94 protein-coding genes, 1 tRNA gene and 1 pseudogene are annotated in these 115,343 nt (G+C 62.5%); 54 read left to right on the forward strand and 42 right to left on the reverse strand.

What is annotated here, in order from left to right; translation table 11 throughout:
- Window positions 1-166 precede the first annotated feature (166 nt).
- The 5 genes from NA645_RS11095 to NA645_RS11115 all read right to left on the reverse strand — a co-directional run bounded on the left by NA645_RS11095 (window position 167) and on the right by NA645_RS11115 (window position 4,263).
- Entirely contained in the window at window positions 167-730 is a 564-nt protein-coding gene (locus NA645_RS11095) for a histidine phosphatase family protein (protein ID WP_256048852.1), read from the reverse strand.
- 142 nt (window positions 731-872) lie between these two features.
- Window positions 873-1,298 (reverse strand): HPF/RaiA family ribosome-associated protein, encoded by a 426-nt coding sequence (locus tag NA645_RS11100; protein WP_256048853.1) that lies wholly within the window; start codon window positions 1,296-1,298, stop codon window positions 873-875.
- 87 nt (window positions 1,299-1,385) lie between these two features.
- Window positions 1,386-1,973, reverse strand: coding sequence for an Sbal_3080 family lipoprotein (locus NA645_RS11105; RefSeq protein ID WP_256048854.1), 588 nt, complete (start codon window positions 1,971-1,973; stop codon window positions 1,386-1,388).
- Window positions 1,974-2,034: 61 nt separating this feature from the next.
- Window positions 2,035-3,336 (reverse strand): NTP/NDP exchange transporter, encoded by a 1,302-nt coding sequence (locus NA645_RS11110; RefSeq protein ID WP_256048855.1) that lies wholly within the window; start codon window positions 3,334-3,336, stop codon window positions 2,035-2,037.
- Window positions 3,337-3,345: 9 nt separating this feature from the next.
- Window positions 3,346-4,263 carry an aldo/keto reductase gene (locus NA645_RS11115; protein ID WP_256048856.1) on the reverse strand — a complete coding sequence of 306 codons (918 nt, stop codon included), beginning with the start codon at window positions 4,261-4,263 and terminating at the stop codon, window positions 3,346-3,348.
- 283 nt (window positions 4,264-4,546) lie between these two features.
- On the opposite strand from NA645_RS11115, the gene NA645_RS11120 reads away from it, so the two are divergent.
- Window positions 4,547-4,786, forward strand: coding sequence for a hypothetical protein (locus NA645_RS11120; protein WP_256048857.1), 240 nt, complete (start codon window positions 4,547-4,549; stop codon window positions 4,784-4,786).
- Window positions 4,787-4,828: 42 nt separating this feature from the next.
- Here the strand turns inward: NA645_RS11120 and NA645_RS11125 are convergent, their stop codons facing one another.
- Window positions 4,829-6,757 (reverse strand): RecQ family ATP-dependent DNA helicase, encoded by a 1,929-nt coding sequence (locus tag NA645_RS11125; RefSeq protein ID WP_256048858.1) that lies wholly within the window; start codon window positions 6,755-6,757, stop codon window positions 4,829-4,831.
- 312 nt (window positions 6,758-7,069) lie between these two features.
- Between NA645_RS11125 and NA645_RS11130 the strand changes: the two genes are divergently transcribed.
- Window positions 7,070-7,321 (forward strand): DUF2790 domain-containing protein, encoded by a 252-nt coding sequence (locus tag NA645_RS11130; RefSeq protein WP_256048859.1) that lies wholly within the window; start codon window positions 7,070-7,072, stop codon window positions 7,319-7,321.
- A 308-nt stretch (window positions 7,322-7,629) separates the two neighbouring features.
- Here NA645_RS11130 and NA645_RS11135 read toward each other — a convergent pair whose 3' ends face one another.
- The 4 genes from NA645_RS11135 to NA645_RS11150 all read right to left on the reverse strand — a co-directional run bounded on the left by NA645_RS11135 (window position 7,630) and on the right by NA645_RS11150 (window position 11,791).
- On the reverse strand, window positions 7,630-8,232 hold the full coding sequence (locus NA645_RS11135; protein WP_256048860.1) for a nitroreductase family protein: 603 nt from the start codon (window positions 8,230-8,232) through the stop codon (window positions 7,630-7,632).
- Window positions 8,233-8,669: 437 nt separating this feature from the next.
- On the reverse strand, window positions 8,670-10,211 hold the full coding sequence (locus NA645_RS11140) for a phosphoenolpyruvate carboxykinase (RefSeq protein ID WP_256048861.1): 1,542 nt from the start codon (window positions 10,209-10,211) through the stop codon (window positions 8,670-8,672).
- 155 nt (window positions 10,212-10,366) lie between these two features.
- On the reverse strand, window positions 10,367-11,260 hold the full coding sequence (gene hslO / locus NA645_RS11145) for an Hsp33 family molecular chaperone HslO (protein WP_256048862.1): 894 nt from the start codon (window positions 11,258-11,260) through the stop codon (window positions 10,367-10,369).
- Between the two features lie 135 nt (window positions 11,261-11,395).
- Window positions 11,396-11,791, reverse strand: coding sequence for an RNA-binding S4 domain-containing protein (locus NA645_RS11150; protein WP_256048863.1), 396 nt, complete (start codon window positions 11,789-11,791; stop codon window positions 11,396-11,398).
- A 103-nt stretch (window positions 11,792-11,894) separates the two neighbouring features.
- Here NA645_RS11150 and NA645_RS11155 point away from each other — a divergent pair, with 103 nt between their 5' ends.
- Window positions 11,895-12,362 carry an ATP-dependent zinc protease gene (locus NA645_RS11155; protein ID WP_256048864.1) on the forward strand — a complete coding sequence of 156 codons (468 nt, stop codon included), beginning with the start codon at window positions 11,895-11,897 and terminating at the stop codon, window positions 12,360-12,362.
- Window positions 12,359-13,264, forward strand: coding sequence for a 30S ribosomal protein S6--L-glutamate ligase (rimK, locus tag NA645_RS11160; protein WP_256048865.1), 906 nt, complete (start codon window positions 12,359-12,361; stop codon window positions 13,262-13,264). The genes NA645_RS11155 and rimK overlap by 4 nt, the downstream gene beginning before the upstream one ends.
- Before the next feature lie 75 nt (window positions 13,265-13,339).
- Here rimK and NA645_RS11165 read toward each other — a convergent pair whose 3' ends face one another.
- Both NA645_RS11165 and ompR read right to left on the reverse strand, forming a co-directional pair.
- Complete coding sequence (locus tag NA645_RS11165; RefSeq protein ID WP_256048866.1) at window positions 13,340-14,659, reverse strand: ATP-binding protein; 1,320 nt, start codon at window positions 14,657-14,659, stop codon at window positions 13,340-13,342.
- Window positions 14,660-14,875: 216 nt separating this feature from the next.
- Entirely contained in the window at window positions 14,876-15,613 is a 738-nt protein-coding gene (gene ompR / locus NA645_RS11170; RefSeq protein ID WP_131649016.1) for a two-component system response regulator OmpR, read from the reverse strand.
- Window positions 15,614-15,881: 268 nt separating this feature from the next.
- Between ompR and NA645_RS11175 the strand changes: the two genes are divergently transcribed.
- From NA645_RS11175 to gshA, 3 genes are all read left to right on the forward strand, one after another.
- Entirely contained in the window at window positions 15,882-18,197 is a 2,316-nt protein-coding gene (locus NA645_RS11175; RefSeq protein ID WP_256048867.1) for a Tex family protein, read from the forward strand.
- A 2-nt stretch (window positions 18,198-18,199) separates the two neighbouring features.
- Window positions 18,200-18,589 carry a PaaI family thioesterase gene (locus NA645_RS11180; RefSeq protein ID WP_256048868.1) on the forward strand — a complete coding sequence of 130 codons (390 nt, stop codon included), beginning with the start codon at window positions 18,200-18,202 and terminating at the stop codon, window positions 18,587-18,589.
- 112 nt (window positions 18,590-18,701) lie between these two features.
- A complete protein-coding gene (gene gshA, locus NA645_RS11185; RefSeq protein ID WP_256048869.1) occupies window positions 18,702-20,279 on the forward strand; it encodes a glutamate--cysteine ligase in 1,578 nt (525 codons plus the stop codon).
- A gap of 100 nt (window positions 20,280-20,379) precedes the next feature.
- On the opposite strand, the gene argA is transcribed toward gshA, so the two are convergent.
- The 4 genes from argA to NA645_RS11205 all read right to left on the reverse strand — a co-directional run bounded on the left by argA (window position 20,380) and on the right by NA645_RS11205 (window position 25,040).
- Entirely contained in the window at window positions 20,380-21,678 is a 1,299-nt protein-coding gene (gene argA / locus NA645_RS11190; RefSeq protein WP_256048870.1) for an amino-acid N-acetyltransferase, read from the reverse strand.
- Between the two features lie 89 nt (window positions 21,679-21,767).
- Window positions 21,768-22,925, reverse strand: a complete 1,158-nt coding sequence (gene argE, locus NA645_RS11195; RefSeq protein ID WP_256048871.1) for an acetylornithine deacetylase — start codon at window positions 22,923-22,925, stop codon at window positions 21,768-21,770.
- Window positions 22,926-23,058: 133 nt separating this feature from the next.
- Window positions 23,059-24,324: an inorganic phosphate transporter gene (locus NA645_RS11200; RefSeq protein ID WP_256048872.1), complete on the reverse strand. Its 1,266-nt coding sequence runs from the start codon at window positions 24,322-24,324 to the stop codon at window positions 23,059-23,061.
- 38 nt (window positions 24,325-24,362) lie between these two features.
- Window positions 24,363-25,040 carry a TIGR00153 family protein gene (locus NA645_RS11205; protein ID WP_256048873.1) on the reverse strand — a complete coding sequence of 226 codons (678 nt, stop codon included), beginning with the start codon at window positions 25,038-25,040 and terminating at the stop codon, window positions 24,363-24,365.
- A gap of 104 nt (window positions 25,041-25,144) precedes the next feature.
- On the opposite strand from NA645_RS11205, the gene NA645_RS11210 reads away from it, so the two are divergent.
- Window positions 25,145-26,509: an inorganic triphosphatase gene (locus tag NA645_RS11210; protein WP_256048874.1), complete on the forward strand. Its 1,365-nt coding sequence runs from the start codon at window positions 25,145-25,147 to the stop codon at window positions 26,507-26,509.
- Window positions 26,510-26,653: 144 nt separating this feature from the next.
- Window positions 26,654-28,435, forward strand: a complete 1,782-nt coding sequence (locus tag NA645_RS11215) for a GspE/PulE family protein (RefSeq protein WP_256048875.1) — start codon at window positions 26,654-26,656, stop codon at window positions 28,433-28,435.
- A gap of 133 nt (window positions 28,436-28,568) precedes the next feature.
- Here the strand turns inward: NA645_RS11215 and NA645_RS11220 are convergent, their stop codons facing one another.
- Window positions 28,569-29,276 carry a murein L,D-transpeptidase catalytic domain family protein gene (locus NA645_RS11220; protein WP_256048876.1) on the reverse strand — a complete coding sequence of 236 codons (708 nt, stop codon included), beginning with the start codon at window positions 29,274-29,276 and terminating at the stop codon, window positions 28,569-28,571.
- 228 nt (window positions 29,277-29,504) lie between these two features.
- Here NA645_RS11220 and NA645_RS11225 point away from each other — a divergent pair, with 228 nt between their 5' ends.
- The 4 genes from NA645_RS11225 (at window position 29,505) to NA645_RS11240 (ending at window position 36,967) form a co-directional block, all read left to right on the forward strand.
- Entirely contained in the window at window positions 29,505-31,127 is a 1,623-nt protein-coding gene (locus NA645_RS11225) for a L,D-transpeptidase family protein (RefSeq protein WP_256048877.1), read from the forward strand.
- Window positions 31,128-31,346: 219 nt separating this feature from the next.
- A complete protein-coding gene (locus NA645_RS11230; RefSeq protein WP_256048878.1) occupies window positions 31,347-36,029 on the forward strand; it encodes a PAS domain S-box protein in 4,683 nt (1,560 codons plus the stop codon).
- Window positions 36,030-36,138: 109 nt separating this feature from the next.
- On the forward strand, window positions 36,139-36,447 hold the full coding sequence (locus NA645_RS11235; RefSeq protein ID WP_131649029.1) for a DUF2388 domain-containing protein: 309 nt from the start codon (window positions 36,139-36,141) through the stop codon (window positions 36,445-36,447).
- 94 nt (window positions 36,448-36,541) lie between these two features.
- Window positions 36,542-36,967 carry an OsmC family protein gene (locus NA645_RS11240; protein ID WP_181103216.1) on the forward strand — a complete coding sequence of 142 codons (426 nt, stop codon included), beginning with the start codon at window positions 36,542-36,544 and terminating at the stop codon, window positions 36,965-36,967.
- A gap of 66 nt (window positions 36,968-37,033) precedes the next feature.
- On the opposite strand, the gene NA645_RS11245 is transcribed toward NA645_RS11240, so the two are convergent.
- Window positions 37,034-38,149 carry a TRAP transporter substrate-binding protein gene (locus NA645_RS11245; protein WP_256048879.1) on the reverse strand — a complete coding sequence of 372 codons (1,116 nt, stop codon included), beginning with the start codon at window positions 38,147-38,149 and terminating at the stop codon, window positions 37,034-37,036.
- A gap of 195 nt (window positions 38,150-38,344) precedes the next feature.
- Here NA645_RS11245 and NA645_RS11250 point away from each other — a divergent pair, with 195 nt between their 5' ends.
- The 3 genes from NA645_RS11250 (at window position 38,345) to NA645_RS11260 (ending at window position 41,576) form a co-directional block, all read left to right on the forward strand.
- Complete coding sequence (locus NA645_RS11250) at window positions 38,345-38,890, forward strand: TRAP transporter small permease subunit (protein ID WP_131649032.1); 546 nt, start codon at window positions 38,345-38,347, stop codon at window positions 38,888-38,890.
- Window positions 38,883-40,259, forward strand: coding sequence for a TRAP transporter large permease (locus NA645_RS11255; protein ID WP_256048880.1), 1,377 nt, complete (start codon window positions 38,883-38,885; stop codon window positions 40,257-40,259). Before NA645_RS11250 ends, NA645_RS11255 begins: the two co-directional genes overlap by 8 nt.
- A 93-nt stretch (window positions 40,260-40,352) precedes the next feature.
- Entirely contained in the window at window positions 40,353-41,576 is a 1,224-nt protein-coding gene (locus NA645_RS11260) for a methyltransferase (RefSeq protein WP_256048881.1), read from the forward strand.
- Between the two features lie 143 nt (window positions 41,577-41,719).
- Here NA645_RS11260 and NA645_RS11265 read toward each other — a convergent pair whose 3' ends face one another.
- Complete coding sequence (locus NA645_RS11265) at window positions 41,720-42,448, reverse strand: hypothetical protein (protein ID WP_256048882.1); 729 nt, start codon at window positions 42,446-42,448, stop codon at window positions 41,720-41,722.
- 131 nt (window positions 42,449-42,579) lie between these two features.
- On the opposite strand from NA645_RS11265, the gene NA645_RS11270 reads away from it, so the two are divergent.
- Both NA645_RS11270 and NA645_RS11275 read left to right on the forward strand, forming a co-directional pair.
- Window positions 42,580-42,655 (forward strand) — tRNA-Thr (locus NA645_RS11270).
- A 194-nt stretch (window positions 42,656-42,849) separates the two neighbouring features.
- A pseudogene (locus tag NA645_RS11275) lies at window positions 42,850-45,067 on the forward strand (OsmC domain/YcaO domain-containing protein).
- A gap of 153 nt (window positions 45,068-45,220) precedes the next feature.
- Here NA645_RS11275 and NA645_RS11280 read toward each other — a convergent pair.
- Complete coding sequence (locus NA645_RS11280) at window positions 45,221-45,958, reverse strand: 2OG-Fe(II) oxygenase (RefSeq protein WP_256048883.1); 738 nt, start codon at window positions 45,956-45,958, stop codon at window positions 45,221-45,223.
- Between the two features lie 914 nt (window positions 45,959-46,872).
- On the opposite strand from NA645_RS11280, the gene NA645_RS11285 reads away from it, so the two are divergent.
- The 3 genes from NA645_RS11285 to NA645_RS11295 are packed head-to-tail and all read left to right on the forward strand — an operon-like array spanning window position 46,873 to window position 50,449.
- A complete protein-coding gene (locus NA645_RS11285) occupies window positions 46,873-48,201 on the forward strand; it encodes a flippase (RefSeq protein ID WP_256048884.1) in 1,329 nt (442 codons plus the stop codon).
- Window positions 48,198-49,256 carry a nitroreductase family protein gene (locus tag NA645_RS11290; protein ID WP_256048885.1) on the forward strand — a complete coding sequence of 353 codons (1,059 nt, stop codon included), beginning with the start codon at window positions 48,198-48,200 and terminating at the stop codon, window positions 49,254-49,256. The genes NA645_RS11285 and NA645_RS11290 overlap by 4 nt, the downstream gene beginning before the upstream one ends.
- Window positions 49,257-49,264: 8 nt before the next feature.
- The gene (locus NA645_RS11295; protein ID WP_256048886.1) at window positions 49,265-50,449 is read left to right on the forward strand and encodes a polysaccharide pyruvyl transferase family protein; all 1,185 of its coding nucleotides are present in this window, start codon (window positions 49,265-49,267) and stop codon (window positions 50,447-50,449) included.
- A 329-nt stretch (window positions 50,450-50,778) separates the two neighbouring features.
- On the opposite strand, the gene NA645_RS11300 is transcribed toward NA645_RS11295, so the two are convergent.
- From NA645_RS11300 to NA645_RS11330, 7 genes are read right to left on the reverse strand one after another with little or no spacing between them, the layout of a single operon-like run.
- On the reverse strand, window positions 50,779-51,384 hold the full coding sequence (locus NA645_RS11300) for a DedA family protein (RefSeq protein ID WP_256048887.1): 606 nt from the start codon (window positions 51,382-51,384) through the stop codon (window positions 50,779-50,781).
- 3 nt (window positions 51,385-51,387) lie between these two features.
- Entirely contained in the window at window positions 51,388-52,638 is a 1,251-nt protein-coding gene (locus tag NA645_RS11305) for a c-type cytochrome (RefSeq protein ID WP_256048888.1), read from the reverse strand.
- Window positions 52,619-53,242, reverse strand: coding sequence for a cytochrome c oxidase assembly protein (locus NA645_RS11310; protein WP_256048889.1), 624 nt, complete (start codon window positions 53,240-53,242; stop codon window positions 52,619-52,621). The genes NA645_RS11305 and NA645_RS11310 overlap by 20 nt, the downstream gene beginning before the upstream one ends.
- Window positions 53,239-53,652 (reverse strand): hypothetical protein, encoded by a 414-nt coding sequence (locus NA645_RS11315; RefSeq protein ID WP_256048890.1) that lies wholly within the window; start codon window positions 53,650-53,652, stop codon window positions 53,239-53,241. The genes NA645_RS11310 and NA645_RS11315 overlap by 4 nt, the downstream gene beginning before the upstream one ends.
- On the reverse strand, window positions 53,649-56,168 hold the full coding sequence (gene ctaD, locus NA645_RS11320; protein WP_256048891.1) for a cytochrome c oxidase subunit I: 2,520 nt from the start codon (window positions 56,166-56,168) through the stop codon (window positions 53,649-53,651). The genes NA645_RS11315 and ctaD overlap by 4 nt, the downstream gene beginning before the upstream one ends.
- Window positions 56,165-57,181: a cytochrome c oxidase subunit II gene (coxB, locus tag NA645_RS11325; RefSeq protein ID WP_256048892.1), complete on the reverse strand. Its 1,017-nt coding sequence runs from the start codon at window positions 57,179-57,181 to the stop codon at window positions 56,165-56,167. The genes ctaD and coxB overlap by 4 nt, the downstream gene beginning before the upstream one ends.
- Window positions 57,182-57,238: 57 nt before the next feature.
- Window positions 57,239-57,646, reverse strand: a complete 408-nt coding sequence (locus NA645_RS11330) for a VanZ family protein (RefSeq protein ID WP_256049005.1) — start codon at window positions 57,644-57,646, stop codon at window positions 57,239-57,241.
- A 347-nt stretch (window positions 57,647-57,993) separates the two neighbouring features.
- On the opposite strand from NA645_RS11330, the gene NA645_RS11335 reads away from it, so the two are divergent.
- The 14 genes from NA645_RS11335 (at window position 57,994) to dctM (ending at window position 74,117) form a co-directional block, all read left to right on the forward strand.
- Entirely contained in the window at window positions 57,994-59,136 is a 1,143-nt protein-coding gene (locus NA645_RS11335) for an ABC transporter permease (RefSeq protein WP_256048893.1), read from the forward strand.
- Window positions 59,133-59,921 (forward strand): ABC transporter ATP-binding protein, encoded by a 789-nt coding sequence (locus NA645_RS11340; protein WP_256048894.1) that lies wholly within the window; start codon window positions 59,133-59,135, stop codon window positions 59,919-59,921. The genes NA645_RS11335 and NA645_RS11340 overlap by 4 nt, the downstream gene beginning before the upstream one ends.
- Complete coding sequence (locus NA645_RS11345) at window positions 59,922-60,860, forward strand: MlaD family protein (RefSeq protein WP_256048895.1); 939 nt, start codon at window positions 59,922-59,924, stop codon at window positions 60,858-60,860.
- Complete coding sequence (locus NA645_RS11350) at window positions 60,857-61,483, forward strand: ABC-type transport auxiliary lipoprotein family protein (protein ID WP_256048896.1); 627 nt, start codon at window positions 60,857-60,859, stop codon at window positions 61,481-61,483. Before NA645_RS11345 ends, NA645_RS11350 begins: the two co-directional genes overlap by 4 nt.
- A 162-nt stretch (window positions 61,484-61,645) precedes the next feature.
- Window positions 61,646-63,526: a methyl-accepting chemotaxis protein gene (locus tag NA645_RS11355; protein WP_256048897.1), complete on the forward strand. Its 1,881-nt coding sequence runs from the start codon at window positions 61,646-61,648 to the stop codon at window positions 63,524-63,526.
- Window positions 63,527-63,893: 367 nt separating this feature from the next.
- A complete protein-coding gene (gene rfbB, locus NA645_RS11360) occupies window positions 63,894-64,964 on the forward strand; it encodes a dTDP-glucose 4,6-dehydratase (RefSeq protein ID WP_256048898.1) in 1,071 nt (356 codons plus the stop codon).
- On the forward strand, window positions 64,961-65,833 hold the full coding sequence (rfbA, locus tag NA645_RS11365; protein WP_131649050.1) for a glucose-1-phosphate thymidylyltransferase RfbA: 873 nt from the start codon (window positions 64,961-64,963) through the stop codon (window positions 65,831-65,833). The genes rfbB and rfbA overlap by 4 nt, the downstream gene beginning before the upstream one ends.
- Window positions 65,830-66,375: a dTDP-4-dehydrorhamnose 3,5-epimerase gene (gene rfbC / locus NA645_RS11370; protein ID WP_256048899.1), complete on the forward strand. Its 546-nt coding sequence runs from the start codon at window positions 65,830-65,832 to the stop codon at window positions 66,373-66,375. The genes rfbA and rfbC overlap by 4 nt, the downstream gene beginning before the upstream one ends.
- A complete protein-coding gene (rfbD, locus tag NA645_RS11375; protein ID WP_256048900.1) occupies window positions 66,372-67,283 on the forward strand; it encodes a dTDP-4-dehydrorhamnose reductase in 912 nt (303 codons plus the stop codon). The genes rfbC and rfbD overlap by 4 nt, the downstream gene beginning before the upstream one ends.
- A 131-nt stretch (window positions 67,284-67,414) precedes the next feature.
- Window positions 67,415-69,214 carry a sensor histidine kinase gene (locus NA645_RS11380; protein WP_256048901.1) on the forward strand — a complete coding sequence of 600 codons (1,800 nt, stop codon included), beginning with the start codon at window positions 67,415-67,417 and terminating at the stop codon, window positions 69,212-69,214.
- A 1-nt stretch (window position 69,215) separates the two neighbouring features.
- Window positions 69,216-70,607 (forward strand): sigma-54-dependent transcriptional regulator, encoded by a 1,392-nt coding sequence (locus NA645_RS11385; protein WP_256048902.1) that lies wholly within the window; start codon window positions 69,216-69,218, stop codon window positions 70,605-70,607.
- A 375-nt stretch (window positions 70,608-70,982) separates the two neighbouring features.
- Window positions 70,983-71,975, forward strand: coding sequence for a C4-dicarboxylate TRAP substrate-binding protein DctP (gene dctP, locus NA645_RS11390; RefSeq protein WP_131649055.1), 993 nt, complete (start codon window positions 70,983-70,985; stop codon window positions 71,973-71,975).
- 235 nt (window positions 71,976-72,210) lie between these two features.
- A complete protein-coding gene (locus tag NA645_RS11395; RefSeq protein WP_256048903.1) occupies window positions 72,211-72,837 on the forward strand; it encodes a TRAP transporter small permease in 627 nt (208 codons plus the stop codon).
- On the forward strand, window positions 72,837-74,117 hold the full coding sequence (dctM, locus tag NA645_RS11400; protein ID WP_256048904.1) for a C4-dicarboxylate TRAP transporter large permease protein DctM: 1,281 nt from the start codon (window positions 72,837-72,839) through the stop codon (window positions 74,115-74,117). The genes NA645_RS11395 and dctM overlap by 1 nt, the downstream gene beginning before the upstream one ends.
- Before the next feature lie 52 nt (window positions 74,118-74,169).
- Here the strand turns inward: dctM and NA645_RS11405 are convergent, their stop codons facing one another.
- Window positions 74,170-74,778, reverse strand: coding sequence for a 2OG-Fe(II) oxygenase (locus tag NA645_RS11405; protein WP_256048905.1), 609 nt, complete (start codon window positions 74,776-74,778; stop codon window positions 74,170-74,172).
- A 149-nt stretch (window positions 74,779-74,927) separates the two neighbouring features.
- On the opposite strand from NA645_RS11405, the gene NA645_RS11410 reads away from it, so the two are divergent.
- Window positions 74,928-75,713, forward strand: coding sequence for a DUF2059 domain-containing protein (locus NA645_RS11410; RefSeq protein WP_256048906.1), 786 nt, complete (start codon window positions 74,928-74,930; stop codon window positions 75,711-75,713).
- Here the strand turns inward: NA645_RS11410 and NA645_RS11415 are convergent.
- The gene (locus NA645_RS11415) at window positions 75,694-76,626 is read right to left on the reverse strand and encodes an alpha/beta hydrolase (protein ID WP_256048908.1); all 933 of its coding nucleotides are present in this window, start codon (window positions 76,624-76,626) and stop codon (window positions 75,694-75,696) included. The genes NA645_RS11410 and NA645_RS11415 overlap by 20 nt on opposite strands.
- Before the next feature lie 86 nt (window positions 76,627-76,712).
- Here NA645_RS11415 and NA645_RS11420 point away from each other — a divergent pair, with 86 nt between their 5' ends.
- Together NA645_RS11420 and NA645_RS11425 are read left to right on the forward strand one after the other, a co-directional pair.
- Window positions 76,713-77,285 (forward strand): DUF6436 domain-containing protein, encoded by a 573-nt coding sequence (locus NA645_RS11420; protein WP_256048909.1) that lies wholly within the window; start codon window positions 76,713-76,715, stop codon window positions 77,283-77,285.
- A 131-nt stretch (window positions 77,286-77,416) separates the two neighbouring features.
- Window positions 77,417-78,982, forward strand: coding sequence for a methyl-accepting chemotaxis protein (locus NA645_RS11425; protein WP_256048910.1), 1,566 nt, complete (start codon window positions 77,417-77,419; stop codon window positions 78,980-78,982).
- Between the two features lie 66 nt (window positions 78,983-79,048).
- Here the strand turns inward: NA645_RS11425 and NA645_RS11430 are convergent, their stop codons facing one another.
- The 8 genes from NA645_RS11430 to NA645_RS11465 form a co-directional block, all read right to left on the reverse strand.
- A complete protein-coding gene (locus NA645_RS11430) occupies window positions 79,049-79,945 on the reverse strand; it encodes an ABC transporter permease subunit (protein WP_131649063.1) in 897 nt (298 codons plus the stop codon).
- A complete protein-coding gene (locus tag NA645_RS11435) occupies window positions 79,942-80,823 on the reverse strand; it encodes an ABC transporter permease subunit (protein WP_256049006.1) in 882 nt (293 codons plus the stop codon). Before NA645_RS11435 ends, NA645_RS11430 begins: the two co-directional genes overlap by 4 nt.
- Window positions 80,824-80,834: 11 nt before the next feature.
- Entirely contained in the window at window positions 80,835-81,986 is a 1,152-nt protein-coding gene (potA, locus tag NA645_RS11440) for a polyamine ABC transporter ATP-binding protein (RefSeq protein ID WP_256048911.1), read from the reverse strand.
- A gap of 96 nt (window positions 81,987-82,082) precedes the next feature.
- Entirely contained in the window at window positions 82,083-83,168 is a 1,086-nt protein-coding gene (locus tag NA645_RS11445) for a polyamine ABC transporter substrate-binding protein (protein ID WP_256048912.1), read from the reverse strand.
- A 252-nt stretch (window positions 83,169-83,420) separates the two neighbouring features.
- Entirely contained in the window at window positions 83,421-84,518 is a 1,098-nt protein-coding gene (locus NA645_RS11450; RefSeq protein WP_256048913.1) for a polyamine ABC transporter substrate-binding protein, read from the reverse strand.
- Between the two features lie 221 nt (window positions 84,519-84,739).
- Window positions 84,740-86,098, reverse strand: coding sequence for an aspartate aminotransferase family protein (locus tag NA645_RS11455; protein WP_256048914.1), 1,359 nt, complete (start codon window positions 86,096-86,098; stop codon window positions 84,740-84,742).
- 73 nt (window positions 86,099-86,171) lie between these two features.
- Window positions 86,172-87,530, reverse strand: coding sequence for a glutamine synthetase family protein (locus tag NA645_RS11460; RefSeq protein WP_256048915.1), 1,359 nt, complete (start codon window positions 87,528-87,530; stop codon window positions 86,172-86,174).
- Between the two features lie 44 nt (window positions 87,531-87,574).
- The gene (locus NA645_RS11465; RefSeq protein WP_256049007.1) at window positions 87,575-88,321 is read right to left on the reverse strand and encodes a gamma-glutamyl-gamma-aminobutyrate hydrolase family protein; all 747 of its coding nucleotides are present in this window, start codon (window positions 88,319-88,321) and stop codon (window positions 87,575-87,577) included.
- Window positions 88,322-88,573: 252 nt separating this feature from the next.
- Between NA645_RS11465 and NA645_RS11470 the strand changes: the two genes are divergently transcribed.
- The 5 genes from NA645_RS11470 (at window position 88,574) to NA645_RS11490 (ending at window position 93,855) form a co-directional block, all read left to right on the forward strand.
- Entirely contained in the window at window positions 88,574-89,950 is a 1,377-nt protein-coding gene (locus NA645_RS11470; RefSeq protein ID WP_256048916.1) for a glutamine synthetase family protein, read from the forward strand.
- A gap of 356 nt (window positions 89,951-90,306) precedes the next feature.
- Window positions 90,307-91,185, forward strand: a complete 879-nt coding sequence (gene aguB, locus NA645_RS11475; protein ID WP_256048917.1) for an N-carbamoylputrescine amidase — start codon at window positions 90,307-90,309, stop codon at window positions 91,183-91,185.
- Between the two features lie 107 nt (window positions 91,186-91,292).
- Window positions 91,293-92,408 (forward strand): agmatine deiminase, encoded by a 1,116-nt coding sequence (aguA, locus tag NA645_RS11480; protein ID WP_256048918.1) that lies wholly within the window; start codon window positions 91,293-91,295, stop codon window positions 92,406-92,408.
- A 57-nt stretch (window positions 92,409-92,465) separates the two neighbouring features.
- On the forward strand, window positions 92,466-93,143 hold the full coding sequence (locus tag NA645_RS11485) for a hypothetical protein (RefSeq protein ID WP_256048919.1): 678 nt from the start codon (window positions 92,466-92,468) through the stop codon (window positions 93,141-93,143).
- 331 nt (window positions 93,144-93,474) lie between these two features.
- The gene (locus NA645_RS11490; protein ID WP_256048920.1) at window positions 93,475-93,855 is read left to right on the forward strand and encodes a hypothetical protein; all 381 of its coding nucleotides are present in this window, start codon (window positions 93,475-93,477) and stop codon (window positions 93,853-93,855) included.
- A 46-nt stretch (window positions 93,856-93,901) separates the two neighbouring features.
- Here NA645_RS11490 and NA645_RS11495 read toward each other — a convergent pair whose 3' ends face one another.
- Window positions 93,902-94,900, reverse strand: a complete 999-nt coding sequence (locus NA645_RS11495; RefSeq protein ID WP_256048921.1) for a GGDEF domain-containing protein — start codon at window positions 94,898-94,900, stop codon at window positions 93,902-93,904.
- Between the two features lie 140 nt (window positions 94,901-95,040).
- The gene (gene desA / locus NA645_RS11500) at window positions 95,041-96,231 is read right to left on the reverse strand and encodes a delta-9 fatty acid desaturase DesA (RefSeq protein ID WP_256048922.1); all 1,191 of its coding nucleotides are present in this window, start codon (window positions 96,229-96,231) and stop codon (window positions 95,041-95,043) included.
- 290 nt (window positions 96,232-96,521) lie between these two features.
- Here desA and NA645_RS11505 point away from each other — a divergent pair, with 290 nt between their 5' ends.
- The 10 genes from NA645_RS11505 to NA645_RS11550 all read left to right on the forward strand — a co-directional run bounded on the left by NA645_RS11505 (window position 96,522) and on the right by NA645_RS11550 (window position 111,502).
- On the forward strand, window positions 96,522-99,470 hold the full coding sequence (locus NA645_RS11505; protein WP_256048923.1) for a PAS domain S-box protein: 2,949 nt from the start codon (window positions 96,522-96,524) through the stop codon (window positions 99,468-99,470).
- Window positions 99,471-99,621: 151 nt separating this feature from the next.
- The gene (locus tag NA645_RS11510) at window positions 99,622-100,008 is read left to right on the forward strand and encodes a response regulator (protein WP_131649078.1); all 387 of its coding nucleotides are present in this window, start codon (window positions 99,622-99,624) and stop codon (window positions 100,006-100,008) included.
- A 44-nt stretch (window positions 100,009-100,052) separates the two neighbouring features.
- Complete coding sequence (locus tag NA645_RS11515) at window positions 100,053-102,455, forward strand: PAS domain S-box protein (protein WP_256048924.1); 2,403 nt, start codon at window positions 100,053-100,055, stop codon at window positions 102,453-102,455.
- Window positions 102,452-102,841 carry a response regulator gene (locus NA645_RS11520; protein ID WP_256048925.1) on the forward strand — a complete coding sequence of 130 codons (390 nt, stop codon included), beginning with the start codon at window positions 102,452-102,454 and terminating at the stop codon, window positions 102,839-102,841. Before NA645_RS11515 ends, NA645_RS11520 begins: the two co-directional genes overlap by 4 nt.
- Complete coding sequence (locus tag NA645_RS11525) at window positions 102,834-104,471, forward strand: diguanylate cyclase (RefSeq protein ID WP_256048926.1); 1,638 nt, start codon at window positions 102,834-102,836, stop codon at window positions 104,469-104,471. Before NA645_RS11520 ends, NA645_RS11525 begins: the two co-directional genes overlap by 8 nt.
- Window positions 104,472-104,607: 136 nt before the next feature.
- The gene (locus tag NA645_RS11530) at window positions 104,608-107,478 is read left to right on the forward strand and encodes a CHASE3 domain-containing protein (RefSeq protein ID WP_256048927.1); all 2,871 of its coding nucleotides are present in this window, start codon (window positions 104,608-104,610) and stop codon (window positions 107,476-107,478) included.
- The gene (locus NA645_RS11535) at window positions 107,475-107,864 is read left to right on the forward strand and encodes a response regulator transcription factor (protein ID WP_256048928.1); all 390 of its coding nucleotides are present in this window, start codon (window positions 107,475-107,477) and stop codon (window positions 107,862-107,864) included. Before NA645_RS11530 ends, NA645_RS11535 begins: the two co-directional genes overlap by 4 nt.
- Window positions 107,861-108,991, forward strand: coding sequence for a YaiO family outer membrane beta-barrel protein (locus tag NA645_RS11540; RefSeq protein ID WP_256048929.1), 1,131 nt, complete (start codon window positions 107,861-107,863; stop codon window positions 108,989-108,991). Before NA645_RS11535 ends, NA645_RS11540 begins: the two co-directional genes overlap by 4 nt.
- The gene (locus tag NA645_RS11545; protein WP_256048930.1) at window positions 108,981-110,105 is read left to right on the forward strand and encodes a HEAT repeat domain-containing protein; all 1,125 of its coding nucleotides are present in this window, start codon (window positions 108,981-108,983) and stop codon (window positions 110,103-110,105) included. The genes NA645_RS11540 and NA645_RS11545 overlap by 11 nt, the downstream gene beginning before the upstream one ends.
- The gene (locus NA645_RS11550) at window positions 110,102-111,502 is read left to right on the forward strand and encodes a glycosyltransferase family 2 protein (protein ID WP_256048931.1); all 1,401 of its coding nucleotides are present in this window, start codon (window positions 110,102-110,104) and stop codon (window positions 111,500-111,502) included. Before NA645_RS11545 ends, NA645_RS11550 begins: the two co-directional genes overlap by 4 nt.
- Before the next feature lie 121 nt (window positions 111,503-111,623).
- Here NA645_RS11550 and NA645_RS11555 read toward each other — a convergent pair whose 3' ends face one another.
- Entirely contained in the window at window positions 111,624-113,117 is a 1,494-nt protein-coding gene (locus NA645_RS11555) for an aldehyde dehydrogenase (protein ID WP_256048932.1), read from the reverse strand.
- Between the two features lie 200 nt (window positions 113,118-113,317).
- Between NA645_RS11555 and NA645_RS11560 the strand changes: the two genes are divergently transcribed.
- Window positions 113,318-114,646: an aspartate aminotransferase family protein gene (locus NA645_RS11560; RefSeq protein WP_256048933.1), complete on the forward strand. Its 1,329-nt coding sequence runs from the start codon at window positions 113,318-113,320 to the stop codon at window positions 114,644-114,646.
- A gap of 66 nt (window positions 114,647-114,712) precedes the next feature.
- On the opposite strand, the gene rpmG is transcribed toward NA645_RS11560, so the two are convergent.
- Both rpmG and rpmB read right to left on the reverse strand, forming a co-directional pair.
- Entirely contained in the window at window positions 114,713-114,868 is a 156-nt protein-coding gene (gene rpmG, locus NA645_RS11565; protein WP_014854577.1) for a 50S ribosomal protein L33, read from the reverse strand.
- A gap of 11 nt (window positions 114,869-114,879) precedes the next feature.
- Window positions 114,880-115,116: a 50S ribosomal protein L28 gene (gene rpmB / locus NA645_RS11570; RefSeq protein ID WP_019339373.1), complete on the reverse strand. Its 237-nt coding sequence runs from the start codon at window positions 115,114-115,116 to the stop codon at window positions 114,880-114,882.
- Window positions 115,117-115,343 lie beyond the last annotated feature (227 nt).

Raw genomic sequence — 115,343 nt, forward strand, 5'->3', positions numbered from 1 at the left:
AGAGTTGGCACAGATTAATCCTCGGCCGTTGGTAGGCATAGCGCTGAACGTCACTGCCGCTTGTAAGCCTTTCGCTATAGCCACGTTGCGATAGCTCATATTCGAGTCCAATACCTCATCGCAACAATCAGGGGTCACTCGCCTTCGTGACGAAGATGCAGGCGTCTCAATCTTCCTTGTAATAGCTGCACGGCTCCCAATACCGCTTGAGGACGAGGTTAGGTGGGCCTGCCCAGCCGCGCTTGCGCAACTGCCTCGCGATGAGGATGTTCATGATGCCGTGGCCCATTAGCAGCACACTGCCATGCGCCTCGGCAAGTTCTATAAGTCGTTCCGCCGTCGCGCTGGCGCGCCGGTTGGATTCGCTGATGGGCTCAGTATGGCGGGCGAAACCAAAGAACCAGGCGCCGCGGAACAGCAATCGCCAGAGTCGAGACGGCATAGGTGGAAAGGACCAATCCGGGTAGGGCAAGTGCGCCTCAGCAAACAGCGGATCCGGTTCTTGGCGACAATTGCAAGCCAGGTGCCCGCGCGATTGAACGCAGCGCGACAGTGAGCTGCAGACCACGACGCCGGTTTTTTCAGCGAGTAAGCCTAGACCGTCCGGCAGCTCGTGGGCGATGACATCCGCTTGGTTGTAGTTGGCGATCCAGCCCTTCATCTGCGCTGGAGTACACCAACTCGCGGCAGTGTGGTCGGGCCTGCCGTGGCGTACCAAGGTTATCTGCATAGCTCTGGCCTGCGGCGGTAACCGCGGAGTGGCGATGTCGGAGTATCAGCGGCTCCAGGCCGGGATGTCTCGCAAGCTAGCTCGCTCCTACGGTTGGATAGCGCACGCACCTCGGTGCGTACGTCCCGCTCTTCAGAACAAATTATTCCTTGCCACGTGCTTCCTGGTTCTGGAGAAAGTCTTCTTCAAGCATGGCGTCCTTGACGGCCTGTGGTTCTTCGTCGAGTAGCGGATCGTTGAGTTCACCACTGGACAGTACCTTGGCGTCGAGCTTGCCCACCAGGTGCTCGAGGGCATGACGCATTTTTTCCGCCGCACCATCGACCGCCAACTGCAGCGACTCTGCCTTGTGCGTGACGGATACGGCCTGATGGCCCTTAGGCCGCGCCTCGATCTGACAGCGCTTGTCATCAGCCCCGGCTTTTTGCGCGTTCTCGTCGCTGATGTGAACCTCGACGCGGGTAAGGAAATCGTCGAAGCGCTCCAGCCGCTCCTCTACGGTCGAACCCACCCATTCATGCAACTCGACACTGCTGGGAACGTGTTGGCTGTTGACTTGAACATGCATACGGCTACTCCTGATGGTTGGGTACCTAATAGGTTCGAGGCGCCGACGCCCACGAGGTTCAGCGGCTTCGCTCAATGGCCAAGCGACCTACTCGTCCATCAACTGCCGATAGCGATGCTGGTATTCCTCGTAGGACAGGCCCTCATCCATCAAGCGTTGCACTTGCTGTTGCCGATAAGCCTCCCGGCTCAACGGTGCCATATCGCCGGCTATCACCGGGGCGGGAGCGCGACCCAGGTCGGCCGCCCCATTGGGAAACAGCTGATCGGCCAGTTCAACAATCTTCTTCTCGGCACTGATGAACTTATCCAGTCGCCCGCCGCCCCAGCGCGCATCGTATTCCGCCTGGCCGACCTGACGGCCTTTTTCGTAGACGCGGATATCGGCGTATTTCATGTACAACGCCAGATCCCAACCCCAACGACCAATGAAGGTGGTAGCAAGCGCACAACGATCAGGGCTGCTGCCGGGCGCCATCAGGCGGGTCCTGAAGCCTTTTTCCATCAACGAGGCCTGGTAGGCACTGGTGAAGCCAGCACGCAGGTTCAGCGCTGGGATCATGCAGATTTCCGGTGTCAGTTCGGCGGAGAGGGCCGCAGGAGTAACGTTCTGTTTGATGCTGCAGCCGCTGATGGCAACGGTAGCGATGAGTGTAAAAAGCGAAGCGGCGCGCATGGCGACCTCCGTGCCGGACAGTAGACAGGCATTTTGCCACCACTCGCTTGCAGAGGTGCGCTTATTCCCCCTCCCGCCCGCTCGCCTTCCGATCCGCCCGGCCGCCCAGGTACCAGCCCAGCGCGCCCCAGACCGCTGCGCAGCCGGCGCCCACCAGCGCGATCAGCAGCGTGCCCTGGCCAAGCATGTCCAGCAGCGTTTTGGCCCAGCCGCTCAAGGCGTCACCGCCGCGGTAAACCACGGTATCGATGAAGTTCTTCGCCTTGTATTTGCTCTCCGCATCCAGCGGCGCAAAGAGCATCTCGCGGCCCGGACGGACGAAGGCGTACTCACCGATGCGCCGCACGATCATCACCGCTGCCAGCACAGCGAAGGTCGGTGCCAGCGCCAACCCGATGAAACCCAGGCAGACCAGCGCCGGCACCACCGCCAGCAGCACCCGCACTCCAAGGCGCTGGGCAACGCGCCCGGTGATGAACAGTTGCGACAGCAGGGCGCCGACCTGCACAACGAAATCGATGGCGCCGAAGACCCGCACCTGCTCGGCGCGATCGGGAAACAGCTCGGCAACCAGCCGTGCCTGCTCGAAATACAGGAAGGTGCTAGCCGTGGTCAGCAGCAGCACGAAGGCAGCAATCCCCAGCAGATAACTCGAACCCAGCACCCGCGTCAGCCCGCTGAACGGGTTGCCCGCCACCGGACGGCGCGGATTTTCCGCTTGTTCGGCACCGGGGCGTCCGGCGCCTGCCACTTCGCGCCACGCCATCAGGTAATGCTTGAGCACCACCGCCAACGCCAGCAGCAGCGCCGCCAGCAGCATCAGCCCGAACTGCCCGAGCACGCCCACCAGCAGCGCACTGGCGGCCGGGCCGACCAGGCCGCCGACGCTGGCACCGGCGGCGATGAAGGCGAACAGACGGCGAGCCTGCGGCGCATCGAACACATCGGCCATCAGACTCCAGGCCACCGACACCACGAATAGGTTGTAGACCGAGATCCACACGTAGAACACCCGCGCCAGCCAGATGCTCTCGTCCACGACGAAGAACAGCCCGGCGAACGCCAGCAGATTCACGCAGAAGAAGCCGTACACCCAGTCGATGTAATGGACGCGCGCCACCCGCGAGTTGAGCCAGGCGAACAGCGGCACCGCCACCAGCATGGCGACAAAGGTCGCGGTGAACAGCCATTGCAGGTTCTCCACGCCGCCCTGGATGCCCATGGACTCGCGGATCGGCCGCAGCATGAAGTAGCCACTGAACAAGCAGAAGAACAGCCCGAAGCCGGCCAGCGCGGCGCGCAGCTCGACGGGACGGGCGTTGATCAGCCCGGCCAGGCGCAACCGATTCGAGCCCAAGGACATTTGCCGGGCTCAACCAAAGGCATCGACGATCATCTGCCGCTGCCGGGCATCCGGCAGACGGCCCTGCCCGGCCAGCAGGTTGTCGGCCATGTAGCGCGGAGTGGAAGTCGCCGGGATCACCGTGGTCACTGCCGGCTCGGCGAGGATGAACTTGAGTGCCAGTTGCGCCCAGGACGTCGCATCAAGCTCGGCTGCCCAATCGGGCAGCGGCCGGTCCTTGACTCGCCCCAGCAGGTTGCCGCGAGTAAAGGGCCGGTTGATCAGGGTGGCGATGCCGTTGTCGGCGCAGTAGGGCAGCAGCCGTTTCTCGGCATTGCGCTCGCCGACCGAGTAGTTGAACTGGACGAAATCGACTTCTTCCTGCTTGAGCACGTCCAACAGCCGGTCGTGGGCCGACTCCAGATAGTGCGTCACGCCGATATAACGGATGCGGCCCTGCTCCTTCAGCTCGCGCAGCAGGCCGAGCTGGGTGCTGGTGTCCTGCAGGTTGTGCACTTGGAGCAGGTCGATGCTGTCGCTCTGCAGCGCCTCGAAACTGGCCTCGATCTGCGCCAGCCCGCGCTCGCGGCCAGTGGCGGAAACCTTGCTGGCTAGAAACACCCGTTCGCGCGCGTTCTGCCGCTGCACCAGCTCGCCAACCACACGATCGGCGTTGCCATAGCTCGGCGCGGTATCGATCAGGCGGGCGCCGCCGTCGACGAAAATCCGCAACACCTCCAGCAGCGCGTCCATCTGCGAATCATCAAGGCCCACATCATGGGTGCGCGAGGTGCCGAGCCCGATCACCGGTAGCTTCTCGCCGGTGGTTGGAATCGGGCGCATCCGTAGTGGTTCGGCCGCATGTGCCACGAACGGCAGCAACGGTCCCAGTGCGGCGATAGCCGTCAGCACGGCGGAGCGGTGGAGGAGCTGGCGGCGCGTCTGCATCGGTGGGTTCTCCGTGTCGGTAGCGGCTTCGACGCTTGAGTATGGTCGACACCAGCGGGCGCATCATCGGGCCGACGCACGGGAGCTTTTCAGTTTGTTTCAACGGGGCGCGACGCGACGCCGCGCCGGTGCCCGCTGACCGAGCACCGCTGAAATTGGTTTAAGGCATCGCCGTGCTGGCAATATGCCTTTATTTCGGTTTTACTTCGCCGCGCCTGATGACCATTGATCCTTGCGCCGCGCCCGCCGCTGCACGCACCGGCTCGCAGCAATCGAGACACCCATGCCCAGCCACCCGTCCATGCCGCCCGGCCAACCATCGGCCGCCTTGCCTGATAGGCCAGAGGAATCGACCCAGCAGGTCAAGGCGCAGCGGCCTCGACATCATCGGCTTATCAATCTTGCTTATGTGCTGGGCCTGCTACTGGTGTTTGCGCTCAGTCTCTTGCTGCTGCCCGACGATACGGGCCTGGGCAAGCTGCTGTGGAGCGAGCTGGATGCCGAGTCTCGCACCACGCGGTGACCGATCGCCTGGGCACATTCAAGTCCGGCTCTTTGTGCGCAATTACGAACGCGCCACCTGCGCGCGCACATCTGCGTAAGGGTAAGCCTCCAGCGAGGCGAATCCCGCAATGCCGCGCGCCTTCAGCTTGGTGAACAGCGGCACGCTGATGCCGCAGAGAAAGCGCGTCAGGCATTCGGCACTGGGCTCGCTGTTTTTCAACTGCCGATAGCGCTGGCTGAAATCGGCGCAGCGAGCGGAAAGATCGATTTCGGTCAGTGGCGCCAGTGGTGGCGGTTCGGGCAGCTGCGCGAACCGCCCCAGACAGACCGAACAATGGCCACAGCGCTGCGGCGCCTGGGCGTCACCGAAATAATCGGCCAGGCGCCAGCTGAGGCATTCATGCGATTCGAACAGCGCAAGCATATTGTCGATGCGGGTAATTTCGCTGGTTTCGTGCTGCTTGAAGTAACCGTGCAGCTCGACACTCAGCGCGGCGGCATCGAAGTCCGGATCGACTAGCGCATAGACCTCGGTCATCTGCTTGCTCTCCAGTTCGATCCAGCCATTTTCCTGAAAGTAATCCAGCGCCTTGACCACCCGCGCCCGGTCGGCGCCGTGCTGCTGGTAGAGCGCATCGAAGTCCAGCGTGCACCAGGTTCGCGCTCGGGCCGAGGTTTGCACGATGGCCTCGACGAACTGCCGCCGCTCGCCCTCGAAGCGCGCGATCAGCGCCTCGGGCTCCAGCAGATATTTGTAGCGATACTCAGCGAAATAGGCGAAACGCGGCGCGATGATGCCCTTGAGCTCAAGCTGCACCAGCAGGGTTTTCAGCGGCAGCTGACGAATATTGCTCTGCTCGGACAGCCGATTGAGCATCAGGTCCCATTGACCGCCCGGTCCGACGCTCGCCAGCTCATCGAGCACATGGCGGATGCCCTCGCGTTCCGGCGTGTCGCCGTAGACGAAATTCTGCAGCACGTTGAGGCTGTCGCGGTTGGCCAGTACCAGGCAGTCAGATGGCTGCCCGTCGCGCCCGGCCCGGCCGATTTCCTGGCTGTAGTTCTCCACCGATTTCGGCAGGTCGTAGTGCACCACGTTGCGGATGTCGGACTTGTCGATGCCCATGCCGAAGGCGATGGTGGCGACGATGCAGTTCAGCTCGCCGGCCATGAAACGCCGCTGGATGGTCTCGCGCAATTCGTGGCCCATCCCGGCGTGATAGGCGCTGGCCGGAAAGCCACGCTGCGCCAGATGTTCGGCGATCTGCTCGGCTGTTTTCTGCTGGGTCACGTAGACGATTGTCGGCTGCTCGCCTTTGCCGGCCAGCCATTCCACTAGCCGACGCTGCTTGTTGGCGCCCGCGACCGGCTCGACCAACAGGTTGAGGTTGGCGCGGTAGAAGCCGGTGGTCACGACATCCTCGGCGGCAATTGCGAATTTCGCCTGCATATCGGCGATCACTGGCGGCGTCGCCGTGGCGGTCAGCAGCAGCACCTGAGGGATATTGAACTGGCGCTGGTAGTCGGGGAGTTTGAGGTAATCCGGACGGAAGTTGTGACCCCACTCGGAGATGCAGTGCGCCTCGTCCACCACCAGCAGCGAGATCGGCACCTGGCTGATGAAATGGCGAAAGCGCTCGTTCTTCAGGCGCTCCACCGAAATCATCAGGATCTTCAGCTCCCCGGATTTGGCGCGACTCATGGTGTCGCTGATCTGCTCGCGATCTTGCGCCGAATCGATACTGGCTGCGGCAATGCCGTGCCGATGCAGAAAAGCCAGCTGATCCTGCATCAGCGCCAGCAGCGGCGAGACCACCAACGTCAGATGCGGCAAATGCAACGCCGATAGCTGGTAGCACAGCGACTTGCCGGAACCGGTGGGAAAGATCGACGCCGCCGAACGGCCCGCCACCACGGCGCGGATGGTTTGTTCCTGGCCGGGGCGAAAGCCGTCGTAGCCGAAGGTTTGAGCGAGGGTTTGTTCGATCATCGTTAGTCACTCCTTTGACTGGGAGCCAGAGGGTAGCAAAAGGAGGGAGACGGTAAAGCAAAGCGGTCCACGAGGCGCGGTCAGCGGTCGGCAAGAACTCGAAAGTAGTTCACTGATAATGCCTTGAGGCAGTAGCTAGCGAGGCGGCCACGCATTTCGCTCAATCACGCTCATTGGAATCCGCAATTATCGTTAGTGAGCTTACTAATTCATCATCGCCGGGCTCCTGAGAAAAATCACAAGCGAAGCCGGATCGGGTGATGCGGCTTGCCAACAGGAGGAATCTACGAACCAGAAACAGGATGCCCTGCCATGCGCACTACCTTTGCATTTGCTACCGCTCTTTTGCTTTCCGCTGCCTCGCTCGCCCATGCCAACGGCGCCGAGCCCGAGACCTACGCCTACGGCACCAAGCTCGATATCGCCTCGGTTTTGTCGATCAAAGTCGAGCCGACGCCCTACTGTGAAGTCACCGATGCGGTGATGACTTATCGGGATTCGGCTGGTGAGGTCCGCAAGCTCTCCTATCGGACCCTGGCCGAAAGCTGCAAGAACCAGAATTGAGCCTGTCGCCTCGTTAATAGCTGCATCGACACGCCTGCCGTTCGTAGAGTCAACGCTTCTGCGATCTATCGAGCGGCGCCAAGGTGGATGAGCAAGGCGCCGTCTGCATGCGTCAGGCGAGATGCCATCCGTAGCTAGGTCGGCGGCTTCCGCTTCAGTCCACAGCCAGCTTATTCCGCCATCGGTGGGCTGAAGCGCAGCGTCATCCGGCCAACCCTACGAGAGCTCTTCCATGGGGCGGGCCGACAGACCACTACTGATCGAAGCCACGCTCCATGTTCACCGGGAATGGGCACGCAAACGATCGGTCAGAACCGATCGCGAATGATCACTTCGTCGAACGGCAGCTTGCCGACACGCGGTTTGGGTTCCACGACACGCTTGCCCACCGCGACCATCATGGCGATCACATGGTTGTCAGGCAGGTTGATCAGCTTGCCTACCGCGTCGAAATCGAAGCCGTCCATGGGGCATGAATCCAGGCCCTTGCCGCGCGCGGCGAGCATCAGCGTCTGCGCCATCAGGCCACAGCTGCGCATGGCTTCGTCACGCTGCACCTGCGGCTTGTCGCGGTAGTAGTTGTCGATGGCGCCGGCCATATAGTCCTGCACCTCGGGCGGTGTGCCTTCCCAGACGCGGCGGACATTCTTTTCCCAGCTGTCCACCTGCGCGCAAACCACTACCAGCATCGAGGCGTCGGTCATCTGCGCCTGGTTCCAGCCCACCTCGCGAATTTGCGCACGCAGCGCCGGGTCGCTGACCTCGACGAAACGCACGTGCTGCAGGTTGAAGGCCGATGGCGCCAGCAGCGCCAGCTGCAGCAATTCGTCCTTTTCTTCGCGGCTCAATTGAAAGCTGCTGTCGTACGCTTTAACGGCGCGGCGGGTCTGGATGGCTTCTTCGATATGCATGGCGGCTCCACTGGTTGGAATGTGTGGCCACTATGCTATGCCCCGGAAACCATCGAATCCATCCGCCTTGGCTGATGGTAGTTATCAGTGGGACCGATAAGTCAGCTCTGCAAAGTCGTTGCAGGTGACTTGAGATGCATAGCGCTGAATACAGCATGCGATGACCGCTCGCGCCATTGGTGGGCTGAAGCCCACCCTACAAACTGATGATATTTATCGCAGTCGTCGATTCTTTTGGCAGTACAGGTGGGCTTGAGACGCATAGCCGTAGGGTGGGCCGGGCGGCGCTCCGCTTTAGCCCACCGATGGCGCATATGGAGGGCAAAAGCGGAGCGCGCCTTGGCCCACCCTACGAACGACCTAACACTCCCTATTCTGGTGAGCACCCACGAAAAAGCCGCCCGAAGGCGGCTGATTCTGACGCGGCGGCTTAGAGCTTAAAGCTGCGGACCGGCGGCCTTGATGGCGTCGGAGACTTCGAATTTCTTGAAGTTCTCGATGAACTTGTTCGCCAGTTCTTTGGCCGCTTCGTCGTAGGCATTCTGATCAGCCCAGGTATTACGCGGGTTGAGCAGTTGGGTTTCGACACCCGGAACGGCCTTCGGCACGTCCAGGTTGATGATCGGCAGGTGCTCGGTTTCCGTACCGATCAATGCGCCGCTCTGGATCGCTGCGATCACCGCACGAGTAGTCGGGATGTTGAAACGCTTGCCAACGCCGTAGCCACCGCCGGTCCAGCCGGTGTTGACCAGATAGACCTTGGAGCCGAACGCCTGGATGCGCTTGATCAGCAGCTCGGCGTAGACACCAGCCGGACGCGGGAAAAACGGCGCGCCGAAGCAGGTGGAGAAGGTCGACTTGATGCCGCTGCCCGACCCCATCTCGGTGGAACCGACCAGTGCGGTGTAGCCGGAGAGGAAGTGGTAGGCGGCCTGTTCGTTGTTCAGGATCGACACGGGCGGCAGCACGCCGGTCAGGTCGCAGGTCAGGAAGATCACCGCGTTCGGCTCGCCGCCGAGGTTCTTCTCGGAACGCTTCTCGACGTATTCCAGCGGATAGGCGGCGCGGCTGTTCTGGGTCAGGCTATCGTCGGTGTAATCGGCGACACGCTCGTCATCGAGCACCACGTTTTCCAGCACGGTACCGAACTGGATGGCTTTCCAGATCACCGGCTCGTTCTTCTCGGACAGGTCGATGCACTTGGCGTAGCAGCCGCCTTCGATGTTGAACACCACGCCGGTGCCCCAGCCGTGCTCGTCGTCACCGATCAGGTAGCGCGATTCGTCGGCGGACAGGGTGGTCTTGCCGGTGCCGGACAGGCCGAAGAACAGGGTTACGTCGCCCTCTTCGCCGATGTTCGCGGCGCAATGCATCGGCAGCACGTCGGCTTCAGGCAGCAGGTAGTTCTGCACCGAGAACATCGCTTTCTTCATTTCACCGGCGTAGCGCATGCCTGCAATCAGCACCTTTTTCGCAGCGAAATTGATGATCACGCAACCGTCGGAGTTGGTGCCGTCGCGCTCTGGCACGCATTCGAAGTTGGCGACATTGAGGACCTGCCACTCGTCCTTTCCGGCCGGGTTGTACTGCGCCGGATTGATGAACAGCTGGCGACCGAAGAGGTTCTGCCAGGCCGTCGCGGTGGTCATCTTGACCGGCAGGTAGTGTGCTTCGGAGGAGCCTACGTGGACGTGGGAAACGAAGTGCTCCTGAGCCTTGTTGAAGGTCTCGACGCGATCCCACAGGGCATCGAACTTGTCGGCAGGGAAGGGACGATTGATCGGGCCCCAGGCGATGGAATCCTTGGTGCTCGGCTCTTCGACGATATAGCGGTCGGCTGGCGAACGACCGGTGCGGTGACCAGTTTTGACAACGAGCGCGCCATTGGCGGCCAATTCACCTTCACCACGCTTGACGGCTTCTTCGATCAATCGAGCGGTGCTGATATCAACGTACACGGCGTTAATAGCTTGCGTCATGAGTTTCCCGTCGGCCCTGGGCCGAATCCTCCATGCTGTTGTAGCCCACCAGACAGCGAACTACATCGAAAAAAAGTGCGCGCGATTATGACAGAAATGACGCTGCGCTGGGTATGAGGGCGTAATGGCGAAAAGGTTCTACGCCCCACGGCCTTTTAATGCCGCGTGCCGGAAGGGCCCTCGGTTCCCGCACCTGCGAACAGCTGGGCGATGTCGGCTGCGTCGAAGCGATAGCTGTGATTGCAGAACTGGCAATCGATGGTGATCGCACCGCCCTGCTCGCTGAGCAGCTGCTCGGCATCGTGCTGGCTGAGGCTGATCACCGCGTTGGCCGAGCGCTCGCGCGAGCAGCTGCAGCGGAAGGTAATCGGCCGGGGCTCGAACAGGCGGACCTGCTCTTCATGGTAGAGCCGGTGCAGCACGGTCTGGGTGTCGAGACCGAGCAACTCTTCGGCGGACAGCGTATCGGCCAGGGTGCGCAGATGCTGCCAGCTGGCTTCGCGTTCTTCACCGTTACGGATCCGATCGACCGGCAGCTGTTGCAGCAACATGCCGCATGCACGGCGGCCATCGGCGGCAAGCCAGAAGCGCGTCGGCAACTGCTCGGACGACGCGAAATAGCTCGACAGGCTTTCCGCCAAGGTCACACCATCCAAGGCGACGATCCCCTGATAACGCTGCCCATTGGCCGGATCGATGGTCATCGCCAGCACGCCTTCGGGCATCAGCTCGGACAGCGTCGCGCCGGGCGTCAACTGCTCCTCGTGATAGCGGGCGATGCCGCGCACCTCGCGATCGCTGGAGCATTCGACCATCAGCAGCGGAACCGCGCCGGCCGAACGGGCCTGCAATACCATCAGCCCGTCAAATTTAAGCGTACCGACCAGCAATGCGGCTGCCGCGAGCAGCTCGCCGAGCAGCTGCGCGACCGGCTCCGGGTAGGCGTGTTTGGCCAGCACCTCGGCATAGCTGCGCTCGAGCCCGACCCACTCGCCCCGCACGTCGGTGTTATCGAAAAGGAAACGCTGGGTGTAATCGGAATCGAGCATGGGCATGACCAGAGCAGGTTAAAGGCCGGGGCCGTTGGCTGGGATACCGCGACTCATCGAATCTCGGAATCTGCATGGCCCCTGCGAGAAGGGACCGCATTCTAGGGCGAAAGTGGCGACCGTCCAACCGGCGAGTCATTCGGCATCCGAGCGGAAGCGCTGCAAGGCACGGCGCTGTTTCTTGCTCGGCTTGCCATCGGTTTCCACACCCAAGGCACCTGCCTTGCGCATGGCCGCGGCATTTTCGCGTTTGGCCAGACTGTCGGCCGTTTCCTCATAGAGCAGCTGTGCTTCCGGCGCGCCCCGACGCACCGCGGAAAGCGCACGGATCACCACGGTGCGTTCATCGAAACCGGCGCGGATCATCAGTTCCTCGCCCACTTTCGGCTCCTTGCTCGGCTTGCAGCGCTCGCCGCGGCAATGCACCTTGCCGCCTTCGATGGCGGCCTTCGCCAAGGCGCGCGTCTTGTAGAAACGCGCGGCCCATAACCATTTATCCAGGCGGACTTTACCGTCGTCTTTTTCGCTCATCGCTCAACTCGGTCAATCGTCGTGTTGTCATAGAGTCGTACAGGTGGATGCGGTTGTCATGCACCCCGACTAGAATGCGCGGAAAACCAGTGGATACGCTTTCTTGAACAATCCCGACCCTCAGATAGTCATCGGTTTGCGCGAATGGATCGCCCTGCCCGAGCTCGGCGTGGTCGGCCTGCGCGCGAAGATCGACACTGGCGCGAGCACCTCGGCACTGCACGCCACGGACATCAGCGAATTCGAACGTGACGGCACTCGCTGGGTGCGCTTCACTGCCCATCTGGGCACGTTGGTGCAACGCCGGCATCGTTGCGAAGCGCCGTTGGTGACCCGCAAGCTGATCAAGAGCTCCAACGGCCATACCCAAACCCGTTACGTGGTGCGCACGTTGCTGGCGCTGGGCGATCACCTGTGGCCGGTGGAATTCACCCTGACTTGTCGCAAGACCATGCGCTATCGCCTGCTGTTGGGGTCAAAAGCCCTGATGGACGGCAAATGGCTGGTCGATCCTGCGCGCACCTATGTGCAGGAAAAACCCCAGACTCTCACTACTTCCGGTGCCCAATGAAAATCGCCGTGCTGTCGCGCAATCCACGCTTGTATTCGACCCGCCGCCTGGTAGAGGCCGGCCAGCAACGTGGCCACGAAGTGGTGGTGATCGACACCCTGCGCGCGTACATGAACATCGCCAGCCACAAGCCGCAGATCCACTATCGCGGGCGTCCGCTGGAAGGCTTCGACGCAGTGATTCCGCGCATTGGCGCCTCCGTCACCTTCTATGGCTGCGCGGTGCTGCGCCAGTTCGAAATGCAGGGTGTGTTCCCGCTCAACGAGTCGGTGGCCATCGCTCGTTCGCGCGACAAGCTGCGCTCGCTGCAACTGCTGGCCAGACGCGGTATCGGCCTGCCCGTCACCGGTTTCGCCCACTCCCCCGATGACATCGCCGACCTGATCCAGATGGTCAATGGCGCGCCATTGGTCATCAAGGTGCTGGAAGGCACCCAGGGCATCGGCGTGGTGCTATGCGAGACCGAAAAAGCCGCCGAATCGGTGATCGAAGCTTTCATGAGCCTCAAGCAGGACATCATGGTGCAGGAATACATCAAGGAAGCCGGCGGTGCCGACATCCGCTGCTTCGTCGTCGGCGACAAGGTGATTGCGGCGATGAAGCGTCAGGCCAAACCCGGTGAATTCCGCTCCAACCTGCACCGTGGCGGCACCGCCAGCCTGATCAAGATCACCCCCGAAGAACGCATGACCGCCATCCGCGCCGCCAAGGTCATGGGCCTCTCCGTGGCCGGCGTGGATATCCTGCGCTCCAACCACGGCCCGCTGGTGATGGAGGTTAACTCCTCGCCGGGCCTGGCCGGCATCGAGGAAACCACCGGCAAGGATGTTGCCGGGCTGATCATCCAGTACCTGGAAAAAAACGCCGGCCCGCATCTGACCAGAACGAAGGGCAAGGGTTAAAAGCAGCGGCAAGCGGCAAGAAAGAGCAGGCGGGCGTCTTGCCGTTACGCTTTTACTTGTCGCTTGTAGCTGCCTTCAGGGTTTTATTGCATCGCGCGGCAGTAGCAACCCGAGCGGCAAACTCACCCGTGCTTCCAGACCGCCACCTTCACGGTTGCGCAACTCGACTACACCACCGTGCTGTGAGGCGATGCGCTTGACGATGGCCAGCCCCAGGCCGGTGCCCTGACCGCCACGAGCGCGGTCGCCGCGAATGAAGGGATTGAAGATCTCCTGGAGCTCGTCCGGATCGATACCGGCGCCGCGATCGAGCACGCTGAGCACGACATAGGGCGCATTATGGTCGCCGGACATGTGCGCCACCACCTCAACGCCATCGCCGCCATAGCGCTGGGCGTTTTCGATCAGGTTGACCAGCAAACGCTTGATCGATACCCGACGCAGCGCCAGAGGCGGCATCGATTCGACACGCAGGCGCACCTTGTCTTCGTACTGGTTGTAGGGGGCCACGACTTCACGCACCAGCTCACTCAGATCGACGCTTTCCACCCGCTCGTCACTGCCGTCGCGGACAAAGGCGAGGAACTGATCGAGGATCGCATTCATGTCCTCAACGTCGCGGACCATGTCCTCGGTCAGCTCGGCCTCGCTGGACATGAGTTCCAGCGACAGGCGTAGGCGAGTCAGCGGTGTACGCAGGTCGTGGGAAACCCCGGCAAGCATCAGTTCGCGCTCGCGCCCGGCCTGCTCGACGTCCTCGGCCATCTGGTTGAAGGCGCGATAAACCTCGGTCATTTCGCTCGGCGTGTCGCTGATCGGCAAACGCACGCTGCGCCCCTTGCCGATCTGCCGGGCGGCGTAGACCAGGCGCTTGAGCGGCAGGTTGAGCTGACCGACGAAGACCCACGCCGCAGCGGTGGAAAGCAGACCGATGCCGAGGAACCAGCCCAGCACGCTCCAGATCCGCTGCCCGCGCAATGGATAGGCATAGAGCGGCACCTGCAGCCAATCCGGCCCCAGACTCGGAGCGCGCACCCAGAGCGCCGTTTCCGGCTGAATGCGCACCCGCACCTCGGTTTCAGGGCCCAGCTCGGCGCGCATCTGCTGCTGGAAGATTTCGGTGTAAGGCCAGTGGTATTCACTCGGCGGCACGTCCGCCTCCGCCACCCGTTGCACCCCGGCGGCCTCGCCGATGCGCTCGCGATTGGCCTCGTCGGCGACCCAATAGGCGCGCAACGTCAAGGCTGCGCCGTGGCTGTACTGACGATCGACGAGCATGTCGTCGTTCATCATCAGGTACACCAGCATCAGCACCTTGGAGAACAGCACGACGATCAGCACCATCCACAGGGTGCGAGCGAAGAAGCTTTGCGGGAACCAGAGCGGAGTCTTCATAAATCAATAGCCGAATAAGAGCGCTGGAGACTGGAAAGCGGTACGAAAATGCACAGCGCTATGGGCTTCCACCTGTAGGGTGGGCCGGGCGGCGCTCCGCTTCAGCCCACGAAGTCGACCGGGCGTGGTGGGCTGAAGCCCACCCTACGGCACTGTAGGCCGGACGAAGAAAGCGATCCTTCTCCAGCCTCCAGCGCTAGGCGCTTCTAGCGGCTTTCAGCCCTTGTTGCCGTCAGGTACGAACACGTAACCCACGCCCCAGACCGTCTGGATATAGCGCGGTTTGGACGGATCGGGCTCGATGAGGCGGCGCAGGCGCGAGATCTGCACGTCGATGGAGCGCTCCAGGGCGTCCCATTCGCGGCCACGGGCGAGGTTCATTAGCTTGTCGCGGGTCAACGGCTCGCGGGCGTGCTGCACCAGCGCCTTGAGCACGGCGAACTCGCCGGTGGTGAGCATGTGGATCTGGTCGCCCTTCTTCAGCTCGCGGGTGCCGAGAAACAGCTCGTAGTCGCCGAAGGTCACCGTCTCGTCTTCGCTGCCCGGCGCACCCGGCACCTGGGGCGCCTGGCGCCGCAGCACAGCGCGAATCCGCGCCAGCAGTTCGCGTGGGTTGAAGGGCTTGGCCAGATAATCGTCGGCGCCCTGCTCCAGACCCTGGATGCGACTGGCTTCGTCGCCCTTGGCGGTGAGCATGATGATCGGAATCCCATTGCCGCTTTCACGCAGACGATGGCACGCCGACAGACCGTCCTCACCGGGCATCATCAGGTCCAGCACCACCAGATGGAACAGTTCGCGGCTGAGCAGACGGTCCATCTGCTCGGCGCTTTCGACGGTGCGGACGCGATAGCCCTGCTCGTCGAGAAACCGCTCGAGCAGACGCCGCAGACGGGCATCGTCATCGACGATCAGGATTTTTTCACCTTCGCTGGCTGACGCAGTGCTGCTCATGGAAAACTCCTGAATTTATCGACGGCGCATTATGCGCCTACGGATGACAAGGCAATTGACAGCCATTGTTAGCAGATTTTGCGAGAGAAGCAGGTGGAAGGTGGCCAAAATCGTAGAGCGGTGCAACCCGCTCCGTGCGCCACTACCAGGGACAACGCCCCCCGATGCTTTTTCTTCCAGCTTCCAGCCTCAAGCTCCCCGCTGCCTTTATAATCCCGCCCTTTCGCGCAGGCACGGCCTGCATGGTTTGACTGACCCAGGTAGGTTCATGGACAGCATCAATTCCCGTATCGCCGCTGAACTGGGCGTGCGCCCGCAACAAGTCGCCGCCGCCGTGGCGCTGCTCGACGAAGGCTCCACCGTGCCCTTCATCGCCCGTTACCGCAAGGAAGTCACCGGCAGCCTCGACGATACCCAGCTGCGCAATCTGGAAGAGCGCCTGCGCTACCTCCGCGAACTGGACGAACGCCGCGTCTCCATCCTCGCCAGCATCGAAGAGCAGGGCAAGCTGACCCCTGAGCTGAAACGCGAAATCGACCTCGCCGACACCAAGACCCGCCTCGAAGACCTCTACCTACCCTACAAGCAGAAGCGCCGCACCAAGGGCCAGATCGCTCTGGAGGCCGGTCTCGGCGAACTGGCCGATGCGCTGTTCGCCGACCCCGCCCTGGAGCCGGAAAGCGAAGCCGCGCGCTTCGTCGATGCCGAAAAGGGCTTCGCCGACGTGAAGGCGGTGCTCGAAGGCGCCAAGTACATTCTCATGGAACGCTTCGCCGAGGACGCCGATCTGCTGGCCAAGCTGCGCGACTTCCTCAAGCACAACGCCACCTTGAGCGCCCGCGTGGTGCCGGGCAAGGAAAACGAAGGCGCCAAGTTCAGCGACTACTTCGAGCACGACGAAGTGCTGAAGAACACCCCGTCGCATCGCGCCCTGGCGATCTTCCGCGGCCGCAACGAGGGCATTCTCAGCATCGCCCTCAAGGTCGGTGATGAAGCACCCGGCACCATGCATCCCGGCGAAGTGATGATCGGCGAGCGCTTCGGCATCGAGAACAGGGGCCGCGCCGCCGACAAGTGGCTCGGCGAAGTGGTGCGCTGGACTTGGAAGGTCAAGCTCTACACCCACCTGGAAACCGACCTGCTCGGCGAGCTGCGCGACAAGGCCGAGGACGACGCCATCGGCGTCTTCGCCCGCAACCTGCATGACCTGTTGCTGGCAGCCCCCGCCGGCCCGCGCGCGACCCTGGCGCTGGACCCGGGCCTGCGTACTGGCTGCAAGGTGGCGGTGGTCGATGCCACCGGCAAGTTGCTCGACACCGCCACGGTCTACCCGCACGCACCGCGCAACGATTGGGACGGCACACTGGCGATCCTCGCCAAGCTCTGCGCCAAGCATGGCGTCGACCTGATCGCCATCGGCAACGGCACCGCCAGCCGCGAAACCGACAAGCTGGCTGCCGACCTGATCAAGCAGGTGCCGGGGCTGAAGCTGACCAAGATCATGGTCAGCGAGGCCGGCGCTTCGGTGTATTCCGCCTCGGAACTGGCGGCCAAGGAATTCCCTGATCTGGACGTATCGATCCGCGGTGCCGTGTCCATCGCGCGCCGCCTGCAGGACCCGCTGGCCGAGCTGGTGAAGATCGAGCCCAAGGCCATCGGCGTCGGTCAGTACCAGCACGACGTGTCGCAGCTCAAGCTGGCGCGCTCGCTGGATGCGGTGGTCGAGGACTGCGTGAACGCCGTCGGCGTGGACGTGAACACCGCTTCCGCCGCCCTGCTGGCACGCATTTCCGGCCTCAACGGCACCCTGGCGCAGAACATCGTCGCCTACCGCGACGCTAACGGCGCTTTCAAGTCCCGCAGCGAGCTGAAGAAGGTGCCGCGCCTGGGCGACAAGACCTTCGAACAGGCCGCCGGCTTCCTCCGGGTGATGAACGGCGACAACCCGCTGGACGCCTCCGCGGTACACCCGGAAACCTATCCGCTGGTCAAGCGCATCGCCGCCGACACCGGTCGCGACATCCGCTCGCTGATCGGTGATTCGAGCTTCCTGAAAAAGCTCGACCCGGCCAAGTTCACCGACGAGAGCTTTGGCCTGGTCACCGTCAGCGACATCCTGCAGGAACTGGAAAAGCCCGGCCGCGACCCGCGCCCCGAGTTCAAGACCGCCGAATTCCAGGAAGGCGTCGAGAAGCTCAGCGACCTGACGCCCGGCATGGTGCTCGAAGGTGTGGTGACCAACGTGACCAACTTCGGCGCCTTCGTCGACATCGGCGTGCACCAGGACGGCCTGGTGCATATCAGCGCGCTGTCGGAGAAGTTCGTCAAAGATCCCTACGAAGTGGTCAAAGCCGGTGACATCGTCAAGGTCAAGGTCATGGAAGTGGACATCCCGCGCCAGCGCGTCGGCCTGTCCATGCGCATGAGCGATACCCCGGGCGAGAAGACCGAAGGTCCACGAGGGGGCGGCAAGCCGCGCGGCAACGCCCCGCGCAGCGAGCGCCATGCACCGCAGGACAAACCGGCTCCAGCCAACAATGCCATGGCGTCGCTGTTCGCCAATGCCAAGCAGTTGAGGAAGTAAGCATGAGTATTCAAGTCGAGGCAGTGGGCAACTCCAGTGCCTTCGGCCGCCTGCTGGGCCTGGAGATCCACAAGGTGGAAAACGGCGAAGCGCAGCTTGGGCTGACCGTGCACGACGGCCTGCGCAATCTGCACGGCAAGCTCCACGGTGGCGCGCTGTTTTCGCTGATCGACACCGCCATGGGCCAGGCCAGTCACAGCCTCAACGGCGGTCTGCCGAACAGCGTGACCCTGGAGTGCAAGGTCAACTACATCCGTCCAGTAACCGAAGGCGAACTGACCTGTCGCGCCTGGGTCGTGCATGCAGGCCGCCGCACCCAGGTCCTCGAGGCTGAGGTTCATCAAGGCGAGAAGCTGATCGCCAAGGCACAATCGACCTTTGCATGCCTCTAAGCAGTGAGCCACAAGCGGCGAGCAAAGGCGCCGCTTGTTTTATTCCGTGCAGCTTGAAGCCTGTAGTCCGCCCCCCCATATTGGGGCGACTGACGCGTGAAGGAAACAGAACTTGAGCGACCTCCTCTCCCACCGCCTGGCATTGCTGGCCGAGCCCTCCCACCTTCCGCTGCTCACGCAATGCCTGCATGGGATCGAGCGTGAATGCCTGCGCATCGACGATCGCGGCGAGCTGGCCCTGACGCCGCACCCCCGCGCACTGGGATCGGCGCTGACCCATCCGAAGATCACCACCGACTATTCCGAGGCGCTGCTGGAGTTCATCACCGGCACTGCGACTGATCCGCAGCAGACCCTGGCCGAGCTGGACGCCATCCACCGCTACACCTACGGAAAGCTGGCCGGCGAGTGGCTCTGGAGCCCTTCGATGCCGGGGCATTTGCCGGAAGAGGCGCTGATTCCCATCGCCGAATACGGCAGCTCCAATGTCGGCCGGCTCAAGCACGTCTACCGCCAGGGGCTGGCGCTGCGCTACGGCAAGACCATGCAGTGCATCGCCGGCATCCATTACAACTTTTCGCTGCCCGAGGGGCTTTGGTCGCTGCTGCAGGCCGAGGATGGCGACACCCGCAGCCGGCAGGATTACCAGTCGTCGCGCTATATCGCGCTGATCCGCAACTTCCGCCGCTACAGCTGGCTGCTGATGTACCTGTTCGGCGCCTCCCCAGCGCTGGATGCGAGCTTCATGCGCGGCCGCCCGCACCAGCTCGAACAGCTCGACGAAAACACCCTCTACTTGCCCTGGGCCACCAGCCTGCGGATGAGCGATCTGGGCTACCAGAGCAACGCCCAGGCCGGACTGACGCCCTGCTACGACGACCTGCCGAGCTACACCGACAGCCTGCATAGGGCGGTCTCGACCCCCTACCCGGCCTACGCCGAGATGGGCACCAAGGACGCCGACGGCAACTGGCTGCAGCTCAACACCAACGTGCTGCAGATCGAAAACGAGTACTACTCCAACATCCGCCCCAAGCGCGTCACCGAAAGCGGCGAGCGGCCGCTGCAGGCGCTGCGCGCGCGGGGCATCCAGTACATCGAAGTGCGTTGCCTGGACATCAACCCCTTCCTGCCCCTGGGCATCGATCTCGAGGAGGCGCGCTTCCTCGACGCCTTCCTGTTGTTCTGCGCGCTGGAGGACAGCCCCTGCCTGGTGCAAGGCGAATGCGGCGCCAGCCAGGCCAACTTCCTCAAGGTGGTCAACGAAGGCCGCAAGCCGGGCCTTGAACTGCAGCGTGGCGGTGCGCCAGTGGCCCTGCAGACCTGGGCCGAGGAACTACTTGCAGGCATCGGCCAAGTGGCGGCCTTGCTGGATCGGAGCCAGGGTAGCGACCAGCATGCGCGCGCGCTTGCGGCACAGCAGGCCAAGATTGACGACAGCAGCCTGACGCCCTCGGCGCGGCTGCTCGCGGAGCTCAAGCGCAGCGGTGAAAGTTTCAGTCAGTTCGCCCTGCGGCAAAGCCGGGTGCATGCCGAGCACTTCCGCCAACACGCACTGACGGCCGCCGAAACAGCCTGCTTCGATGCGGCCAGCGACAAGTCCCTGATCCAGCAAGCGGACATGGAGGCTGCCGACGAGCCGGACTTTGACAGCTTCGTCGAGGAGTACCAGCGGAGTTTGATGGCCTAAAGGCCGTAGGGTGGATGTCGTTTTTACATCCACCGAGACTCCGCTTTGGTGGATCGATAAAGCGTGATCCACCCTACACCAGGCGATTGCCTAGCAGCGGTCACAAGGCCTTTTCGAACACCTTCGACTGACGCTGGAAGTTGTACAACGAGGCCCGCGCCGCCGGCAGGCGCTCGACCCCGCTGGGCTGGAAGCCGCGCTCCTGGAACCAGTGGGCGGTGCGGGTGGTGAGCACGAAGAGGGTTTTCAGGCCCAGCTGGCGCGCCCGCGCCTCAATGCGCTCGAGCAGTTCATCGCCACGACCGCCGTGGCGGTATTCGGGGTTAACCGCCAGGCAAGCCAGCTCGCCCCAGTCCGAATCGGGAATGGGATAGAGCGCGGCACAGGCGATGATCAGCCCGTCGCGCTCGACGATGCTGAACTGCTCGACCTCCCGCTCCAGCACCTCCCGCGAACGGCGTACCAGAATGCCCTGCTCCTCCAGCGGGGTGATCAGGTCGATGAGACCGCCCACGTCCTCGATGGTCGCTTCACGCAATTGCTCGAACTGTTCCTTCGTCACCAGGGTGCCGGCGCCGTCGCGGGTGAACAGCTCGTTGAGCAGCGCACCGTCCTCGGCATAGCTGACCAGGTGGCTGCGCCGCACACCGCCACGGCAGGCTTGGGCGGCGGCATCCAGCAGTTCGGCCTGGTAGTCGCTACCCAGACGCGCTACATGGGCGGGAATTTGCGGCGGCCGCAGCTCGCGGACCAGCTGGCCCTGCTCGTCCAGCAGACCGCGCTCGGCGCCGTAAAGCACCAGCTTGTCAGCCTGCAGGTCGATGGCGGCACGGGTGGCGACATCTTCGCACGCGAGATTGAAGATCTCTCCGGTGGGCGAATAACCCAGCGGCGATAGCAGCACTATGGTGCGCTCGTCCAGCAGCCGGCCAATGCCCTTGCGATCGATGCGCCGCACTTCGCCGGTGTGCTGATAATCGACCCCCTCGACCACGCCGATCGGCCGCGCAGTAACGAAGTTGCCGCTGGCCACGCGCAGCCGCGCGCCCTGCATCGGCGAGGCCGCCATGTCCATCGACAGCCGCGCTTCGAGGGCAATGCGCATGTGCCCGACAGCATCGATCGCGCATTCCAGCGCAGCGGAATCGGTGACACGCAGGCCGCGGTGTACGCGCGGCTCGATGCCGTGTGCGGCCAGTCGCGCCTCGATCTGCGGACGCGAGCCGAACACCAGTACCAGCCGCACGCCGAGGCTGTGCAGCAGTACCAGGTCGTGGATGATATTGCCAAAGTTGGAGTGTTCCAGCCCATCGCCCGGCAACATGACCACGAAGGTGCGCTCACGGTGCGAGTTGATGTAGGGCGAGGAGTCGCGAAGCCAGGTGACGTAGTCGTGCATGTTGCAGAAGCCTTCAAATGACAGCTTAAAAGTCCGGTAGCCGGGTCGGGAGAGCGGGCGCGGGAGCAGATTCGATCCGAAATCTGCTCCTAACCTCGGCTGGCCGGCTGCAGGCAGTAGTGATCGATCATGGCGCGCAGCAGCCTCACGGTGGGTTCGATTCTGTCGAGATCCAGGTATTCGTCCGGCTGATGAGCGCAGGCGATGTCACCAGGGCCGAGCACCAGCGTCTCGCAGCCAAGCTGCTGAAGATAAGGCGCTTCGGTAGCGAACGCCACCGCCTCGGCGGCATGGCCGGTCAGCCGTTCGGCAAGCTTGACCAGCTCGCCACCCGCCGCCTGCTCGAAGGGCGGCACGCTGGGGAACAGCGGCGCCAGCTCGATCGTCACCTGGTGCTGTTCGGCCAGCGGCTGTAAACGCTGGCGAATGGCTGCGCGCAGCTGCTCGGGGTCCATACCGGGCAACGGCCGCAGATCGAACTCCAGTGCGCACTGGCCACAGATGCGGTTGGGATTGTCGCCGCCGTGGATGCAGCCGAGGTTGAGCGTCGGCTGCGGCACGTCGAACAGCGGATTGTCGTATTCGCCTTGCCACTCACGGCGCAGCGTCATCAGCTCGCCCATCACGCCGTGCATGGCATCCAGCGCGCTATGGCCGTAGGCCGGGTTGGAGGAATGCCCGCTCTGCCCGTGTATCTCGATGCCTTCCATCATGATGCCCTTGTGCAGGCGCACGGGCCGCAACCCGGTGGGCTCGCCGATCACCGCGGCACGCCCCAGCGGCCGGCCGGCATCGACCAGCGCCCGGGCACCGGACATGGAGCTTTCCTCGTCGCAAGTGGCAAGGATCAGCAGCGGCTGCCTGAACGGCTGGTCCAACAGCGGCAGCACCGCTTCGATGATCAGCGCGAAGAAGCCTTTCATATCGCAGCTGCCGAGGCCGTACCAACGGTTGTCGGCTTCGCGCAGGCGCAGCGGATCGGACGTCCACAGCTCGGCATCGAAAGGCACGGTGTCGCTGTGCCCGGCCAGCACCAGTCCGCCGGGACCGCTGCCATGGCTGGCCAGCAGATTGAACTTGCCGGGGGCTACTTCCTGCGTTTCACAGGAGAAACCAAGATCACCCAGCCAGCCGGCGAGCAGGTCGATCACCGGCCGGTTGGTCTGGTCCCAATGCGCCTGTGTGCAGCTCACCGAAGGCGCGGCGACCAGCGCGGCAAATTGATCCTTGAGTGAGGGAACGGGCACCGGCTACCTCCGTATCGAGATCGGAACAGAGCCACCAGTGAAACATGAAACGCCTCAAGACGGGACCCATGAACGAATACGCCCCGTCAGATCGACGGGGCGTATGAGGTGTCGCAGCCTGCCGCGCGGTAGATCAGGTGAAAATGGCGCGAAGAATCAGGAAGAACACGATCGCCAGGCCAGCACCGACCGGCAGGGTAACCAGCCAGGACATGAATATCTTGCCGACCACGCCCAGGTTCAGCGCGCCGATACCACGCGCGATGCCCACGCCGAGTACCGCGCCCACCAGCGTATGAGTAGTGGAAACCGGCAAGCCAATCGCCGACGCGCCAACCACTGTGGTGGCGGTCGCCAGTTCCGCAGCGAAACCGCGGCTCGGAGTGAGCTCGGTGATCTGCTTGCCAATGGTGGCGATCACCTTGTAACCGTAGGTGGCTAGACCGATAACGATACCTACCGCGCCCAGTAGCAGCACCCAGCCCGGTACGGCCGACTTGGCAGCGACCGCACCCGCGCCATCGGACTGCAGCACACCGACCACCGCAGCCAGCGGGCCGACGGCGTTAGCCACATCGTTAGAGCCATGGGCGAACGCCATGGAGCAAGCGGTGAAGATCATCAGAACGGCGAAGACCTTTTCCACGCTGGAAAAGTGGAAAGCCTTGTCCGCTTCGACGTCGACCTTGATGCGTGTCAGCAGCGCGATGCCGATCAGCATCACCAGCACGCCGACGCCAACCGCGAGAAGAAAACTCTGGCCACTGCTAAGGTCCAGGCCGATGTGTTTGAGCCCCTTGGACAGGGTCATCAGCGCCACCATGAAACCGGTGAGGAACATGTACATCGGCACGAAACGCTTGGCGTTCTGGAAGGGATTCTCGGTGTCGATGATCAGGCGCTGCACACTCATGAACACACCGAAGGCGATGGTGCCGGACAGCACAGGCGAGACGACCCAGCTGGCAACGATCGGACCGACGCCCTCCCAATGCACCGCGTCCATCGAGACACCCACCGCCGCGAAACCGATCACAGCGCCAACGATCGAGTGGGTAGTGGAGACCGGCCAGCCCTTCATCGACGCCACCAACAGCCAGGTGCCGGCGGCAAGCAGTGCCGACATCATTCCCAAGACCATCAGTTCCGGCGGAATCATTTCGGCGTCGACGATGCCGTTCTTGATGGTTTCGGTCACCTCGCCACCGGCCAGGTAGGCCCCGCAGAACTCGAAGACCATAGCGATCAGAATCGCCTGCTTGATGGTCAGTGCACGCGAGCCCACGGAGGTGCCCATGGCGTTGGCCACGTCATTGGCGCCAACACCCCAGGCCATGAAAAAGCCGAACGCGCAGGCGAGCACCAGGAGTACGAAGCCGTAATCCGAGATAAGAGACATAGAAAGTTACCTGTTGAACCCAGAAAGGAAACTGGCGCTCAACGCGCCAGCAATTGTTCCAGACGGTTACCGACGCGCTCGGCACGGTCGGCCACGTCACCGATCCATTCGATGATCTTGTAGAGGAACATGACGTCTACTGGTGGTAAGTCCTTTTCCAGCTTGAACAGCTCACGGCGAACCGTGATCTGCATGCGGTCGGTTTCACGCTCGATCTCCTCGAGCTCCTCGACCATCTTCTCGACCAGCGTGGCTTCCCGACCGCTGAAGCCCGCTTCGAGCAGCGAATCCAGCTCCTTGAGCGCTTTGAGCGCCTGGCAGCTGGCGTCGACGCTGCGCTGTACGAAGGCCAGCATTTGCGGCTGCAGCGGCACGGGAACCGTCATGCAGCGACCCAGCATCAGGCCGGCGATGTCCTTGGCGCGGTTGGCGATCTTGTCCTGTACACTCAGCAGCTCCAGCAGATCGGAGCGCGGTACCGGCAGAAACAGGCTCTTGGGCAGGTGCTGACGAACACTCTTCTTGAGCTTGTCGGCCTCGTTTTCCAGGCGAGCCATTTCCTTCTGGACCTGCTCGACCCGCTCCCAGTCTTCTGCCGTAATCGCTTGGAACAGCGGAACCAGGTTGGCGGCACATTCGTGGGACTTGGCCATATGCTGCTGCATAGGGCCGATGGGCGAACGCCCGAACAAGCTGACGAATGGATTGATTGGCATAGGGAATACCCCGGCTTCAGAAGGCGGCAAGTATACGGATGACCTTAAACGGCCGCCACCGCGTGATATCAGTCACACTCAAACATAGGCATCACCTGGGCATCATGCAGAAAGAAACCGAAATCAAACTGCGCGCCAGTCGCGAAACCCTCGCGGCGCTACTCGACCATCCGCTGCTGAAAAAGCGCAACAAGAGCGGCTGGCAACGCCACGAACTGTTCAATCAGTATTACGACACACCCGAACGCGAATTGGCTCAGGCGAAAGTTGCATTGCGCCTGCGCCGCGACGGCGACCAGCACATCCAGACCCTCAAGAGCCGCGGCCAGAGCGTGGCCGGGCTGTCCGAGCGCAACGAGTGGGACTGGTATCTGGACAAGGCCAAGCTGGACACCAAGAAACTCACCGACGACTGCTGGCCGGCGGCACTCGCCGAACTGGACAAGAAAACCCTCAAGCCGATCTTCACCACCGACTTCGTCCGCGAGAAGGCCGAAATTGCCTGGGGCCGGGGTAAAGCCAAGGTGGTGATCGAGGCGGCACTGGATCTGGGCAAGGTGGTGGTCGGCAAGCAGAGCGAGGAAATCTGCGAGCTGGAACTGGAACTGCGCCAGGGCGAGCCCGAAGCGCTGCTGGAGCTGGCGGCCGAACTGGCCGCCGACCTGCCGCTGATGCCCTGCGACATCAGCAAGGCCGAACGCGGTTATCGCCTGCACGATGCCGACAGCTATGCGCTGAATCTGCCGACGCCGACACTCGATGCAGTCATGCCGCTGGATGATGCCTTCGCCGCGCTGGCCTGGCACCTGCTGGGCAACAGCCAGCGCCTGGCCGAGCAGTACCGCTTCAACGGTCATTGGAAGCTGCTCAGCCAATGGTTGCAGCAACTGGTCGACCTGCGTGCCCTGCTCGGCAGTCTCGGCCAGGCCGCGCCGCGCGCCAGCAGCCGCGAGCTGCGCGAACTGCTCGATACGCTGATCGGCGACTGGCGCCCAGGCATCGAAGCTGGCCAGAACGACGAAGCAATCCGCCAGAGCGCACCCGGCGAATTTGCCGCAGAACTGAAACAGCCACGCTGGGGCCTGTTCTCGCTGAAGGCCTCGCTATGGCTGCTGCAACGTGGCTGGACCGCGGGGCGCAACAACCGTGGCAATCGCCAAGGTGCTGCCGAGCTGGGCCATTGGTTGCCACGCCTGCTGGGTGAAGAAGCCGAGGCACTGCAACTGTTGCGCTATCAGCAGCAACCCGAAGACCTCGCCGAGCAACGCCCGCGCATGGAGCGGCTGCTGGTCTGGCTGCGCCTGGCGCGCACGACGTTGGAAGTGCCGGAAACAGACCGCCTCTATGGCGAACTGGCCAAGCTCTACGAACTGGCGCAACAGCCGCTGAGCGACGAAACGCTCGACGCCCGTGTCGAGCAGGCTCGTACTGTGTGGACGCTCAAGGCCTGGAAGGCTCTGACGAAGTAAGCTGACGCGACCTGTAGGAGCGAGCTTGCTAGCGATTTGCTACGAACATTTCGCGAGCAAGCTCGCTCCTACGGAAGGCCTCGACCGCGCATGACAGCGCTTTTCGTCCAGTCTTCAGCCTAAGCAGTTCTCCGAGGAGTTTTGATGTCCGCCTTCGCCCCCTCCACCGCCGATCGTCTGCTCGACCTCAACGACCTGTTGCGCGATCTGGTGGCGCAGGGCCGGCTGCAGCAGGACACAGCCGAACAGTGCCTGACCCTTCGACGTAGCACGGCAGCACAGCAACATCCGCTGGAGTTTCTCGCCGAGCAGCAATTCGACGATCTGGCGCGACCCGGCAAGAAGCTGGACCTGGAAACCCTGACCCTCTGGCTCGCCGAACAGGCCGGCCAGCCCTATTTGCGCATCGACCCGCTGAAGATCAACGTCGCCGCCATCACGCCGCTGATGTCCTATGCCTTCGCCCAGCGCCACAAGATTCTTGCGGTGGCGGTGGATAGCCAGAGCGTGACCATAGCCAGCGCCCAGCCCTTCGTGAAAAGCTGGGAAGCCAACCTGACTCACGTGCTCAAGCGGCCGATCAAGCGGGTGGTGGCCAACCCGGTAGAGCTGCAGCGCTTCACCGTGGAGTTCTACCGGCTGGCCAAGTCGGTCAGCGGCGCCACCGCCACGGATCAGAAGATCAGCGGCACCGGCAACTTCGAGCAGTTGCTCAACCTCGGCGCCAGCGACCAGGAACCGGACGCCAACGACTCGCACATCGTCAACATCGTCGACTGGCTGTTCCAGTACGCCTTCGATCAGCGCGCCAGCGACATCCACATCGAGCCGCGGCGCGAGCAGGGCACGGTGCGCTTTCGCATCGACGGTGTGCTGCACAACGTCTACCAATTCCCGCCGCAGGTGACCATGGCGGTGGTCAGTCGTTTGAAGTCGCTGGGGCGGATGAACGTCGCCGAGAAGCGCAAGCCGCAGGATGGCCGGGTCAAGACCAAGACGCCGGACGGCGGTGAAGTCGAGCTGCGCCTCTCGACCCTGCCGACGGCCTTCGGCGAGAAGATGGTGATGCGCATCTTCGACCCGGAGGTGTTGCTCAAGGGCTTCGACCAGCTGGGTTTTTCCGCCGAGGACCTGCGCCGCTGGCAGAGCATGACCGGCCAGCCCAACGGCATCATTCTGGTGACCGGTCCCACCGGCTCGGGCAAGACCACCACGCTTTACACCACGCTCAAGCAACTGGCGACGCCCGAGGTGAACGTCTGCACCATCGAGGATCCGATCGAGATGATCGAGGGTGCCTTCAACCAGATGCAGGTGCAGCACAACATCGAATTGACCTTCGCCAGCGGCGTACGCGCACTGATGCGCCAGGACCCGGACATCATCATGGTCGGCGAGATTCGCGATCTGGAAACGGCGGAGATGGCGATCCAGGCAGCGCTGACCGGTCACTTGGTGCTCTCGACCCTGCACACCAACGATGCGCCCAGCGCCATCACCCGTCTGCTGGAGCTGGGCGTACCGCACTACCTGTTGCGCGCCACGCTGCTGGGTGTGATGGCCCAACGCCTGGTGCGCACGTTGTGCCCGCACTGCAAGACGCCGATACAGTTGGACGCCGACGACTGGCAGGCGCTGACCAAGCCCTGGAATGCGCCGCTGCCAAGCCATGCGCAGCAAGCGGTAGGCTGCATCGAATGCCGGGATACGGGTTATCGCGGGCGCGCCGGGGTCTACGAGATCATGCTGCTCAACGATACGATCAAGCCACTGATCACCGCCGACACCGACCTCATCGCCCTACGCCGCCAGGCCTTCAAGGACGGCATGCACAGCCTGCGCCTGTCCGGCGCGCAGAAGATCGCGGCGGGGCTGACCACGCTGGAAGAAGTGCTGCGGGTGACGCCGCAGAGTGAGCAGAAATAGAGCCGCAGGCGGACTGCTGACGCTTCGTTCGCGTCGCGCTGTCGCCGTAGGGCCGAATTCATTCGGCCGAGTTTTGCGAAAGTCGAACAAGTTCGACCCTACCAGCCTAGCCGCAACACAGCTTGCCGCTGAATCAGCCCTGCTTCGCCGCCAATATCCCCGCCACCCGTGAAGGTTCGCAGTTCAGATACGCCGATGATTGCAGCCACTCCTGGTCCGGATACCAGGAGAACATGAACTGCCCACCTTTCAGGCTATCGACCACCATGCGCGCCACTTCCGGGCGCACCGCCGGGCAGCCCTGGCTGCGGCCGATGCGGCCTTGGGTGGCGATCCAGGCCGGGTTCACGTAATCAGCCGGGTGGATGACGATGGCCCGTTCGCGGGCCAGATCGTTCACGCCGGGTTCGAGCCCATCCATACGCAGTGAATAGCCATGCTTGCCGCTGTAACTCTCGGCAGTACGGAACAGGCCGATGCTCGACTGATGGCTGCCAAGCACGTTGGAGAAGCGCGTGGCGAGGTTCTCGCCGGACTTCATTCCGTGGGCGACGAAATCTTCAAGCAACAACCGCCGCTGCTGCAGGTCGAATATCCAGAGCCGGCGTTCCGACGACGGCAACGAAAAATCGATCACCGCCAGGCGCTTCGCGGCGCGAGCACCGTTGTTCACAGCGCACTGCATGGCCGCCACGGCATGTGTGAGCACCTTGGGATTCAACATGGGCGCCACGCGTGAGAGGTCATTCACGATCGGCTGGTAGGAAGGGCTCGCCGCGAAAAGCGGAGCTGACAGGAGCAGACCCGCCACGAGGGAAAGGCGTCGGAACGAAACCATCATGTAAGAACTACCTCACCGACGCCAAAGCCACAGTTCCCTCACGGCTGGCGTCCATACCCACTGCAGCCCCGAGCAGGCGGCAGCGAAACAGGTCAGACGGGAGCGAAAGGCTCCCACTTCGTCTGACAGAGTCTTTTGTGGTGGCCCGGATGGGTCTGGTTTTCCCAAAAGCCGCAGCCGGATTAGCGGCGGAGTCTAGCAGTCGATGGGTTTGCCGGGAGTAAAGCGTTGTACAAAAAACATGCATTTCGTCTGGTTGGCATCTTGTTGTTCGCACCTGCATTGGCGTTCGCGCAACCTGCCGGCAATCCAGTAAGCCCGATCCAAGGTGCCTTGGAAAACCTCGCCAGCGCCTGCGACAGCCCCCTCGCCGATATCGGCCAGACAGCCACTCAACAGCTGACCGAGTTCTATCGCCGGCAGCAGTTCGAAGCCTTGTGGACATCCTATGACCAGATCGACGCGTTGCTGGCGCAACTCGAGGCGCTGGTCGACGACGGTCTGAATCCTGTTGTCTACCATCCGGCAGCCATTCGCCGAAGCCTGTATACGGCGACGGCCGAACCGCTGCATCGCGAGTGTGGCGACATTCTCGCGACGCACGCCTACCTGCTGGCGCTGCGGCATCTGTCACACGGGCGGCTGCCGCAGGATCGTCTGGAGCCGGTCTGGCGCAGCACCGATGCCGTGGCCCCGCAGCGGGCGGATGCACGGCTATTGGACATCGCCGGTGCCGGCCTGATGAACATCGAACGGGCCTTCGATCAGGCGCGACCGACGTTCGAGCAGTACCACAACCTGCGCAAGGCCCATGCCCGCCTGCGAGCCGAGCCCGCGCAACGCCAACTGCCGATCCCTCCCGGAGAGACTTTGCGTCCCGGTATGTCGGATGCCCGGGTTCCCTTGTTGCGCCAGCGTCTGGTCGACGGCGGCTACCTTCCCGACACCGTCGCCGTGGAAGACCTCCAGACCCGCTACGACCGAACCATCGAACAGGCGCTGAAAGCCTTCCAGGCCCGTCACGGTCTGCAGGACGACGGTATATTGGGCGCCGACACCCTGGCCGCGCTGAACGTCACCCCGAGTGAGCGACTGGACCAGCTGAAGATCAATCTGGAGCGGTTCCGCTGGCTATCCCGCGACATCGAGGCGCGCTCGCTGTTGGTCGACATCGCCGGCGGGCGCGTCGTCTATTTCCGTGACGGGCACGCGCAATGGGAGACACGCAGCCAGGTCGGCCGCGCGACGCGGCAGACGCCGGAGATCAAATCGAACGTCACCCGGCTGACCCTCAATCCGACCTGGACCGTGCCACCCACCATCCTGAGCGAAGACATGCTGCCCAAGATCCGTGAGGATCTCGGCTATCTGGCCGAGCAGAATCTGCAAGCCCTCGACTATGACGGCAACCCGCTGGACCCCGAGCAGATCGACTGGAACGACCCCGGCCGCATTCTGCTGCGCCAGGCCGCAGGACCGGACAACCCGCTCGGGCGTCTGGTCGTCCGGTTCGACAATCCGTTTGCGATTTACCTGCACGACACGCCGAGCCAGGGTCTGTTCGACCGTTCGCAGCGAGCGTTCAGCTCCGGCTGTGTCAGGGTCGAGTCGGTCATGCAGCTGGTCGACCTGCTGTTGGTCGATGGCGAACGCGAACGCTTCGCCCGGCTGCTGGAGACGGGCGAGACGCACGAGTTTCGCCTGACCGAGTCCACGCCGGTGCTGCTGGCTTACTGGACAGCCGAAGCGGACGACACCGGCGAGCCACACTATCGCCCGGACATCTATCAACGCGACCCAGACCTGATCGCCTCGCTGCGGATGGCTGACCAGAAGCTGCTGAAAGATTGATGAAGCCGCGCGTTTCAAACGCCGCCAGCCGGGTATCCGCCAGACCGGACCGGCGGCTCTGGCAGAGTGCCTGCAGACCGAGGTCTACTTGCGACAAACGCCTCGTTTGCAGCGACAATATCTGCAAACAATCAGTAACGCCCCGCCGCATGCAGGTGCTCAAACGCCTTATGCTGGGCACGTCTCAATTTTGCCGCCATGGATAGCCGAGCAGAAACTTTGAACGTTGAAAATAAAGTCGACAGCCGGCTCGAAGCTGACCGAACGACAGCGCTGGCCCGATACCGCATTCTCGATACGCCACCGGAAACGGCCTTCGATGATCTGGTGACGCTCGCGGCCGAGCTGTGCACCTGCGACAGCGCCGCCATCGTGTTTCTCGACCAGGGACGTCTCTGGATCAAGGCCTCGCTCCACCTTGACGATGACAGCCGCACGCTTGCCCAGGCGCTCGATGCCTGCAGCATGAGCGGCGTGGAAACGCAGGTGATCGAAAGCCCGGCCGAGGCATCCGCCTTCTATGCAGCCGCGCCGCTAAAGACCTCGGAAGGCCTGTTGCTCGGCGCACTGTGCGTGATCGGCGACCAGGCACAGACCTTGTCGCAGCGCCAGCTCGGCCATCTGCAGGCATTGGCCCGGCAAGTCATGGCATTGCTCGAGTTGCGCCGCAGCTGCGAACACGAGCAGCACAACCGGCAGATCATCGACAGCGCGCTGGATTACGCGATTCTCAGCACCGACTCCCAAGGCACCATCATCAGCTGGAACCGAGGCGCCGAGCAGATTCTCGGCTGGCATCGGCAGGAGATCATCGGTAGCCCTATCGCCCGGATATTCACCGATGAGGATGTCGCCGAAGGTGTGCCGGAGGGCGAGATGCAACGGGCCGCGCAGGACGGCTCGGCAAACGACGAGCGCTGGCACCGGCGCAAGGACGGCAGCCAGTTCTGGGCGGCCGGCGTGTTGATGCAGCTCCGGAACGAGCAGGGACAGCCGCAGGGGTTCATAAAAATTCTGCGCGACCTGACCGAGCGGCTGCATGAAAAAGCTTCGATTCGCGAGGTCGAGGAACGCTACCGCGCGCTGGTCGATCTCAGCCCCCAGGTGATCTGGCAATGCGATGCCAGCGGTTCGTTGATCTTCTGCAATCGCTACTGGTGCGAACTCACCGGGCTGACGGAAAGCGAGTCAGCTGGCATGGGCTGGCTGGCTGCCGTCGCACCGGACCACCGGGACGCGGTGCTGCAGCAATGGCATGGCGCGTTGAAGAGCGGCAAATCCGGCAGTTTCGAAGTACCGCTACTCAACGCCGCCGGCGAGCCACGCTGGTTCCAGGGCTGCGGCGCACCGGTTTACGGCCACGACGGTCGGCTGCTGCATTGGGTGCTGGTCGCCCAGGACATCCATGAGCGCCGCCGCGCCGAGCACGAACGGCTGGAAAGCGAGGCGTTCACCCGCAGCTTGCTGGATTCGGCCAGCGAAGGCTTCTATTCCATCGATTCCCATGGCCTCGTCACCCTCTGCAACGAGGCGTTCGTCAAGCTGCTCGGCTTCGATAGCAAAGAGCAGGTGCTGGGCCGCCAGCTGCATCAGGTCATTCACCACAGCCATCCGGACGGCTCGCCGTATGCGGTGGAGGATTGCCCGATCCAGCGCACCGCCAAGACCGGCGAACCGGCGCACATCGAATACGAGCTGTTCTTCCGCCAGGACGGCGGAAGCCTGCCGGTCGAGTATCGGGTCGCGCCGCTGTATCGCGACGAAATATTGCAGGGTGCGATATGCACCTTTACCGACATCAGCGAGCGGGCCCGCGGCGATGCGCAGCAGACCTACCTGCTGGAGCTCAGCGACCGCCTGCACGACGCTGGTGACCGCATCGACCTGAGCGAGGTGATGCCCGAACGCCTGGTTCAGCTGATCGGTATCGAATGCCTGGCCTATGGTCATCTTGATGAGCACGATCATCTGGTGATCGTGCAGCAATGGCCATCGGTCAACGATGCGGGTCGATCGATCCGGTATCCGCTGGGCGGCTGCGCCCAGACCCTGCGCCTGCGACTGGCGCAAGGGATGATCGTACCCTTCGAAGACCTGCTGGACGAGGCCGACTGCCGCGACGACTGCGGCGCCCTGCACGAGCGTCTCGGCTATAGCAGCCTGCTATTGGTACCGCTGCTGGCGCAGGCGCCGGATTGCGCATTCATGTTGCTGGCCGATAAACAAGCGCGGCAGTGGAGCCAGGCCGACATCTCATTCGTGCGCGAGATGGCCGAGCGCATTCGTGCCGCGACCGAGCGTGCACGGGCACGTCGCGCCCTGCTCGAGGCTGAACAGCGGGTCAGCCTGGCCAACGAAATCGCCTCGATCGGCGTCTGGGAATATGATTACCAGCGCAACACCCTGCATTGGGACGCACAGCTCAAAGCACTCGCCGGCGTCGCCCCTGACGCACCGGAACTGAGCGTGGGCGAATTTCTCGCACGTGTTCATGCCGACGACCGGACCGCCCTGCTCGACGCATTTCGCAGCGCCCTTGAAGGCATCGGCGATGGTGAGCTGAATCTCGATTACCGGGTCTACGACGAGGCGAACGACCAGTTCCGCTGGCTGACCAATCGCGGCCGCCGCCTACTCGACGCCGACGGCAGGATTCGCCTGCTCGGTACCGCCCGGGAGATCACCGCCGAGCGCAACGCGGCGTTGAAACTGTTGCGCATGAATGCCCTGCTCGAAGAGCAGATACAGGAGCGCAAGAGCACAGAGCAGCGCCAGACGGTGCTCATGGAGCTTGGCGATCTGCTGCGCGGACAACCCGACAGCATCACCATTGTCACGGCGGCCGTACGCGCGCTGGGCATGACATTGAACGTGACCCGCGCGGCATTTCTTTCCGTAGACCCCGGCGGCCACTACGCCACCGTCGAGCGTTACTGGAGCGACGGTGCGCTGAGCGACTACAGCGAGCGCATGTGCTTCACCGACTATGGCGACTTCATCTACGACCTGCAGAACGACGAGCTGGTGGTCGTCAATGACACCCTGCACGACACCCGTACCGCCGCGCAGGCGTCGAGCCTGCGGCTACGGCGTATCCAGAGTCTGGTGTGCGTGCCGCTGCAGGAACAGGGGCGTCTGAGTGCCGCCTTGATCCTGCTGCAGGAGCACCCCCGGCAATGGACCGAGGAAGACATCTCCTTCGTCCGCGAAGTGGCCGACCGTGCCTGGACCACCGACGAACGGATGCGCGCCGAACGCGCGTTGCGCGCCAGCGAAGAACAGTTCCGCACGCTAGCCGACAACATGAGCCAGTTCGCCTGGATGGCCGACCCGACCGGGCGCATCTACTGGTACAACAAGCGCTGGTACGACTACACCGGCACCACCATGGAAGCCATGCGCGCCCTTGGATGGCGCTCGGTACATCACCCCGATCACCATGTTCGCGTCAGCGCCTCGATGAAACGCGCCGTGGCGATCGGCTCGACCTGGGAAGAAACCTTCCCGCTGCGTGGCAAGGATGGTCAGTACCGCTGGTTCCTCGCGCGCGCCGTGCCCATTCGCGATGATTTCGGCCAGGTCACTCACTGGTTCGGCACCAATACCGACGTCAACGCGCAGGTAGCGGCCGAAGAGGCGCTGCGCGAGCTGAACGATAATCTCGAACGGCGCGTTGCGGAGCGCACCCGCGAACTGGCGGAGATCAACCATCTGCTGCACCTGGAGATGGGCGAACGCGAGCGCGCCGAGGAAACCCTGCGCCATGCGCAGAAGATGGAGGCCATCGGCCAGCTCACCGGCGGCCTCGCGCACGACTTCAACAACATGCTGACCGGCGTACTGGGCGGGCTCGACCTGATCCAGCGGCGGATTGCCAGCGGTCGGGTGAACGATCTGGGTCGCTATGTCGACGCCGCGACCAGCTCGGCCAACCGCGCCGCCGCGCTGACACACCGTCTGCTGGCCTTTGCCCGTCGCCAGTCGCTGGATCCGCAACCGGTGGACGTCAACCAGCTGGTGCTGTCGATGGAGGACATGCTGCGCCGCACCATGGCCGAACACATCCAGTTCGAAACGCACCTGCAGCCGGAGCCCTGGCTGGCCTATACCGATGCGCACCAGCTGGAAAACGCCCTGCTCAACCTAGTGATCAACGCGCGCGATGCCATGAGTGACGGCGGCCGGCTGATCATCCAGACCGGCTGCGTACAGATCAAGGACACCCAGCCCGACAGCCCCGAGCCAGGCGATTACGTCACCCTCAGCGTGGCCGACAACGGCTCTGGCATGCCCGCTGAAGTGGTCGCCAAGGCATTCGATCCATTTTTCACCACCAAGCCCATCGGCCAGGGCACTGGCCTCGGGCTGTCGATGGTGTATGGCTTCGTCAAGCAGACCGGCGGCCATGTGCGTATCGACAGTACGCCCGGCCACGGCACTCTGATCACGCTGTTCCTTCCGCGCAATCGAACGCAGGCCGAGCCGCAGCCAGAACACACCGGCGCGCCATCGGCGGTACAGGGCGCGCAGACCAACGAAACCGTGCTGGTGGTGGAAGACGAAGCCGCGGTACGCATGCTGGTAGTCGAGGTGCTGCAGGAGCTGGGCTATCGGGTGCTCGAAGCGGTCGATGGCAACACCGCGCTGCCCCATTTGCACAGCGATCAGCGCATCGACCTGTTGGTCAGCGATTTCGGTTTGCCGGGCATCAATGGTCGGCAGCTGGCCGAGATCGCACGCCAATACAGACCGGATCTTCGTGTCCTGTTCATCACCGGTTATGCCCCGAACGCCGAGGTGCGCGGAGAGTTTCTCGCCCCCGGCATGGACATGCTGGCCAAGCCTTTCAGTATCGAGATGCTTGGGGCCAAGGTCCGCCAGCTGATCGAGCGCAGCGGATGAACCGCAAGGAACTCACAGCAAGGAACTCTGCCAAGCGCCCTGTACTCTCTAAGGAACTCTGCCAAGCGCCCTGTACTCTCTAAAGGAGGATCAAGCGGAGGCACCCATCATGCGCAAATCAATACTGGCGGCAATCACCTTGAGCTGTGTCCCCTTTGGCGCTGCAATGGCCGACGGCGATTTCGTCCGACAGATTCTCTCTTCGGGCGCGACCACTGCCTCTACCTACATGACCTTCCGCGACGACAAGCTGGTCGCCGCCGCACGTGAAGATGCGGGCAGTTTCGTGGCCAGCGATGGCGCCATTCGCGGCCCCTATCTGGAAGCGATGCTGCTGAAGATGCGCAGCGAGCAACCCGAGCTGCAGGCCAGTGATATGCAGCTAGCGAGCGCCATTCTCGCAGCCGAACAGCAGTAGCAAGCAGGCTAGCCGAAAGCCCGGGCGCATTGCCTGACACGGCACCGCGACCGGCATCGCCATTCGTTCAAACTCTAGGCATCCGGAGGAACCCATGAAAAAAACCGCATCCGCCGTCTGGCAAGGTGACCTGAAAAGCGGCAAAGGCACCATCAGCACCCAGAGCGGCGCACTGAAGGACAATCCCTACGGCTTCAACACCCGTTTCGAAGACGCACCCGGCACCAATCCCGAGGAACTCATCGGCGCGGCTCATGCCGGCTGTTTCTCGATGGCGTTGTCGATGATGCTTGGGCAGGCCGGCCTCACCGCCGAGCGCATCGATACCACCGCCGAAGTCACCCTGGACAAGGATGGCGAAGGCTTTTCCATCACGGCCATCGCCCTGACGCTGAAAGCCAAAGTCCCCGGCGCCGATGAAAGCCAGTTTCAGCAGATCGCCAATCAGGCGAAGGAAGGCTGCCCGGTATCCAAGGTCCTCAACGCGCAGATCAGCCTGAGCGCGACGCTGGAAAGCTGATTCGGCAGGTTGAAACGAAAACGCCGCCCATCGGGCGGCGTTTTCGTTTCAGACGGCTTGCGACCATCAGCCACGAATGTTGTAGATGTCCTTCTCGTTCAGCTCGGCATATTCGTACAGACGCTTGAGATAGGCGCTCTGCTGTTCCCAGACCTTGGCGGCAACCGGGTCTGCAGCGGCGGATGCATCGACCACTTCGGCGGCCACTTCCTTCAGGCGCGCCAGCACGTCATCCGGCAGACGGCGAACTTCGACGCCCTGCTCGCGAAGTTGTTCGAGCGCTTCCATGTTCTTCGCGTTGTAGTCGTCGAGCATGTCGCCGTTGACCGCACGGGCCGCAGCTCGAACGATGGCCTTGAGGTCGTCCGGCAGGGTTTCCCAGGCCTTGAGATTGACGTCCAGCTCGAAGGTCACGTTCGGCTCCTGCCAGCCGGGCGTGTAGTAGTACTTCGATGCCTTGTGCAGGCCCAGGGCCAGGTCGTTGTACGGGCCGATCCACTCGGTGGCGTCGATGGCGCCAGTCTGCAGCGCGGTGAAAATCTCCCCGGCAGGCATGTTGACCACGGTGCCGCCCATCTTGGTCAGCACTTCGCCGCCCAGGCCCGGGGTACGCATCTTCAGGCCCTCGAAATCCTGGACCGAATTGATTTCCTTGTTGAACCAGCCAGCGGTCTGCACGCCGGTCGCGCCGCACGCCATGGGCAGAACACCGTACGGCTTGTAAACCTCTTCCCACAGTTTCATGCCGCCGCCGTAATGCAGCCAGGCGTTCATTTCCTGGGCATTCGGACCGAACGGAAGTGCGCAGAAGAACTGCGCCGCCGGAACCTTGCCTTTCCAGTAGTAGGGGGCGCCATGTCCCATTTCGGCGGTACCGCGAGAGACGGCATCGAATACTTCCAACGCCGGCACCAGCTCACCAGCGGCATAAACCTTAACCGTCAGGCGGCCACTGCTCATCTCATTGACCAGCTTGGCGAAGTTCTCAGCACCGACGCCCACGCCCGGGAAGTTCTTCGGCCAGGAGGTGACCATCTTCCAGTTGAATTTCTCGGTACTTGCGCTGCCTTCGCTTGCACTGCCTTCGGATGGGGCAGCGGTCTCGGCTTCCTTATTGCAGCCGGCCAGTGCTGTAGCAGCCAGGCCAACGCCCGCGGCGGCCAGAATTTGACGACGTTTCATGGGTAACTCCTTGTTGTTGTAATGCTGAATATCGGAATGCCGTACTCAGGTGGTTCTAGCTATCATATGGCTATCTTTCGCTCAAGCGCCGCGACTACGTATAGCGACTACGTACGTAGTACTGCTGGTTGCGGCCTTGTCGCGGCGACGCCTAGAATCGCCGGCCGTCTGGGCCATAACAATAAAGGATCTGCCATGTCGAAACATGCCCCTCCCTTGCTCGGTGTCGCACACTTTATCGACGCTGCGAACGCCCGCTTCGGTCAGGCCTGCGCCTGGCTGACCCTGTTTCTGGTCCTCGGCACAGCCTTGGTAGTGGTGCTGCGCTATGGCTTCGGTATTGGCGCAACCGCCCTGCAAGAAGCCGTTCTCTATGCCCACGCACTGGTCTTCATGGGCGCCGCCGCCTGGGTCCTGCAACGCAACGGCCATGTTCGCGTCGACATCTTCTACCAGCGGTTCAGCCCCCGCTACCAGGCCTTGGTCGAAGTGCTCGGAACCCTTCTGTTTCTCTTGCCCGTCTGCCTGTTTCTCGGCTGGGCCAGCTGGGATTACGTCGGCAATTCCTGGGCGACGCTGGAAGCTTCCAGCGAAACGGGCGGCCTGAAACTCGTTTTTCTACAGAAGAGCATCATCCTGGTTCTGGTTGTCAGCCTGGCCCTGCAAGGCATATCGGAAATCATCAAGGCTGCTTACATCGTTGCCGGACGCCTGCCGGAGCCGGAGGTGAAGCATGGCTGAGTTGATGGCGATACTGCTGTTCGTCAGCATTTGCGTGGCATTGATGACCGGCTACCCGGTGGCCTTCACCCTGGGTGGCGTCTCGCTGCTGTTCGCCGGCATTGGCGTCCTCACCGGCACTTTCGATGCCGGCTACCTGAGCGCTTTGCCAAACCGCCTGTTCGGCATCATGAACAACCAGACGATGCTGGCCGTGCCGCTCTTCGTGTTCATGGGGGTAATGCTGGAAAAAAGCCGAGTGGCCGAAGACCTGCTCGAGTCCATGTCGCGGCTGTTCGGCACCCTGCGTGGCGGCTTGGCGATTTCCGTGTGCGTGGTGGGCGCACTGCTCGCCGCCAGCACCGGTATCGTCGGCGCTACGGTTGTGACCATGGGTCTGCTGGCGCTGCCAACCATGCTGCGCCGCGGCTACGATCCGGCCATCTCCACCGGCACACTCGCCGCCACCGGCACCCTGGGCCAGATCATTCCGCCTTCGATCGTACTGGTACTGCTGGGTGACGTGATGTCCAGCGCCTATCAGCAGGCGCAGCTGAAGATGGGCATCTTCTCGCCGAAGACCGTCTCGGTCGGCGATCTGTTCATTGGCGCGTTGCTCCCCGGCCTGCTGCTGGTCGGCCTGTATATCCTCTACATCATCGCCGTTGCCGTGCTGCAGCCGAAGAAGCTTCCGGCCTTGCCGCAGGAAGAACTCGGCCCGATCGAGTGGGGCAAGCTGATCAACGCGTTGGTGCCTCCGCTGCTGCTGATCAGCGCGGTGCTCGGCTCGATCCTCGCGGGCTACGCAACGCCCACCGAGGCCGCGGCTCTCGGCGCGCTGGGCGCGATGATTCTGGCCTTCTACAAGGGCAAACTGAATTTCGGCCAGCTGCGCGATGTCGCCTACGGCACCACCGAAATCACCGCAATGGTGTTTCTGATCCTGATCGGCGCTTCGCTGTTCTCGCTGGTGTTCCGCGGCTTCGGCGGCGAAGCACTGATCGAAGATGTGTTCGCACAGCTGCCAGGCGGCGTGCTCGGCGCGTTCTTCTTGGTCATGGTGGTGATATTCCTGCTGGGCTTCATCTTAGACTTCATCGAGATCACCTTCGTGGTGGTGCCGATCGTTGGCCCGGTGCTGCTGGCAATGGGTCTGGATCCGGTGTGGCTCGGCGTGATGATCGCACTGAACCTGCAGACCTCGTTCCTCACTCCGCCCTTCGGTTTCGCCCTGTTCTACTTGCGCGGCGTGACACCGAAATCAGTGCCCACCAGCACGATTTACAAAGGTGTGGTGCCGTTCATCCTGATCCAGCTGCTGCTGCTGGTGATCGCTTACCAGTTCCCCGGATTGGTCACCTGGCTGCCCGAGCAGATTTACGGCAAATAGCAGCACGCAGACGCCCGTTTCGACGGGCGTCTCGCTTTTCGGCTGAGGGTTTAGGCGCGATCATAGGCGCGAAGCCGTCATCGCCGAGCGCCCATGCCTATTCGATTTTCCAGCTACTCGCACCTTTCCGAACGCTTCGAGCAACTCGACGCGTTCTTGCTGCGACATCAGCCGCTGTGGCAACCGCGACCGTTCACTCAGCACCACCTCGCGTGGGAAACAGATCATCCCGAGCTGGCGCGCTGGCTACGTGGCCGTTCGCTGGAAGCAGCCGAAGCGGCGCACAACCACCCAGCCGATCTGTCAGCGCCCGCGCCGTTTCCGCAACTGGCCGCACAAGCCGTTGCGTTGAGCCACGTGGACGAACTGCCTCATGCACCACATCACCCAATCGACTCACGACAATCGGTCGACGTACCCGGGCGCAAATGGCTGCAAATCCAGGCATTCGGCTCAGCATTGGCGTTCACCGAAGCGCCTCGACACTGGCTCGACTGGTGCGCAGGCAAAGGCCACCTTGGCCGGTGGCTCGCCAGTGCCGACGATAGCTTGACCTGTCTGGAATGGGACCCGGCCCTGGTCGCAGCGGGCAATGTGCTCAGCCAGCGGCTGGGCGTGGGTGCGCAGCATTGCCAGCAGGACGTGATGAGCGATGGCGCAGCCGCATGGCTCGACCCGACCGTAACCCCCGTGGCGCTGCATGCCTGCGGCGACCTGCACGTACGCTTGATCGACCTGAGCATCACCCAGCATTGCCGTCAGCTGGCGATCGCACCCTGCTGCTACAACCGCGTCCAGACCGACCACTATCAGCCGCTGTCGCAACTGGCCGCACGGTCGGCGCTCACCTTATCGCGCGACGACCTTGGCCTCCCTCTGAGCGAAACGGTGACAGCCGGCGCCCGCGAACGCCGTCAGCGCGACCATTCCATGGCCTGGCGCCTGGGCTTCGACCTGCTTCAGCGTGAGCTGCGCGGTGAGGACGCTTACCTGCCAACACCGTCACTGCCGACCAGCTGGTTGAAGAAAAGCTTCGAGCAGTACTGCCGCGATCTGGCAGAGATGAAAGCCCTACCCGAACCGCCCACAATGGACTGGAACGCGCTTGAACGACGCGGCTGGCAGCGCCTTGCGGAAGTACGCAACCTGGAACTGCTGCGTGGCCTGTTCCGTCGACCACTGGAACTCTGGCTGCTGCTCGACCGCGCCCTGCTGCTCGCCGAAAACGGCTATGCAGTATGGCTCGGCACCTTCTGCCCTTCCGAGCTGACCCCGCGCAACCTGATGCTGATTGCAGAGCGGGCCGGTCGCTTGTAGCCCGAGCGGCATCATGCGAACGTCCCGCAACATGGGGCTTCCCGATGAACGCAAATAGCTGAGCCTTCGAGTGATCTTGCATCACCCACGCACCTGTCAGCCGGCCCATCAAGCAGACCGGCGTCGGGAAACCGCTCCGTCGATCAGTAGAAGCCGACGAAGTTGAGGAACCAGCCCTGGTAGCGGTAATCCAGGCGGGTCAGATCGTCGCTGAAGTCGGTGAAGTTGTAGCCGGCACCGACACGGAAGTTCTCGCCAACGTCGCGGTCGACGCCAACCAGCCAACCCTGGCGAGTACCGCCGTCCTTCACATCCAGCCAGCGGTACTCGCCCAGCGCGCTCCAGGCACCTTGCAGGCGGTAGCGGCCCTGCACAGCGCTGAAGCGCGCCCGGCTGTCGAACCACTCGCCCTGATCGCGCCCAGCCCGTGCCTCGCCGAGGCGCTGGGCCATCTTGCCAGCGAATTCCCAGCGCTGGTCGAAGCGGTAGGTGCCTTCGAGCGCGAACACGTGGGAACGCTGGTCGTACTGCGAGGACGAGTCGATCTGGTCGAGCGTCGAGCGGTCGTACAGATAGGTGTACTTGCCGAGCGCGGCCCAGCGCACGTTGTCCACCGGACGCCAGGCGAAGCCGACATTGGATTCGATAAAACGCGCGCCCTGCTGGGCATCCAGCTGATCCTGGGTGTCCGAGTAGTTGAGGCGGCCGGCGATGCGCCAGGACTCGTCCAGCTTGTGCAGCAGGCGGTTGGTCGTCAGCCACTGGCGGCGGCGCTCGGCCCCGGTGTCGCGGCGGAATTCCAGCGCACTGCTCCAGCCAGTGCGGGGCGAGGTATGCCCGCCGCGTACGCACCTTTGCCCTTCCGAACTCACGCCGCGCAATCTGATGCTGCGTGCAGCGCTCGAAAGAGCCGCACGCAATCACCGGATAAAGTCATGCAAAACAACTGCTAACAAACAGTTTACTCGCGGCGAGCAATCGCTATAATGGCGCCCATCTTTTAGCCGGTATAGCTCAGCTGGTAGAGCAACTGACTTGTAATCAGTAGGTCCCGAGTTCGACTCTTGGTGCCGGCACCATACAAAACAAAGGCTTGCAGCAATGCAGGCCTTTGTTTTTTCTGTCGTACGCAAAACGGCGTCGATAAACGGCTAAGCGGAATCATCCCCCGCGCCTCTTCGCTACCGCAGCCGAAACCACAGGTCCGCTCCAGACTTCAGACGAGGCTCCGCATCGTCGAGATTTGTTGGCAGAGCCCTTGAGGGAATCCCGCATGGAAATCAAGGTTAATTTTCTCGACAACCTTCGGCTTGAAGCCAAGTTCGATGACTTCACGGTGGTGGCCGATCAACCCATCCGTTACAAAGGCGATGGCTCTGCACCGGGCCCGTTCGATTACTTTCTGGCCTCGTCAGCTTTGTGCGCAGCTTACTTTGTGAAGTTGTACTGCCAGACGCGCGATATCCCTACGGACAACATCCGCCTTTCCCAGAACAATATTGTTGACCCAGAAAACCGCTACAACCAGATTTTCAAGATTCAGGTCGAGTTGCCGGCGGATATTTCCGACAAGGACCGCCAGGGCATTCTGCGTTCCATTGACCGCTGCACCGTAAAAAAGGTGGTGCAAACCGGACCTGAGTTCGTCATCGAAGAAGTCGACAACCTCGATGCCGACGCCCAGGCGCTGTTGATGCTATACGGACCCTGACGTCAGCACTTATATCGCTGGCAAGGATCTCCCGCTGGAACAGACCATCGCCAACATGTCGGCCATTCTGGCGGACCTCGGCATGAAGATCGAGATTGCCTCCTGGCGCAATATCGTCCCCAACGTGTGGTCGCTGCACATCCGAGATGCGCAGTCGCCGATGTGCTTCACCAATGGCAAGGGCGCTACGAAAGAAGCCGCCCTGGCCTCGGCGCTGGGCGAATTCATCGAGCGGCTCAATTGCAATTTCTTTTACAACGATCAGTTCTGGGGCCAAGAGATCGCCGACGCGCCGTTCGTACATTACCCGAACGAACGCTGGTTCAAGCCTGGCCGCAACGATGCGCTGCCCGCAGAGATTCTCGACGAGTACTGCCTCAACGTCTACAACCCCGATGGCGAACTGCGTGGGTCGCACCTGATCGACACCAACTCCGGCAACGAAGCGCGCGGCATCTGCTCGCTGCCCTTCGTACGTCAGTCGGATGGCGAAACCGTGTACTTCCCGTCCAACCTCATTGAGAACCTGTACCTCAGCAACGGCATGAGTGCTGGAAATACGTTGGCCGAAGCAAAGGTGCAATGCCTGTCGGAAATCTTCGAGCGTGCGGTAAAGCGCCAAATCCTTGAAGGCGAACTTGCCCTGCCCGATGTGCCGCAAGAGGTGCTGGCGAAATATCCGGGCATCTTGGCGGGTATCCAGGGCCTGGAAGAACAGGGCTTTCCAGTGCTGGTGAAGGATGCGTCGCTGGGCGGGGAATTTCCGGTGATGTGCGTCACCTTGATGAACCCGCGTACCGGCGGTGTGTTTGCCTCGTTCGGCGCGCACCCCAGTTTGGAAGTAGCACTCGAGCGCAGCCTGACGGAGCTGCTGCAAGGCCGCAGTTTTGAAGGGCTGAACGATCTGCCACAGCCGACTTTCGAAGGCTACGCGTTAACGGAACCGAACAACTTCGTTGAGCACTTCATCGATTCCAGCGGAGTCGTGTCGTGGCGCTTCTTCAGTGCCAAGGCAGATTTCGAGTTCGTTGAGTGGGATTTTTCGAGCCAGGGCGGCTCCAGTGAAAAAGAAAGCGCCAACGCCGAGGAAGCCGCCACGTTGTTTGGCATTCTCGAAGCCATGGGCAAGGAAGTGTACATGGCGGTATATGACCAGCTAGGCGCAACCGCTTGCCGTATTCTGGTGCCGGATTATTCGGAGATTTACCCGGTCGACGATTTGATCTGGGATAACACCAACAAGGCGCTGTTCTTTCGCGAAGACATCCTGAATCTGCATCGCCTGGGCAATGACGAATTGCGTGCACTGGTCGAGCGATTGGTCGAAAGCGAACTGGATGATTACACCGACATCACTACCTTGATCGGTATCGAGTTTGACGACAACACCGCTTGGGGCCAGCTAACCATCCTTGAGCTGAAGCTGCTGATCTATCTTGCCCTGCAGCAATACGATGAAGCGAAAGAGCTGGTGGAAACCTTCCTGCAGTTCAACGACAACACCGTCGAACGCGGCTTGTTCTATCAGGCCGTGAATGTAGTACTTGAAATACAACTGGACGACGAACTTGAGCTGGCCGACTACGAAGTCAACTTCCGCAGAATGTTTGGCAATGAGCGGATGGACGCTGCAATCGGTTCGGTGAACGGCAACGTTCGCTTCTTCGGCTTGACGCCGACCAGCATGAAACTGGAAGGCCTCGACAGGCACCTGCGCTTGATCGAAAGCTACAAGAAGCTGCATAGCGCCCGGGCAAGTGCTGCGGCGCTGGCTCGCTAACCGCTTGTGGCGCAGTTCATGCACCCTGTTCGTGTATGAGAAAGCCAGGCAGCGCCTGGCTTTTTTGTAGGCCTTCGCCAAGCAGGGCGTGCTTGTGCATCGTAATTGCCCGGCCTGTCAGGCCCGGCATCCGGCGCCGCAGAGTAGCGATTGTCACGGCGCATCGTGAAAGATGATCCCTGTCGCGTAGCGGTTTCCAGAGCGGACCCGGCTGACCCCGTGACGCATCTTGACTCGATAAAAGCCCCGTTTTCCAAGAACCGGTCGATGTTGAACGGCAAACACCACAGCGTCTCCTTGTTCGAGGGGGACGACTTCTACGCGCGACTGCATCCTGGGACGTTGCTCGGTCAATACGAACTCGCCACCGGTGAAATCAATGCCCGGCCGAGACAGCAAAACCGTGGCCTGCAGAGAAAAGAAGTGCTCTGCATAGACGTCCTGATGCAGGCAGTTGTAACCGCCCTGGCCGTACCGCAGTAGCAGAGGCGTAGGCCGCGGCTGTCCAGCAGCGTGGCACCCTGCAACGAAATCGGCCAATTCCAGTGGATAACGTACGCAAAGGCGTAATGCCTGATTCCAGCGGTTGGCTATCGGCACTAAACGGGGATAGAGCGCCGCCCTCAGCTGGGATATGTACGGCACGAGCGGGTAACCAAAATACTTGTATTCGCCACGGCCAAAACCGTGACGCTGCATGACGACTCGGCTCCGAAAACAGTCGTCACGCTCATACAATCCGGCGAGCCACTCGCATTCACTCAGCGACAGTAGGCTACTTAAGACGGTGTGACCGCGCGAATCCAAGTCGTCTATGGCCTGCGGCCAATCGTAACCACAAAGCCGCTGTGCGATCCTCTCAGCGCTCGAGTCGCCTACTGGGTCAGCCATTGTTCTGAGTTCTCCCTGCAGAGTGCTCGTCATGTGCAGCCAAGGCCTGGTCAATTCAACGCTCAGCAACGACGGGGAAACGGCGGTCTTTTCGGCGTAAGGCTTAGATCGCGCTAGTCCACGTTATGCCGGGTTGGCCCTAGTGTGACCAGGTGCGCCTGCCCCTGTATGCCAGTTCTGGCTTTCGAAGCCGGGCTCGATGATGGCATTGAAAGAGGAAGCAGGTACGAAGCCCGCCGGAACGCATAGCCGGCAACGTCGTCAGGATTGCTGTCTGACGCTCCCGGGGGCAACACATACAAAAAAGCCCCGCATCAAACGATGCGGGGCTTTTCTGTTTGGCGCTGAGTCCTGTTCCTTTTGAGCCGCTCCAAGCGGCGATTCCCTACGCCCATCCAGGCGCTTGCGAGATCCTTCGCGGCAGCTTTGCCGACGGCCCGAACGTGGCGGGCCGTGCGCCGTGCTAGGCGATCCATGACGCGTCGAAACGGGTTATGGAGCGGCTAACAAGCGGCGCAGGGTTAAGAGCAGGTGTGATGGCAAAAGTTCAACTTTTGAAATGAAAAGGCCACCAGGATTAAGCGGCACGATAGGCCAGGGCTCGTCTTTGTGACGGTACCGCTGATCGGGGCGCGCTCCGCAGGTCGGCGGAATCCTGTTTTTCCAAGCCCGCACGCCCCGCCAGGCGCTTTAGCCCGCACATGCCGCGAATGCTGGGTTCGGTCGGCATAGCCATTGGCCAGGCAGCAACGGCGCCGAACATTGGTAACGGTCTCGATACATTTCCGTTCCGCACATCACCGGAACATGAGGGGGTTACTGGGGTCAGCTGAGCGTCGCCGCACTCCAGCGCAACAAACCGGGCATATGACTGCCACCACGGAGCCAGCAGCCTTGAGGAGTTAGGCCATTCGATGACAGCGATCCATACTCTTTTCAACAAGCTCAAGCTCTACCTCTTCAACGCCTCCTGGATGATGGCGGAGCGGCTTTTACACATCGGCGTAGGTTTTCTCACGGCGATACTGCTGGCGCGGTATCTGGGACCGGAGCAGTTCGGCATCCTCTCCTACGCGATTTCGATGACGGCCATCTTCGCCTCCGCGGGGCATATGGGCCTCGCCGGGCTGGTGGTGCGAGAGGTGGTCCAGCAGCCGGATAAAATACCGGAAACACTCGGCACCACCTTCGTGCTGAAGCTGACCGGGATGACCATCGGCTTCACGCTGATCCTCATCTATTCGCTGCTGTTCGAAGAAATCGGCGGCACCGAATTCTGGATGCTGTTGATCGTCTCCACGGCGATCTTTTTTCAGACCTTCGATGTGGTCGAGTACTGGTTCCAATCGCAGGTGCAGGCCAAGTACCCGGCGATCGCTAAATCCACTGCGATTTTGCTGTCGGCCGGTCTCAAGCTGTTGCTGGCCCTTGGCGGTGCCGGCGTGGTGGCGTTTGCCTTTGCCCATACCGCGCAGTTCGTGCTTGCCGCAGTGATTCTGGCGATGCTCTACAAGGGCACGACGACCGTCTCGCTGATGAGCTGGAAAGCCAGTTTCGCCAAGGCGAAGGAGCTGCTCAGCCAGGGCTGGATCATTTACCTCGGCTCGATCTTCGCGGTGATCTACATGAAGATCGATCAGGTGATGCTCAAGTGGATGGTCGGCGCCGAAGAGGTCGGCGTTTATGCGGTCGCCGCGCAGCTCTCCGAGGCCTGGTATTTCCTGCCGACGGCCATCGTCGCCTCCTTCTTTCCCAAGTTGATCAAGCTGCATGCGGCCGATGCGGCGCGTTTCAACCTGCGTTTCCAGCAATTGTTGGATGTGCTGTTCATTCTTGCCATCGCCGTTGCGGTGCTGGTGTCGCTCATCGCCGGGCCGATGATCGCACTGCTGTTCGGCGCCGAATACCAAAACTCCGCATCGATTCTCACCATCCATATCTGGGGTGGCGTGTTCATTTTCATGCGCGCGGCGTTCAGCCGCTGGATCCTGATCGAGGGTGCGCTGATGTTTTCGCTGATCACCCAGAGCCTCGGCGCGCTGGCCAATATCGGTCTGAATCTGGTGCTGATTCCCCATTACGGTGGTGAAGGTGCCGCCATGGCGACCCTGATTTCCTATGCCGTCGCCTCCTACGCCGCGCTGCTGGTGCACAAGAAGACCCGGCCGGTGTTCTACATGATGACCAAATCCATGTTCAGTCCATTCCGTTATGCATTCAGCGCCGTAGGAGCCAGTCGATGAGCTTGAAATCACTTGCCAAGGCCCTGCCCGACCCGATCAAGACCACGCTCAAGGCCACCCGAGACAACGCCCGTCTGGCGCTGGTCCGGCTGTTCTCCGCCAATGGCTTCCTGTCTTCTGTTTATTACTGCCTGATCAGCCGCGAGTTCGACCGCGAGCACCGAGCGGTGCTGCTGGGACGCCTACGGTTCGCCCGGCTGATGCGCAGCAAAGGCGAGAACGATGCCTTTCTGCGGCGCAACGTGCATCGCCTGGAGAAGGGCCTGATCATGCGCCCACGCCGCTCCACCTTCGCCGAGGACTACATCGGCCCGACGGTACGCTGCTTCGCCGATGCGACTCAGGCCGGGGTGGCCAACGGTCAACAGCGCTGGGCCAACGATGTGCTGGGCGATTACTTCTCCGCAGTCGGCAGCACGCCGCGCATCGACTCGGCTAAACAGGCCTTTGCCGACGCGCAACGCCCCGATGAATCCAGCCGTTGCGTGCCCTACCCGCATAGCCAGCTGCCGGCGTGCCCGGTCAGTTATGACGAACTGATGGTGCTGTTCCGCCGCCGTCGCTCGGTGCGTTGGTATCAGGACAAGCCGGTCGCCAATGAGCTGATCGAGCAAGCGGTCAGAGCCGCGGCGCTCGCGCCTTCTGCCTGTAACCGCCAGCCATTTCGCTTCTACGTCAGCAACGACCGGACCAAGGCCGCGGAAGTCGCCCAGTGCGCCGGCGGCACCGCGGGCTTTCACGACAACCTGCCCTGCGTGATCGCGGTGGTGGGCGATCTCGGCTGCTATCCCGAAGCGCGGGACCGCCATGTCATTTATATCGACGGCTCGCTGGCAGCGATGCAGCTGATGCTCGCGCTGGAAAGCCTGGGCCTGTCCAGCTGTTCGATCAACTGGCCGGACGTTGAAGAAAAAGAGCGCCGACTGGCGAAAAAACTGGGCCTGGCCTACCACGAGCGCACGGTGATGTTGCTGGCGGTGGGCTATGCCGATCCAACTGGAGGGATCCCCTATTCGGACAAGAAGACCGAGCAAGACCTGATCGTATACAACTGAGGCAAGCGATGATTATCGAGATCCGAAAGGCAGGCTTCGTCAATAAAGGCGCAGAGCTGATGCTGCACGCGACGCTGCAGAAGCTGAAAGCCCGCTATCCCGACGCTACCTACGTCATGGCGCCAACGCCGAAGAAGGCCGAGCAGCCCTTCCGCAAGCTGGTCCAGCTGGGCTTCTATCCCAAGGCGTGGCTGTGGCGCTACGGCATCCAGTGGGGCACGCTGGCCAACTTCGCGCCGCGCCCGCTGCGCGAGATGTACGGCGTGGTGCTGGACAAGGAAGTCGATGTGGTCATCGATGCCGCCGGCTTTGCCTACAGCGATCAATGGGGCGAGAGTCCCTGTGCGGAACTGGCGCAATCGACCAAGCGCTGGAAGAAGAAAGGCACCCGCGTAATCCTACTGCCCCAAGCGCTGGGGCCGTTCGAATCGGAGAAGAACCAGGCGGCGATGAAATCCGTGGTGGACAACGTCGACCTGATCTTCCCGCGCGAGCGCGTCTCCTACGAGCACCTGACCCGGCTGGTCGGCGAGCAGGCCAAGATCAAGCAGTCGCCGGATTTCACCAACCTGGTCACCGGCGTGCTTCCACCGGGCTTCGATGTCGAACAGAACCGCTTCTGCATCGTTCCCAACTGCCGGATGCTCGACAAGACCGACCAGAAGACGCGCGAGGCGTACCTGCCTTTTCTGATCTCCTGCACCCGCTATCTGCTGAAGAAGAATGCCAAGCCCTTCGTGCTGGTCCACGAAGGCAAGGATGACCAGCGGCTGGCCGAACAACTGTCCACGGCAGTGGGCGGCATCCCGATCGTTCAGGAAAGTGGTGCGCTGGAAATCAAAGGCATCCTCGGAGCCTGTAGCGGCACCCTCGGCAGCCGCTTTCATGGCCTGGTCAGCGCCCTGTCCCAAGGCGTGCCGGCGCTGGCGACGGGCTGGAGCCACAAGTATCAGATGCTGTTCGAGGATTACGGCTTCCCCGAGGGCCTGGTCGAAGTAACGACCGACGAGGCGGAAATCGAACGCAAGATCGATCTGGTGACCGACGACGCCGAGCGGATAAGAGCGCTGATTCAGGCCCGCACCGATCAGCTCAAGCAACAGTCCGAGCGGATGTGGCAGGAGGTCTTCGCGGTCATCGACCAGTGCCAGCGCAGCCGCCGGGCCGACCGCGAAACCGCTGGCGCCGCCTGAGCGCGGCAGGCCTGACGAAGCGTCGAACTGCAGCTGAATATGTGGTGGGCTGAGGCGGAAGCCGCAACAAGCCTTGGCGGTGTTAGAACCTGTTTGCACGAGCGAACGGTGGGCTGAAGCCCACCCTACATGGGCGCGTAGGTTGGGGCGGCGCTCCGCTTCACCCTTGTAGGGTGGGCTTTAGCCCACCAGTAACGAAGCCAGCCGCAACAAGCCTTGGCGGCATTAGAACCTGTTTGCACGAGCAAACGGTGGGCTGAAGCCCACCCTACCGGCAGTCTGCAGGGCTTGTGGTGGGCCGGGCGGCGCTCCGCTTCAGCCCGCCCTGCTCAATCACGCCGGGCAGAGCGCTGGCGGATCAGCCGGTACAGGTAAAACAGGACGAACACCACCACCACGCCGGTGGAGATCGGGTCGATGTAATCGGCGACCTTCTCGTACTGCGATTCGAGCAGGAAGCCGGCCAGCGCCAGCAGCGCGGTCCAGACCAGCGAACCCAGCGTCGAATAGAGCAGAAACAGCGCCATCGGCATGCCGACGATACCCGCCGGCACCGAAATGAGGGTGCGCACCGCCGGCACCAGACGGCCGACGAACACCGCACTTTTGCCATGTCGGTCGAACCAGCGGCTCGCCGCATCGACGTCCTCAGGCGACAGCGTCAGCCAATGTCCCCAGCGCTTGGCGAGGCGCTTCATGCGTTCCTGGCCGAGCTTGGCGCCGGCGTAATACCAGGGCAGCGCGCCCGCGACCGAGCCGGCAGTTCCCGCAACGATCACACCGGCGAAATTCAGCTCACCGCGCGCCGCCACGAAACCAGCCAGCGGCATGATCAGTTCGGATGGAATCGGCGGAAAGATATTCTCCAGCAGCATGAGCGCGAACACGCCCAGGTAGCCGAACGCCGAAACGATTTCCACGACCTTATCGAACATCGATTACCTCTGCGGTTGTAGTGTGGCGGCCGGCTCGGCAGTCAATGTCGCCATCTCCGCCGGCGGCAGCGACGCATAGTAATCCGCCAGTGCCTGTATCTGCTCAGGCGTGAGGCGCTGCGCGGCGCTATGCATGATGTGCACGTATTCGCTGCCGCCGCGGCTACCGGCGGTGAACAGGTCCAGCTGCTGCTTCAGATAGCGGGCGTACTGCCCGGCGATGTCTGGATACATCGGATTGCGCGGCGCACGTTTCGGTCCATGGCAATGAACGCATGACGGTACGCCGCGCTCCGGTATGCCGAGTTCGGCCAGCCGTTTGCCATGCGCAAGCACTTCAGGCGCCACGGTGGAGTCGTCTGCGATGGCCGTTACTGACAGCTCGGCATAATGCTTGGCAGCCGCCTTCAATAGCTGAGGTTCGAGTCCGGCAGCGACCGGTTGCATGATGCCGCTGTGGCGCTTACCACTGGCGTAGGCTTGCAACGTGCCGAGCAGATAGGCCTCGCTTTGCCCGGCCAGTCGCGGGACGGCACCGTCGCCGCGCCCGCCGCCATCCGCGCCGTGGCAACGGCTGCAATCAGCCAGCACCGTTTCCAGCGCACCCTTCGGTGATCCGAGGCGTCCTGCGCTGGCGGATTCCCGATTCTCGGCGCGAACATTCAGCGCGAGCTCGCGATAACGCTGCTCGGACATCTCTGGCAATGCCTGGAGAAAAGCCACCATGGCCCAGACTTCATCATCCCGGTTGGCGGCCGGCCAGGCCGGCATGGCAGTGTATTTGATGCCGTGCTTGACGATCCAGAACAGCTCCTGCGGCTCCCATTGCCTGATCCGCGGCGCCAGCGTTGGCGGTTCGGGCGTCATCCCGCGCACGATCGGCGACCGCTCGCGCCCCGGTGCGCCATGGCAAATAGCGCAACCGGTTTCGTAATGCCCGGCGCCCTTGAGCACCAGCGCCGGATCGTCCAGCGGCGGCACCTCGATGCCCATCGACTGAGTGCTCACCGCGCGGCGCATGGCGTAGTGCAACAACCAGCCGCTGGCCTTCCAGTGCCCGGAACTGGCGCTGATCGACACCAGCCCCAGCGAGACGAACACGAAACCGCCCATGCCGGCGAGCGCCGCCATCAATGCCACCGCCGCCAACGTGCGCTTCCAGGACCCGCCCGTCAGCCAGCACAGCCAGCACAGCCAGCGCCGCAGGCGCGACGAACCTAGCCGCAGGATTCGCCTAACTGAGCGAAACGGCATCGCGCTTGTCCTGTAGCAGGCCGAAGAGCAGACACAACCCACCGATCAGGTAGGACGTGCCGCCGAATACCAGCATGATCACGCCGCCGATCTGCTGGTCTTCGAGCGGCGTCAGGCTCGACAGGCCGCTGTGTTCGAACAGCGGTCGGTTGGACATCGTCAGCAGCACGCCGAGCAGCGTCATGTGCATCGAGGTCAGCAGCAACCCGGCGATGCCGGCCAGCGCGCGGCGATGCCGGACGCCACCAAATGCCGCCAGCCACACCAGCAATCCGACGAACAGATAGCTGCCCTGCTCCAGCACCTGCGCGGCCTGCGAAGTGCGGGCCGCGTGGTGCAGCGCCGGCATGTGCCAGGCCCAGACCACGAACAGTTCGATTACCGAAGCCAGGATCGGCGAGAACAGCGCGGGCATGCGGCTGGAAATATCCAGCCGCCCCCCGGCGAGTCCGATCGCCAGCAACGGTGCCGCGACGGCCACCACCATCACGTGCATGAGCATGTGCCCGACGAACATCCGATCCGCCATCGCCGGCAACGGCCCGAGCCAGACCGCCGCCAGCGTGGCCAGGCCGAGCATCGAGGCCAAGGGGCGCCAGATCATTCGCAGCTCCTGACGAAAACCACGCACAGCGCGACGAAAATCGTGGCCACGAAACTCAGGCCACTGAGCAGCAGCGTCGAAAAGCCAAGAAAGCGATGGCGGTCGGCGGGCGTATCGAAATCATGGGGCGCCGTGGCGTGACCGAAGGTATGCATGCGCCAACCGCGCCAGCCGGTCAGGCCGATGCCGATGAGGGCCAAAAGTGTCAGCCCGCCGATGATCAGGCGCAGATCGCCCAGCGGCCCGGTGCGCCCCGCAACCTTGGCGCACCAGACCGCGGCGGCGACATAGCACAGCAGAAAATGCACGGCCCAGATGGTCGGCCCGAAGGTCAACAGCCAGAGCGTGTTGTGCTCGTCAGGCGGCACTTCGGACTGGAGTTCCGGGTGGGTTTCGGCGCGCTCGTTCATGCGACCTCCGGGAAGCCGGCGATGACCGCAACGGTCACGCCAACGGTGATGGCCATGAAATGCCAGTACAACGCGACATTATGGATATCGATGTCGTGCTCGGCAGTCATCCGCCCGGCGGCGCGCCGTGCCAGACCGTAGAGCTGCATGATCAGGCCGACGCCCAAGTGCAGCAGACACCAGAGCACCAGCACCCAGACGGTCGCCGGGTAGACGTTGCTGGTCGGATCGAGCCCGCTGAAATGCGGCCCGGCGAAGAGCGCGCCGGCGCCGGCAATGGTCAGCAGGGCCGCCAGCCCCAGCGCCAGATAAAATTCCGCTGCCTGATCGCGCCCGTTGCAATGGCGCGCCATCAGGGTCAGGCCCCAGGAGGCCAGCACCAGCGCCAGCGCGATCGCCGGCCAGAGCATGCCGGGGCCGGCCGCATCCGCCGGAGGGAAATCCTCGTGCACCGTCCAGAAGAAAAAGTAGCCGAATACCAGGCTGGCGAAGGCGCTCATGTCGCCGATCATGGTGATGAACATGGCCCACCAGCCCACCGACTTGGCGCCCGAGGCGTAGAGCGGCACCGACACGTCCAGGCCGATGTCCTTGCGCGGTTTTTCCGGAATCACCGCAGTGCCGGTCCACAACCAGACGAGGATGGTCACCAAAGCCAGGAAACCGCTGGTCAACGCCGCGACATACCAGCTGTAGGTCGCGAAGATGAACAGCCCGCCGGTGAACACCGCCGCCCAAAAGGCCAGGAAAGTCGGCCCCGGCACCCGCAGGCACTGGATCGGCTCGGCATCGATGATGCTGCTGATCAGCGTCTCGCGCTTGCCTTCCTCGGCGTCCGCCAGATAGAAGCGCCCGGCGTCGACGTCGCGCATCAGGTTGGGCTGGTCCCACAGCGGATAGCGGCCCTTGATGATCGGAATCGAGCGCACGCCCCAGGACTTGCCGGGCATTTCCGCGAGCCATTCGAGGGTGCCGGCATTCCACGGGTTGCGCGGGCTGTAAGGCTGCTTGCCCTTGGGTCGCAGCACGTCCCAGACCAGCACCGCAACACCGGCGGCCAGAATGAAGGCGCCAACCGTGGAGACCATGTTGAGCACGTCGAAACCCATGTCCGGCGCGTAGGTGTAGACGCGGCGCGGCATGCCTAGCAGGCCGGTGAAGTGCATCGGCAGGAAGCCAATGTTGAAGCCGATGAACATCAGCCAGAAGGCGATCCGCCCGAGTTTGTCCGACAGCGTCTTGCTCATCGCCAGCGGGAAGAAGTAGTACAGCCCGGCGATCACCGGAAACAGCATGCCGCCAATCAGCACATAGTGCAGGTGCGCGACGATGAAGTAGGTGTCGTGCGCCTGGAAGTCGAACGGCGCCAGCGCCACCATTACTCCAGTCAGGCCGCCGAGGACGAAGATCGCCAACGCACCGGCGACGAACAGCATCGGCACCGATTTGACGAACCGTCCCGCCAGCGCCGTGGCGAGAAAGCAGAAGATTTGCACACCGGTGGGGATCGCCACCGCCTCGGATGCCGCCGAGAAAAACGCCAGCGAAATGCCCGGCATGCCGGTGGTGAACATGTGGTGCACCCACAGCCCGAAGCTGATGAAGCCGGTACCCACCGCCGCCAGCACGATGAAGCTGTAGCCGACGATGGGCCGTTGCGAGGCGGTGGGCACGATGGTCGCCACCAGCGCCACGGCGGGCAGGAAGATGATGTACACCTCTGGATGGCCGAAGATCCAGAACAGGTGCTGCCACAGCAGTGGATCACCGCCGCGGGTGTGATCGAAGAACGGCCAGTCGAAGGCGCGCTCCAGTTCGAATAGCAGGTCGCCGGCGATCAGCGGCGGGAAGGCGAACAGGATCATTCCCGCCACCACCAGGATGTACCAGCAGTACAGCGGAATCAGGTTGATGCGCATGCCCGGCGGGCGCGTCTTCAGCACGCCGACGATCAGCTCCACCGCCGCCGCGATCGACGCTACTTCGATGAACGACAGCCCGAGCAGCCAGATATCCGCGCCGAGTCCTTCCTGATAGCTGGTGGTCAGCGGCGGATACATGAACCATCCACCCTGGGGCGCGACGCCGAAGAAGATCGAGCCGCAGACGAACACGCCGCCAATGATGAAGCACCAGAAGCCGTAGGCCGACAGTCGCGGAAACGGCAGGTCTCGCGCGCCGAGCATCTGCGGCAGGATGAGGATCGAAAACGCCTCGAAGATCGGCACGCCGAACAGGAACATCATCACCGAGCCGTGCAGCGTGAAGACCTGGTTGTAGGTTTCGGCGGACAGCAGATCGTTATCCGGCACCGCCAGCTGGGCGCGAATCAGCAGCGCCAGTACGCCGGCAAAGAGGAAGAACAGAAAGGACACGCCGGTGTACCAAAGTCCGACCTCGGTGTTGTTTACCGCTGACCAGTAGCGCCAGCCGGTGGGCGTCTTCCAGGCGGCGGCCAGGCGTTCGGCCTGCGCCTTGGCGCGCGTTTCGTCGTGCACGTCCATCGGCTCGCTCATTTCAGTCCGCTCAGGTAGTGCGCCATGGCGTTCAGCTGCTCTTCGGGCAACATGCCGAAGGCGGGCATTCTCACGTCCGGCTTGATCTCGCCGGTATGGCCGATCCAGCGCTGGAAGGCGTCGACATCCGCCGGCAAGGTTCCCGCGCCCAGGCTCAGGCGGCTGCCGACGTGGGTCAGATCGGGGCCGAGCGTGCCGTCGGCCTCCGTGCCACGTACGCTGTGACAGGCGCCGCAGCCGTTGGCGAGAAAAGCCTGCTGGCCTGCTTGCTGCAATTCCGAGTCTGGCGCTCGCGCCGGCTCAGCCTGCCCCGCGAGCCAATCGTCGAACGCCGCCGGCTCCATCACCACAACGGGAAAATTCATCAGCGCATGCGCGGTGCCGCAATACTCGGCGCAGGCGCCACGAAAGGTGCCGGTACGCGTCGGTTCCAGCACCAGTTGAGTGGTGCGGCCGGGAATCATGTCGACCTTGCCGCCCAGCGAAGGAATCCAGAACGAGTGAATCACGTCCGGGCTGGTCAGGCTGAAGGCCACCCGCTGGCCGACCGGCAGACGAATCTCGTTGGCCAGCTCCACCTTGTCGCCGGCCTCGGTTTCGTAGCGCACCCGCCACCACCACTGCTCGCCCGAGACATCGACCTGCAGGTCGATATCGGCCGTCGAGCGTAGCGGCTGAATCAGCATCAGCCCGTAGATCAGCAGCGCGGTGAGCACCACGACAGGAAAGACGATTCCGCCGCCCAGGATCAGCCAGCGCGCGCTGCGAATGCCATGCGCTTCGGGGTGCGCGCGGGTGACGTAGTAGGCGATGCCCATGACCAGCGCCCAGATCAGCAGGCCGCCGCCGCACATCCACCAGAAGAGTTCGGCGATGCGTTCGGCACCGGTGCCGGCGGGGTTCAGCGTCGACTGCTGACCGTCACAGGCGACCAACAGCGCCACGGGCAACAGAGCGAAGCCGCGTCGCCAGGGCCGCATAGGCGGGTTGTCGTTGGTCGGCAGAGGCCACATGGTCCGGCTCGTCGAAAGTCTATTGCGTGTGACCTACGACCATACGGAAAAGTTGATTCAGGGCCGCGTGGCAGTCTCGATACGCTCCGCCGCCTCGGACGCTTCGGGATCGGTGGTGACGCCGATACGCCGCAGATACCAGAGATACGCCAGATGCGAACAACCCCAGCCCAGCAGCACGCCCGCCGCATTGGCCAGCATGTCGCCCGACGATGCCTGGCGATTGGGCAGAAAGCTCTGACCGACCTCGATCAGCAAGGCCGCGCCAAGGCTGGCCAGAACGGTCCAGACCACCCGCCATTGCGGGAAGGCCAGGCGCAGCGTGAAGGTCAATGCCGCAAAGCCCAGCATGTGGTGCAGCTTGTCCTGTTGGTCGAACACCTGCGGCACGGGTTCAGGCCGCAGCCCGCTGAACAGGATGACCCCCAGGACCACGATGAAGGGCAACGCACGCAAGCAATTCATAGGCAAACGGAAACTCTCGCAGTGGTCGGGGTGAAGGGTGAGCAGGACCCGAACGGGAGGAAATGGAGGCCATGTTGGCCGGCGCGTAAGATAGCAGCCGCGTGACGCGGTACGTACCGAGCCTGCTGCCCGGCTCGCACGCTATGGAGGCTGAATAAGGTCGATAGTTCGCGTCCAGTTGCAACTAATTGCTCGGCGGTCGTGAGCATGCGCGGGTCAGCCGGCATTGCTTTTGGGCCATTGCCTTTCATTAAACCGAACCGCGATCGCAGGGTCCCACTGAATAGGATCGTCAAAAGCCGCGGCGCCCGGGCACTTGCCTCTGGCGCCATCGCCTATGGAAAACAATGTTGACTCAACCGACGTCTACGCCCGGCAGATTGCAGCGTCACCCGAACAGCGACACGCTGACGATCGGAGGCGATTGGACGTTGCGGCATTACGCGGCGCTGCGGCGTGAGATCGAACAGGCACGCCATCAGGTCACTGACGTTGATCGCGTCGAGCTCGATGCCATGGGCGATCTGGATACCGCTGGCGCCGGGCTGTTGGTTGAGCTGCTCGGCTCGGCGCGCATCGCCAGCCTGCCGGAATGGGCGCCGCAACTGCCACCGGAACGCCAGGCGTTGTTGCAGACCGTCGCCGCCGCGCTGGATCAACCGCAAGCCAAACAGGAACCAGAAACTAACGGGCTGGCCGACGTGCTGGCGCATATCGGGCGCAGCGTAGCCGGCGTCTGGAACCAGCAACGCACCTTGCTCGGTTTCATCGGCCTGACGCTGCAAACGCTGTTCACCGTCATCTTCAACCCGCGCCGCTGGCGCATCACCGCGCTGGTCGCGCACATCGAGCAGACCGGTCTGGACGCCATTCCCATCGTCGCCCTGCTGACCTTTCTGGTCGGCGCGGTGGTGGCCTTTCTCGGCGCCACAGTGCTGGCCGATTTCGGCGCGACGATCTACACGGTCAACCTGGTGGCCTTTTCCTTCCTGCGTGAATTCGGCGTGTTGCTGGCCGCGATCCTGCTGGCCGGGCGCACCGCCAGCGCCTTCGCCGCGCAGATCGGCGCGATGAAGGCCAACGAGGAAATCGACGCCATCCGCGCCATCGGCCTGAGCCCCATCGAGCTGCTGGTGCTGCCACGGGTGCTGGCGATGCTGATTACCCTGCCGATCCTGACCTTCATCGGCATGCTCAGCGGCATCGTCGGCGGGCTGGTGGTCTGTTCGCTGGCGCTGGATATTTCGCCGGCGATGTTCTTCACCATCCTGCAGCGCGACATCTCCATCAACCACTTTCTGGTCGGCCTGGGCAAGGCGCCGGTATTTGCCTTTCTGATCGCCGTGATCGGCTGTCTGGAAGGCTTCAAGGCCAGCGGTAGCGCGCAGTCGGTGGGCGAACACACCACCTCCAGCGTGGTGCAGTCGATCTTCATGGTGATCCTGCTCGATGCCATCGCCGCGCTGTTCTTCATGGAGATGGGCTGGTGAGAACGGAACAACCCGTCATCCAGGTCAGGGGCCTGGTCAATCGCTTTGGCAGCCAGGCGGTGCACGTCAATCTCGACCTGGATATCCGTCGCGGCGAAATTCTCGGCGTGGTCGGTGGCTCCGGCACCGGCAAATCGGTCCTGCTGCGCAGCATCGTCGGCCTGCGTCAGCCCAACGCCGGCAGCGTCAAGGTGTTTGGCGAGAACCTGCTTAAGCTGTCGACGGAGCGCCGTTCAGAGATCGAACGACGCTTCGGCGTGCTGTTTCAGCGCGGCGCCCTATTCACCTCGCTGAATCTGCAGGAGAACGTTGCCCTGCCATTAATCGAACACGCCGGGCTCAAGCGCGCCGATGCCGAGCATCTGGCCCGGCAGAAACTGGCGCTGGCCGGGCTGCCGCCCGACGCCGCCTGCAAGTACCCCGACGAGCTGTCCGGCGGCATGGTCAAGCGCGCCGCCCTGGCTCGCGCCCTGGCGCTGGATCCGGAAGTACTGTTCCTCGACGAGCCCACCGCAGGCCTCGATCCCATCGGCGCAGCGGCCTTCGATCAGCTGATCCTGACCCTGCGCGATGCCCTGGGTTTCAGCGTATTTCTGGTCACCCACGACCTAGACACGCTCTACACCATCTGCGACCGCGTTGCGGTGCTGGCGCAGAAACGGGTGCTGGCGGTCGATACCCTGGAGGCCGTCGCTGCCACGGACGACGCTTGGATTCGCGATTATTTTCACGGCCCGCGTGGCCGCGCCGCGCAGGATGCCGCGCAAAAACTGGAGATTACTTGAATGGAAACCCGTGCCCACCACGTCCTGATTGGACTGTTCACCGTGCTCGCGGTCGGCTGCGCGCTGCTCTTCGCGTTGTGGCTGGGCAAGTCCAGCATCGACCGCGAGTACAGCTATTACGACGTTGGCTTCAGCCAGGCGGTCAGCGGTCTGTCCAGCGGCAGCTCGGTGGAATACAGCGGCATCAAGGTCGGCGATGTCACCGACCTGTGGCTCGATCCGGAAGACCCGCGCAAGGTCCGCGCGCGCATTCGCGTCTATGGCGGCACGCCGATCAAGACCGACACTCAAGCCCGCCTGGCGCTGGCCAACATCACCGGCAGCATGGTCATCCAGCTGCACGGCGGCAAGCCGGAAAGCCCACGCCTGGAAGGCAACCGGGATGAACCGCCGCTGATCATCGCCGACCCATCCCCACTCAGCGCGCTGCTAGAAAACGGCGAAGACCTGATGAGCAACATCAACAACCTGCTGCTCAGCGCCAACAAGATCTTTTCCGAAGAAAATACCGACCGTCTCAGCCGCACGCTGGAGCATCTGGAGCAGGCCACCAGCGTGCTGTCCGACCAGCGCGGCGACCTGGCCCAGACGCTGCAGCAGTTCAATCAATTGAGCCAACAGGCCAATACCGTCATGGATGAACTGTCGAGCCTGGCGCGCAATGCCAACGGCCTGCTCGACGATCAGGGCCGCAGCGTGCTCGACAGTGCCGCGCAGTCGATGAGTGCGCTGGATCGCACCACCTCCCGCCTGGATACGCTGCTCGAAGAAAACCAGGGTGCGTTGAACAACGGCATGCAGGGTTTCAACGACCTCGGTCCGGCAATCAACGAATTGCGCAGCACCCTCGGTGCGTTGCGCCGGGTAACCCAGCGCCTGGAAGACAACCCGAGTGGCTTCCTGCTCGGCCGCGACAAACTGCAGGAGTTCACCCCATGAGCCTTCGCCAAACCTCGTTCCGCCTCGCCCTGTCCGGACTGATCATGGCGCTCGCGGCGTGTTCGATCCTGCCTGAGTCCGAAATCCTGCGAATCTTCCTGCTGCCGACCGCGACGACCTCCCAGCAGCCCCGCGAGCCGGAGCTGCAGCACGCGCTGCGCATCAATACGCCGCAGGCCAGCCGCATCCTCTCCAGCTCGAGGATCGCCGTGGTGCCGCAAGGCAATCAGATCAGCGCCTACCAGGGTGCTCGCTGGAGCGATGCGGCGCCGATGCTGCTGCGCGATCGCCTGATCGAAGCCTTCCAGCGCGACGGGCGCATGCCTTCGGTGAGCAATGAAGAAGTGAACCTCTACGCCGATCTCGGCCTGCACAGCGATCTGCGCGCTTTTCAAACCGAATACGTCGACGGTGAGCCGCAGATAGTGATCCGCCTCGATGCGCGCCTGTTGAACCTGCACGATCAGCACACCTTATCCAGCCGGCGTTTCGAAGTGCGCCAGCCCAGCGCCGACCCCAGCGTGGAAAGCGTGGTCGAGGCGTTCGGCCAGGCCAGCGACACGCTGAGCCGCGAGGTGCTCGAATGGACCCTTTCCCACGCACGGCAACTGCCGCAAGGCTGAGCGCCTCCGCTACCCCTGCTTATCAAGGCGGGTTGTGCTCCGAGTATGCCCCGCCCGTCCCTACCGTTCATCGCACCAGCTACAGCTCGCGCGCGGCCCGACGATAACAGCCGGTCAGTGCCCCTTTTCAATCGGGGCCGTATCAGCTTTTGAAGGTGTTCCATGTCGCTGTCACTGCGAAAGAAAATCGTGCTCTCCACCTGCGCCGCAGTGCTGCTCGCCGGCGCCAGCCAGTTGTCGCTGAACTTCATCGAGAGCCGCAAAAGTCTGGAGAGCCACATCGCCGAGCAGGTCGCCATCGCCAGCAAGACCTTCAGCGCCAGCGTGCGCTACTGGCTGCAGAGCAAGGAAGCGGCGCTGCTGTCCGTACCGGTCGACGAAACGTCGGCGCTGCACGGTGCGCTGGTGCAGGCGAAGGTCGCTGGCGGGTTCGAGAACGTGTTCTTCGCTCGCGCCGATGGCAGCCAGATCAACGCCGATCAGGTCAGCCTGCCGGCGGACAACAACGATCCGCGCCGCTGGAAGTGGTATCAGCAAGCGCTGCTGACACCGAGCGAGGTCTACATTTCCACACCCAGCGTGGCGGCGGCGACCGGCCAGTTCGTGCTTTCGCTGGGGCGTACCCTGCAGCACAACGGGCAGGCGCTCGGTGTCCTGGGTGCCGACGTCGGCATGGGCGAGATTCTCGATCAGTTGAAACAGATCGAACTTCCGGGCGATGGCCTGGCGTTCTTCATCGACAAGCAGGGCACCGTGCTCGGCCACCCGGATAGCGCTTACCTGGACAAAAAGGTGACGGCGCTTTATCCGGCGCTGGATCAGGCGACGCTCGCCGGCCTGGTTGCCCACAGTGGCACGCGGCACCTGCTCGATGGTGACGGCAAGCGCCTTTACGCCGCGCCGATCGGCCATGCCGATCAGGTGCTGGTCATGGTGTTGGACGACGCCGTACTGGCGGCGCCGCTGTATCGCCAGCTGTGGACGGGCCTCGCCGCCTTCGGCGTGATTCTGATCATCTCGCTGACCGCCATCGGCCTGCTGTGCACCTGGCTGCTGCGGCCGCTCGGCGTGGTCTCCGCGGGCCTGCGGGTAATCGCCGACGGCAACGGCGATCTGACCCAGCGCATCCCCGAAGCGAGCAACGATGAGTTGGGCAGCCTTGCTCGGCATTTCAACCAGTTCGTCGGCAGCCTGCATACGCTGGTCGGTCACATTCGCCGCCACGCCGAAGATATCGGTGGCGAGTCCGGTGACGTGCTGCAGCGCAGCAGCCTGTCGGTCGCCGAGCTCGGGCGCCTGCAGCAGGAGCTGGCGCTGGTCGCCACGGCGGTGACCGAGATGGCCTCGGCCACCCAGGAAATCGCCGGCAATGCCGAGCGCACCGCGCAGTCGGCGCAGCAATCGACGCACAACAGCCAACAGGGGCTGGAACTGGTGCGCAATACCCAGCGTTCAATCACCGGCCTGGCCGACGAGGTCGCGCAGGCTACCGGTGTGATTGCCGAGCTGAGCCAGCACTCGCAGTCGATCTCCGGCGTGCTGGCCAGCATTCAAGGCATCGCCGAGCAGACCAACCTGCTGGCACTGAACGCCGCGATCGAAGCCGCGCGCGCCGGCGAGCAGGGCCGTGGATTCGCCGTGGTGGCCGACGAGGTGCGGGTACTGTCGCAGCGCACGCATGCATCGACGCAGGAAATCCAGGCGACCATCGCCACGTTCCAGCGCATCACCCAGAACGCCGTGGACAAGATGGACAGCAGCCGCGCACTGGCCGAGCGCAGCGTGAACGACGCTCAGCAGGCGTCCGCCGCGCTGGAGGAAATCACCCAGGCGGCGCAGCAGATTTCCGATATGTCCATGCAGATCGCCGCCGCGGCCGAAGAGCAGTCCGCCGTCACCGAGGAGATCACCCGCAACGTGGTGACCATCAAGTCGCTGGGCGACACGCTGGCGACCAACTCGGTGGAAGGCGAGCGGCAGGCGCACCTGCTGCAAGGGCATGCCAGCGAGCTGAACGATAAGGTCGGTCGCTTCATTCTCTGAGACGTTCCTCTTATGAGCGGGCCCGAAACGGCGTCAGACTCCGTCTTCGGGCCGCCTCGGCGAACGGCTCGCCCGGAGCCGGGCGTGCCTTTTGCCATTCATGCCGCCGGCCTTCCTCTGCATCGCCACGCGCGTTGAACGAGCCAGGCGCGCACTTGCGCAGATAAAGGCATCCCCCGCCGCCAACTTGGTCGCTCCGCCGCGTAACGTGCCGACATCGTTGCCTGCCGAAGACGCCGGCCTCAGACTTACATCACCGCCTCACATCTCCAGACCACGGCTGGGAATTTTTGTATTTTCAGCAGGTCTATCCTGCCGACATGCCAAGAGCCTGTTGCTCTGTAGCGCGCCAAGGAAGCCAATCATCATGCGCATTCTCGTAACCGGCGGAGCCGGATTCATCGGCTCTGCACTGATCCGTCACCTCATCCAAGACACCCCGCACAGCGTCCTTAACCTGGACAAGCTGACCTATGCCGGCAATCTGGAGTCGCTGGCAGAAGTGCAGAGCAGCGACCGTTATCAGTTCCTGCAAGCCGACATCGCCGATCGCGAGCGCGTGGCCGAAGCGCTGCTGGAATTCCAGCCAGACGCCATCATGCATCTGGCCGCCGAATCCCACGTCGATCGCTCCATCGACGGCCCGGCCGAATTCATCCAGACCAACATCGTCGGTACCTATCAACTGCTGGAAGCCGCCCGTGCCTACTGGCAGACGCTGCCCGAAGGCCGTCGCCAGGCGTTCCGCTTCCATCACATTTCCACCGATGAGGTATACGGCGACCTGCACGGCGTCGACGATCTGTTCACCGAAACCACGCCCTACGCGCCCAGCTCGCCCTATTCGGCGAGCAAGGCCTCGTCGGATCACCTGGTCCGCGCCTGGCAGCGCACCTACGGCTTGCCGGTGCTGATCACCAATTGCTCGAACAACTACGGGCCGTATCACTTCCCAGAGAAGCTGATCCCGCTGGTAATTCTCAACGCGCTGGATGGCAAGCCGCTGCCGGTCTACGGCGATGGCGCCCAGGTGCGTGACTGGCTGTTCGTGGAAGATCACGCTCGCGCGCTGTTCAAGGTGGTCAGCGAAGGCCAGGTCGGCGAGACCTACAACATTGGCGGCCACAACGAGCAGAAAAACATCGACGTGGTGCGTGGCATCTGCGCCCTGCTCGAAGAACTGGCGCCGCAGAAGCCGGAAGGTTTGGCGCGTTATGAGGACCTGATCACCTTCGTCAAGGACCGTCCCGGCCACGATCTGCGCTACGCCATCGACGCCAGCAAGATCGAGCGCGAGCTGGGCTGGGTCCCGCGGGAAACCTTTGAGACCGGTCTGCGCAAGACGGTGGAGTGGTACCTGAACAATCTGGAATGGTGCCGTCGCGTTCAGGACGGCAGCTATCAACGTGAGCGCCTTGGCGCGCTGGAGAACGCATGAAAGGAATCATCCTCGCCGGAGGCTCCGGCACCCGTCTGCACCCCATCACCCTGGGCGTATCCAAGCAGCTGCTGCCGATCTACGACAAACCGATGGCCTACTACCCGATCTCGGTGCTGATGCTGGCTGGGATCCGCGACATCCTGCTGATCTCCACCCCCCAGGACCTGCCGCAGTACAAGAACCTGCTGGGCGACGGCAGCCAGTTCGGCGTCAATTTCAGCTACGCCGAACAGCCTTCGCCGGACGGCCTGGCCCAGGCCTTCCTGATCGGTGAAGAATTCATCGGCGACGACTCGGTGTGCCTGATCCTCGGCGACAACATCTTCCACGGCCAGCACTTCACCGAGAAGCTGCAGCGCGCCTCGGCACAGCAGAAAGGCGCTACGGTGTTCGGCTACTGGGTCAAGGACCCTGAGCGTTTCGGCGTGATCGATTTCGACGAGAACGGCAAGGCGCTGTCCATCGAAGAGAAGCCGGCGAAACCGAAGTCGAGCTACGCGGTGACCGGCCTGTATTTCTACGACAACGACGTGATCGAGATCGCCAAGTCGATCAAGCCCTCGCCGCGCGGCGAGCTGGAAATCACCGACGTCAACAATGCCTACCTCAAGCGCGGCGACCTAAATGTCGAGCGCTTCGGTCGCGGCTTCGCCTGGCTCGACACCGGCACCCACGACAGCCTGCTGGAAGCCTCGCAGTACGTGCAGACCATCGAGCACCGCCAAGGCCTGAAGGTCGCCTGCCTGGAAGAGATCGCCTACCAGCACAAGTGGATCGACCGCGAGCAGCTGCTGCAGCGCGCCGATGCACTGGGCAAGACCGGCTATGGCCAGTACCTGTTCAAGCTGGCGGGTGAAACCGCATGAAGATCATCGAAACCGAAATTCCCGACGTGCTGATCATCGAGCCCAAGGTCTTCGGTGACGAACGCGGGTTCTTCTACGAAAGCTTCAACGCCGCCGCATTCGAAGCCGCGACGGGACTCAAGCGCACCTTCGTCCAGGACAACCATTCCAAGTCCCAGCGCGGCGTGCTGCGGGGCCTGCACTATCAAATCCAGCAGCCCCAGGGGAAGCTGGTGCGGGTCGTGGCTGGCGAAGTGTTCGACGTGGCGGTGGACCTGCGGCGCAGCTCGCCCAGTTTCGGCCGCTGGGTCGGTACCCACCTGAGCGCACAGAATCAGCGTCAGCTGTGGATTCCGGAAGGTTTCGCGCACGGCTTCGTGGTACTCAGCGAGAGCGCCGAATTCCTCTACAAGACCACCGACTACTACGCGCCGGCCCATGAGCGCTCGTTGCTCTGGAACGATCCGCAGATCGGCATCGATTGGCCATTCAGCGAGCCGCCTCAGCTGTCGCAGAAGGATATTGACGGCAAGGTACTCAGCGAGGCGGAGCTGTTCGCATGAAAATTCTCATCACCGGTAGCAGGGGGCAACTGTCTCGGGAGCTGCAACTGGCGCTCGCCGGTGAGGGAAAGGTACTCGCCCTGGGACACAACGTACTGGACCTGGCCAAACCGGCGGAGATTCGCCGGCAGGTTCGCCTGCTGCGTCCCGACCTGATCATCAACGCGGCTGCCTATACCGCCGTCGACTCGGCGCAGGCTGATCACGAACAGGCCTTCGCGGTGAACGCCGTCGGCCCCGGCGTACTGGCCGAGGAAGCGACCGCTCTTGGCGTGCCGCTGATTCATTACTCCACCGATTACGTCTTCGACGGTCGCAAATCCGAGCCGTATCGGGAGGAGGATCAGCCAGCCCCTTTGAGCGTGTACGGCGAAAGCAAGCTGGCCGGTGAGCAGGCGGTTCAGGCGGTCGGCGGCAAGCATCTGATTCTGCGTACCAGCTGGGTCTACTCATCGCACGGTCACAACTTCTTGCTGACCATGCAGCGCCTGCTGCAGGAGCGCGATTCGCTGTCGGTCGTCGACGATGAAATCGGTGCGCCGACCTGGGCTGGTACCCTCGCCACGGTCACCGCCGAGCTGGTGCGCAAATGGCGCAACGGCAGCGGCGGCCCCAGCGGGCTCTATCATCTGACCGCCAACGGCGAGACTTCCTGGTACGGCTTCGCCTGCAGCATCGCCGAACACCTGAGCCAGCAGGGTCGCCTGCGCGCCAGCCTCGAACCCATCCTGTCCAGCGACTACCCCACCGCCGCTCAGCGCCCGCTCAATTCGCGCCTCAACTGCTCACGCTTGCAGCGCGACTGGAACATCGAATTGCCAGACTGGGAAGACGCCTTGCATCAGTGCCTGAACAGCCCGCGCAACGTGCAGACCGGGCAAGACGCCGTCGCTGCGCAGAACGCTTGATTCCGGATCGAAACCAAGCGACGGCCCTGCGGCGCTGTTCGAGTCCCGAACGCGCATGTCCCAAACGGGCACGGCCCTAACGCGCAAGTTCTGAACGTGCATAATGTCGCCCGGACAACAGGCACGCACGCATGACCGCATCCCTTTCTACTCGCCGCCCACGCTGGCGCAACCTGGCGTTGCTGGCGCTGCTGCTCGCGCCATTGCTCTGGCCATTGCAGCAGCTGACCGAGCGCTACTACCGCAACGAGCTGATCGAACAGAACCGCCAGACGCTGGATCTCTACGTCGCCAACCTGCTTGGCACTTTACGTCGCTACGAAGTCCTGCCGCGCATTCTGGGCGACCTGCCGGACCTGCGCAGCCTGCTGCGTGACAGCCAGAGCCCATCCCTGATCGACCGGGCCAATCGACTGCTGAACCGGCTGCGCCAGCAGACCGGCGCTGATGTCATCTACCTGATGGACACCAACGGCCAGACCCTGGCGACCTCGAATTGGAATGCCGAAGACAGCTTCATCGGCCGCAACTTCGCCTTCCGTCCGTATTTCCGACAGGCCATGGACGGCCAGCTCGGGCGCTTCTACGGCCTGGGCAACACCTCCGGCAAGCGCGGCTACTATTTCGGGGCGCCGGTGCGCGACAGCCAGGGGATTCTCGGTGTGCTGGTGGTCAAGGTCGATCTGGACCACACCGAAACGCTCTGGGGCAATACGCCCGAGCAATTGCTGGTCACCGACAATTTCGGCGTGGTCATCCTTACCTCTCGCCCTGACTGGCGGTTTCGCGCCAGCCGCGCCCTGGATGCCGAAGAGCGCGAGCAGATCGCCTTTGACCAGCCCTACCCCACGATCACGCCACAAAACCTGACGCTGGACATCGAGCGCTGGCTGATCCAGAGCCGCGAGCTGAAGGAAACCGGCTGGACAGTCCGCATCCTGGCACCCATCAACCTGGTCGAGCGCCCAGTGCGCACCGTGGTCGCCATCGGTGGCGCGACCCTCGCCGCACTGCTGCTGCTGCTCGGCCTGTGGATGCAGCGGCGGCGCCACTTGCTGGAACGCATCGCCCTGGATGCCAAGGCTCGGCAGCAGCTCGAACAGCGCGTGCAGGAGCGGACGCGGGATCTGGAAGCGCTCAACAGCCGGCTCAAGCAGGAAGTGCTCGAACGCGAGCAGGCCCAGCAGGAACTGGTCCGCGCTCAGGACGAGCTACTGCAGGCCGGCAAACTGTCGGCGCTGGGCACCATGTCGGCCAGCATCAGCCATGAGCTCAACCAGCCGCTGGGCGCCATCCGCAGCTATGCCGACAACGCCGGTGTGCTGCTCGATCATCAGCGCAACGAGGAGGCTCGCGACAATCTCAGGCTGATCAGCGAGCTCACCGCGCGGATGGCCTCGATCATCGCTCACCTGCGTGCCTTCGCCCGGCGCGACCGCCATGCGCCGGAACGGGTTGCACTGCAACCGGCACTGGACGATGCCCTGGCACTACTGGCCAAACGTCGCCAGGCGATGGGGGTCGAACTGATCCGCGACATGCCCGACGCAACCCTCTGGGTTCAGGCGGGCGAAACACGGCTGCGGCAGATTCTGTCCAATCTGCTGGCCAACGCGCTCGACGCGCTCAACGAGCGACCGCCGGTGCGGCGCATCTGGCTGCGCGCCGAACGCATGGACGATGGCGTGCTGCTGACCCTGCGCGACAACGGCCCGGGGTTTACCGCCGCGGCGCTGGAACGCGCCCGAGAACCCTTTTTCACCACCAAGACAAGCGCCCAGGGCCTGGGGCTGGGGCTGGCCATCTGCGATACCCTAACCCGCGCCCTGGATGGCGAGCTGAAGATGGCCAACCATCCCGAAGGCGGCGCCCAGCTCAGTCTCTATCTGCGATCCGCCGATCCCGGCATCGCCTTCCCCAGCGAGGACTAGCATGACCAGCCAGATCGACCCGCAGTTTCAGGTAGTCCTGGTCGATGACGATCCCCATCTGCGCAAGGCACTGAGCCAAACGCTCGACCTCGCCGGGCTCAAGGTCCTCAGCCTGGGCGATGCGCGCGGCCTGTCGACTCTGTTGCCGGTTAACTGGCCCGGCGTGGTGGTTACCGACATTCGCATGCCCGGTCTCGATGGCCTCGAACTGCAACAGCAGTTGCATGCGCTCGACAGCGAGCTACCGGTTCTGCTGATCACTGGCCATGGCGACGTTCAGCTAGCCGTGCAGGCGATGCGTGCCGGTGCCTACGACTTTCTCGAGAAACCCTTCCCCAGCGAGGCGCTGCTCGACAGCGTGCGTCGCGCCCTGGCGCTGCGTCAGCTGGTACTCGACAACCGCAGCCTGCGTCTGGCGCTGGCCGACCGGCAGCAGCTTTCGATGCGCCTGCTCGGTCAATCGCCGGCCATGCAGCGTCTGAGAGAACAGATCGGTGCGCTCGCCGGCACCCAGGCCGATGTACTGATCCTTGGCGAAACCGGTGCTGGCAAGGAGGTGGTGGCACGCGCGCTACACGACTTATCTAGTCGCCGCGGTGGTCCCTTCGTCGCAATCAACGCCGGCGCACTGGCCGAGTCGGTTGTCGAAAGCGAGCTGTTCGGTCACGAGGCGGGGGCTTTCACCGGCGCGCAGAAGCGCCGCATCGGCAAATTCGAGTTCGCCAATGGCGGCACCCTGTTCCTCGACGAGATCGAAAGCATGAGCCTGGACGTGCAGGTCAAACTGCTGCGCATGCTGCAGGAGCGGGTCGTCGAGCGACTGGGTGGCAACCAGATGATTCCGCTCGACATCCGTGTTATCGCCGCGACCAAGGAAGACCTGCGCCAGGCGTCCGATCAGGGCCGTTTTCGCGCCGACCTCTATTACCGGCTGAACGTCGCGCCGCTGCGCATCCCGCCGTTGCGCGAGCGTAGCGAGGACCTGCTGTTCCTGTTCCAGCATTTTGCCGAGACCGCCGCCAACCGCCACGGACTACCGATCCGCGAACTGCGCCCGGAGCAGCGCGCGCAGTTGCTCAGACATCCATGGCCGGGCAACGTCCGCGAGCTGCAGAACACTGCGGAGCGCTTCGCCCTGGGGTTGGAACTGGGCCTCGATGATCGAGCCCGGCATGCCGACGGCACGGCGGACGCGGCGGGAAATGCGCTCAACGAGCAGGTCGATGCCTTCGAACGAGCGCTGATCGCCGCCGAGCTGGCGCGACCGCACGGCTCATTGCGCAGCGTCGCCGAAGCCCTCGGTCTGCCGCGCAAGACGCTGCACGACAAGCTGCGCAAGCATGGGCTGGTCTTCAGTGATACTGGCGGAACCTCGCCGGACGACGGCGAATAGCTGGCGGATTTCCGCCAGCATGCTGTGCGCCAGTTCACAACGGACATATCCAAGACCGGGTTGCCACGCCGCTGCAACAGTTGCCTGGGCTAGATAACCCACGCCGTCGAATCCGTCCCGAATCGTCAAAAGCTACGAGATAGACATGTCGGCCTGATAAATATTCGTCAGCATTTCGCCTCTACACCAGTAAACTCTCGCACCGCGAGACAAGTGCGTGCTTCTGGCACAGCACTTGCTCTCGCTAATCCATGAGCCGGCAAGCGAGCCTAGCGCGCAGCGATTTTTTCAATGACGCCTAGACTGGTCTTGCTGACTTCACCGAGTTGCCTCGCCAACGCGGCGGCTCAATCCACAACAAGAGGAAACACAACAATGTTCAAGCTGACTGCCACGGCGCTTGCCTGCGCTCTGTCACTGGGTATCGCGGGTCTGGCCCAGGCCGCTGACCCGATCACGATCAAATTCTCCCACGTGGTTGCCGACAACACGCCGAAAGGCCAGGGCGCCAACCTGTTCAAGAAGCTGGTAGAAGAGCGTCTGCCCGGCAAGGTCGAGGTTCAGGTCTACCCGAACTCCTCGCTGTTCGGTGATGGCAAGGAAATGGAAGCCCTGCTGCTGGGCGACGTGCAGCTGATCGCCCCGTCGCTGGCCAAGTTCGAGCATTACTCCAAGGGCGTTCAGGTATTCGACCTGCCGTTCCTGTTCGACGACATCCAGGCGGTAGACCGCTTCCAGCAGAGCGAAGCCGGCCAAGGCCTGCTGCGCTCCATGGAAGACAAGAACATCACCGGTCTGGGCTACTGGCACAACGGCATGAAGCAGCTGTCGGCCAACAAAGAACTGCGCGAGCCGAAAGACGCCCGTGGTATGAAGTTCCGCGTTCAGGCTTCCGCCGTACTCGACGAGCAATTCAAAGCCCTGCGCGCCAACCCGCGCAAGATGAGCTTCGCCGAGGTTTATCAGGGTCTGCAGACCGGCGTGGTCAACGGTGCCGAGAACCCCTACTCGAACATCTACTCGCAGAAGATGCATGAAGTACAGAAGCACATCACCGAGTCCGACCACGGTCTGCTCGACTACATGCTGATCACCAACACCAAGTTCTGGAACGGCCTGCCCGACGATGTTCGCGGCGAGCTGGAAAGCATCCTGGCCGAGGTGACCGTCGAGGTGAACAAGCAAGCCGACGCGCTGAACCAGAAAGCCAAGCAAGACATTTTGGCTGCCGGTACTACCGAGATTCTGGTGCTGACTCCGGAAGAGCGGGCTAAGTGGCGCGAAGCCATGAAGCCGGTCTGGAAGAAGTTCGAGAACGAAATCGGTGCTGACCTGATCAAGGCCGCCGAAGCGTCCAACGCTCAGTAAGCCTGAAGAGAGGGCGGGCACAACTCGCCCTCTCCGTTGCGACAGCTACAACACCGATAGATCAGTGAAAAAAGAACCCGACCAGGCAGTCATCGAGGCAAGGCGATCCCGAGCCTGAGGTCTGGACGAAAACAAGCGTTTTTCATTGCTCTATAAACCGGTCACCACACCGGCTCATGGCGAACGTTCTGTACGCCCGTCAAAACAAAATGCATTCCATCGGGAGATGTCATCCATGAACGCCCTCCGGCGCGTCTGGGACCACTTCGAGGAGGCTTTCATCGCCTTCCTGTTGGCCGCCATGACGCTGGTGACCTTTGTTTATGTGGTCCTGAACAACCTCTACACCATTTTCTACAGCCTCGCGGACAGCTTTCCAGCGGCTGAAGACTTCTTCTTCGCAATCGGCGATTTCGTTATCGGCTTCGCCCAGGCGATGACGTGGAGCACCGCGTTGACCAAGGCGCTGTTCGCCTGGCTGATCTTTACCGGCCTCGCCTACGGCGTACGCACCGCCGGCCATATCGGTGTCGATGCGCTGGTCAAGCTCGCGTCGCGCCCGGTACAGCGTTACATCAGCATCCTCGCCTGTCTGTTCTGCCTGGGTTACGCCGGCCTGATGACGGTGGCCAGTTTCGAATGGATCCAGGCGTTGTTCGTCGCCAACATCGGCGCCGAAGACCTCGGCCATATCGGCGTCAAGCAGTGGCATATCGGCATGATCGTGCCCATTGGTTTTGCCATGGTGTTCATCCGTTTCGTTGAAATCTTCGTGCGCATCCTGCGTAACGAACAAACCGGGCTGGGACTCGCCGATGAGGCCGCCGAGGCACTTAAGCTCGGTGAAGAGGAGCCGAAATAATGACTATCCTGTTCCTCTTCGTGGCGCTGTTCGCGCTGATGTTCATCGGTGTGCCGGTGGCCATTTCTCTCGGCCTGGCCGGCTCGCTGACCATCCTGCTGTTCAGCCCGGACTCGGTCACCTCACTGGCGATCAAGCTGTTCGAGACCTCCGAGCACTACACGCTGCTGGCCATTCCGTTCTTCCTGCTGGCCGGCGCCTTCATGACCACCGGTGGCGTGGCGCGTCGCCTGATCGATTTCGCCAACGCCACTGTCGGTCACATCCGCGGTGGTCTGGCCATCGGTGCGGTAATGGCATGCATGCTGTTCGCCGCGCTCTCGGGTTCGTCGCCTGCGACCGTAGCGGCCGTGGGTTCCATCGCCATCGCCGGCATGGTCCGCTCCGGCTATCCGCAGGCCTTCGGCGCCGGTATCGTCTGTAACGCCGGTACCCTGGGCATCCTGATCCCGCCGTCGATCGTCATGGTGGTCTACGCCGCCGCGACCGAAACCTCGGTAGGCAAGCTGTTCATGGCTGGTGTGGTCCCGGGCATTCTGCTTGGCGTCGCACTGATGGCGGCGATCTACATCATCGCGGTGAAGAAGAACCTTCCGGCAATGCCGCGCGCGACCTTCCGCGAGTGGCTGTCTTCGGCACGCAAGGCACTCTGGGGCCTGCTGCTGATGGTGATCATCCTCGGCGGCATCTACAGCGGCATGTTCACGCCGACCGAAGCGGCGGCGGTGGCGGCGGTGTATTCGGCCTTCATCGCGATATTCGTCTACAAGGACATCACCATTCGCGATTGCCCGAAAGTGCTGCTGGAGTCGGGCAAGCTCACCATCATGCTGATGTTCATCATCGCCAACGCGATGCTGTTCGCCCACGTGCTGACCACTGAGCAGATTCCGCAACAGATCACCGCCATGGTGCTCGAGGCAGGTCTGCAGCCCTGGATGTTCCTGCTGGTGGTAAACATCGTGCTGCTGGTTGCCGGTGCCTTCATGGAGCCGTCGGCGATCATCCTGATCCTGGCGCCGATCCTGTTCCCGATCGCCGTGCAGCTGGGCATCGACCCGATCCATCTGGGCATCATCATGGTGGTGAACATGGAAATCGGACTGATAACACCGCCAGTGGGGCTGAACCTGTTCGTCGCCTCGGCCGTGACCGGTATGCCGGTGACTCAGGTAATCCGTGCAGTCATGCCATGGCTCGCGATGATGCTGGCTTTCCTAGTTCTGATCACCTACGTGCCGTCCATCTCGCTCGGCCTGCCCAATCTGCTGGGGATGTAACCGCTCCAGACGCATCCAGCCCGGCCTTGTGCCGGGCTTTTTTGTGCGCGCTTCAGAGCGCCAACACGTCCGCCGGGCGACGACGGAACCAGCCGGTCAGCGACAGTCGGTCGGTCTGCGTGACCAGCACTTCATGCGGGAAACTCCCCGATAGAAAAACCACCAGATTGCCGGCCAGTGGTGGGATATCCAGGCTCGAACCATCGGCCAGGTACATGCGCAGCTCACCGCCATCGGCCGCTCGCCAATCCGGATTCAGATAGAGCACGGCGCTGACGCAACGGCTGTCGTCATCGCGGAAGCGGTCCAGATGCGTCTGATAGAAGGCGCCGGGCGGATAGAGCGCGAAGTGGCACTCGAACTCTTCCAGGCCGAGAAACAGCTCGCGGTTGAGCGCCTGTCGCAACTCGTCCATCAGCGTCAGGTAGGCATCGCAGACCGCCGCCTGCCCTTCTTCCAGCCAGTGAATGTGGTCGCCGCGAATGCCTTCGCGCACCGCCTGCTCCTCACCGCGGCCAACCCCGGCCGGCGCCAGCGCACCTTCGGCATAGCGTCTGCGGCACTCATCGGCCAGCTGGCGGGTCACATCACTGGAAAGGAAAGCACTCTGCAACGACCAGCCGCGCGTGGCGAGGTCGTCGATGATGGTAGAGAACGGCAAGGACGTGACTCCAATGGGCTGATGGCGTTTCTCTACGGCCTTCGGCAGGCCGGAATAAAACAGCGGATGAGTCTAGCAGCAGCGCTTTCGCTGCTCGACAAGCCCGGGTTGCGACACCGAAAATAAACCGCCGCCACAAAGGAGCTTCCATGCGCGCCCTTATTGCTTGTGTATTGCTTGCCTTCAGTCTGAACGTTTGGGCCGATAGCTACGATGAACTTTACGAGGCGGCGGGCTGGACCGACCAGCGCGCCAACTTTTCCGATGCGCTGACAGCCGCTCAACAACGCTACAAGAACAGCCTGCCGCCAGCGGTTTATCAAGCGCTGGTGACCAACAGCAACCAGCGCTTCGCCGTCGACGCCATCGATCAGCGCGCCAAGCAGGCGCTACGGCAGAATCTGTCCGACCCGCAGCCAGCGCTTGATTTCTTCCAGTCGCCCTTGGGCCGCAAGGTGGTTTCGGCGGAAACTCTGGCGGGCCGTCGCGAGCAGCTGACCCGCTATGAGAATGGCCTGCCGCGCATGGAAGCCGGCAGCAATCGGCAGCTGCTGATCCGCCATCTGGCCCAGGCGTTGCCGGCGGCCGAAGCGGGCGCCGAAGTCAGCCTGGCGTTGGCGGGGGTCGCAGCCGACAGCCTCAGCCAGATGATTCCCGGCCTGCTCGGCGGCGGACAGGCGCAGGGACTGCTGGACAGCCAGCGCGAGCGCTTGCAGCAGCAGGTCGAGAGCGATTTGGACAATACCTTGCTGTACATCTATCGCGACCTCGAGGACGCCGAGCTCGAGCAATTCGTCGAATTCGCTCAGTCGCAAGCGGGCCAGGCCTATTACAAGGCCGCGCTCCAGGCGCTACGTGCCGGTCTGGCGGCCGATACCGGTGGTGCCAAGGTCCAGGCGCAAGCAGCCCGGGACGCTACTTCAGCCGTTCACTGAGGAAATCGAAATACTCGCGGCGCAGCAATTCGCGTTCATTGACCAGATGATGCCGTGCGTCAGGCAGACGCAAAATCTCCGGCGCGGCAAATTTGCTTTCGAGAATCGGCAGGTTGTGCCGCCAGTCGACGGTCATGTCCGCCTCGCCCTGGACGATGATCGGGCTATGGGGGCTCGGCGGCGCACCCTCGATGCGCGGAATCCAGCGTGACAGCGCGCCGACCCAGGCGGTCGGCAGAATGTTCGGCTGCAGCGGATCGCTCGACTGGATGAACTTGAGGAAGGCCGGATCGCCCGAGTTTTCGCTGTAACGTCGGGGGATCTGATTGACGAAGCGGCGCACCACCTCGTAACTGAAGCGGGACCAACCCCAGGCGCGCGGTCGCACCAGCGGCGCCAACAGAATGCCGCGGCCCCGATGCTCCGGCTCGCCGAGCAGATAATCCAGCACGATCGCAGCGCCGGTGCTCTGCCCCAGCAAATGCCAGGGCTGTGGCAACTCTAGCTCGGCGGCTTCGTGCAGCAGGCCCTGCAGCACCGCCTGGTATTCGTCGAACTCGTTGATGCTGGCGCGCGGCCCGCTGGACAATCCATGTCCCGGCAGGTCGCAGGCCAGTACGGCGAAGCCCATTCGCAGCCCCCAATCCACCACGTGCCGATAAAGTCCCATGTGGTCGTAATAGCCGTGCAGGATCAGCAGCGTCGCCACCGGCTGCTCAGGGCTCCAGGCCTGCACGGCTACTTCGTAACCATGTACCGCAAAGCAGCCAAGGCGCCGCCGGACGTTGCGGTGATGAGGCAGATCTAGGCCGTAGTAAGCCTGGTACGCATGTGCATCGGCGGTCAGCTCGGCACCGTGGCTGATAGGGCGCAGCTGAGCGCGCAGTGCATCGGGATCGATTAGCGAAGGCATGACGGGTTTTCTGGCTCGAATTGACGGCGATATTCAGCTCTGCTGCGTGACGTGGCAAGCTGACGCCCCCACCGAAGAGCGCCGCCATGTCCGTACGCCACAAATATCTGATCGCAGCACTCATCGCCCTGCTCTGGGGTGGCGCCATGCTGGCAGCCTTCTGGTGGTTCGAAGCGCGCTATCTGCGCACCTTCGAAGGCGAGCGCGCCGAGCTGTTCTCCGGAGACGCGCTGCAGCTGCCAGCCGAGTTGCAGGGGCCCGGCCCGGTGCGCTTCGTGCATTTCTGGGATCCGGGCTGCCCCTGCAACGTCGGTAACCAGCAGCATCTGCAGGAGCTGCTGAAGCGCTTCGATGGCGCGGGAGCCGAGTTCTATGCGGTGCAAAAACCTGGCAGCACCGGAAGCCTGCCGCAGCAACTGGCGGCGCTGAAACCGCTCGACAATCTCGCGGGTGCCGACCAGCTGCCTGCCAGCCCGGCGGTGGCCATCTGGGACACCCAAGGCCGGCTCGCCTATATCGGCCCCTACAGTGAAGGCGCCGTATGCAGCTCGGACAACAGCTTCGTCGAGCCCATTCTCGAGGCCGTGCTGGCTGGCCGAGAAGTGCGCGCGACGCACTCCCTGGCGGTGGCGTGCTTCTGTGACTGGAAAAAGACATAACCGCCGAATGAGTGAGGATATATCGTCTATTCGTAGACATTTGCAGTGAACTGGATAAAACTGATGGCCATTGGACATAACAACACGGACGCTACCATGGCCAACAATTCCATCTGCAAGCCGACCGCATCATGCTCGGCGTACTCTGGACGATGGCGGTCTATGCCATCGGCCTGTCTTTCTGGAAGGATACGCTCGCCCTTTCCCTGATCGTCGCCGGTGGCACGGCCATCACCATGAGCGTGCTCCGAACGCTGATCGGCGGCACTCGCGCTTATCGTTGCCTGATCGGCGCCGGATTCATGGTGCTTTCCGCGCTGCACATCCAGCAGAGTCACGGCATGGTCGAAATGCACTTCGGCATCTTCGTACTGTTGGCGATTCTGGTGTATTACCGCGACTGGCTGCCGATTGTGGTGGCTGCCTCGGTGATCGCCCTGCATCACGTCGGCTTTTTCCTGTTACAGCAGAGCGGTGAAACCATACGCCTGGTTCACGCGGATGCCGGCTGGCCGGCGATTCTGGTGCACGCAGGTTATGTGGTGGTCGAAAGCATGATTCTGGTGGTGCTGGCCCGTCATGGCGCTCGTGACGCGGCAATCGGCGAGCACCTGCAGCAGACCTCGGCACACCTGCTGCGCGAAGGTCGCCCGATCGACCTCGGTTACCGCAGCCAGGCGACCGATGATTCGGCGCAGCGTTTCAATCAGCTTCTCGGCGAACTTGACGGGCTGGTCAGCCGCGTCGTCGATGCCGGCGCCGAGCTGCACGACACCAGCGGCCATCTGGCGCAAACCACCCGCCGCCTGAACCTGGTCGCCGAAGCCTTGCGGAACAGTACCGATCAGATAGGCCATGCCGTCGGGCAGCTCAGCACTGCGGTGACGCAGGTGTCCGAGGAGACCGAACGGGCGGCGCAAAGCGCGCGGAAGGCCGACAGCGACGTCGCGGCCGGCATTACCGCAGTCGGCGCCGCACAGGCCGGAATCGGTGAGCTGGCCAATGAAATCGGCCTCTGCAGCGACGTCGTACACGCTCTGGCGGCTGATACACAGCAAATCAGCCGGGTGCTCGATGTCATCCATGCCGTCGCGGCGCAGACCAATTTGCTGGCCCTCAACGCTGCCATCGAAGCCGCCCGGGCCGGCGCCCATGGCCGTGGTTTCGCCGTCGTCGCCAATGAGGTACGCCAGCTTGCCCATCGCACCCAGCATGCCACGGAAGAAATCCAGAGCATGACCGGCCAGTTGCAGGAACGTTCGGTCAACGCGGTTCGGGCCATGACCCAAAGCAAGGAAGGCGTCGAGCGCTGTGTCGGCCACACCGAGCAGATTGCCCAGCTGTTGCGAGAGATTGATCGATCCATGGAAGCCGTGCAGTACATCGGCGTCTCAACCCGCGAGCAGCTAGCCAGCGCAAACGAACTGAGTCGGCTCGTCGAGCAGATTCGTGGCATTGCCGCGCAATCCACTGGCGATGCGGCCGAGGTGTCGGCGGACAGTCAACGCCTAGGGCGGCTGGCCGGGCATCTGCTCGACCTTTGCCGACAATTCGAGGTAAGCGGCACGAATCAGCCCGAGCACTCGGCGGTGCCCATCGCCGTCGAGCAACCCGCCTCGATGCCGAGAAACACCGTGCTACGAGTCGATTCGGCGATTCGCGCCAGTCGGTCGATTCAAGCATTGGCGTTGCCCTGAGCGCACCCCACCTGAACCAGGCCGGCGCGCCAGGCTATTGCCCGAGCGCGCCGGATATCCTGTGCATCAGCTATGCGCCGATGGCGGCGCCGCCACCGTGTTGGTGGCCGCCGGACGCCAGTTTTGCGTACTGGTTTCATCCATGGCCTGACGCATGGAGCGTACGCGGCGCTTCTCGGTACGACGGCTGACGTACCAGGCGATGAAGGTCGCGAACGACACCACCAGCAGGATCAGACTGGCTACCGCGTTGATTTCCGGCTTCACGCCCAGGCGCACGGCGGAGAAGATTTCCATCGGCAGCGTGGTCGAGCCGGGTCCGGAGACGAAGCTGGCGAGCACCAGGTCGTCCAGCGACAGGGCGAACGAGAGCATGCCGCCAGCAGCCAGCGACGGCGCGATCATCGGCATGGTGATCAGGAAAAACACCTTCCAGGGCCGCGCGCCGAGGTCCATCGCCGCTTCCTCGATGGATTGATCGAGTTCGCGCAGACGCGCCATCACCACCACCGCGACATACGCAGAGCAGAACGTGGTGTGCGCAATCCAGATGGTCACGATGCCCCGTTGCGCCGGCCAGCCCACAAGCTGCGCCATGGCGACGAATAGCAACAGTAGCGACAAACCGGTGATCACTTCGGGCATCACCAGCGGCGCCGTCACCAGGCCGCCGAACAGCGTGCGACCGCGGAACACCGGAATGCGCGTGAGCACGAAGGCCGCCATGGTGCCCAGCGCCACCGCGGCGATGGCGGTGTACAGGGCAATCTCCAGCGAGCGCATCACCGCACCCATCAGCTGACTGTTATCCAGCAGCCCGACGTACCACTTCACCGACCAGCCGCCCCACACCGTTACCAGCCGCGAGTCGTTGAACGAATAGATGACCAGGATGACCATCGGCAGGTAGATGAACAGCAGCCCAAGCACCAGGATCAGGTTGGAAAAGCTCCAGCGCTTCATAGCTTGCCCTCCAGTTCCTTGGCTTGGTTTCTGTTGAACAGAATGATCGGCACCAGCAGGATCGCCAGCATCACCACCGCCAGAGCGGAAGCCACCGGCCAGTCGCGGTTGTTGAAGAATTCTTGCCAGAGCACCTTGCCGATCATCAGCGTCTCGGGGCCACCGAGCAGTTCGGGAATGACGAACTCGCCCACCACCGGGATGAACACCAGCATGCAGCCGGCAATGATGCCGTTCTTCGACAGCGGCACGGTGATCTTCCAGAAACTCGTGAGGCTGCGCGCGCCCAGATCCGAAGCGGCTTCGAGCAGGCTGAGGTCGTGCTTCACCAGGTTGGCGTAGAGCGGCAGGATCATGAACGGCAGGTAGGAATAAACCACGCCGATGTAGACGGCGACGTCGGTGTTGAGAATGCGCAGGGGTTCGTCGATCAGCCCCAGTCCCATCAGCAGGCCATTGAGGATGCCGTTGCTACTGAGAATGCCCATCCAGGCGTAGACGCGAATCAGGATTGCCGTCCAGGTCGGCATCATGATCAGCAGCAGCAGCACGGTTTGCAGATCCTTGCGCGCCCGGGCGATGGCATAGGCCATCGGGTAGCCGATCAGCAGACACAGCAGCGTGCTGAAGAACGCGATCTTCAGCGAGCCCGCATAGGCCGCCCAGTACAGGTCGTCCTCGCTGAGGAAGATGTAATTGCCGAGGTTGATCACTACCTGCAACTGTTGCTCGGCATAGGCGAAGACCTCCGTGTAGGGCGGGATCGCCACGTCCGCCTCGGAGAAGCTGATCTTCAGCACAATGGCGAACGGCAGCAGGAAGAACAGGAACAGCCACAGGAAGGGTACGCCGATGACCAGTCGGCGCCCGGTATTCAAGCGTGAGCGGCTCATGCCTGCAGCACCACGCCGCTGTCATCCCACCAGTACACGTAAATATCCTCTTCCCAGGTCGGCCATTTCACGTGGCGCTCGGAATTGGCGAGGAACGCCTGAACCAGATGCCCCGACGGCAGTTTGATGTAGTACACCGAGTGCCCGCCGAGATAAGCGATGTCATGCACGATCCCTTTCGCCCAGTTGTAGCCGGGCCGCTGCAATTCCGGTAGCTCGGTACCGATCAGCATTTTTTCGGGGCGCAGCGCGTAGGTAATCTGTTTGTCCTGAGCGCGGGTGCTGATTCCGTGACCCACGTAGATCGGGGTTTCAAGCCCGGGGCAGGCAATGACGGCATGGTCTTCGACGTCTTCGATCAACTCACCGTCGAACAGGTTGACGTTGCCGATGAACTCGCAGACCAGCCGGCTCGCCGGCGTCTCGTAGATATCCATCGGACTGCCGACCTGAGCGATCCAACCCAGATGCATGATGGCGATGCGCTCGGCCATGGTCATGGCCTCTTCCTGGTCGTGAGTCACCATCACGCAGGTCACACCGACGCGCTCGATGATCTGCACCAGTTCCAGCTGCATCCGCGAGCGCAGCTTCTTGTCCAGCGCGCCCATGGGCTCGTCGAGCAGCAGCAGTTTGGGTCGTTTGGCCAGCGAACGGGCCAGCGCCACCCGTTGACGCTGGCCGCCTGACAGTTGATGCGGCTTGCGCTTGGCGTACTGGGTCATCTGCACCAGTGCGAGCATCTCGTTGACGCGCTCCTCGACCTCGGCCTTGGCCAGGCCATCCTGCTTGAGGCCGAAGGCGATGTTCTGCGCCACCGTCATGTGCGGGAACAACGCATAGGATTGGAACATCATGTTGATGGGCCGCTCATAGGGCGGCATATCGGTGATGTCCTGACCGTCAAGGAAGATCCGCCCTTCGGTGGGCCGCTCGAAGCCCGCCAGCATGCGCAGCAAGGTCGACTTTCCCGAGCCCGAACCACCGAGCAGAGCGAAGATTTCGCCCTGGTGAATGCTCAGCGAGACATCATCGACCGCCACCGTTTCGTCGAACTTCTTGGTGACACGGTCGATCTTCAGCAGCACCTGCTTGTTCTGGCTCTCTCCGGTGAGGGCCTTTTTGTAGGCGCTGGAGGCAACGGCCATGCGCGAACTCCCGATTGAAAGAAAAGGGCCCGGACAACGCCGGGGGGTATCGATTCGAGTGAGCGCGGCGCTAGTGAGCCGCCGCGCCCGTGGCCCTTACTGGCCGGACTTTACCTTGGTCCAGCTACGCGTTTTCAGACGCAGCACCTTTTGTGGCAATTCGGCGGAGACATACAGCCGGTCCAGCACTTCTTGAGACGGATATACGGAGGGATCGTTGCGCACTTCCTGATCCATCAACTCGCCCGCGTTCACGTTAGGGTTGGCATATCCCACATAATCGCTGACCTGCGCGATGACCTCCGGTTTCAACAGGTAGTTGATGAATGCGTGGGCTTCGTCGACGTTTTGCGCATCGGCGGGAATGGCCAGCATGTCGAACCAGAGATTGCCGCCCTCTTTGGGAATCGAATAGGCGATGTCGACGCCCTTGCCCGCCTCGTCGGCGCGGGCCGCGGCCTGGAAGACGTCGCCGGAGAAGCCGGCGGCGATGCAGATATTGCCATTGGCCAAGTCGGAAATGTACTTGGAAGAGTGGAAATAGCGCACGTAAGGCCGCACTTCCAGCAGCTTGGCTTCGGCCTTGGCGTAGTCATCCGGATTTTCGCTGTTGGGGTCCAGACCGAGATAGTTGAGCATCGCCGGAATCATCTCGTCGGCCGAATCGAGGAAGGCGATGCCACAGCCGGCCAGCTTCTTGGCGTTTTCCGGCTCGAACAACACGGCCCACGAATCCACCTTCTCGATCCCCAGCGCGGCGGTGACCTTCTCGACGTTGTAGCCAATGCCATTAGTGCCCCAGAGATAAGGCGCCGCGTAGACGTTGCCGGGATCGTTCTTCTGCAATTGCTTGAGCAGGCCCGGGTCGAGATTCTCCCAGTTCGGCAGTTTGCTCTTGTCCAGTTCGCGGAACGCGCCGGCACGAATCTGTTTGCCGAGGAAATGGTTGGAAGGCACTACCACGTCATAGCCGGTGCGACCGGCGAGCAGTTTGCCCTCGAGGGTTTCGTTGGAATCGAAGACATCGTAGACGGGCTTGATGCCGGTCTCCTTCTCGAACGCTTCCAGCGTCGTCTCACCGATGTAATCCGACCAATTGTAGATATGGACGGTGGCGGCCTGCGCAGAGGCGGCGCCGCCAACGGCAGCGGCGATGATGAGCGACTTCAGTGTCGAGTGCATTGGATTGTCCTCTTGTTACAGACCGCGCCTGCCACAGCGGGCGAAAGGCGGGCTGTTTATTGGAAAAACCTCTAAAAATCAACTGACAGAACGCAACTGGCGTGCGTGACCGCCTCAGGATAAGAACGACGCATGAGGCGTGCCGGGCAGAAATATGCGGTTGTATGCATGGCATCCTCCCAAATAAAGCACCGGCACAGCACCCAGGCCGCTCGCGAGAGCCAGCCTGAGCGCCCCAACATCAACGACCCATCAACGGCCGGATTTGATCTTGGTCCAGCTGCGGGTCATGGTCCGCTGGGTCTTTGAGTCCAAGTCGGGGAAGGTGTAAAGCTTCTGCAGCACCGCCTGGCTCGGATAGATGCCCGGATCGGTACGGATCGCCTCATCCACCAATGGAGTCGCCGCTGCGTTGCCGTTGGGGAACTGGACGTAGTCGGTGATTGACGCCATCACCTCCGGCTTCATCAGGTAGTTGAGGAATACATGCGCGCTATCGACATTCTTCGCATCGGCCGGAATGGCCAACATGTCGAAGAAGGTGCCGGCGCCTTCCTTGGGAATGTTGTAACTGACCTTGACCTTGTTGCCGGCTTCCTCGGCGCGCGCCTTGGCCTGGTAGATGTCACCGGAATAGCCGATGGCGACGCAGACGTTGCCGTTGGCGAGATCGGAGATGTACTTGGAGGAATGGAAATAGGCCACGTTCGGGCGGATCTGCATGAACAGTTCCTCGGCCTTTTTCAACTCATCAGCTTTGCTGCTGTCCGGCGCGTGGCCTAGATAGTGCAGCGCCGCCGGGAGGATTTCGGTCGGCGAATCGAGGAACGAGACGCCGCAGGCTTTCAGCTTTTCCATATTCTCGGGCTTGAAGACCAGATCCCAGGAATCCACCGGAGCGTCTTCGCCAAGCACGGCCTTGACCTTCTCGGCGTTGTAGCCGATGCCGATGGTGCCCCACATATACGGGACCGAATAGAGGTTGCCCGGGTCGCTCGGTTGCAGGGCCTTGAGCAGGTCTTTGTCGAGGTTTTCCCAGTTCGGCAGCTTGGATTTGTCGAGTTCCTGGAACACGCCGGCCTTGATCTGCTTGGCCAGGAAGGGGTTCGACGGTACCACCACGTCATAGCCGGAACTGCCCGCCAGCAGCTTGGCTTCCAGCACCTCGTTACTGTCGAAGACGTCGTAAACGACCTTGATGCCGGTTTCCTTGGTGAAATTCTCCAAGGTGTCTTCGGCGATGTAATCGGACCAGTTGAAAACGTGCAGTACCTTTTCTTGGGCCTGCGCAGCGCCAGCGACGGCACCAGCCAGCGTCATCGCGAGTAGGGTCTTGGCAAAGGGTTTCATCCGTGCAGCTCCTGTTGTTGTCATGTATCGGCTAAGGACAGGTCACGCTGAGGCCACCCTCATTGCACCTGGACAGCTAATGGCTGTGCCGGCATCGACACACCCCTCGGTAAGTCAGGCCTGAGCACGCGCGCAGTCTGGCAAGGTCGAGGGCTGTTTTTCAACAGCCCGAACGTTAGTTCACAGCGCTCAGACAAGACCGTCGCCTGCGCGCCCATGGGTCAGCCCAACGCGTCTTTGGCGGTTGCGTCCAGGCACTGCCGAACTTTGCCGATCAGCTCGTCGATCTGCTCTTCGTTTATCACCAGTGGCGGCGAAATGATCATGGTGTCGCCCACCGCGCGCATCACCAGACCGTTGCGGAAGCAGTGCTCGCGGCAGAGCATGCCCACGCCCGGATCGGCGAAACGCTCACGGGTTTTCTTGTTCTTCACCAATTCCAGCGCGCCGAGCATGCCGACGCCACGCGCCTCGCCGACCAAGGGGTGTTCGATCAGCTCACGCCAGCGCGACTGCAAATAAGGTGCCGTCTTCGCCTTGACCCGTTCGACGATTTTCTCTTCACGCATGATGCGGATGTTTTCCAGCGCCACTGCGGCGGCCACCGGGTGCCCCGAGTAGGTGAAGCCGTGATAGAACTCACCGCCCTCGTTGAGCGTGTGCACCACTTCGTCGCGCACGACTACGCCGCCCATGGGCAGGTAACCGGAGGTCAGGCCCTTGGCGATGGGCATCAGGTCCGGCGCGTTGCCGTAATGATCGCTGCCGAACCATTCGCCGGTGCGGCCGAAGCCGCAAATCACTTCATCGGCAACCAGCAGGATGTCGTAGCGGTCGAGAATTTCGCGGATCTTCGGCCAGTAGCTGTCCGGCGGGATGATCACACCGCCAGCGCCCTGGATCGGCTCGGCGATGAAGGCGGCGACCTTGTCTTCGCCCACTTCACGGATTTTGTCCTCCAGCTGCTGCGCGACGCGCACACCGAACTCTTCCGGATCGAGATCACCGCCCTCACCGAACCAGTACGGTTGGTCGATGTGCTCAATGCCTGGAATCGGGCCGTCGCCCTGTTCGTGCATGGCCTTCATGCCGCCGAGGCTGGCACCGGCGATGGTCGAGCCGTGATAGCCGTTCCAGCGGCCAATGACCACCTTCTTCTGCGGCTGCCCCTTGATCGCCCAGTAATGGCGCACCATGCGCAGCACGGTGTCGTTGGCCTCGGAGCCTGAGCCGGTGAAGAACACGTGGTTCATCCCCTCGGGTGCGATGTCGGCAATGGCCTTGGCCAGGGCGAGCGCCGGTGGATGCGCTGTCTGGAAGAACAGGTTGTAATACGGCAGCTCGCGCATCTGCCGGGTCGCGGCCTCGACCAGTTCCTCACGGCCATAACCCAGGTTGACGCACCAGAGCCCGGCCATGGCATCGAGGATCTTGTGGCCTTCGCTGTCCCACAGATAAACGCCCTCGCCACGGGTAATGATGCGCGTGCCCTTGGCGTTAAGCGCCTTGAAGTCGGTGAACGGCGGCAGATGGTGGTCGCGGCTCAGGGCTTGCCATTGCAGGGTTTGCGAATCGCTCATCAGTCACCTCGTTTTGAATGGTTTTATGGTGCCTGCCGTTGCAAACACCTCCAGCGCTCTTATCGGCTTCCGCTTACACCGACAACATCAGGAATTCCCGCTCCCAGGAGCTGATCACCCGGTGATAATTCTCCTGCTCGGCGCGCTTGACCGCGACATAGCCGGTGATGAATTTCGGGCTAAGGTATTTGACCAGCTCGCGGCAGTTCTCCATGCGTTCCAGCGCGGCTTCGAGGGTCAGCGGCAGGCGCAGGTTGCGGCGCTCGTAACCGCGGCCCTTGACTGGCGGACTCGGGTTCAGCCCTTCGACCATGCCGATGTAGCCGCACAACAGGCTGGCGGCAATGGCCAGATACGGATTGGCATCGGCGCCCGGCAGACGATTCTCGACGCGGCGGTTCTGCGGGTCGGAATCCGGGACGCGCAGGCCTACGGTGCGGTTTTCCTCGCCCCATTCGACGTTCACCGGTGCCGAGGTATCGGGCAGGAAGCGGCGGAACGAATTGACGTTGGGCGCGAACATCGGCAGCAGCTCCGGAATGTATTTCTGCAAACCGCCGACGTGGTGCAGGAACAGCTGGCTCATGGAGCCGTCGGCGTTGGAAAACACGTTACGCCCGGTTTCGATGTCCACCACGCTCTGGTGCAGGTGCATGGCGCTGCCCGGCTCGCCGGTCATCGGCTTGGCCATGAAAGTGGCGGCCACATTGTGCTTGAGCGCCGCCTCGCGCATGGTGCGCTTGAACACCAGAATCTGATCGGCCAGGTGCAGCGCTTCGCCGTGACGGAAGTTGATTTCCATCTGCGCGGTACCTTCCTCGTGGATCAGCGTGTCCAGGTCTAGGCCTTGGGCCTCGCACCAGTCGTACATGTCTTCAAACAGCGGATCGAACTCGTTGGCTGCGTCGATGGAGAACGACTGGCGGCCGGTCTCCTGACGCCCCGAACGGCCAATCGGCGGCTGGAACGGCAGGTCCGGGTCCTCGCAGCGCTTGGTCAGATAGAACTCCATCTCCGGCGCGACGATGGGCTGCCAGCCGCGCTCGGCGTACATCTTCAGCACACGCTTGAGGATGTTGCGCGGCGAGATCTCGATGGGGTTGCCCATCTTGTCGTAGGTATCGTGGATCACCTGCGCGGTCGGCTCAATGGCCCAGGGCACCAGGAACACCGCGTCGGCGTCGGGCCGGCAGAACATGTCGATGTCCGCCGGATCGAGCAGCTCGTAGTAGATGTCATCCTCGACGTAGTCGCCCGTCACCGTCTGCAGCAGGACGCTTTCCGGCAGACGCATGCCGCGCTCGTCGAGGAACTTGTTGGTCGGTGAAATCTTGCCGCGGGCAATGCCGGTCAGGTCGCTGATCAGGCACTCCACTTCCGTAATCTTGCGTTCTTTGAGCCAGCCGGTGAGCTGGTCGAGCGTGCTAGTCATGATGACCTCAGAGTTGATGAAACGAGCGCCGGACCGGCCTGCGCTCAGCGCCGTCCCGCGCGTTCCTGGCAAGCGCGGGCAAAGCCCTGGAACAACGCCAGGTAATAAGGGTGCTCATGCACCTTCCATTCAGGATGCCATTGGACGCCGAGCGCGAAGGTCTGCGCCGCCTCGACGGAAAACGCCTCGATCAGTCCATCCGGCGCCAGTGCCTCGATGCGCAGCCCCTCGCCAAGGCGCTCGACACCCTGGCCGTGCACCGAATTGACTTCCATATGCGGCGGCAACCCGAGACGCTCCAGCAAGCCACCGGGTTGCACATGCAGCGGATGACTAAGCCCGTACTGGATGTCGACCGGGTCTTCGGCCCGCTCGCGATGGTCGGCATAGGGGCCGGCCTCGTGCACTTTCTGATGCAGACTGCCACCGAACGCCACGTTCATTTCCTGAAAACCGCGGCAGACACCGAACACCGGAATACCGGCCTCTACCGCCGCGCGAATCAGCGGCAGGGTCAGCTGGTCGCGGGAAGGGTCGTGTGGCATGCCTTCGGCGCTGGCTGCCCCACCATAATGATGAGGCTCGACGTTCGATGGCGAGCCAGTGAAGAACAGGCCGTCTACGCTATCGAGTAGTGCTGCAGGATCGATGAGGTCACCCAACGCCGGGATGACCAGGGGCAAGCCGGCGACCGCTGCGGCACGCAGGTATTTGTCACCGGCGATATGGAAGCTGTGGTGGCCGATCTGCCTGGTACAGGCGGATACGCCGATCAATGGCACGCGAGGCATGTGATACTCGTCTTTCAGAAGGGTGCTCATCGGAGAGTAGTCTTGTTCATTTTTATAGACAATAGCCGACCCGTTGTCCTTCCGAAAGCAACCGCAGCGCCGTGAATTTTTTTCCGGCTGTGCCCTAAAACCGCCACTAATGGGCATTCATGGGGCGTTTTGAGGCGCTATTGACAGCGACTTGGCTTTCCGATTGACTCCAAGTCATGTTGTTTGATGATTGAAATTTTTAACAATTAAGGTGTTTTCATCATGCTTCCGCCGCCGCGTGCCGTTCAGCTCAATGAAGCGAACGCGTTTCTGAAAGAACACCCGGAGGTCCAGTACGTCGACCTGCTGATCGCAGACATGAACGGTGTCGTTCGAGGCAAGCGCATCGAGCGCGCCAGTCTGCATAAGGTGTATGAAAAAGGGATCAACCTGCCCGCCTCGCTATTCGCGCTCGACATCAATGGCATCACAGTAGAAAGCTCCGGGCTCGGGATGGACATCGGCGACTCGGACCGGACCTGCTTCCCCATTCCCAACACCCTTAGCAACGAACCCTGGCAGAAGCGTCCCACTGCGCAACTGTTGATGACCATGCACGAGCGCGACGGCTCGCCATTTTTTGCAGACCCACGTGAAGTGCTACGCCAGGTCGTCAGCAAGTTCGACGAGCTGGGACTGACCATCTGCGCGGCCTTCGAACTGGAGTTCTATCTGATCGATCAGGAGAACGTGAATGGCCGTCCGCAACCGCCGCGCTCACCGATTTCCGGCAAGCGCCCGCAGTCGACCCAGGTCTACCTGATCGACGATCTGGACGAATACGTCGACTGCCTGCAGGACATTCTCGAGGGGGCCAAGGAACAGGGCATTCCCGCCGACGCCATCGTCAAGGAAAGCGCCCCAGCGCAGTTTGAGGTCAACCTTCATCACGTCGCCGATCCGATCAAGGCCTGCGACTACGCCGTGCTGCTCAAGCGACTGATCAAGAACATCGCCTACGACCATGAGATGGATACCACCTTCATGGCCAAGCCCTACCCGGGCCAGGCCGGGAACGGGCTGCACGTGCACATCTCGCTGCTCGACAAGAACGGCAACAATATTTTCGCCACCGACAATCCGTTGGAGAGCGAAACCCTGCGTCATGCCATCGGCGGTATCCAGCAGACCATGGCGGCGTCGATGGCCTTCCTCTGCCCCAACGTCAACTCGTACCGCCGCTTCGGCGCTCAGTTCTACGTACCGAATGCGCCGTGCTGGGGCTTGGACAACCGCACCGTAGCGCTACGCGTGCCGACTGACAGCGCGGATTCAGTACGCATCGAGCATCGCGTCGCCGGGGCGGATGCCAACCCTTACCTACTGCTGGCCAGCGTGCTCGCTGGCGTCCATCACGGCCTCACCAACAAGATCGCACCCGACCAGCCGATCGAAGGCAACTCCTACGAGCAGGTCGAACCGAGCCTGCCCTCCAACCTGCGCGACGCCCTCCGCGAGCTGGATGACAACGAAATCATGGCCCGCTACATCAGCCCGGAGTACATCGATATCTTCGTGGCCTGCAAGGAAAGCGAACTGGCCGAATTCGAGCATTCGATCTCCGATCTCGAATACAACTGGTATCTGCATACGGTTTAACGGCTGAAAGCCGACAGGAGCGCTGGCGGCTGAACGAAATGCACCGGTGTAGGGGTCGTAGGGTGGGCTTCAGCCCACCGCTGTTACATTCGGCGGGCTCATTGGTGGGCTGAAGCCCACCCTACATGCTGGAAGCTGGAAGCTGGAAGCTGGAAGCAAACGTAGGGCGATGTCGTGTTTCCACCGTGACTCCGCTCGTCGGATCAATAAAGCGTGACTCGACCTACGATTGCGCCAGCGGCCAGGCGGACGGGCTTTTTCTTCCGGCTTCGAGCTTCAGGCTTCCAGCTGCTTCCCCGAACCTCATCGCTTAGAATTACTCCATTTTCTAAACGCCCCAATTCAGCGAGGCCGCCATGTCCCGTACCGTTACCGTTGCCGCCACCCAAATGGCCTGTTCCTGGGATCGCCAAGCGAACATCACCAACGCCGAGAAGTTGGTTCGTGAAGCCGCCGCCAAGGGCGCGCAGGTGATCCTGATCCAGGAGCTGTTCGAAACCCCTTACTTCTGCCAGAAGCCCAATCCTGAGTATTTGCAGCTGGCTACCAGTGTGGAAGAAAACCCGGCGATTCAGCATTTCCAGAAGATTGCCGCCGAACTACAGGTAGTGCTGCCGATCAGCTTTTTCGAAGTCGCCGGCCGCGCACGCTTCAACTCCATCGCCATCATCGATGCCGACGGCAAGGTGCTGGGCGTCTACCGCAAGAGCCACATTCCGGACGGCCCCGGCTATCACGAGAAGTATTATTTCAACCCCGGCGACACTGGTTTCAAGGTCTGGAACACCCGCTACGCGAAGATCGGCGTGGCCATTTGCTGGGATCAGTGGTTCCCCGAAACCGCGCGCAGCATGGCACTGATGGGCGCCGAGCTGCTGTTCTACCCCACCGCCATCGGCAGCGAGCCACATGACCCGAATATCACCTCGAGCGACCATTGGCAGCGCGTCCAGCAGGGCCACGCCGGCGCCAACCTGATGCCGCTGATCGCCAGCAACCGCGTCGGCACCGAAGAGCAGGACGGCTACGACATCACCTTCTATGGCTCGTCGTTCATCGCCGACCAGTTTGGTGCCAAAGTCGAGGAAATGGACCAGACCAGCGAAGGCGTACTGGTACATGAATTCGACCTGGACCAGCTGGAGCACATCCGCAGCGCCTGGGGTGTATTCCGTGATCGTCGGCCAAACCTCTACAGCCCGATCAAGACCCTGGACGGCTCGCTCGAGTCCTGACCGAAGATTGACCCATCGTTGTAGGAGCGAGCTTGCTCGCGAATTCGGCTATGCAAACTGTTCGCGAGCAAGCTCGCTCCTACAAAGCGCTCTCACGGAAAACACCGATGACGACCCTCAGCACCAAGCCTCGCGCCGACGACTTCCATATGCCCGCCGAGTGGGCGCCGCACAGCCAGACCTGGATGGTCTGGCCGCAGCGTCCGGATAACTGGCGCGACCAGGGCACCCCGGCGCAGGCGGCTTTCACCGCCGTGGCCAAGGCCATTGCTCGCTTCGAGCCGGTCACCGTCTGCGCCACTGCCGAGCAATACATGGCCGCGCGGGAGAAACTCGATGACCCGCGTATTCGGCTGGTGGAAATCAGCAGCGATGACGCCTGGGTCCGCGATACGGGGCCAACCTTCCTGGTCAACGGCAAGGGTGGGCTGCGTGGTGTCGACTGGATGTTCAACGCCTGGGGCGGCCTCGAGGGCGGGCTGTACGACAACTGGCAGCGCGACGACGAAGTGGCGCGCAAGATTCTCGAAATCGAGCGCTGCGACCGCTACCGCACCGAGGGTTTCGTACTGGAAGGCGGTTCGATTCACGTCGACGGCGAAGGTACTCTGATTACTACCGAGGAGTGCCTGCTCAACCGCAATCGCAACCCGCACCTGTCCCGTGAGCAAATCGAAGCGGTCCTGGCCGATTATCTGGCGATCGATAAGGTCATCTGGCTACCGCACGGGTTGTACAACGACGAAACTGACGGTCACGTGGACAACTTCTGCTGCTTCGTGCGTCCCGGTGAGGTCCTACTGGCCTGGACCGATGATCGCGACGACCCCAACTACGAGCGCTGCCAAGCTGCCATGCGCGTGCTGGAGCAGGCGCGCGATGCCTGGGACCGCGAGCTCGTGGTGCACAAGATGCCGATCCCCGGCCCGCTGCATGCCACCGAGCAGGAATGCGCCGGTGTGGTGCCGCTGATCGGCAGCCAGCCGCGCGACCCGTCGATTCGCCTGGCTGGCAGCTACGTCAACTTCCTGATCGTCAATGGCGGCATCATCGCTCCGTCTTTCGACGACCCGATGGACGCCGAAGCAGAAGCCATCCTCAGCCGGATCTTCCCTAACCATCAGGTGGTGATGGTGCCGGGCCGCGAGATTCTTCTTGGCGGTGGCAATATCCATTGCATCACCCAGCAGCAACCGGCGGCATCGAGCCAAACGCCGGTGTAACGCACCCGCGCTGTCCGTACCGCCGACACGGGCAGCGCCTGAAGGAGTGTGCAGGCCGTGCAATACAAAGCCTTTCTGCTGTGCCTGCTGCTAGCGCCAACTGTGCAGGCCATCGAAGCCTATTCCTGCCGCAACGGCTTCTTTCCGGCGTTCGCCGGTCAGGTACAACCTGCAGAGGTGGTTGCCGGTGCCGACTCGCGAGTGCATTTCAGGGATGACGCCGTTGGCTGCCCCAAAGATGAATCTTGCATACGCAAGGCCTATCTCGTGGACGGCGACAAACTCTTGGTCGGCAATCAGTCCGATGGCTGGGCCTGCGTATGGTACTTCGGCGAAAAGCGCGAATTCGTAGGCTGGCTGTCGGCACGCAATCTTGAAATCGACACCGTATCGACGCCTCCCGCAGCGCAGGACTGGATCGGTCTCTGGCTACCCATTGCCGGCGGCAACAGCATCGTCATTTCTCGCGCCTCGCCCACCGGATCGCTTGCGCTCGTAGGCGAGGCGATCTGGCAGGGCGGTGTGAATAGTTATGGCGAGCCGGTTGTCCACGTCGGCGCCTTCGAAGGTCAAGCACAACCCTCTGGTGATCTGCTGAGAATCGTCGAGGGTGCGGAAGAATATGCCTGTCGCGTCACCCTGCAGTACGTCGCAGCGAACCTCGTGGTGACCGACAACAGCCGCTGCGGCGGTCTCAACGTTCGCTTCGATGACGTCTACCGCAAAGCACCCTGACGCACTATTCGCCGTCTGCCTTCGCTAATTTGAAAGCCGAACGAACTGGTCTAGAGTTGGGTTTTCTTGGCATGTGGCGCAAGCATCAGCGGTAGTCATGCCGTCCACAGCGCTCCAAGCGGAATATTGGTGCTCGCTGCAGAAAGTGCCAATCATGCTGGGCATTACCAACGACCAGGCCATTCAGTGTGCGGTCGCGCTGCAAAAATCCCTTCGAGTACAGATAGCAGCTTAGTCGGAACATATGGCCCGATTGGCAACCCACGACCGCAAGGTCAGCCTTGGCCGAACCGCAGATTTTCGAGTAGCAAAACAACAATCAGGAACAAACATGTCCTTACCAACCAAGTTGCAATACCTGTCCCTCATCAGCGCAGCCATGCTGATCAGCCTTCCGAGCATGGCTCAGCAGCCGACTAATCCAATGATGGCGAACATGAACGCACAGCTGGCGAAGCTGGGCGGGACGATGCAGGTCACGGCAGAGGTCTGTGGCGGCTATACCGACGAACAGCTGGTCGAACATAAACAGCAGCAGAAAGATCACTTGGCGCGCAACGGCATGGATGCGGCCAGCTTCGACAAGGACTTCGATGCCGGTGTCGAACAGGGCAAAGCGAAATGGGACAGCATCCCGGCATCCGAACGGCAGGCCAAGTGTGACGAGTTCAAACAGCAGATGGAGGAACTGGCGCAGCAGTTCACCCGTTGATGGCTGATAGGTGATCGGTCCGATGGCGCCGCCCCGCGCCATCGACTCAGGCCATGATCACCTGGTTCTTGCCCAGACGTTTGGCGGTGTACATAGCCGCATCGGCACGGGCGAACAGCGCCCCGAGATCTGGATCGCCTGCCCTGAGACAGGTCACCCCGAGGCTGATGGTGACGCCGAAGCGCTGACCATCGGAGGTGGTGAATACCAGCCGCTGCACCTCCCGCTGCAGGCGCTCGGCGATCTGCTCGGCAAGGTCTGGCTTGCAGCCGGGCAGCAACAAGGCGAATTCCTCGCCGCCGATGCGGCCGAACAAATCGCCGCGACGCAGCACGGACGAGCCGCACTCGGCGACGCGCTGCAGCACCTGATCGCCCATCTGATGGCCATGGGTATCGTTGATCCGCTTGAAGTCGTCGATGTCCAGCAGCTGAAACGCCAGCGGGGTGGCGTATTGCCGGGCCAGGTCGAACTCGCGCTTGGCGCACTCGAAGAAGTAACGGCGGTTGCTGCTCTGGGTCAGGACGTCGACGGTGGCCAGGCGCTGCAGTTCGCCTTCGAGCTGCTTCTTATCGGTGATGTCCTCGGCGATCCCGACGATGATGGGCCCATGCGCGCTGTCGACGTTACGTGCGATGAAGCATTTGTCGCTCAGCCAGCGCAACTGACCGTCGCCACGAATGATGCGGTACTCACGCTCTTCGATGGCGCCCTTTTCGAGCACGTCGGTCAGGCTCTGCTGTGCATATTCCAGATCGTCCGGGTAGACGCTGTTGCGCCACTCGCCGAAGTCGGCCAGCAACAGCGCAGCCGAGCGCCCGAAGATCTGCTCGTAGGCCGGGCTGACATAGACCATCCGCTGAGCCTGCGAGTCGTACGCCCAGAGCACCGCATTGACTGCGCTCATCAACGTACTGAATAGCTGTTCGCGCTCGCTCAAGCGCTCGACTTCGGCCCGGGCATGCATCAACGCCAAAAGTGTCTGCCCTTCGGTCGGGGGAAGGATGCCAACCCCTTTTTCACTTCGCTGCTTCACCAGAGTCATACCTGCGTTCCCAAACGAGCGCCAGGTACCGGCGGGAGCCCGCTGAGCAGCTGTCGCTATACACCAGAATGCTGTTGAGAGAACGCCGGTAGAACAAAGTTCCAGTTGGCGCAATTACCACTAATTGCGCCGATCAATGGTCATCCGTGGGCGACCGCAGGCCTGAGCGAATAGGTTCGCAGATGCTCGGCGAATTCACGCAGCGACTGGATGCCGCTGGCTTCGGCGTCCTGCACCCACTGCTTGATCGCAGCGAGCATCTCGTGACCGTTGGCACTGGTGCGAGTCCAGATCTGCTGCAGGGCCAGGCGCTGTTCGTAAATAACCCGCAGTGACTGACTCTGCTCGAGGATCACCTCGATGCGCGCCTGTTGCTCATGCTGCAGCAGGCTCGGTTCGCGCGACAGCAGCCGCTTGGCACGGCGGAACTGATGGCGCACCGATGCATCGGCGCATTGCAGTTCCAGACGCACCAGCGGTTTGATCACCAGCTTGCGGTACTGCGCCATGATTTGGAAACGGTTGTTGAGGATCGCCATGGCGCTGTCCATGTCCAGCTGATGCTTGGGCGTGACGCGGTGCGCGATGGGCGCGGTGCGGTTGACCTTCGCCAGACCGAGCAGGCTGAACAGCTTGATCCAGGCCCAGCCCATGTCGAACTCCCACTTGCGCACTGACAGCTTGGCCGAGTTCGGGTAGGTATGGTGATTGTTGTGCAGCTCCTCGCCTCCGATGAGGATGCCCCACGGCACGAGGTTGGTCGCCGCGTCGCGGCATTCGAAGTTGCGATAGCCCACGGCATGCCCCAGCCCATTGACCACCCCGGCGGCCCAGAGCGGAATCCAGATCATCTGCACCGCCCAGACGGTCAGGCCGATGACACCGAACAGCGCCAGATCAAGGGTGAGCATCAGCACGATGCCCAGGTTGGGGAAGCGTGAATAGAGGTTGCGCTCGATCCAGTCGTCCGGGCAGTTCTTGCCGTAGATGCGCAGAGTTTCCTCGTTCTTCGCCTCTTCCATGTACAGCTCGGCACCGCGCCGCAGCACCGTGCTCAGCCCTTTCTGTACCGGGCTGTGCGGATCGTCGGGCGTTTCGCATTTAGCGTGGTGCTTACGGTGGATGGCGGTCCACTCGCGGGTATTCATCGCCGTGGTCAGCCACAGCCAGAAGCGGAAGAAGTGCTTGAGACCCGCGTTCAGCTCAAGCGAGCGGTGTGCCGAATAACGGTGCAGGTAAACCGTGACGGCGACGATGGTCACGTGAGTCAGAAGCAGCGTGGCCGCAACCACCTGCCAAGCCGAGAGGTCGAGAAACCCGGTGTACCACATAGTGTTGAAGCCTCGCGGTGTAAAAGTTCAGATCCGCAGCTGCGAATCTGTTTGCATTATCTACTCTGCCTAACTGGATAAGCGTCCGCCTGTCGTCCGGTGTTTATTTTTCGTTTCGGCATCTGACAGAAATAGGCCACACAGCCGATACATCGGATGGATCCCATCTGCCCGATAACAGATGTAGCATAAGGCCACTATTTGTTTCGCCGCCCTATCCAGCACTGTCTCAGTGCCGGAAAAGTAGCGCGTCGCAGCACGCCCACGCAGTACGGTGCTCAAGAATCATCATGAAAACCATCCCCCACCCCACCGACCCGCGTTGGATACTCGGCCTCGGCAGCCTGCTTCTCGCGTTGCTGTTCGGTGGTCTTGCCATCAATGATCACCAGGCACGCGATGCCGTCTGGACGCTGCAGACGGCGCAGCAAGGCGAACTCCAGGCACTGGCGTTGCGCAGCGCTCAGCAGGGACTGGAAGAGCAGGCCCGGTTGATCGCCAGTGCATTGAGCGCCAGCCCGGAGACGCTTCGGCTGGTTCGCCAGGCTGACCGCGCCGTGAAGGCCGGGGCTCAGTGGGACGGCCCTCGACTGGCCCGGATCCGCGAGCAGCTGTTCAGTTCGCTCACCCCGACCTGGACGGCCATGCAAGCCCACGGCGCGCTCCAGCTACAACTGTATCTGGGCAAAACAGGCATGGCGCTGCTGCGCATGCAGGATCCCGACGCGTTCGGTGATGCGGTCGCCGACCGCCGCCCTATGCTCTATCAGGCATTGATCCATGACCGGATCGTTTCCGGGTTGGATATCGGTCGGCGCAGCGCGGGCAACCGAGCCATCGTGCCAATCCGCGCCAGCAGCAGCTTTGAAAGCGAAGTGATCGGTGCCTTGGAGGTGGGGTTCGGCATCCTTCCCGATCTGACCGAACTGGGTCACCAGCTGAACGCCGGCCTGGGGCTGCTGGTGAACCGTGACGAGCTCAAGAATGTGTTCTGGACGCCTCCAGTCGGGATTCAGCTGCAAGGCCTTCCCGGCTGGCTGCTCGACACCCATTCGGCGCCGCAGATCCTGCAGTGGGCGCAACAGCGTTCGCTACCGGTGCCCGGGTCTGGACAAGCGCTGCGCCTGCTGGAGTCCGGCGGTCGCAGTTTCGTGCTCAATCAGGTGCCGCTGCACGACGTCAGGGCGGAACACAATCCAGGGCGTCTGCCTTTCGCCGTTGCGCTGGTCTGGCGAGACATCACCTTGGCACTGCGGGAGCAGCAGCAAGCCGAACGCCGCATTCTCATCAAATGGGGCCTGGCCTGGCTGATTGCCGAAGTACTGCTGCTGATCCTGGCCTTCATGCTCCACCGCCGTGGTGTCGTTCAGCGCATCCATCTGATCCGCTCGACGCGGCAGGAGCGCAACCGCAAGCGCCTGTTCGAGCGCGGACAGAAAATTGCCAGCCTGCTGCCCGGCATGGTCTTTCAGCTCAAACGCTCGCCTGAGGGCGCCTACAGCATTCTCTACGCCAGCGAGGGCTCGCGTGACCTCTATGGAATAGACCCCGAGCAGTTGGTCCAGAATGCAAACCACGCCTTCGCCGTGGTGTATGACCCTGACCGTCCCGCGTTGCGGGCCGCGATAGAGCGCTCGGCGGCCACCTTGGGCGGCGGCTCCACGCGCTACCGGATCAACCACCGCGAAAAAGGGCTGATCTGGGTCGAAGTCAGGGCGACCGCCGAGCGCCTGCGTGATGGTTCGGTGCTCTGGCATGGCTTCATCGCCGATATCACGCCGTTCATGAATACCGCGATCGCGCTCAGTGAAAGCGAGAGCCGCTTCCGCAGCATGGTCAGCAATCTGCCGGGCGTGGTCTACCGGCGTGACGGCGACGCCAATCGTACGATTCGTTATCTCAGCGACGGTATAGAGCGGCTGACGGGTTACCCGGTCAGCGATTTCCTTGCCCCCGGCACGCGCCGGTTCAGCAGCCTGATCCACCCGGAAGATCGTGCCGACCTGCAAGGCAGTGAAGCGGATCAGTTCGAACGCACCTACCGGCTGATCAACGCCCGCGGCGAAACGCTCTGGGTGCAGGAGAACAGCCGCGCACTGCGCGACGCCGAAGGCCGCCTGCTGTGGTACGACGGCTTCATCTCGGATGTCAGCGCCCGTGCCCTCGCCGAGCGCGAGGCCAACGAGCGTGAACGCTACGTGCGCCTGCTGATCGCCAACGTCGTCGACGCCATCATCATCATCAACCAGCGCGGCCTGATCGAAACCTTCAACCACGCCGCCGAGCGCACCTTCGGCTATAGCGAGGAAGAAATGCTGGGGCGAAACCTGTCGATGCTGATGCCCGAGCCGCACCGCGCCGCCCACGATGGTCATCTCGAAGACTACGAGCGCCGCGGCGAAGGCCGCAGCCTGGAGCAGAACCGTGAATTGCAGGGGATGCGCCGCAATGGCGAGCTGTTCACCATCGAACTGCGCGTCTCGGAAATCAGCCACCGAGGCGAACGCAAGTTCATCGGCCTGGTGCGCGACATCACCGAGCGCAAGCGCATCGAGCAGATGAAGAGCGAGTTCGTCTCCATCGTCAGCCACGAGCTACGCACGCCGCTGACGTCGATTTCCGGCGCCCTGGGGCTGATCAACGGCGGTGCCGTCGGCGAGGTCCCGCCAGCGATCGGACAGTTGCTCAACATCGCGCAACAGAACAGCCAGCGCCTCGGCCTGTTGATCGATGACTTGCTGGACATGGAGAAGCTGATCGCCGGCCAGATGAGCTTCCAGCTGCAGACCCAGCCTCTGGCGCCGTTGCTCGAAGATTCGCTTCGCTCGAATCAGGGCTACGCTGAACAGCACCGGGTGCGCCTGGAAATGGGCGGGCAGGTGGACGTGCAGGTGTCGGTGGATGAGCATCGCCTGCAGCAGGTGCTGGCGAACTTGCTTTCCAACGCGGCGAAATTCTCGCCGGCTGGCGAAGTCGTAGTCTTGAGTAGCAGCCGTCGGGGCGATCAGGTCCGCGTGAGCGTCCGTGACGTTGGCCCGGGTATTCCGCAGACGTTTCGGCAGCGGATTTTCCAGAAGTTTTCCCAAGCCGATTCCTCCGATACCCGCCAGAAAGGCGGCACCGGCCTCGGCCTGGCGATCAGCAAGGAGCTGATCGAGCACATGCATGGACGCATCGGTTTCGATTCCGAATTGGGCCAGGGTGCCTGTTTCTGGTTCGAACTGCCTGTTCAGGATTAGTCTGCTGACGTTTCGTTCGCGACCGTGACGAACGTCCGCAGAACCTGGTGATGACAGGCTATTTTTTCATTGTGCCGCGTCAGTCGGCGGGCAAGCTGGCACACTGCTCGCCTGATCGTTCGCAAGGCGCACTGGCCGACGGAGGCACCGCATGACCGAGCTGAAACGGATACTCCACGTCGAGGACGATCCTTCCATACAGGCGGTGACGAAAGTCGCACTGGAAGCCATCGGCGGCTATCAGGTACGGTCCTGCTCGTCCGGCCTGCAGGCGCTGGAGGAGGTCGAAGAGTTCGATCCGCACTTCATTCTGCTCGATGTGATGATGCCCGGTATGGGCGGCGCCGAAACCCTGACCCGGCTCAGCGAGCGGATCGACCTGACTCAGGTACCGGTCGCCTTCATGACCGCCAAGGTCCAGCCGGGGGAAATAGAACATTTGCGCAAGCTCGGCGCGCGCGACGTGATTATCAAACCCTTCGATCCGATGCGCTTGGCCAGCCAGATTCGCGCGATCTGGGATTCCGGTCGCGCGTGAGTCGACGGCGTTCAGCCCTCAAACCAGTGAGACAGGTCAGCCAGATGGAGCCACCGAAAGCGATGCCGGCACCCTCGCCACCGCGCGAGCTGTCTCGACTCGCCGCGCTGTTGCGTTACGAGATTCTCGACACGCCGGATGAGTCCGCGTTCGACGATTTCACCCAGCTGGCCTCGCATATATGCGACACCCCTATCGCGCTGATCTCGCTGGTCGACGACCATCGTCAGTGGTTCAAGAGCCGTCTCGGTCTGGACGTCAGCGAAACCCCACGCGGCATTTCCTTCTGCACCCACACCATCGAAGGTGATGGTCTTTTCGAAGTCCATGATGCCCAACGGGACCAGCGTTTTCGCCACAACCCACTGGTGACCGGCGAGCCGCACATCCGCTTCTATGCCGGCGCGCCGCTGACCACGCCGGATGGCTACAACCTCGGCACCCTATGCGTGATCGACCGGCAACCGCGCCGCCTGAGCGAAGGCCAGCGCGACGCACTGATGCGCCTGAGCCGGCAGATCATGCGCTTGTTCGAAGAGCGTCTGCAGGGACACCGCTACGCCGAGCAGGCGGCGCTGCACCAGGCCCTGCTCAACAGCGCCGCCAGTGCGATGGTGCTGACCACCGCTGACGGCCGAATTTCGGGCGTCAACCCGACCGCCGAGCGCCTGTTCGGGTATTCCGAGCGGATGCTGATCGACCGTTCACTGACCACGGCACTGTTCCCGCTGGATGCCCTGGTCCGGCGCGCCGCCATTCTCAGCAACGAACTGGGTGAGACCGTCGAGCCGGGATTCGCCGTACTCATAGCGCCACTGCTCGAAGGGCGGCGTGAAATGCGTGAGTGGCGCCTGTTACACCGAAACGGCGACAGCGTGCCGGTGCTGCTGAACGTCTCGGCGATCCATGACGAACACGAACAGCTGCACGGTTATATCGTTAGCGCCTATGACTTGGCCCACCAGGAGAACCTGCAGCTACGTCTGCAGCAGATCGCCGCGCAGGTGCCGGGCCTGCTGTTCCAGTTCTGCTGGCGCCCCGACGGCAGCAGCTCGTTTCCCTATCTCAGCGAAGGACTCGAGGACATCTACGGATTGAGTGCCGCCGAAATGGCACCGAGCATCGCGCCGATCTATTCCCGGGTGCATCTGAATGATCGCGCGCGCGTGCTGGCGAGCATCCGGCATGCCGCCGCTACCCTGACGCCCTGGCATTTCGAGCACCGCATCGACCACCCGCGCAAAGGCGTCATCTGGGTCGAGGCGCGCGCCACGCCGATGCGCCAAGCGGATGGATCGGTGCTCTGGCACGGTCTGGTGACCGACATCACCGAGCGTAAGGCCGAGCAGACCGAACTGGACAAACAGCAGGAAATGAACCGGCGCCTGCTTGAAGCGCTGTCCGAAGCCGTCGTGGCCTGCGATGCCGAAGGCAACCTGACGCTGTTCAACAATACCGCGCGGCTCTGGCATGGCCTGGACGCAGCGCAGCTCTCCCCGGAACAGTGGCCGCAGTATTACCGCCTCTTTCAGGCGGACGGCGTGACGCCGATGCCCTATGACCAGGTCCCGCTGCTGCGTGCGCTGCGTGGCGAACGCATCCGCAACCAGGAAATGACGATCGTAGTGCACGGCACGGCCCGGCACGTGCTGGCCAATGCCGATCCGATGTTCGCATCCGACGGCCATCAGAATGGCGCGGTGGTGGTGCTGCACGACATCACCGAGCGCAAGCAGATCGAGATCCTGCAGCGCGACTTCGTCTCGACCGTCAGCCACGAGCTGCGCACGCCGCTGACCTCCATTACCGCCTCGCTGGGGCTGATCTGTGGCGAGATCGTCGGCGAGGTGCCCGAGCATTTGCAGGAGCTGCTGGACATCGCCCACCAGAACAGCAAGCGCCTGAGTGCGCTGATCGACGACCTGCTGGATATCGACAAGCTCTATGCCGGCAAGATGCGTTTCGAGATGCAGCGGCAGCCCTTGCAACCGTTGCTGGAGCAGGCGCTGCGCAGCAATCAGGGCTACGCCGAGAGCTACACTGTCAGCATTGAGTTGGGGAGCTGCCCAGCCGTGTCGATCGAGGTCGACACGATGCGTCTGGAGCAGGTATTGAGCAACCTGCTATCCAACGCCGCCAAGTATTCTCCGCCCGGCGAAACCATCGAGCTATGGGCCGAAACGGTCGATGATGCCAAGGTGCGTGTCAGCGTGCGCGACAAGGGGCCGGGGATCGCCGATACCTTCCGCGAGCGCATATTTAGCAAGTTCGCTCAGGCGGATTCGTCGGACACGCGCCAGCAAGGCGGCACCGGCCTTGGCCTGGCCATCAGCAAGGAGCTGATCGAGCATATGCACGGACAGATCGGTTTTGACTCGATACCCGGCGCAGGCGCCTGTTTCTGGTTCGAGTTGCCTTGCTATCCGCCGCAGGAGGCTCAGCCGTGAGGCCATTGCAGCGGATTCTCCACGTCGAGGATGTGCCATCCATTCAGGTGGTGACCCGCATCGCCCTGGAGAAGCTCGGCGGCTTCGAGGTGCTCAGCTGCGCGTCCGGGCAGGAGGCGCTGGCGCGAGCCCAACGGTTCGCCCCAGACATGATTCTGCTCGACGTGATGCTGCCGCAGATGGGCGGCCTGGAGCTGCTGCGCCAGCTCTCTTCATTGATCGATCTGCAGCACATACCGGTCGTGCTGCTGACCGGACAGCAGGAAGAGCCCGCCAGCCCTGCCGAGTTGCGCCAACTCGGCGTTCGCAAGCTGTTGAGAAAGCCCTTCGATCCCCTTCAACTGGCCACACAATTAAAAGAAGTATGGAATGCCGATTATGAGTGACAGCGCCCGCGAAGCGCTGCAAAGCCAATTGCAGGCGCTGAACGAGAAATTCGCCGAACGCCTGAGCGAAGAGCTGGCGGAGCTCGAGCACCTCGCCAAACAGCTGTCGCAAGCTGACGAGCCGGAGCAACACCGGCAGCGGATGCTCGACCTCCATGAACGCTTGCATCGCCTTGCCGGCACCGCGGGCACCTTCGGTTTTACTGCGCTGGGCCAGCGGTCACGGTTGCTGGAGCAGAGCGCGGACAGCTGGCTGCAAACCGCCAACCCCGATCCGCAGCTGCTTGTCGAGTTCGCCCAGGCAGTTCGCCAGCAGGCCACCGATGCACCGCTCAGCGACTCGGCCAGCACCCCGCTCGACCAGCCCGAAGCGCACGAACCGCCGGCCGCTCATCGCATCTACCTGCTCGAAAGCGATTCCGCGGCGGGACAGGAGATGTGCCAGACCCTCGGCAACTTTGGCTACGAAGTGCTGCTGTTTCAGGAAATCGCCTTGTTGCGAACGGCCATGAGCGGACAGGCGCCGGATGCCCTCATCATCAGCCGGCACGATGGCGAACTCGAGCAGGTGAGCGCACTGCAGCAGACCCTGGAAACGCCGCTGCCACTGCTGGTGATCGATCATCGCGAGGATTTCGCCAGCCAGTTGGCTGCCGTACGGGCGGGCGCAAAGGGCTACTTCACGCGCCCAGTGGATGTCACGCGGCTGGAGAATCGCCTCGAAAATTGTCTCAATCTACAGCTGAACGAGCCCTATCGCGTGCTTATCATCGACGACGACGTCGATCTGGCCGCTCGTTACAGCCTCGTACTGCGTAACTCGCAAATGCTGGTACAGACCCTGACCGATCCCGGCGAGCTGTTCGAGGTCATGCGCACGTTCAACCCGGAAATCCTCTTGCTCGACGTCAACATGCCCGAGCTCTCCGGCCCGGAGCTGGCGCAGATCATCCGCCTGAACGACGATTGGCTACGGGTGACCATCATCTATTTGTCGGCCGAAACCGACGTCAACCGGCAGATGGCGGCCTTGCTCAAGGCCGGCGACGATTTCATCACCAAACCCATCAGCGACAACGCGCTGATCGCCGCCGTGTTCTCCCATGCCCAGCGCGCGCGATCACTGAGCACAGCGCTTTCACGCGACAGCCTGACCGGACTGCTCAAGCACGCCGACATCAAGGAGCATGTGGCCCTGGAAGTGGAGCGCTCGCTGCGCAGCGGCAATCCCGCCAGCGTGGTGATGCTCGATCTCGATCACTTCAAGCAGGTCAACGACCAGTACGGCCATGCCGCCGGTGACAACGTGATCCGCTCGCTGGCCAATCTGATGCACCAACGGTTGCGCCGGATCGACAGCCTGGGCCGCTACGGCGGTGAAGAGTTCGTAGCGGTACTGCCCAATTGCACCGCGGAGCAGGCATGGCAGATATTCGACGAGATCCGCCAGCGCTTCGCGGAGCTGCGCTTCCACGCGGGCGAGCAGACATTCAACGTCACACTCAGCGCCGGCATCAGCGCCACCGATGGGCACGCCAGCGCCAGCACCTTGCTGGAGCACGCCGACCAGGCGCTCTACGCTGCCAAGCACAAGGGTCGCAACCGGATCGAAATCGCTCAGCCGAAGTGAGCGCTTCGCTGACAGGCCAAGCGAACGGCTGCATCGCGGTCGACTCTAACTACACTGGGTTGGGTATGTTCACGCCCAATGCGGCGAACCAATCGCCTCGACACCAACAACCGTTACCGGCGAAAGGAGCCCCGCTTTGCCTGCAAAGCCCGCGACAAGTTGGCACTCATTCGCTTTCCTGGTCGCTTTCGTTCTGCTCGCCGCGCTCGGCTGGCAAGGCAAGCGCAGTCAGGAAGCACTGCTGGAAGCCAACCAGTCGGTCAACCACAGCCTGGAAGTCATCACGGCTACCCAGGCGATACTGTCGTCGCTGCAGGATATCGAGACCGGCGTACGTGGCTTCGTTCTAACCGGCGAGCCCGACTATCTGGAACCCTACGAGCGCGGCCTGATGCAACTGGAGCAGCATCGCCGCAGGTTACAAATACTCTCCCGCGATCACATATACCCCGCCCCGCAATGGTTCGACCGGCTCGACGAAAGAATGGCCGATCGACTGACGATCGCCGCCGATAATATCCAGACGCGTCGTGATACCGATCTGCAAACCGCCGCCGCCTACCTCGCGCAAGCCGGGGGCAAAGAGGTCATGGACCAGCTCCGCGTCTTGCTCGCTGCGGTGGAACAACACGAGCGGCGTCGCCTCACCGAGGGCAGCCGCGCCGTAGCCGAAACCATCGAGCGTAACCGACAATTCGCACTGATCGGCAGCCTCCTGGTGGCCATCCTGTTCCTCGCTGCCATGTGGTCGGTCCAGCGCAATCTACGGCTGCGTCAAGCGCTGGCAGTCAAGGCGCAAGCCGGCGAGGCGCGCCTGGGCGCGCTGTTGCAAGCGATTCCGGACAACCTCTATGCCATCGACGACGAGCGCCGGGTGTCTGCCCTGTCCCAGCCGAGCGAAGGTCGTGGTCCATCGCCCGGTGCAATCGAGCCGCTGCTGGCAGGGTTACTGCCGCAGGCGGACGACATTTGCAAGCTGCGCCAGACGACTTGGTGCGAACACGAACAACAACGGACATTCGAGGTACGGCTGGCACCCACCGGACTTGGCGATCACCTGGCCATCGCCCGCGATATCACCGAACTGCAGCGCAGCCGAGACACACTCGAGGATCAGAAGGCCTACATGCGGCGGGTTGCCGATACCAATGAGAACCTGATTTTCGTACGCGACGAGCAGGGCCGTTTCGTGCTCTGCAACCGCGCGTTTTCCGCTCTGCTCGATCAATCGCCTGAAACCGTCGAGCAACGCCGGGCCGACGAGATTGCTGGCGCGCAGCTGTTGTTGCCGCTATTGCAGGGTGAAACCGAGCTGTTGAGCGGCGGCGGTGAGTTGCGCATCACCGAAGTGAGCGTCACCGATGTGCATGGCCAGGAGCGCTGGCTGCAGGTGGTCAAGCGGCCCATGACGATGACCAGCGGCGCCTGCCACATCGTGACCGTCGCGGTCGATATTTCGCTGCGCCGACGCGTGGAACAGATGAAGGGCGAGTTCATCTCCACGGTCAGCCATGAATTGCGCACACCGCTGACCGCCATTCGCGGCGCGCTGGGCATGCTGGTCGGCGGCGTGGCCGGCGAGATCGGCGAGGGCGCGCGGCCGTTGCTGGATATCGCGCACAAGAACAGCGAGCGCCTGGTACGCCTGATCAACGACATTCTCGATATCGAAAAGCTCGAAGCCGGGCACCTATCGTTCCACTACAGTCGCTGCGATATACGAGCGCTGGTAGAACAGGCCCTGCTGGATCTCAAGCCATACGGCGATGACTATGACGTTGTCCTGACGTTCGTGGTCCCGGACGACATCGGGCCGATCGAAGCGACCGTCGACCCGGACAGATTCGCTCAGGTGATGGCCAATCTGCTGTCCAATGCGATCAAGCACTCGCCTCGCGGCGGCGTGGTCAGCGTCGACTTGCATCGCGACGGCAGCGACCTGGAGATCGGTATCCAGGATCAGGGCCAGGGCATTCCGGAAAGCTTTCGCTCACGCATATTCGAACGCTTCGCCCAAGCCGATTCGTCCGATACGCGCAAGCGCGGCGGCACCGGGCTGGGGCTGGCGATCACCCGTTCGCTGGTGCAGCAGATGCACGGGCACATCGGCTTCGACTCGCAAGAGGGCCAGGGCACGCGGTTCTGGCTGCGACTGCCGTTGTCGGCGGAACCGCCCGCGAGCCCACCTACCGTACTGCAACCGCTACCGGCGACCGATATGCAGCGGTCCGCGGCGCGTATCCTGATACTCGAACCCGATGCGCCAGCTGCCGAACAGCTGGCCAATGCGCTGCAACAACACGGCTACTCGACCCTGATCGCCGAAACCGCCGCCCAGGCCCGCGACCTGCTGGCCGAATACAGCATCCAGGCACTGACCTTGAGCCCTGCGCTGAACGATGAGAACAGCATTGCCTTCCTGCACAATTTGCGCAGCCAGAGCGCCTATCGCCATCTGCCGGTGCTCATCGTCAGCCTGCAACCCCAGCGACGCGACAACGATGACGGCGCGCTGCGCGGCGGCGCGGTGGGCGTGATCGACTGGCTGCATAAGCCGATCGACCCGTCACGGGTAATGGATGTGGTGCGCGCCTGCCTCGACACCAACGGCACTCGCCCGCGGGTTCTGCACGTCGAAGACGACGAGGATCTGCGCGTGTTGCTGGCACGACAGATCGCACCCCTGGACATCGACCTGCTGGGTGCAGCGACCCTGGCCGAAGCCCGCGAGCGGATTGCCGCGCAACGCTACGACCTGGCGATCATCGACTTGATGCTGCCCGACGGTAACGGCAGCGAACTCTTCGATCAGCTGGCCCAAACCGTCCCACCCCCGCCGGTCATCATTTTTTCCGCGCTGGACTCGCCCGTGCATGACAGTCGCCTAGCGATGCGCCAGCTGATCAAATCGCGCCACGACGGCCACGAGTTGGCCAACCTTATCCAGCACATGCTTCAACACTGGCCATCTGGCCAAACTTCGGATTCTGACGAGGCCCACGCATGAGTGATTCCGGCACCCAGCGCATTCTGATGGTGGAGGACGAGGAGGACATCGCCTTCCTCATCCGTTTCATGCTCGAGCGGCACGGGTTCACCGTCGAACATGCTGCAGATGGTCGCCAGGCCATCGAGAAGATCACTGCCTCCGCGCCACCCGACCTGACCCTGATGGACATCATGCTGCCGTATCACGACGGCCTCGAACTGATCGAACGGCTGCGCGCTCAGCCTGGCTGGGAACGCGTGCCGGTGCTGATGCTGACCGCTAAGGCACGCGAAGTAGACATCGTCCGGGCGCTGGAACTCGGTGCCGATGACTATGTAACCAAGCCCTTCCAGCCGGAGGAACTGCTGGCGCGCATCCGCCGCCTGCTGAGGAGACCGCGATGAACCGATTGGCTCTGGCCTTCGCCGTCTCCCTGCTGCCATCGCTGGCGATCGCCGATCTCGCCACCGCCCAGCGCCAGGTCGAGGCGCAGCAGTTCGACGCCGCCGAGGCATCCCTGCAGGCTCATCTGGCAAGCGAGCCCGATGACAGCGAAGCGCAATTTCTGCTGGCGCGCGTGCACGCCTGGCGGGGCGCGCCCGAGCAGGCACTGCCGCTGTATGAGGGGCTGCTGCAGCGGGAACCAGACAACGCCGATTACCTGCTCGGTCAGGGCCAGGCGCTGCTTTGGGCCGGACGACCGCAGGCGGCATTGATCTCGCTGGAGCGGGCGGCGGAGACAGCGCCAGATTACGTCGAAGTCCAACAGGTGATGCAGCAGGCACGCGCCGCGCTGACCTCACCGGTTACCGCCACTGCGCCAGCTGCTACTGCGCCGACCCAGCGACGCCACGAACTCGAATTGTCGGCCCGCCAGGACTGGCTAGACAGCGGCTTCGACAACTGGCGCAGCCAGCGTCTGGACTACGCATCGACGCAGCCGGAAGGTTTGGGCTGGTACGGCGCGCTGCTGCGCGAACAACGTTTCGGCGAATGGGACCAGGGCGCAGAAGCCGGCGCGGTGATCCCCCTGGACGAAAACTGGACGCTGCAACCGGAGATCGGCTATCAGCCATCGCCTTACTTCCTGCCTGACTGGCACGCCGATGTCCGCCTGCAACGGCGCCTACCAGACGGCTTTCTCGGTGCCGCCAGCGTTCGGCGTACCGAGTACGAAACGACCCGAGTCGATCGTCTGGCTCTTAGCGCCGAGCGTTACTGGAATTCCTGGCGCGCCGGTTACACCCTGAACGTCACCGACGTGGCCAACGCAGGAACGCCGATCGGTCACGATCTGGCACTGGATTTCTACTACGCTGGGCTCAGCTATGCCGGCCTTCGCCTGACGGTCGGCGAGGAAGAAGCTGTCGAGGAACAGCAGCTGATTACCAGCGATGTGCGTGCCATCAGCCTGCAGGGCCGCCATTGGCTGGACCGCCACTGGGCGCTGACCTGGGAGCTCGGCCACCACCGCCAAGGTGACTACTACACGCGCCGTTGGCTGCAATTCGGCCTGCGTCATGCTTTCTGAGTTGGCGGCGAACTGCCCGACCTGGCTCTGCGAATCGCCGCGCCAGGCGTGGCGGGCGGTCTGGCCGGAAGATGCCATGCTGCAATTGGCGCTTTACTGTGCGCTAGGCTTGGCCGGGCTCACCTTGCTAGTGATGGTGCAGGTGCTGCTGCTGGGCGAGGTGGCCCGCCGGCGCTCAGCGCGACGGCACCAGTTCAACGACCAATGGCGCCCTTTCTTCGCCCTTTGCAGCCTCGGCGATACGCTGCCCGAGCCTTTGCCTGTGCTGCCACGCGGTCGCCAGCTGTGGTTTTTGCTGCAATGGAATCGCACCCAGCTGCAACTGCGCGGCGCGGCGCGGGAACGGATGAATCGTGCGCTGGTCGCGCTGGAGATGGACCGTAGGGCGCTGGCGCTGCTACGCGGGCGGGTGCGAAGCAAGCTGATCGGGCTGACCTGCCTGCGCCACCTGGCCGATCCGGGCCATTGGGAGGCGGTGCAGCCATTGCTCATGAGCCGCAACATGATCGTCTCGCTGACCGCGGCGCAGGCGCTGATCGCCATAGACGCCGTTCGGGCGATGCATCTGATCCTGCCCGCTGCCGCGACACGCCCGGACTGGGCACTGCCGCGTCTTGCCAGTCTCTGCCAGCAGGCCGGCGAACAGGCGGTCACCGCGCCATTGTTGATAACTCTGTCCAACTCTGACGGGCCGCGACGCGAGCGGCTAATCCCGCTGCTGGTTCATGGCGATCCACGCCATGCCGCACCCTGGGCACGTGCACGACTCGAAGAGGGCGCCGCGCCGGAGCAGCTGCAGATCGCATTGCGCTGCCTTTGCGAACTGGGCGATCCGCGTGACCGCTCCCTTCTGCTACACGCTCTCAGGCACAGCCACGCCGATGTTCGGCTGGGAGCACTGCAAGCGCTGCACAAGCAGGCGCGCGATGACGACAGCGAGCTGTTCCTGCCCCTGCTTGGCGATCGCAGCTGGTGGGTCCGTCAAACCGCTGCGGACTGTCTGGCAACGCTGCCACGCAACACGCCCGAACGGCTCCAGGCGCTGCTCGCGCAGGTGGGAGATCGCTACGGACAGGACGCACTGCGCCGTGCTATCGCCGAGGTGCGCCGATGAGCATCGACTGGCTGTGGTGGTTGCAGTTGGGCTTCATCCTCTACTTCCTGCTGCTCAACGGCATGTATCTGCTGCTCAACCTGCTGTCGATGGTCAGCCTGATGAGCTACATCCGTCAGCGCGCCGAAACCGGCGAGGCCGCGCCTTATCTCGGCGTTGAGCCTCCGGTTTCGGTGCTGATGCCCGCCTTCAACGAGGAAGCGACCATTCGCACTTCGGTTCGCTCGATGTTGCAGCTGCAGTACCCTGAGTTCGAAGTCGTGGTCATCAACGACGGTTCGAAGGACAACACGCTAGCCGTGCTTATCGAGGAATTCGAACTGGTCCCGCATCCCGAGCCGCTGCGCCAGGCCGTGGCCCATCAGCCGGTGCAGGCTATCTATCGCTCGCGGCGCTACGCCAATCTACGGGTAATCGACAAAGCCAACGGCGGCAAAGCCGACGCGCTGAATGCCGGCATCAATGCCGCGCGGCATGGCTTGTTCTGCGGCGTCGATGCCGATTCCATTCTCCAGCGCGACAGCCTGCTGCGCGTGGTCCAGCCCTTTCTCGAAGATGAGCGCACTGTCGCCGCCGGGGGCACCGTGCGCATCGCCAACGGCTCCGAAGTCCGCGGCGGCTTCCTGATCCGTGCCGGGTTGCCGAGCAACTGGCTGGCGCGCTTTCAGATCGTCGAGTATTTGCGCGCCTTTCTCTTCGGTCGCCTCGGCTGGTCACCCATGAACGCGGTGCTGATCATCTCCGGCGCCTTCGGCCTGTTTGACCGCGAACGGGTCATGGCTGTCGGCGGCTATCGCACCGACACCGTCGGCGAAGACATGGAATTGGTGGTGCGGCTGCATCGTTACCATCGCGAGCGACGCATTCCCTACCGCATCCGTTATTTGCCCGACCCGATCTGCTGGACTGAATGCCCGGAAGACATCGGCACCCTTGGCCGTCAGCGCAGCCGCTGGCAACGCGGGTTGGCAGAGAGTCTTGGCCGTCACGCGCGCCTCGCTTTCAGCTGGCGCGGGGGTACACCGGGATGGCTGGCCTGGCCGTTCATGGCACTGTTCGAATGGCTGGGACCGCTGATCGAGCTGGTCGGTTACGGCTTCATGATCGGCGGGTTCGTGTTTGGGGTCGTGTCTTATGCGGCACTGACAGCCTTCCTGCTGGTAGCGATCGGTATGGGCATTTTGTTGTCGGTGAACGGCCTGTTGCTGGAAACCATGTCGTTCCGCGTTTATGAGCGTCGACGCGACATGCTGCGGCTGTTCCTAATGGCCGTGCTGGAGAACTTCGGTTACCGCCAGCTCAACACCTTCTGGCGTTGCCGCGGGCTCTGGCAATGGTTCTCACGACGCAAGCATCAGTGGGGCGCGATGCGCCGCAGCGGTAGTTGGGGGCAGTAGAAAAACCAAAAAGGCGATGCGATCGTAGGGTGGATCACGCTTCACCGATCCACCAGGGCGGTGAATCAAGGCGGCGCGCAGAAAGTGGATGTGAAAAGCGACATCCACCCTACCTGTATCGTCAGAGTTTGATCCAGGTCGCCTTCAATTCGGTGTACTTGTCGAACGCATGCAGCGACTTGTCACGACCGTTGCCCGACTGCTTGAAGCCACCAAAGGGTGCGGTCATGTCGCCGCCATCGTACTGGTTGACCCAGACGCTGCCGGCCCGCAGTGCCTTGGCGGTCAGGTGCGCCTTGGACAAGTCCGAAGTCCACACCGCAGCGGCGAGACCGTACGGAGTGTCGTTGGCAATGGTCACAGCTTCGGCTGCCGTATCGAAGGTGATCACCGACAGCACCGGACCGAAGATTTCCTCCTGGGCGATCTTCATCGCGTTGCTCACGCCATCGAAGATGGTCGGCTCGACATACAACCCGCCGGTGTCTTCCAAAGTTCGTTGACCGCCGATCAGCACCTGCGCGCCGTCGTTGCGGCCGGCTTCGATGTAGCCGAGCACGGTATCGAGTTGCTGGGTATCGACCAGCGCGCCGACATTGGTCGCGGGGTCCAGCGGGTTGCCCGGCTGCCAGCCCTTGAGCGCCTCGACCACCATCGGCAGGAAGCGCTCCTTGACTGAACTTTCCACCAGTAGCCGCGAGCCGGCGGTGCAGACCTCGCCCTGGTTGAAGGCGATGGCGCTCGCTGCCGAGCGCGCCGCCGCTGCCAGGTCCGGTGCGTCGGCAAAGACGATGTTCGGGCTCTTGCCGCCGGCCTCCAGCCAGACGCGCTTCATGTTCGATTCGCCAGCGTAGATCATCAATTGCTTGGCGACCCGCGTGGAGCCGGTGAACACCAGCGTATCGACATCCATGTGCAGCGCCAGCGCCTTGCCCACGGTATGGCCGTAGCCCGGCAACACGTTGAGCACGCCGGCCGGAATGCCAGCCTCGATCGCCAGTTGCGCCACGCGGATCGCACTGAGCGGCGATTTTTCGGACGGCTTGAGCACCACCGAGTTACCGGTAGACAGCGCCGGGCCGAGCTTCCAGCAGGCCATCATCAGCGGGAAATTCCACGGCACGATGGCTGCTACCACGCCAACTGGCTCGCGAGTGACCAGGCCTAGCTGGTCGTGCGGAGTCGCCGCCACTTCATCGTAGATTTTGTCGATCGCCTCGCCGCTCCAGCGCAGCGCCCGCGCCGCGCCCGGAATATCCACACCCAGCGCATCGCTGATCGGCTTGCCCATGTCGAGGGTTTCCAGCAATGCCAGCTCCTCGGCATTAGCTTCAAGCAAGTCGGCGAAGCGGATCATCACCGCCTTGCGCTTGGCCGGCGCCAGGCGCGACCAGACACCCGATTCAAAAGCCATCCGCGCACTGAGCACGGCGCGGTCGGCATCGGCCTCGTCGCAGCTCGCCACTTGCGTCAGCACGCGCCCATCGACCGGGCTGATGCAATCGAAACTGGCGGCAGCACTGGATGCGGTGTATTCGCCCTGAATGAAGGCGCGGCCTTCGATGCGCAGGTCGCGGGCACGCTGTTGCCAATCGGCGAGTGTCAGGGTGGTCATGGGGCGTCCTCGGTAACAGTCGAATAATCAGAAAGGCACCCTAAACCAGCGGCGCCAGCCCTATCAATATTTTTTACGCAGGCGCGGATTTTGCCTTGTTTTGTTCGATTTATTAAACATAGACTCGCCGAAGCCGCTGTGCGTCTGCAATGACGTCGCGTTACAGCATAGTCGTCAAAACTGCCCTTCCGGAGCTAGTCATGGCTAACGATCTGCACCCCACCGCCTCTGCCGAACATTTCTGGATGCCTTTCACCGCCAACCGCCAGTTCAAGGGCAGCCCGCGCCTGCTGGAGCGCGCCGAAGGCATGTACTACACCGACAGCGACGGTCGGCAGGTGATCGATGGGACGGCTGGGCTTTGGTGCTGTAATGCCGGTCATGGGCGCCGGGAAATCACCGAGGCGGTGAGCCAGCAGATCGCTCAGATGGATTTCGCGCCGACTTTTCAGATGGGCCATCCGCTGCCCTTCGAGTTGGCCGAACGGCTGACACAAATCAGTCCGACGGGCCTGAACCGTGTGTTCTTCACCAACTCCGGGTCCGAGTCGGCCGACACCGCATTGAAAGTCGCCCTAGCCTATCAACGTGCTATCGGCCAGGGCAGCCGCACCCGGTTGATCGGCCGTGAGCTGGCCTATCACGGCGTCGGCTTCGGCGGCATTTCGGTCGGCGGCATGGGCAACAACCGCAAGGCGTTCGGCAATTCGCTGCTACCGGGCGTCGATCATCTGCCGCATACACTGGATCTGCAGCGCAACGCGTTCAGCCGTGGCCTGCCGCAACATGGCGCGGAGAAAGCCGATGAGCTGGAGCGGCTGGTCGCCCTGCATGGCGCAGAAAACATCGCCGCCGTAATCGTTGAACCCATGTCAGGCTCGGCGGGCGTGATATTGCCGCCGGTGGGCTATCTGCAGCGCCTGCGCGAAATCACCGCCAGGCACGGCATCCTGCTGATCTTCGACGAGGTGATCACCGGTTTCGGCCGCGTCGGCGAGGCCTTCGCCGCCCAGCGCTGGGGCGTCACGCCGGACATCATTACCTGCGCCAAGGGCCTGACCAACGGCGCGATTCCGATGGGCGCGGTGCTGGTTTCCGAACAGATCCACGATGCTTTCATGCAGGGCCCGGAAAGCGTCATCGAGTTCTTCCACGGCTACACCTATTCGGGCCACCCGGTCGCCTGCGCTGCGGCCCTGGCGACTCTGGAGATCTATCAGCGGGAAAATCTGTTTCAGAAGTCCATCGAGATAGAAGGCTACTGGCAGGACGCGCTGTTCAGCCTACAAGGCCTGCCGAACGTGACCGATATTCGCACCGTGGGCCTGGTTGGCGGCATCCAGTTCGCCACCCATGCCGACGGCGTTGGCAAGCGCGGCTACGAGGTGTTCCGCCAGTGCTTTGAAGACGGCCTGCTGGCCCGCGCCAGCGGCGATACCATCGCCTTGTCACCCGCGCTGATCGTCGAGCGCGAACACATCGACGCGATGATCGAACGCCTCGCCGATGCGATCCGCAAAGCCAGCTGAAAAAGCGGCACGCCAGAAACGAAAAAACCCGCCGAGTGGCGGGTTTTTCCTTCAAGGGCCGATCAATTACTTGATCTTGGCTTCCTTGTAGATCACGTGCTTACGCACGACAGGATCGTACTTCTTGATTTCGATCTTGTCGGGAGTAGTGCGCTTGTTCTTGTCGGTGGTGTAGAAGTGGCCGGTACCGGCGCTGGACACCAAACGGATCAGGTCACGCATGATAGTTCTCCTTAAACCTTTTCGCCGCGAGCGCGGAGTTCAGCCAGAACGGCGTCAATGCCGCGCTTGTCGATGACGCGCATGCCCTTGGCGGTCAGGCGCAGACGTACGAAGCGGTTCTCGGACTCGACCCAGAAGCGGTGATGCTGCAGGTTCGGAAGAAAACGACGACGGGTTTTGTTGTTCGCGTGGGAAATATTGTTCCCGGTTACCGGACCCTTACCGGTAACTTGACAGACTCTCGACATGCCTCAGCCCTCTAAAACCACATGCCCAACCCGGCATGGGTTGGCCGCTTGAATTCACTTGTCTTTCGGCGCTCAGCGCCACGTTTCATTGGGGTCTTACCGGCTACGCGGCAAGCGAAGAAACCGGGCCCCTAGAAAAGAGCGCTGCTTTATATCAGAAAGCCCCCGGAGCAACAAGCGCGGAGTGACTTTTCCGTACCGGCTCATGCAGCCTTCAAGCGCTCACA

Source organism: Stutzerimonas stutzeri, assembly GCF_024448955.1.
Taxonomy (GTDB): domain Bacteria; phylum Pseudomonadota; class Gammaproteobacteria; order Pseudomonadales; family Pseudomonadaceae; genus Stutzerimonas; species Stutzerimonas stutzeri_AQ.

Bases quoted from the DNA above. Each gene is read 5' to 3' on its own strand.
- potA (WP_256048911.1), bottom strand. From the start codon at position 81,986: ATGGCCGTTGCCTCCAGCGCCTACAAAAAGGCCCTCACCGGAGAGAGC.
- NA645_RS11110 (WP_256048855.1), bottom strand. From the start codon at position 3,336: ATGTCCTTGGGCTCGAATCGGTTGCGCCTGGCCGGGCTGATCAACGCC.
- NA645_RS11330 (WP_256049005.1), bottom strand. From the start codon at position 57,646: ATGAATTGCTTGCGTGCGTTGCCCTTCATCGTGGTCCTGGGGGTCATC.
- rpmB (WP_019339373.1), bottom strand. From the start codon at position 115,116: ATGTCGAGAGTCTGTCAAGTTACCGGTAAGGGTCCGGTAACCGGGAAC.
- dctM (WP_256048904.1), top strand. From the start codon at position 72,837: ATGACTATCCTGTTCCTCTTCGTGGCGCTGTTCGCGCTGATGTTCATC.
- NA645_RS11205 (WP_256048873.1), bottom strand. From the start codon at position 25,040: ATGCCAATCAATCCATTCGTCAGCTTGTTCGGGCGTTCGCCCATCGGC.
- NA645_RS11490 (WP_256048920.1), top strand. From the start codon at position 93,475: ATGTCCTTACCAACCAAGTTGCAATACCTGTCCCTCATCAGCGCAGCC.
- NA645_RS11290 (WP_256048885.1), top strand. From the start codon at position 48,198: ATGAGCTTGAAATCACTTGCCAAGGCCCTGCCCGACCCGATCAAGACC.
- NA645_RS11305 (WP_256048888.1), bottom strand. From the start codon at position 52,638: ATGCCGTTTCGCTCAGTTAGGCGAATCCTGCGGCTAGGTTCGTCGCGC.
- NA645_RS11355 (WP_256048897.1), top strand. From the start codon at position 61,646: ATGTCGCTGTCACTGCGAAAGAAAATCGTGCTCTCCACCTGCGCCGCA.
- rpmG (WP_014854577.1), bottom strand. From the start codon at position 114,868: ATGCGTGACCTGATCCGTTTGGTGTCCAGCGCCGGTACCGGCCACTTC.
- NA645_RS11455 (WP_256048914.1), bottom strand. From the start codon at position 86,098: ATGAGCGATTCGCAAACCCTGCAATGGCAAGCCCTGAGCCGCGACCAC.
- NA645_RS11255 (WP_256048880.1), top strand. From the start codon at position 38,883: ATGGCTGAGTTGATGGCGATACTGCTGTTCGTCAGCATTTGCGTGGCA.
- NA645_RS11420 (WP_256048909.1), top strand. From the start codon at position 76,713: ATGTCCGTACGCCACAAATATCTGATCGCAGCACTCATCGCCCTGCTC.
- NA645_RS11415 (WP_256048908.1), bottom strand. From the start codon at position 76,626: ATGCCTTCGCTAATCGATCCCGATGCACTGCGCGCTCAGCTGCGCCCT.
- NA645_RS11095 (WP_256048852.1), bottom strand. From the start codon at position 730: ATGCAGATAACCTTGGTACGCCACGGCAGGCCCGACCACACTGCCGCG.
- NA645_RS11140 (WP_256048861.1), bottom strand. From the start codon at position 10,211: ATGACGCAAGCTATTAACGCCGTGTACGTTGATATCAGCACCGCTCGA.
- NA645_RS11135 (WP_256048860.1), bottom strand. From the start codon at position 8,232: ATGCATATCGAAGAAGCCATCCAGACCCGCCGCGCCGTTAAAGCGTAC.
- NA645_RS11235 (WP_131649029.1), top strand. From the start codon at position 36,139: ATGCGCAAATCAATACTGGCGGCAATCACCTTGAGCTGTGTCCCCTTT.
- NA645_RS11445 (WP_256048912.1), bottom strand. From the start codon at position 83,168: ATGCACTCGACACTGAAGTCGCTCATCATCGCCGCTGCCGTTGGCGGC.
- NA645_RS11165 (WP_256048866.1), bottom strand. From the start codon at position 14,659: ATGAAGACTCCGCTCTGGTTCCCGCAAAGCTTCTTCGCTCGCACCCTG.
- NA645_RS11150 (WP_256048863.1), bottom strand. From the start codon at position 11,791: ATGAGCGAAAAAGACGACGGTAAAGTCCGCCTGGATAAATGGTTATGG.
- NA645_RS11210 (WP_256048874.1), top strand. From the start codon at position 25,145: ATGCAGAAAGAAACCGAAATCAAACTGCGCGCCAGTCGCGAAACCCTC.
- NA645_RS11470 (WP_256048916.1), top strand. From the start codon at position 88,574: ATGCTTCCGCCGCCGCGTGCCGTTCAGCTCAATGAAGCGAACGCGTTT.
- NA645_RS11510 (WP_131649078.1), top strand. From the start codon at position 99,622: ATGACCGAGCTGAAACGGATACTCCACGTCGAGGACGATCCTTCCATA.
- NA645_RS11245 (WP_256048879.1), bottom strand. From the start codon at position 38,149: ATGAAACGTCGTCAAATTCTGGCCGCCGCGGGCGTTGGCCTGGCTGCT.
- NA645_RS11220 (WP_256048876.1), bottom strand. From the start codon at position 29,276: ATGATGGTTTCGTTCCGACGCCTTTCCCTCGTGGCGGGTCTGCTCCTG.
- NA645_RS11425 (WP_256048910.1), top strand. From the start codon at position 77,417: ATGCTCGGCGTACTCTGGACGATGGCGGTCTATGCCATCGGCCTGTCT.
- rfbA (WP_131649050.1), top strand. From the start codon at position 64,961: ATGAAAGGAATCATCCTCGCCGGAGGCTCCGGCACCCGTCTGCACCCC.
- NA645_RS11395 (WP_256048903.1), top strand. From the start codon at position 72,211: ATGAACGCCCTCCGGCGCGTCTGGGACCACTTCGAGGAGGCTTTCATC.
- dctP (WP_131649055.1), top strand. From the start codon at position 70,983: ATGTTCAAGCTGACTGCCACGGCGCTTGCCTGCGCTCTGTCACTGGGT.
- NA645_RS11115 (WP_256048856.1), bottom strand. From the start codon at position 4,263: ATGCAGACGCGCCGCCAGCTCCTCCACCGCTCCGCCGTGCTGACGGCT.
- NA645_RS11380 (WP_256048901.1), top strand. From the start codon at position 67,415: ATGACCGCATCCCTTTCTACTCGCCGCCCACGCTGGCGCAACCTGGCG.
- NA645_RS11550 (WP_256048931.1), top strand. From the start codon at position 110,102: ATGAGCATCGACTGGCTGTGGTGGTTGCAGTTGGGCTTCATCCTCTAC.
- NA645_RS11515 (WP_256048924.1), top strand. From the start codon at position 100,053: ATGGAGCCACCGAAAGCGATGCCGGCACCCTCGCCACCGCGCGAGCTG.
- desA (WP_256048922.1), bottom strand. From the start codon at position 96,231: ATGTGGTACACCGGGTTTCTCGACCTCTCGGCTTGGCAGGTGGTTGCG.
- NA645_RS11100 (WP_256048853.1), bottom strand. From the start codon at position 1,298: ATGCATGTTCAAGTCAACAGCCAACACGTTCCCAGCAGTGTCGAGTTG.
- NA645_RS11285 (WP_256048884.1), top strand. From the start codon at position 46,873: ATGACAGCGATCCATACTCTTTTCAACAAGCTCAAGCTCTACCTCTTC.
- rfbB (WP_256048898.1), top strand. From the start codon at position 63,894: ATGCGCATTCTCGTAACCGGCGGAGCCGGATTCATCGGCTCTGCACTG.
- NA645_RS11460 (WP_256048915.1), bottom strand. From the start codon at position 87,530: ATGACTAGCACGCTCGACCAGCTCACCGGCTGGCTCAAAGAACGCAAG.
- NA645_RS11410 (WP_256048906.1), top strand. From the start codon at position 74,928: ATGCGCGCCCTTATTGCTTGTGTATTGCTTGCCTTCAGTCTGAACGTT.
- NA645_RS11535 (WP_256048928.1), top strand. From the start codon at position 107,475: ATGAGTGATTCCGGCACCCAGCGCATTCTGATGGTGGAGGACGAGGAG.
- NA645_RS11430 (WP_131649063.1), bottom strand. From the start codon at position 79,945: ATGAAGCGCTGGAGCTTTTCCAACCTGATCCTGGTGCTTGGGCTGCTG.
- NA645_RS11525 (WP_256048926.1), top strand. From the start codon at position 102,834: ATGAGTGACAGCGCCCGCGAAGCGCTGCAAAGCCAATTGCAGGCGCTG.
- NA645_RS11130 (WP_256048859.1), top strand. From the start codon at position 7,070: ATGCGCACTACCTTTGCATTTGCTACCGCTCTTTTGCTTTCCGCTGCC.
- NA645_RS11350 (WP_256048896.1), top strand. From the start codon at position 60,857: ATGAGCCTTCGCCAAACCTCGTTCCGCCTCGCCCTGTCCGGACTGATC.
- NA645_RS11280 (WP_256048883.1), bottom strand. From the start codon at position 45,958: ATGGCTGACCCAGTAGGCGACTCGAGCGCTGAGAGGATCGCACAGCGG.
- argA (WP_256048870.1), bottom strand. From the start codon at position 21,678: ATGCACGACTACGTCACCTGGCTTCGCGACTCCTCGCCCTACATCAAC.
- NA645_RS11260 (WP_256048881.1), top strand. From the start codon at position 40,353: ATGCCTATTCGATTTTCCAGCTACTCGCACCTTTCCGAACGCTTCGAG.
- NA645_RS11465 (WP_256049007.1), bottom strand. From the start codon at position 88,321: ATGCCTCGCGTGCCATTGATCGGCGTATCCGCCTGTACCAGGCAGATC.
- NA645_RS11385 (WP_256048902.1), top strand. From the start codon at position 69,216: ATGACCAGCCAGATCGACCCGCAGTTTCAGGTAGTCCTGGTCGATGAC.
- NA645_RS11345 (WP_256048895.1), top strand. From the start codon at position 59,922: ATGGAAACCCGTGCCCACCACGTCCTGATTGGACTGTTCACCGTGCTC.
- NA645_RS11240 (WP_181103216.1), top strand. From the start codon at position 36,542: ATGAAAAAAACCGCATCCGCCGTCTGGCAAGGTGACCTGAAAAGCGGC.
- NA645_RS11120 (WP_256048857.1), top strand. From the start codon at position 4,547: ATGCCCAGCCACCCGTCCATGCCGCCCGGCCAACCATCGGCCGCCTTG.
- NA645_RS11540 (WP_256048929.1), top strand. From the start codon at position 107,861: ATGAACCGATTGGCTCTGGCCTTCGCCGTCTCCCTGCTGCCATCGCTG.
- rfbD (WP_256048900.1), top strand. From the start codon at position 66,372: ATGAAAATTCTCATCACCGGTAGCAGGGGGCAACTGTCTCGGGAGCTG.
- NA645_RS11505 (WP_256048923.1), top strand. From the start codon at position 96,522: ATGAAAACCATCCCCCACCCCACCGACCCGCGTTGGATACTCGGCCTC.
- aguA (WP_256048918.1), top strand. From the start codon at position 91,293: ATGACGACCCTCAGCACCAAGCCTCGCGCCGACGACTTCCATATGCCC.
- rimK (WP_256048865.1), top strand. From the start codon at position 12,359: ATGAAAATCGCCGTGCTGTCGCGCAATCCACGCTTGTATTCGACCCGC.
- NA645_RS11180 (WP_256048868.1), top strand. From the start codon at position 18,200: ATGAGTATTCAAGTCGAGGCAGTGGGCAACTCCAGTGCCTTCGGCCGC.
- hslO (WP_256048862.1), bottom strand. From the start codon at position 11,260: ATGCTCGATTCCGATTACACCCAGCGTTTCCTTTTCGATAACACCGAC.
- NA645_RS11215 (WP_256048875.1), top strand. From the start codon at position 26,654: ATGTCCGCCTTCGCCCCCTCCACCGCCGATCGTCTGCTCGACCTCAAC.
- NA645_RS11495 (WP_256048921.1), bottom strand. From the start codon at position 94,900: ATGACTCTGGTGAAGCAGCGAAGTGAAAAAGGGGTTGGCATCCTTCCC.
- NA645_RS11335 (WP_256048893.1), top strand. From the start codon at position 57,994: ATGTTGACTCAACCGACGTCTACGCCCGGCAGATTGCAGCGTCACCCG.
- NA645_RS11105 (WP_256048854.1), bottom strand. From the start codon at position 1,973: ATGCGCGCCGCTTCGCTTTTTACACTCATCGCTACCGTTGCCATCAGC.
- NA645_RS11125 (WP_256048858.1), bottom strand. From the start codon at position 6,757: ATGATCGAACAAACCCTCGCTCAAACCTTCGGCTACGACGGCTTTCGC.
- aguB (WP_256048917.1), top strand. From the start codon at position 90,307: ATGTCCCGTACCGTTACCGTTGCCGCCACCCAAATGGCCTGTTCCTGG.
- NA645_RS11545 (WP_256048930.1), top strand. From the start codon at position 108,981: ATGCTTTCTGAGTTGGCGGCGAACTGCCCGACCTGGCTCTGCGAATCG.
- NA645_RS11310 (WP_256048889.1), bottom strand. From the start codon at position 53,242: ATGATCTGGCGCCCCTTGGCCTCGATGCTCGGCCTGGCCACGCTGGCG.
- NA645_RS11200 (WP_256048872.1), bottom strand. From the start codon at position 24,324: ATGTCTCTTATCTCGGATTACGGCTTCGTACTCCTGGTGCTCGCCTGC.
- coxB (WP_256048892.1), bottom strand. From the start codon at position 57,181: ATGTGGCCTCTGCCGACCAACGACAACCCGCCTATGCGGCCCTGGCGA.
- NA645_RS11250 (WP_131649032.1), top strand. From the start codon at position 38,345: ATGTCGAAACATGCCCCTCCCTTGCTCGGTGTCGCACACTTTATCGAC.
- NA645_RS11315 (WP_256048890.1), bottom strand. From the start codon at position 53,652: ATGAACGAGCGCGCCGAAACCCACCCGGAACTCCAGTCCGAAGTGCCG.
- NA645_RS11450 (WP_256048913.1), bottom strand. From the start codon at position 84,518: ATGAAACCCTTTGCCAAGACCCTACTCGCGATGACGCTGGCTGGTGCC.
- NA645_RS11175 (WP_256048867.1), top strand. From the start codon at position 15,882: ATGGACAGCATCAATTCCCGTATCGCCGCTGAACTGGGCGTGCGCCCG.
- rfbC (WP_256048899.1), top strand. From the start codon at position 65,830: ATGAAGATCATCGAAACCGAAATTCCCGACGTGCTGATCATCGAGCCC.
- NA645_RS11555 (WP_256048932.1), bottom strand. From the start codon at position 113,117: ATGACCACCCTGACACTCGCCGATTGGCAACAGCGTGCCCGCGACCTG.
- ctaD (WP_256048891.1), bottom strand. From the start codon at position 56,168: ATGAGCGAGCCGATGGACGTGCACGACGAAACGCGCGCCAAGGCGCAG.
- NA645_RS11300 (WP_256048887.1), bottom strand. From the start codon at position 51,384: ATGTTCGATAAGGTCGTGGAAATCGTTTCGGCGTTCGGCTACCTGGGC.
- ompR (WP_131649016.1), bottom strand. From the start codon at position 15,613: ATGAGCAGCACTGCGTCAGCCAGCGAAGGTGAAAAAATCCTGATCGTC.
- NA645_RS11560 (WP_256048933.1), top strand. From the start codon at position 113,318: ATGGCTAACGATCTGCACCCCACCGCCTCTGCCGAACATTTCTGGATG.
- NA645_RS11295 (WP_256048886.1), top strand. From the start codon at position 49,265: ATGATTATCGAGATCCGAAAGGCAGGCTTCGTCAATAAAGGCGCAGAG.